We start from the raw sequence: 112,569 nt of genomic DNA, 5'->3' as shown, positions 1-112,569 counted from the left end.
GCTGGGCGTGCCGACCATCTCGGCGCCATCCGCATCCTGCACGGCGGCGTTCAGGGCGGCCATGTGGGCGACGCCGAAGTCCGTCAGTTTTACGGAAAGGTCGTGGCTCAGCATGACGTTGGCCGGCTTGATGTCGCGGTGGATCACGCCGTTGCGGTGCGCGTAGCCGAGGGCATCGAGCAGCTCGCACGTCATGCGTACGGCATCCTCGAGCGTGAACTCGAGGTGGAAATCCTGCGTCATGTCGAAGTACGCCGCCAGTTCCTCGCCGCGCACCAGTTCCATCACCATGTAGGCGATGCCGTTTTCCTCGCCGAAGTCGTACAGGCCGACGATGTGCGGATGGTTCAGCCGCGCGACGGCCTGCGCCTCGCGGATGAAGCGGGCCGAATAGGACGCACGCAGTTCCGGTTCCGCATCGCAGGCGGTGGAGATGACCTTGATCGCGACGCTGCGGTCCAGGCGCGGATCGAGGCCTTCGTAGACCTCGCCCATGGCGCCGCGTCCGAGCACGCGCACGATCCGGTATCTGCCTAATTGCGTCGGTTGGTTCATGGCGGCAAGTGTAAAGCAAATCGGTTTGCCAACAATGAAAATCGGCGCCGCAGGGGGTTATACTTGATGTATGAACGACACCCGCTGCACCTGGGCCAACATGGCCAACCCACGCTACATCGCTTATCACGACCACGAGTGGGGCGTACCCTGCCACGACGAGACGACGCTGTTCGAAATGCTCAATCTCGAAGGCGCGCAGGCCGGGCTGTCGTGGGAAACGATCCTGAACAAACGCGACAACTACCGCATCGCCTTCGACGGCTGGGACGCGGACAAGATCGCCAGCTACGACGATGCGAAAGTCGCGGCACTGCTGGCGAATCCCGGCATCGTGCGCAACCGCCTGAAGGTCGCGGCCGCCATCAACAATGCGCAAGCCTACCTGCGCCTGCGCGAACAGGGTTTGACCCTGGACGACTACCTGTGGGCCTTCGTGGACGGCAAGCCCATCGTCAACGACTGGCCGGACGGCGCGCGGCCGGCGAGCACCGGGCTGTCCGACCGCATCTCGAAAGACCTGGCCAAGCGGGGCTTCAAGTTCGTCGGCTCGACCATCGTGTATGCCTACATGCAGGGCATCGGCATGGTCGACGACCACGACCGTGCCTGCCTGTGCCGCCGCCGGAGATGATGCCATGGACTATCGCGCCTGCTGGTGCACCCGGGCCCGCTACACCGTCTTCGATTCGCACTACGGCGACGGCGCCGCGGTCCGCGTCCTGACCGACGTCTGGCGCACCGATCCGCACCGCTCGCCCAATCTGCACATCATCTCCCTGTGCGAGCACCTGCTGCCGGGCTTCCACCGCATGCCGCAGGCGGAGCCGGGCGTCACGCTGGACCTGATCAGCGCCCCGCTGACGGACGCGCTGGCCCAGCTGACGGCGCGCGTCGACATGTTCCGCCTGCACGACATCGAACACGAAGGCACGGACTTCGCGCGCCACGTCGCGCGCGTGGCCGCGCAGGATGGCTGCCTGCAGGCGCAAGGCCTCACGCAAGACCAGGTCGCCGCGCTGACGGCGCAGGGCTTCGTGTTCGACGCGGACGGCGTTCACGCGCGCTTCGCCAGCCGCAAGCCGCGTCCGCCCGCACCGCCGGTGCCGGAACGCCGCGCCATCGTGCTGGGCGCCGGCATCGCCGGTTCCGCCGCGGCCGAGCGCCTGTGCGCGCGCGGCTGGCAGGTGACCGTCGTCGACCGCCAGCCGCAGCCGGCGATGGAAGCGTCGGGCAACCGGGCGGGCATCTTCATGCCGCTGCTGTCGAAGGACGACAACGTGCCCACGCGCCTGACGCGCGCCGCCTACCTGTACGCGCTGCGCCACTGGGAACGCCTGGGCGGCATCGGCCGCGCCATCGAGGGCGCCAAATGCGGCGTGCTGCAACTGGCGCGCGACGCCGATCACGCCGACGTGCAGCGCGCCATCGCCGCCGACAAGTCGCTGCCGGCGGAGTTCGCCGAGTGGCTGGAACGCCCCGAAGCGGAAGCGCTGCTCGGCGGCCTGCCGGCGCCGGATGGCGGCTGGCTGTTCCGCGGTGCAGGCTGGGCGCGGCCCGGCAGCGTGTGCGAGGCCATGCTGGACGCCTGCGGCGGCCTCCTGGAGCGCAAACTCGGCGTGGGCGACGTGCGCATCGAACGCGATGGCGGGCAGTGGCGCCTGACGAACGAACACGGCATCGTGGTCGCGCACGCGCCGAACCTGATCCTGGCCAACGGTGCCGGCGCCGCGCAGGTGCCGCAGGCCGCGCCGCTGCCGTTGACGATGCTGCGCGGGCAGGTGTCGCATGTGCCGGCCGACATGGTGCCGAAGCTCCCCGTCGTGCTGTGCCGCGAGGCGTACCTGACCCCGCCGTCCGGGGGCGTGTGCAGCGCGGGTGCCACGTACGACGCCGATCCGAATCCGGCGCTGTCGCCCGCAAGCCATGCGGAAAACCTGGAACGCCTGCGCGGCCTGCTGTCCGATCCGCATGCGGCCGAGGATGCGCCGCTGGCGGGCCGCGTCGGCTTCCGTTGCGTTGCCCCGGACCGCCTGCCGCTCGTCGGCCGCCTGCCGGACTTCGACGCCGCCGGCACCACCGAGCGCCTGCGCGACGTACCGCGCCATCCGGGTCTGTATGGACTGCTCGGCTATGCGTCGCGCGGCCTGATCTGGGCCGGTTTGTCGGCCGAATTGCTGGCCGCGCAGATCGAGGGCGAGCCCCTGCCGCTGGAGTCCAGCCTCGTCGACGCGCTCGATCCGGCCCGCTTCGTGTTGCGCGCACGCCGCGCCCCGCGGGGTCCGCAGCCAGAAAATTGATTTCTTTCGGGCAACCGAAAGTTTCAAAGGTATAATGTGTGGGAAGCAACATTTCACACATGATCCACCCATGGACGACACCCCCGACGCGCCCGAGCTGTCGCTGTTTCTCGCCTCGACCGCGCACGACATGAAGAACTCCATCAGCGTCCTGTCCGGGACGCTGGAGCGGCTTTTGGTCGATGCATCTCCGCAGACGGAATCGGCATATCCGCAGATGGCGCACATGCTGTACCAGACGAAGCGCCTGAACGACAACCTGATGCAGCTGCTCGCGCTGTACAAGCAGGTGGGCACGCCCGCGTACCCGTTCGACGTGCAACCGCTCGAGCTGGGCCAGCTGGTCGACCAGGTGGTGGCGCTGGAACGCGTGCTGCTGAAATCGCGCGGCCTGAAGCTGGAGCTCGATTACGACCCGGACCTCGTCTGGCACTTCGACGAAGACCTGATCACGGGCGTGCTGTCGCATGCGATCAACAACGCCATCCACTACACGTGCGACACGGTGCGCCTCGCGATCCGCGTCACCGACGACAACTGGCTCGAACTGCGCGTGGAAGACAACGGCCCCGGTTATCCGCCGTCCCTGCTGAAGGCCGGCGCGATCGCCACGCGGGACACCGCGAAGGGCATGAACTTCCTGACCAACAGCGCGGGCCTGGGCCTGTATTTTTCCAGCGAAGTCGCGCGCATGCACCAGCACCGCGAGCGGCGCGGCACGCTGCGCCTGGAAAACGGCGGCCGCTTCGGCGGCGGCTGCTTCATCCTGAACCTGCCATGAACGCGCCTGCTTCCCTCAAGGCCGTGGGCGAGATCGACTGGGCCGACAAGAACTACCTCGTCGTCGACGATTTCGTCGGCGTGCGCCAGCTGCTGCGCGAAGCCTTGCGCAGCCTGGGCGCGAAGAACATCGACCAGGCATCGTCCGGCGGCGAGGCGATGGGCCTGCTCACGCGCATCCGCTACGACGTCGTCCTGTGCGACTACAACCTGGGCGACGGCAAGAACGGCCAGCAGGTGCTGGAAGAAGCGCGCGTGCGCAACCTCGTCAACCCGAGCACCGTGTGGCTGATGGTGTCGGCAGAAAAGAGCGTGGAATCCGTGATGGGCGCGGCCGAGCACCAGCCGGATGCCTACCTGATCAAGCCGATCACGGAAGGCGTGCTGCTCACGCGGCTCAATCGCGTATGGCACAAGAAGCAGATCTTCCGCCTCATCGACCAGGCCTATGCGGAGAAGGACTACCTGCGCGCGGCGCGCCTGTGCGATGCCGCCATCGAAGGGCACAAGGCGCACGAGATCGACCTCCTGCGCATGAAGGCCAAGCTGATGGAAAAGAGCGGCGAGCCGGTCAAGGCGCGCGAGGTGTACGAGCGCGTGCTGGAGCAGCGCGAATACCAGTGGGCGCGCGCCGGCATCGCCAAGATCCGCATGGCCAACGGCGAATTCGAACAGGCGAGACAATCCTTCCAGAGCGTGATCGCGGAGAACCGCTATTACATCGACGCGTACGACCAGCTCGCGTTGACCTATCAGAACCTGGGCAAGCTGGACGAGGCGTGCGCGATCCTCGAACGGGCCGCAAAACTGTCGCCGAATTCCGTGCCGCGCCAGCGCAACCTGGGCAACGTGGCGCTCAAGGTGGGCAATGTGCAGTTGGCGGAGCAGGCCTTCCGCAAGTGCATCCTGATCGGCGAGTATTCCGTCATGAAGACGCCGGACGCCTACCTCGGGCTCGCGCGCGTGTGCGGCCAGAAAAACGATGCGAAGGAAGCGCTGCGGCTGCTGCTGCAGGTGCAGCGCGAGTTCGCCGCCGACTATCCGGACATCGCCCTGCGTTCCAAGATCACCGAGGGCCTCGTCTACCACGAGAGCGGCGACTACCGGCGCGCGCGCAAGGCCGGCGACGAGCTGGAAGCCCTTCTCAATGCGACGGAGGACCGGCCCGACATCCCGACCTGCCTGGAACTGGCGACCCTGCTGTTCGCGGTGGGCGTGAAGGATGCGCCCGTGGAGCTGCTGTGCTACGTGATCCGCAACAACCACGACAACCCGCTGCTGCTCGACGAAGTGCAGAAGATCTTCGACAAGGCGCGCCTCGGCGACGAGGGCCTGGAGTTCATTCGCGTCTCGAAGAAGGAAGCGACCGACCTGATGAACCAGGGCGTGTTGCTGTGGAAGACGGGCAAGCTGATGGACGCGGTCGAGTGGATGCGCCAGGCGCGCAAGAAGGTGCCGAACAACCAGCGTATCCTGTTCAACGCGGCCCAGATCCTCGTCTCGCACCTGCAGCAGCATGGCTACGACGGCGCCCTGTCGGCCGAGGCGTACGAGGTGCTGCACCACGTGGACCGGCTGCTGCCGGGGCAGCAACGCTTCGCGCAACTGATGGAGCAACTGGCGCAGCTGCAGCCTGTACTCGAAAGCGGGACGATCGCCGAAGTGGCGTAATTCGCTACACGATCTGGTGAAAATCATAACGCCGGCGGCGCCGTCCGCCGTGTAAGAATTCCGCTTTGATCACAGCGGAGAGCGGCGTGCGCATCGAACGAAGCAACCAGGTGGCATTGACCCGCCGCGGCTTTCTGAAATCCACCGGCGGGCTCGTACTCGGCTTCGTCATCCCCGTCCAGGGCCGCGCGGCCACGCCGGCGCCCGCCTCACCCAATGCGTTCCTGCACATCGCGCCCGACGACACCGTCACCGTGCTGGTCGACCGGCTCGAATTCGGCCAGGGCGTGCACACGGCGCTGCCGATGCTGGTCGCCGAGGAGCTCGATGCCGACTGGTCGCGCGTGCGCGCCGAGCTGGCGCCGGCCGGCGACGCCTACAAGGACCCGCTGTTCGGCATCCAGATGACCGGCAGCTCCATCTCGGTGGCGCACTCGTTTACGCATTACCGCGAGATCGGCGCACGCGCCCGCGCGATGCTGGTCGCCGCCGCGGCTGAGCGGTGGCAGGTCGCGCCCGACGCGTGCACCACGGCCGCGGGCGTCGTCATCGGCCCCGGCGGCCGCAAGGCGCGCTACGGCGCGCTGGCCGATGCGGCCATGAAGCAACCGGTGCCTGCGACCGTCAAACTGAAGGACGCGAAGGATTTTCGCCACATCGGCAAGCCGACCGGACGCCTGGATGCGCGCGCCAAGTCGAGCGGCAAGCAGCAGTTCGGCATCGACTTCACGCTGCCCGGCATGAAGGTGGCCGTGGTCGCGCGTCCGCCCGTGTTCGGGGGCAGGGTGCGCAGCCTCGATGCAGGCAAGGCCCGCGCGATCAAGGGCGTCGTCGACGTGGTCGAGGTGGCGGTGGGCAGCGGCGGGCGCGGCGTGGCCGTGATCGCGGACGGTTACTGGCCGGCGAGTCAGGGCCGCGACGCGCTCGTCATCGACTGGGACACGGGCGCCGTCGACAAGGTCGATTCGGAACGCCAGCTGCGCGATTACCGGACGCGCGCCGCCACGCCGGCGTTGGCGACGACGTCGATCTCGGCCGTCTACGAATTTCCTTATCTGGCACACGCGCCGATGGAACCGATCAACTGCGTGGTCGACCTCCATGCAGATCGCTGCTCGGTCTGGGCGGGCGTGCAGTTCCAGACGTTCGACCAGACCGCCGTCGCGGCGGCGGCGGGGCTCAAGCTCACGCAGGTCACCTTGCACACCATGATGTCGGGCGGCGGTTTCGGCCGCCGCGGCGTGACCACGTCGGACGACCTGGTCGAAGCGGTCAACGTCGCCAGGGCGTACGGACGCGGTCCGGTGAAAGTCATCTGGAGCCGCGAGGACGACATCAAGGGCGGCTACTATCGCCCGGCGCACGTGCACAAGGTCGACATCGGGCTCGATGGCAAAGGCGACGTCGTGGCGTGGAACCACGTGATCGTCGGCCAGGCCATCAGTGCGGGCACGCCGTTCGAATCGGTGCTGATCAAGAACGGCGTGGACTCCACGACGACCGAGGGCATCCTTGACGCGTATGCCTTGCCGGTGAAGCTGTCGGTGCATCATCCGAAGGCGAACGTGCCGGTGCTGTGGTGGCGCGGATCGGCGTCGAACCACACGGCGTTCGTCATGGAGACGCTGGTCGATGAGGTCGCGCATGCGGCAGGCGCCGACCCGGTCGAGTACCGCCGCAAGCTGCTGGGTGATAAACGCCCGCGCCACCTGGCGGCGCTCGACCTGGCGGTGCAGAAGTCCGGCTACGGCAAGAAGCCCCTGGGCGAGGGCCGTGCCTGGGGCGTGGCCGTGCACGGCATGTCCGGGAGCGTGGTGGCCTACGTGGTCGAGGCGTCGGTCGAGAAGGACGTGCCCAGGCTGCACAAGGTCACGGCCGGGGTGCATTGCAACCTGGCCGTCAATCCGTTGACGATCGAGGCGCAGGTGCAGGGCGCCGTGCTGGCGGCCCTCGGCACCACGTTGCCGGGCGCCGCGATCACGTTCAAGGACGGCGTCGTCGAGCAGCGGAATTTCAGCGACTACACGGTGGCGCGCATGCCGGACATGCCGCACGTGGGCGTGTTCATCGTGCCGTCCGCCGACCCGCCGACCGGCATGGGCGAGCCGGGCCTGCCGCCGCTGGCGCCGGCCTTCGCCAACGCCATCTTCCAGCTCACGGGCAAGCGCTTGCGCAAGTTGCCGTTCGACCTGGGATGACGTTGCGGGCGTAGCGTCAGGGCTTGTCGGTCTTCGTCCGGCTGGTGCGAGGTGTCTTGCCGTTGCCGTTGCCGGCCGCCGGGCCGCCGCTGCCTTCGACGGGGGGCGCCATGGCGGTTTTCGATGCCGCCCTGGACGGCTCCGCCTTCGGTGCGCCGCCGCCCTCGTTTCCGGGCACTGCCGGTGCTGCGGCGCTCGGCGTCATCGCATTCGCGACAGCTTGCGTAAATTGTTCCTGCAACATGTTCCACCACGCGACGGCGGCCGGCATCGCCATCGCGGCCGGGTTGGCTTGCGCGTCCGCTGCACCGGTGGATTGCGGCGCGGTCGTGCCCGGCTGAGCCGTGCCACCGCTGCCCGCCGCGGCGGCAGTCGGGGCCTTGGGTGTCTCCGTCTTTGCGGCAGGGGCAGCGGGTGCCGGCTTGGCAGCGGCGCCTCCCTGGCCCTGCGCACCGAAGAAGGGCGAGAACGGCATGGACGCCATCTTTTCCGCGCTGACGCCGGACTGGCGCATCGCTTCGGCCATCGAGGCGCCCATCGTCTTCAGCGTCATCAGCGTGCCGCGCTGCACTTCGAGGGCCTGGATGGTCCCGCGCAGCATGCTGAGGTTCAGGTTGAGCCAGGACTCGACCGCCTTGAGGTCGGCGATACGCTTGTCCAGGTCCTCGGTCGACATCGGCGGTGCGGCGATGCCTGCCATCCCCGGCATGCCGGGCATGCCGGTGCCGGGGATCTGCATGGATCCCCACAGGTTCTTGACGAATTCCAGCGTGTCCGTCACGCCAGGCATGGCGGGTGCGGAGGGTTTCAGCATGGTGGTCTCCCTGGTTGGTGGCCGCTAGCGTAACAGATAAATAAGAGCCGACATAGATATGGGTGGATGCGATGGTTGGAAGCGCAGGCGGCGGCGCGCGGGCGGACCGGCTACACTAGGCGGATGAGCCCCGCATACGCCACGACCCGACGCCGCCGGCAACTGGTGCTGGGCGCGCTCACGATCCTGTTGCACGTGCTGGTGTTCGTCTGGTTCGCGCGCCAGATGGGCCAGGTGCCCGACCCGTCTGCCCGCACGGGACGCGCGCCCATGACGGCCGAGCTGGTCGAGGCGCCGCAGCCGCGGCCCTTGCCGCCCGTGCCACCGCCGCAGCCGGCGCTGGAGCAGCCGCCGTTGCCCGAGGTCGACCCGGAGCCCGTGGTGCCCGCACCGGCACCTGGTGCGCCCGATGCTGCGTTGACGCCGGAATCGGACGGTATCGCCGCCACCGATGCGCCGGGACAGCAAACGGGGCAGGGGGGCGCCGCGGTCGGCGCAGGCACCGTACAATCCCGGCAGGATGACAAGCAGGACGCGGCCCCCCAGGCGCAGGCCCAGGCGGAAGCGGCGCAGAAACCCCAACCGGCCGCGCCGGAAGCGCGCCGTTACAAGGTCGACATGCCGCCCTCGGCCGACATCACGCTCGACGTCGCGCGCACGGACGCGAACGGCACGAAGTGGAGCGGCGACGCGCTGCTGTCGTGGCGGGTGACGCCGTCCAGCTACCGCGTGAAGATCGAGGCCGGTATCCGTGTCGTGTTCGCGCACGTGAACCTGCTCACCCTCACGAGCGAGGGCACGGTTGGAGATGAGGGATTCGTCCCCACGTTGATGACGGAGAAGCGGCGCGGGCGCGCCATGACGGCGACGCATTTCAATCGCCAGGAGGGCACGCTGACGTTTTCGGCATCGGGCTTGAAGTATCCGCTCGTGCCGGGCGCGCAGGATAAAGCCAGCGTGCCGCTGCAGTTGACGGCCATCGCGCGCGGTGATTCGAAACAATTGTCGGGAAATATCGACATCCTTGTCGGCGAGGACCGCGACGCAAGCGTTTTCACCTTTACGGTGGCCGGACAGGAACAGCTCGACACGCGGCTGGGCCGCATCGCGACGTGGCACCTCGTGCGTCCACCGAAACCCGGCTCGTACAACTCGCGCCTGGAACTGTGGCTGGCGCCGGGTTACGGCTGGTATCCGGTACAGATCCGTAACGTCGAGGCGAGCGGGGCTGTGACGACCCAGACCGCGAGCAAAATCGTGATTCAACAAGCAGGAAGCTGATATGAAAAATGTTTTAAGAATGGCAGGCGCAGGGATGATGTTGATGACGGCGCTGGGCGGCCATGCCGTGGCAGCGGAAGAACATCCGGCCATCAAGCGCCCGTTCGACCTGCCGCCGTCGGCCGACCTGACCTATTCCATCGGCGCGCGCCAGCGCGGCTTCAACCTGAGCGGCGACGCGACGCTCACCTGGCGCGCGAACGACAGTAAATATTCCGTCAACGCCGAGTCGCGCGTGGCCCTGCTGGGCAAGCTGACGGAAAACCGCAGCACGGGCCTCGTCGACAACTGGGGCCTGGCGCCAACGGAGTACTACGACAAGCGCTTCCGCAAGGACCCGACGACGGCCACCTTCGACCGCGACGGCAAGACCATCACCTTCAGCGACGGCGACAAGACGTATCCGATCAAAGGCGGCGAGCAGGACCGCGTGTCGATTTCGTGGCAACTGGTGGCGGTCGCGCGCGCCGCGAAGGACAAGTTCAAGCCGGGATCGGAATGGCAATTCTTCGTCATCGGCCCGCGCGACGCGGATCCGTGGACCTTCCGCGTCGTCGGCCGGGAGAAAGTGCAGGCCGGCGCGTCGCTCGGCGAAGTGGATGCCGTCCACGTGATGCGCGCCGCGCCACCGGGCTCCAAGGACCAGACGCTCGACATCTGGCTGGCCCCTGGCCACGAGTGGTATCCGGTCAAGCTGCGCTTCACGGACAACGACCGCGACTACGTCGAGCAGACGCTCGAACGCATCGTCAAGAAGTAGCCCAGTCCTTCACGTAGGCCGGCGCCGCCACCGCACAATGCGCGTCCGGCACCGGCGTCCCGCGCGCCTGCGCGAGCGGCAGCACGCCGGCCCACGCGGCGATGTGCATGTCTTCCTCGTCGTCGTCGGGCGGACCCGTACGCACCTTGCACGCGGCTTCAAGCAGCGCGATGCGCATCACGGTCGTCGCCGCGAATTCCTTGTCGTTCCCGGGACGGATCTCCGCTTGCCGGCCCGGCGCCAGGTGCTCCATGAAGTCGGCCAGGGTCTGGCGCTTGGCGTCTTCCGCCACGACCTCGAAGCGGCCGTAGACCATCGCGCTGCGGTAATTCATCGAATGATTGAAGGCGGAGCGTGCGAGCACGAGGCCGTCCACATGCGTGATCGTCACGCAGCAATCCTGTTCCGTCAGGCGCTGCAGCATGCGGCTGCCGTTCGACCCGTGGATGTACAGGTAGTCGCCGCTGCGCCAGCAGGCGGTGGGGATGCAATGCGTGCCATGCGCGTCGGCGAAGGCGATGTGGCAGACGTAGGCCGCATCGACGATGGCATGCAGCAGGGCGGGGTCGTAGGATGCGTTGCGCGCGATGCGCTTGACCTGGGTGCGGGTAGAGGGAGCGGTGTTCATGGCCTCGATAAAGTGGGTGGAAGCCGCACTATAATGGCCGGGATGGCTCCAGCAACAGATCCAGAGCCACGCAATTTCATGGAGCCACGATGGATTATTCCCTGCTGCTGGACGCTTTCGGCCGCGACCACGCGCATCACGCCTGGCCGCGCCAGCGCCTGCTGCACGAATGCCTGCGCGCCGCGATCCGCGACGGCACGCTGGCCGCCGGCACGCGCCTGCTCGCGACGCGCGCGCTGGCGCAGGAGCTGGGCATCGCCCGCAACACGGTGCTGTATGCGTACGAGCAGCTGGCGTGCGAAGGCTTCGTCATCCCGGACCGGCGCGGCACCGTGGTCGCCGGGATCGCCCAGGCACCGCGCCGGCGCAGCGCCGACGTGCCGCAGGCGGGCCTCGCGCGCCGCGCGCAGAACCTGCGGACCGTGAACGGCACCGCCAGTGTCGCGCTGCCGTTCACGCCCGGCGTGCCGGACCTGCGCGCGTTCCCGCTGGCGCAGTGGCGCCGCCTGCTGGACCGCGCCTGGCGCGGCCTGTCCGCGGACCAGCTGAACTACGGCGACCCGGCCGGCGAGCCTGCGCTGCGCACGGCGATCGCGGACTACCTGCGCGCGTCGCGCGGCGTCGTGTGCGAGCCGGGCCAGGTCTTCATCACGGACGGCACACAGGCGAGCCTCGACCTGTGCGCCCACGCCTGCGCCGACGCCGGAGACACCGCCTGGATCGAGAACCCCGGCTACGGCGGCGCGCTGGCCGCGTTCCGCGGCGCGGGTCTCGTCGTCAAGGGCATCGCGGTGGATGGCGAGGGCATGGCGCCATCCCTTCAAGACTGGAGCACGCGCCGTCCGAAGCTGATCTACACGACGCCGTCGCACCAGTATCCCCTCGGCGTGGTGACGTCGGCGGCGCGGCGCCTGGCGCTGATCGATGGCGCGCGTGCGGCCGGTGCGCTGATCGTCGAGGACGACTACGACAGCGAATTCCGCCACGAAGGCCCGCCGCTCGCGGCCATGCAGGGCCTTGTGGCGGATGCGCCCGTGCTCTATTGCGGCACGTTCAGCAAGACGATGTTTCCAGCTTTGCGGATCGGGTTCGTCGTCGTGCCGGCCGGGCTGGCGCCGCAGCTGGCCCTCATGCGCGCGCAATCGGCGGCAGCGGGACGGACGGCGGAGCAGCTGGCGCTGGCAGAATTTCTGCGCAGCGGGGAATTTGCGTTGCACTTGCGGCGGATGCGGCGGCTGTATCGGCAGCGGCGGGATGCGCTGGTGGAGGCGCTCGGGCGGCACCTGGGTAGTCACGCTGTCATCGAAGGGGCTTCAGCGGGGATGCACCTCGCCCTGCGCCTGCCTGCCGATGGCCCGGCGGACGTGGAGATCGTGCGCAGGGCGCGGGAACAAGGGATCGTCGTGAATGCGTTGTCGGCGCATGCGGTGCCGGGTGGGCCGGTGGCCAATGGGCTGATGCTGGGTTATGCGCAGGTGCCGGTTGAGCGGATGGATGCGCTGGTCGAGCGGCTGGCGGAATGCGCAGGGTGACAACGGCGTCATGATAATCTATACGGGCTCGCCCATCATTGAACTCGTCTGGTAGCCCTCCGCGGAGGACCCGTGCAGGTCACAGCAATTGTCAAAAACTCAGCCGCCGGACACGAGGTCATCGTTCGGACCGGCAACTCGGCCCAACCCTTGAGTGTACCGCCAAAGGTCTCGGGCAAAGGCTCCGCCATTAACGGCGGCGAGTTTCTAATGCTCGCGCTGGCAACCTGTTACTGCAATGACCTGTATCGCGAAGCTGAGCGTCTCGCCGTCCCGATCGAAGGCGTCGAAGTGGAGGCAAGCGCTGAGTTTTCGGGCGTTGGCCTCGCCGCCACCAATATCACCTACCGGGCAACCGTGTCCTCGTCTGCCTCCAGTGCCGCGGTAGCGCAGCTACTGCGCGAAACAGACGCCGTCGCCGAAATACACAACACGGTTCGGGCTGGGGTGCCGGTCGAGTTGGTGTGGGGGTAGGTCAGCCATGTAGCTGGGACGTGGCGACGGGGGCCAGCCCGTAAATGCTGCAGGGCGGCCGTTATCGGCTGCGCATTCAATCGGTCGTGACAGTCCGCGACTTTTCCAGCTCGGCAACCTGCTATGCTGAGCCGAACGGCCGGGATCGGTCAGAAGCAGACATATCATGCAGCATTAAGCCCTCTATTCAGAACACCTCTTGTCATATCATTTTCGCTCTTTCGGCTGAATTGCCCGGAGCAACTCTTGAACAAATGTCTCGTGAACTCGCTGACGAGTGCGTTCTGAACGGCCCTGATTTGCGAGCATTAGGTGCTCAACAGAAAAGCCGAAGTTTCCCTTGTTCCGGGACAGTCGTTGCATCGCATCTGACACCGCAACCACGGAGCAAGCTATCTGACGGCGACCTTCCGAAGTTGTGGCACTCCATGACAGTTTTGGTGAGTACCGAAACATTGTATGACACGTGACTAAGCTCTCAATTTGACTTTGCAACTTGTTCTTGTCGTGCTCTTCCCGTAGTAATGGACTTGGTACGTACCACTGCCACTCATCGATCGTGATGCCACTCAGCGGGTCAACAAGTGGAGTGAATACTTCGTCCGGACGTGCCTCCAACACATGTCGAACCGTGTCCTCATCAGTAAAGATACGCATTCCCTTGCCTTTGCCCTCATGAGACACGGCACGAGTAACTGCATCTCCCACAATGAATGCACCAAGGGAATTATTCGGCTTGTTTGGCTCATGAACTCCACCGATAGCAAGGCCTCCGCGGCAAAGAAGCCCCATTGCGGCGGCCTCGTGCATTACATATCTCCCCGCGTCTGCCAGTGCGCCGATGTCCTCCGACCAAAGAAATGCAGCGTCTGACAGCTGAGCCACTCTTACCGCCTTATACGCGTTCTTTGTCCGCATCAATGCCCTCCGGAACGCGAGTAAGATCTGAGCTGCGATTAACTGATGCGGAGAAGCCCCGTTCGGGTCGACCTTCCAAGGTTCGCACTCAACTGCACCCAGAGTGAGATGCCCGTTTGTTAACGCGCCGAAGCCAAGCATGTCGATAAACAACACACCTCCCTGATAACTTTTCATACACTCCTCCTAATAGATGAGGTAGCGTATCAGAATCTCCGTGTTGTAATCTAACGGGCCTTACCTATCATGCTTTGCTCTGGATAGCGAGCAGCCAATTTGTGTTAATCCTCAGGCGGGTGAAGCGCGCCAGCAGAATTGCGGAAGAACTTTGACGATCTGTACATGAATGTTTGTCCGCTTTGGGTCGGTTGCAGTCATTCAGCAGAGACTGCTATCGACCAGAAGCGGACAAAAAATTGGCGAGAATCGATCATCGAAGCTGCTTCTGCGTGGCGGGTGTCGGGTTTGGGTTCAGCTAACTGAACGGGGACTGATCTATGCCTAGAAGAGCAAAGCTAACGAACATAGCCAGCGGTTTGTGCGGTTCGTTCGCTAGCCGGAACAATGACTTGAACGGGTACTGGTCAATCGGCATACTGCGTTCGCTGGCTGACACATATGGCCGGACCTCGGTGTCACTTGACCTGCTGACGTCATCGATGCAGCCATCGTCTTCTGAATTCGCGCCTGTGTTGACACGCTATTACCGGCATCTGGCAAAGCTCGCGGACCTCTCACGTATCCAAGTTGATGAAATCACGACGGCACGCATCACAGTTGATTTCGCACCTCTACCCTGGCCAAGGGAAAGCTACTACAGGTCGAATTGGGGCGATCAGTTCATTCTGACCGTGACCATCAATGCAGACGGCAGGGCCGCTGGTATCGCGAGTCACGCCGGCTATTGTCGGCCGCACGATCCCGCCCGAGAGAGCCGATCAACCCGCCCGGCAGCTCACTAATGTGACGACTGCTTCGGGCTGGTTGCGGCCCTTTGGATTGATCTGGGGGCAGGCAAGGGCCGTGCTCCGGCAAAGTCGACGGCAGCGGTAGCGGCAGTGGAAAAGCACGTATCTTCGCGGTCTCGTAACTGCTAAGCTGCAAGGATGAATGCAAAAACAATGAACCGGCGTATTGGTTGGGCTATTGTCGCCATCGCCGTCGCGCTATCCGCGGCCATTTCCCACGCCAGACCAGCCTCAGGTGGCGTGTCCTGTGGACTCGGCCTGCCGCCTGGCGCTCCCGGATTTGCAGAAGCCCAAGCGCAGCTAGCTCTCGAAGTAAAAACGAACGGCTATCTAAAGGTATGCGAGGCAAACTTAGAGCGCTACCGCATTGCATTCGAACCGTCTACGCCGATCCTGGCAAATTTGCCGTTCGAGCCAGTGAACCTGTCTAGCACGCAATTCGCCCACTTCAAGATCTTGGGTGCGAGGATCGAGCCCGACAATACTACGCACACGCGCCTATATCGCGGCTTTCGTATGCCCGACGGTCATACTGTGACGCTATTCGAACAAGACATGTCGGTTGACGGCACGAGTATTTGGCGTGCGCCCGAGGATGAGCCCGAACGCATCAACGGCATGCCGGCACGGCTCAGCGTGTTCCAGGCCCCCTCCGGCAACGCGATCTCGCACCTGTCTTGGGTCGAGCGGCGACGTGCTTACGAGCTCTGGATCGATGCCAACGTCGTTGATTCACCGCTGCGCAAGCAATTATTTGCGCTGGCGGCGTCGCTCCCGGTTTCTGTGCCGGCTTGTCCAAACGAAGTGCCGCCCAAGCCAGCGCGTATGGGTGCAGATGGTTTTCCGGCAGCTGAACCGATGCCAATGACGCTTACCCAGGCGGAAATAGATAGCCTGCTCGACAGGAGCAAACGGCCGTGTAAGTGATGAGTGAGACTTACAAGTGAACCAAGAACGTTGATCATCCGTAATGGGTCAGCAGCAACCTGTCGTGACAGACTTTCTAATGGGCAGCTGGATGAGTATCCGCTGTCTTGGTGTATCGATGTCGAGCAATGCTACAAAGTTATTACCTATTTCTACGTAAACGAAGGAGCAATTCCGGCATGGGTTAAGTGGAGTTAGCTATATGTCGATTGCTGTCACCTTCTATAAGGCAGCAACCGGCCAGATGCGGACGAAATGAAAGCGAATCATGCGAGCAATACCAGCGTTCAAATTAACCCCTGAACCTCTTGATCAGGAGGCTGCCGCCCTCCCACCGTTCAAGTGGGCCGATGCCCACATAGGTAAACGGCACCGTCTTGGAGGGCAGCCCGACTTTATTCAAGCTGACGATGTGCCGACCTGCTCGTGCAACAAGGCCATGTCCTTTTATGCTCAGCTTGACTCGATCAATGATGAGTTCGTGCTCGGGGACTGCGGAATGATTTATGTCTTCGTCTGCTTTGACTGTCTAACGACCAAGTCGGTCCTGCAGTCGTTCTAAACCACGGCGACAGCCGATAGCCAGTGTAGGTCTGCTCTAGGTCAAAAGCGGAAAAGCAAGGCAGCTCGAAATACAGCCTTCGACAGCTCGGTTAAGTACCGAACGACGATACCAACGCGTCTTGTGGCAAACAGTTATTTGCCGACTTGTCTAAAAGTACTGAAAATCCGCATTCGCACGGCTGTGCTATCGTCGCCCCGGGCCGACCGATAGCGAAGAGGACAGGATGAACCGTTTCAAGGATAAAACCGTACTCGTCACAGGCACGGCTTCCGGCATCGGCCTGGCGGCTGCCCGTCGTTTTCTCGAAGAAGGCGCCAACGTCGTCATGCTCGATATCGACGACGCCGGCCTGAAAAAAGCCGCGGCCGGCCTGCCGCAGGACCGCGTGCTCGTGCAGGTCGGCGACACCGCCAGCAAGGAGACCGCGACCGCCGCAGTCAAGGCCGCCGTCGAGCGTTTCGGCGGGCTGCACGTCCTGGTCAACAATGCCGGCGTGGCCACCGAAGGCGACATCATGCAGACGAGCGAAGACGATTTCGCCCACGTCATGGCCGTGAATGTGACCGGTTACTTCCACATGGCCAAGGCGGCGATGCCTGAACTCCTGAAAACACGCGGTTCGATCGTGATGACCTCGTCCGTGTCCGGGCTGGGCGGCGACTGGAATACGTTCGCCTACAACACGTCGAAGGGCGCCGTCAGCAACATGGTGCGCGCGATGGCGCTCGATGCGGGCAAGGACGGCGTGCGGGTGAACGCGGTCAATCCGAGCTTCACGAAGACCGGGATGACCGAGGACATGTTGAAGGATCCCGAGCTGGTGGCCAAGTTCAAGGAACGCATGCCGCTTGGCGCGCCGGAGGATCCGGAAGGCGTCGCCGCCGTGATGGCATTCCTGGCGAGCGACGATGCGCGCCTGATCACGGGCGTCAACTTGCCGGTCGATGCGGGCGTAACCGCTTCCAACGGACAGCCGCCGATGTAAACCACCGCGGCCAGGGCATGCGCCGTCGGCCATCCGCATACGCCAGCGCCGCCTTGATCTCGATCCGCCACGTCGTCCCGGTCCCCGGTGCCGTGTGCAGGACAGCATCGGCATGGATGCCCCGGGCTCGCTCGTCGATGCCGCGCAAGCCCCAATGGCCGCGCTTTGCGCCGGCGCCGGTGTCGAAGCCGCGTCCGTCGTCCCGCACGGTCAGCACCAGAGCGCGCGCGCCATACTCGACGATCACCTCGTGCTGCCCCGCATCCGCATGACGGAAAGCGTTACGCAAGGCTTCGCGTCCGATGGCGCACAGCTCCTGCTCCACGATCGGATGCAGCGCGCGGGCCTCGCCTACGCAACGCAGTGCGAACCGCTGGCCCGGCGCGGCGTCCTGCACGCCCGCCATATGCAGATACTCGTGCAGGGGAGGCACCTTGCGCACGCCGGCGCGCAGGGAGGTGATCTTGTCGCGGCCTTCCTGGATGGCGGACGTGGCATCGCCCAGGCTGCGTCGCAGCGCATCCCCCATGCCGGATTCGGACTCGGGCAGGATCGTCTCCACTTTCATCACGAAGCCCTGGAACGTCTGCAGCACGGTGTCGTGCAGGTCGCGCGCGATGCGTTCGCGCTCTTCCAGCTGCGCGCTCAGGCGCGCGGTGAGCGTGCGGGTCAGGAAGCGCACGCGCAAGCGGTAGCCGAGCCACAGCAGCAGGGCGGCCAGGATGCACGTGACCTTGAACCAGACGGTCTGCACCAGCGTCGGCGCGATGTGCAGGTCGAGCGTCCGTTCACTCACGCTCCACACGCCGCCCTCGTTCATGGCACGCACGCGGAAACGATAGTCGCCCGGGCCCAGTCCCGTATAGGTGGCGCTGCGTTCCGTGCCGGTTTGCCAGGCCCGGTCCACGCCGTCGAGCCGGTAACTGAACACGACGCGTTCTGGGCGGCTCAGCGCGGGCGCGGTGAAGTCGACGCGCAGGCGCGTCGTGCCGGCACGGATGCGGGGCGGCTGCGTGAAGGAGTAGGCGACATCGTCCCCGGTCACCCCCAGCAGCGACGGCTGCGGCGCGGAGCCGTCGAGGCCGCGCCGCGTCGGGGCGACCTCGACGATGCCGTCGGTCGTCGTTACCCACAAGCGGTCGTTCACCATCCGCAGGGACGGCACGTTCGCGGCAGTGCCCGTGTATCCGTCGCGTACGCCCATCAGGGCATAGCGCAGCGGCGCACCGGTCTCCACCGCCCGGCGCCAGTCGCTTGCCTCGACACGCAGCAGGCCGGTGCCGCCGTTGAGCCAGCGGGAACCATCGGCGGCCACGAACAGGCCGGTAACACGCTGCAGCACATCGTCGCGCTGTGCGTGCAGGCGCCGGAACTGCCCCGCATGCATCACGATCACGCCTTGCTCGCCGCACACGACCAGTTCGGGCGCGGCCGACACGCTGGTCGGCTCGCCGATGCCGCCCAGCGCGGCCTGGTCGTATGCCGTGCGCACCCGCCCGCCTTCGAACAGCACGAGGCGCCCATCGGCGAGCGCGCGCCACATCTGGCCGCGGTGTCCCGGGGCGCTGAACACGAATTCGGCCCCCGGCAACTCGACCGGCGGCCTCCAGGCGTGGCCATCCCAGAGCTGGACCGGGACGCCGAATCCGCCGAACCAGACACGTTCGCCGTCGCTGCGTGCCCAGGCGGCCGTCGGCATCGGCCCCGGAAGATCGACATGGGTCTCGACGCCGGCGCGACGCAATGTGATGCCATCTTCCTTCAGGAGCACGACGGTGCCATCCGGTCCGAGCGTGGCGCCCCGATACTTGTCCGGCAGCGGCGTGAGGCGGCGCGCGGCCGGATCGTAGCGCCATCCCCGTTTTTCCTGGGGCGCGACCACCCACACGGTGCCGTCGGTGTCGGGCGCGACATGGAAATCGCCCTTGATCGCCGGCAGTTCCACGGGACGCAAGGTATTGCGGCGGAAGCGTTCCACGCCGGTCGGCGAACCGATCCAGATGTCGCCTTCGCGGTCCTCGAACACGACGCGCGGCGCCAGCGAACCCAATTGGCCGCGCTGGTCGAGCCGGCTCGTCGTCGCCGTGGCCAGGTCGATGGTGTCGCCTGCGCTTTGTCCGGCCGACGCCGCCAGGCAGATGCCGGTCGGGCAACGCAGTGCCCACAGGTTGCCGGCATGGTCGAAGAGGGATGTGCTGCCCGATTCCTGGCCGAGGTAGCGCGACGGCACGGAAACGCCGGCAATCGGGGCCGATACGAGCGCCAGATACCCATCCGCGCCAGCCCAGAGCCGGCCGTCCGGCGACATCCTGAATCCCTGGATGCGTTCCGACTGCCTGCCGTGCGGCTTCCGCAGTTCGGTGGGGATGCAACGGCCGGTGGTCCGGTCGTAGCGGAACAGCTGGTTGTGTTTCGCCTCCCATACCTGTCCGTCGGGGGCGAGCGCCATCACGACATCGACATCGGGGCAGCCCTGCGCCGCGCCGAGCGCCGACCAGCGTCCTTCCTTCAGACGGCGCAAGCCGAACGACGTGGCTACCCAGAGCGACCCGTCGCGATCCGGTTTCACGGCATTCGTCCAGTTGACGGGGCTGTCCTTCGTCGCGGGCGCGAGATGATCGAGCCGGCCGTCCGCACGGAGTACGCTCAGGCCGGGAGCGTCGTAACCGATGTAAAGATCGCCGTTGGGCTGGGCCGCCAGTTCCGAGATCCGGGGGCTCAACAAGTGCGCGCCGTTGGCTGCGGCGAACGGGTAGAAATGGACCCCGTCGAAGCGGTACAGGCCATTCGGCGTGCCCAGCCACAGCCAGCCGTCGGGCGTCTGCGCCATGCGCGTGACCTGCACCGGCGCGCCGTCGCTCGCGGTCCAGATGGAGTGATTGTAGTCCGCAAAAGTCGGCCCATGATCCTGCCCGACAGCCGCATCGCCCAGGACGATGCCAATCAGCGCGCACCACAATCGTCGCATCTGGTCTTTCCGTTTAGTTTCTCCCCGCGGATTATTTCCTATTTTATAAAAAAGGTACAGGCGGCTTAGTCTTGCGGGCCCGGATCATCCGGATTGTCGTTTTCCCAATGCAGCACGATTTCCTTCGGCGTATTCCCGACCTTGACCGTCCGTTTAAAGGTCTTGCCCTCGGCCGCCGCGCTGACGCGATACGTGCCCGGCGGCAGCTTGGCAAAGAACATCGGCCCCGTGTTCGCCGCGGTCACCAGATTCGCGCCCTTGGCATCCGAAATATCGAGCTGGACGTCGGAGCGGTAGGCGCCGCTCTGCTTGGTGGCGAAGGTGAGCAGCAGGTTGTAGTCGGCGCGCTGGGCCTTCATCGCGGCCTGCTCTTCCTCGCCGACGCCGCCATTGACGTAGGTGATGCCGTTCTGCTGCTTCGGGGTGGGTGCCGCCAGGACGACGGCCGGTGTCAGGCAAGTGGCCAGGACGATGGCCGCAAGTGTACGTTGCATGGCATTCCTCCTTGTTGATGATGTAAAGATAACAATGTTCATTATCGCGCTGTCGGGTCGGAAGGGGCGCGCGCCTGATGTTGTCATATTGGCAAGTCAAGCGGCGATTCGATTCCGTTGCATATTCACCAGTTGTGAACCGTACGCGGGCGTTCCGTATTAGTTGCCAAGCCTTAACTGTTATACTGACGCCCCCGCGCCCGTGGTCCAGAAGGCCGCGCGCGACAGCAGACTGGTAAGCCTTACGATGATCGACAACCTGGCAGCAACCGCCGCCGACTCCAATTCCCCAGCGCTAGAAGACCTCGACCCGCTGCAGACGCACTTCCAGGACGGAGTGGCGCCGGACGAGATCGAGCAGGTATATCACCTCAAGCGTGCGCAGCCCATGCTGCAGGCGTTCACCGCGCTGTTCCATGGCTCGCAGGACGGCGTCATCGTGCGCCTGCTCGTGCTGCGCGAACTCGCGTCCGATGCGATGGACTCCGCGTTCTCGCGCGCCGACATCAATACGAAGTTCGCCTACCTGATCCCGGAAAGCCTGGAAACGGTGCTGGGCCGCCTGCGCACGCACGGCCTGCTCGCGTGGGACAACCCGGCCGCCGTCTACCGCATCACGCCGCTGGCGCGCAACGTACTGGCCGCGCTCGACACCCTGCTCGCCCTCGGCAAGCCGGAAGAGGACGAGGCCGAGATGGGCTTCCTGCTGTCCCAGGTGGCCGGTGCGCAGGCCGTCGGCGGCGTCACCGTCGACCAGCTGAAGCACTTGCTGGGCCGCCTCGTCGAGCTGCACGAGGAATTCCGCGATGCGATCGCGTCCGGCTCCGAATTCCGCCTGCGCGCGTCGCAGGCGAAGTGGCACATGGCGTGCGACTGGGTGGAGAAGGGCTCCGTGATCCTGCGCGCCATCACGTCCGACGAGCGCGCCGACTCGGCCACGCACCGCGCCGCGCAGGCGATCGGCCGCGCGCAGTCGCAGCTCCTGAACATGCAGGGCATGTTCTCGCGCGCGCTGAACCAGATCGAACGCCAGCGCGTGCACCTGGGCCAGTCCGGCCTGTCGACGACCGACATCAAGCGCTGGCTGCTCGCGCACGACGACCTCGCGAGCCTGGCGGAAGAGGCGATCGACCGTCCGGTCGTCCCGCTGTTCACGACGCCGGCCGAGATGATCGACGTGGCCGAGACGGAACTCATGATGGAGCGCGTGGCGAACGTGGCGCCGACCGGCCTGCCGAGCGGCGAGGACGCGGCGATGACCATCAACGACAACCCGGCGATGCAGGCGGAACTGGACGACTGGATCAGCCGCCTCGCCGATTTCGCCAACCTGGACAACTTCCCCATCATGGCCGAAGGCGCGCCGAAGAGCGTGCCGATCGAGGAGTCGCTGCTGCCGGCCAGCTTTGCCATCGCATCGTACCGTGCCTCGCTGCTGCCGCTGCTGGGCGATCCGGCCGAAGCCAACCTGCAGGGCCCGACCGCCGCACTGGCGCGCCTGCCCGTGCGCTTCGACTCCGCCGACGAACTGGTGCCGCTGGACGATCCGCACATCGCGGCCATCTCGCGCGCGACCCTCTCACTGAATCTCGATCTACCGAGCACCCCGGAAAGCAAGACGCAAGATGAATGACGACGCCCAAATCCTGATCGCGCGACTGCTCACGCACCAGACCCTGCGCCGCGACGACAAGATGGTCAAGCGCGCGCTGTCCGACGACCAGTTCCGCGCCGAGATCGACAAGCGCCTGCTCGAATGCGGCCTGAAACTCCTCGACAACGTGTACGCGGACCACGTCACGCTGGCCCTGCACCGCAACGTCGAACCGAAGATCTTCGGCGCCAAGGACATCTGGCAGAACAATAACTTCGGCCTCACGCGCGACGGCGTGGCGCTGCTCGTCGTGCTGTGGGCGCAGATCATCCTGCCCAAGCGCCAGCGCCAGGAAACCCACCAGGCCATCGACGTCGACCAGTCCGACATGTTCGACAAGGACAACCCGATCCCGCGCGCGGAAGACACGTCGATCGGCATCTCGTACACCGCGCTGCTCGCGGACTTCGGCGAGAAGCTGGGCAAGAAGACGCGCATGGACATGAACCTCGGCCTGCTGTCTAAGCTCGGCTTCATCGAGCGCCGCGGCGACGTGATCCTGGAAGGTCCGCTGCTGGACCTGCTGATGGATACCGACGTCCTGAAGGAACGCATCATCAACGGCGCGCTGGCCGACGTGTTCAAGCGCGCACCGCTGGCGGCCGCACCGCGCCGCCACGTCAGCGAGGCCGCGAACGACGAGCCGGCCCTCGACCCGGCTACCGATACCGACACGCCCCAAGCTTAAGAGGCACGCATGTTCCACATTAAATCCCTCGAGCTGGTCCACTGGGACTACTGGCAGCGCATCAAGAACATCCCGCTCGACGCCAAGATCATCACCATCGCCGGCCAGAACGGCTCCGGCAAGACGACGCTGCTCGACGCCCTGCGCACGCTGTTCGGCCTCGATTGCTCGATGGGCCGCACCTATAAACACTATGCGCGCCACTCGGGCCAGCAGAGCGCCTGGTTGCGCGCCGTCGTCGACAACAAGCCGTCCGGCCGCCAGCTGTCGAACCGCCCGTTCCGCCATTCCGGTTTCTTCAGCGACGACGAAGTCACGCTGTTCTGCCAGGTGCAGAAGAACGGCGGCGACTGGAAGCGCCAGTACCTCATGCGGCCGGGGAACATCCAGATCGAGGAAGTGACGGAAGCGACCGACTGGCTCGGCGTCGAAAACTACCGCAAGCGCCTCGCGTCGGCCGGCCTGTCGCCGGCGATGTCGAAGGTGCTCGCGCTGGAGCAGGGCGAGACGGATAAACTGTGCGAATACGCGCCGCGCCAGCTGCTGGACCTCGTGTTCCAGGTGTTCGGCGACAAGGAAGTGCTGGACGCGTACGACGAGGCCAAGCGCCACCAGCGCGACACCGAATCGGAGCTGAAGCGCTTCGAGGCCGAGCTGGAGACGTCGCGCATCAACCTCGAAGGCCTGCGCCTGCGCGTGGCGAACTACCACCAGTGGGAAGACCTCAACAAGGAGCGCCGCGCCCTCGTCGAGGAAGTGCTGCCGAGCCTCGAATACCACGAGGCGCGCGAAAAGGCCGCGAACGTCAGTCGCGCGCTGCGCGAGGCGAAGAAGCCGCTGATGCAGGCCGACAGCCTGCTCACCGAAAAGCGCAATGCGCTCGCCGCGCAGCAGCGCGCGCTGACGGAAGCGCAGCAGCAGGAAGTCAAGCTCGAACAGGAAGCGAACGAGTTGGCCACCCGCCTCACGCAGGTGAACGCGAAACTGAAGCCGCTGGAAAGCCTGCTCGAGCAGAAGGAACGCCTGAACAAGCTGGCGGCGGACGCCGGCGCCGACATCGCGGAAGTCGCGACCCAGCTCGAAGCGAAGGAAGCGGAACTCGCGAAGAAGAAGGCCGAGCGCGAAGCGCTGGCCACTAAAATCGCGGGCGAGCTGGCGACGATCTCCGCGCTGCAGGGCAAGACGACGATGCCGGAGCCGGAAGCCCAGCGCCAGATGCGCCGCGCGCTGCGCGATGCGGGCATCCCGCACGCCATGCTGTCGGATATCGTCGAAGTGACGGATCCGAAGTGGCAGGGGGCCGTCGAAGGCGTGCTGGGTGGCTACGCATCCGTCGTGCTGCTGGAGCGTGCGAAGGACGCGCCGGCCGCCTACAAGCTGGCGGAGAAGGAGCGCTATCGCCACTTCATCGTGCCGGACTGCGTCGACGCGCCGGTGGTCAAGGACGATACCCTGCTGTCCGTCGTGCGTTTCAGCTCGAAGGCGCCGGCCTGGCTGATCGACCAGCTGGAACGCATCGAGCGCGTGGATTCCGTCGACGCCGGTTTCAAGAGCGACGCCGACGAATGGATCACGCCGGACGCCTACCACCGCGAACGCCGCGGCGGCCGCTCGCTGTTCGTCGAGCCGTCGCGCTACCGCTTCGGCGCCGCCGGCAAGACGCAGCGCCTGGAAGCCATCCAGAAGTCGCTGCCGTCGCTGGAAGCGCAGGAAGACACCTTGACGCTCGCGATCAGCAAGCTCGCGGCGGAAGTGTCCGCGCTGCGCGTGCGCATCGCCGGCGTGGACGCCGCCAAGGAACTCTCCGCGCGCCAGGCCGAATTCGAGGAAGCGACCCGTGCGCTGGAACCGCTGAAGGCCGAGCGCCTGCAGGTCGGTGCGCGCCTGGGCGAGCTGCAGGTGCTGATCAAGAACGCGACGGTCACGCGCACGCGCGCCGACACCGTCTGGCAGAACGCCCGCATGGCGCTGTCGGAGGCGGAAGCGGGCATGCGCCTGAACAACCGCCGCGTGATCGAGCAGCGCAGCGAGCACGCGCGCGAGCTGCTCACGTTGCGCCGCTCGTGGCGCCACGTGCCGAAGTCGTGGCGCAGCGCGCAGCAGCGTGCCGCATTGGTCGCGACGCACCAGAACGCGCACCAGGTCAAGCTGCGCATGAATTCCCTGGACGCGTCGCTCGCGCGCGGCGACTGGGAACAGGACCCGACCGTCATCGACCAGTACGCGCGCCTGAACGACCAGCTGTCCGGCCGCCAGGTGGAGACGGAAGAGCGCCGCTACCAGAACAACCGCGCGATCGAGGCGACGGACAACGCGCGCGGCGCCTACATCGAGCGCCTGCGCTACACGATCAAGACCTACTCGAAGAACATCCGCGAACTGGGCGAGCTGGCGAACATCGACGTGTCGGTCGATCCGGTCCGGCTGGAGAACGACGACGTGCAGCTGGCGCAAGCCGGCCTGCACGTGCGCTTCAAGTTCGACGGCAAGGGCCAGATCGGCATGAACGACGGCGAGGCGTCGGGTGGCCAGCAGGTCATGAAATCGCTCGTGCTGCTGATCGGCCTGCTGAAATCGGAAGAGGGTTCCGGCGGCTTCGTGTTCATCGACGAACCGTTTGCCCACCTGGACATCCGCAACATCCAGCTGGTCGGCGAGTTCCTGAAAAACACCGACGCGCAATACCTCATGACGACGCCGCTGACGCACAACACGGACGTCTACGATCCTTCCGACCTCACGCTCATCACGAGCAAGAAAAAGAAGGACACGCAGTGGGCGCAGCCGATCTTCGTGCTGCAGAGACGGCGCGAGGGCGAAGAGGCGCAGGCGGCCTGATCACATTGTCATGATGGCTGCAACGGCCGGCGTTCCTGTGGACGCCGGCCGTTTTGTTTGTGTGCCTGCGGCGCCGCCACATGGCGCGACAGCACCTCGCGCGCCGCTGCGCCGATGCCCTGCCAGTACGCGCGCCGCAGCGCCGCCCGCTTGCGGTGTTTCGACGGTATCGCGGCCAGCGGTTTGCCCTCCAACGGCAGGGCAATGTGCCACGCGCGGCCCGGCATCCCGGTGCCGCCGAGGTTGCGCCATACGCCGTCATAGGCGGTGGCGAAATGCTTGTCGTCGGCAGGCAGATAGGCGCAATGCCAGGCCGACTTGACGGCCACCACGTGATCCATGCCCAGCGCCTGCGCGATGCCCTGCAGCGCGGCGTAGCAGAAAAAGCCGGGCGTCGCGACCAGCGGGGAGTTGGGCGGGAAGGCGCGCCGGAACGCGTCGACGGCGTCGGTCTCGTCGGCGCGGTGGCCCTGGTTGCGGGCGATGAACGGCAGGATGCCGGCCGCGCCGAATCCGGCGAGGCCGGCGAAACGCTCGTCGACCCAGCTGAACGACAGGCGGTGCATGCGCCTGCCGTTCGCCAGCAAGGTCAAGGTGAGATCCCCTTCCGCGTTCAGGTGCTGCGCCATGCCGAGGCGGACCTCGACCTTGCTGCCGTCCGCCTCGTGCTGCCACAGCACGAGCCCGCCGTCGCGGTAGACGGCGTGCTTGTAGGCAGCATCGAACATGGCGTCCTCGAAGCGGTAATGCGTCAGCACGCAGCGCGCGCGCTGGCGCAGCGACAACCCCCTGGCGAGATAGTTGCCGTGACTCAGGTGGTGGAACACGTCGTCGTGCGTCGGCGTCACGTAGTTGCGGTAGACGTCCATGGCGAGCAATTCGACATGGGCGCGGTGGCACCGGGCCAGCCAGTGGCGGGCAAGGAAGGCGAAGACCATGCGTGCTCCAGGTGGATGACTGGAGTCACGACACGGTTGTCAATACATCAAGTGGCCCCGGAGGCTATTCTCCGCAGGGCTATGCGTGACGCATTGGACTGCATCAAGTGAATCACGTGTTGCCGATTTCCTTGCGCATGCGCTGGCGCCAGCGCATCAGGGCAGCGGAGAACGTGGCGAAATAGGCGGCCGTCAAGCCCAGGCACAGCATCGTGACGGGACTGTCCGTGAAGCGCGGATTCGGGCGGTTGCTGCCCTGGTTCATGTAGATTTCGATGCCGAGGTAGACCACGCGCGCCACCAGCACCATGGCGACGAGGATGCCCATGCGCGACGGCGGCGTGAAGAAATAGCCTTCGGGCGTGTCCTCGAACCGGGTGCGGCGCAGGCCGTAGGAGCCCAGCGCCATGCCGGCGATGGCGCCGGCGGCCAGTGCGGCCAGCTGGAACGGGCGGTCGATGAGCTCGGATCCCGGGATGAGGATCATGACGACGAACACGAACAGGCCCGTGTAGTGGCGCGACAGGATCGAGCGCTGCCGGGTCATCTGGTTTTTCAGGCGCGAGTAGATGCGCCAGATGAGCAGGGGAACGAGGGCGATAAGGGCGAGGGTGGTCAGACTCATGCGGTGCAGTTCAAGGTGAAACAGGTGAAACGGATGCGGTGCGCTTGCGCCAGGACAGCAGGCCGAACGCGTAGCTCATGTAATAGCCGGCCAGCACGCCGAAGATGACGAGGGTCAGCGGGCTCGACACGAACTCGTGATGGGCCAGCGACCCCAGCACGAAGAACTCGTATCCGCGCCACGCCATGCGGGTCATGAACAGCAGGGCCACCCCAAGGCCGATCGGCGCGTGCGGGGTGAAGAAGAAGTCGGCGCCGACCTGTTCGAAGCGCGTTTTGCCGATTGCGATGCGCCCCAGCACGGCGCCCACCGGCAGCCCGGCCGCGAGACCCGCGAGCGCGAACGGATTTGTCCTGATGCTGAAGGCGGCCAGGACCAGCAGCAGGATCGGGAAGAACACGAGCGTCGTGCGGTGACGCCACGTCTTCGAACGCTGGCGGGTCGTCAGGCGCTTGATGCGGCTGTACATGCGCCACAGCACGAGCGGCGCGAGCACGGCGGCAACGACGGGAGTCGGCAACATGGGATTCCTCGAAACTTTCTGTCGAATCCGCCATTGTAATCCAGGCGCGCGTCGGCCAACCGCTGCCCATGGTAATGTTTTGGCATCTTTAGCAGGAGTCTTACATGATCTTAGACATGACCGCGAGGCGGCATCCAATCGGGCAGCACGCGCACCGGGCGCCCGATCCCGCACCCATCGAGGAACCGCCGCCCGACCCGTTCGAGCCCGCCGACCCGCACCAGCCGCCCATCCGCACGCCGCAGAACGACGAGCCGCCTGTCGATCCGAACCCCAGCGTAACGCTCCACTAGGCCGGCAGCGACGCACGTCCGGATGCGCCGCCAGGCCGCAACGGACGATTCGGCATGTGGTCGTTATCGCGTGCATCACATCGCTCGTCTCCGGTGCCGTAGCGCGCCCGGACACCCCTCAATAAAAAGTGCTTGACCAACCTATAACCGGATGGCTATGATTTAATTCATAGCCAGCCGGTTATTAATTGCCATGACAGACACCCACGATATTCTTTTCCGGACACTCGGCGACCCGACACGGCGCGCCATTTTCGAATCGCTGTGCCGTGACGGCGAGCAGACGGTCGGGGCCCTCACGGCCCGGGCCGGCATCTCGCAGCCGGCCGTGTCCAAGCACCTGGGACTGTTGAAGCAGGCCGGGCTCGTGCGCGATCGGCATGAAGGACGCCAGACGCACTACACCGCCCAGCTGCAGGCATTGGCGCCGCTGGCCGACTGGACGAACCAAATGGCCCGGTTCTGGGAGAGCCGGTTCGATGACCTGGAAGACCTGTTAAAAAGGATGGACCAATGAACGATACCTCGCTCCACACGCGCACCGTCACCGTCGAACGCGAATTCGCGCATCCGCCGGAAAAGCTCTGGCGCGCGCTCACGCAGCCGCACCTGATCGAAGCGTGGCTCATGAAGAACGATTTCGTGCCCGCCCTGCATCACCGCTTCAAGCTCAGCGCCGACTGGGGCGCCGTCGAGTGCGAGGTGCTGGAGATCGAACCGAACCGTTCCCTGTCGTACACTTGGGCGGCGATGGGCCTGGACAGCGTCGTCACCTGGACCCTGACCCCGGCCGGCGCGGGCACGCACCTGAAAATGGAACAGACCGGCTTCCAGCCCGGCCAGGATGCGGCCTACAATGGTGCCAAGTACGGCTGGAACAAATTCACGGCCGCCCTCGACGAGGTGCTGGCGAAGCTCGACGACTAAGCTGAAGGAGGCGAGATGAAGCAGGAGAATTCGTCCGCGGACCTGCCGGCGTCCGCACTGATCGACCGCCGCATCGCCGACCTGGGCGACTGGCGCGGCGCGGCGCTGGCGAAGGTGCGCGCCCTGATCCACGAAGCGGTGCCCGGCGTCGTGGAAGAGTGGAAGTGGATGGGGACGCCCGTGTGGTCCAGCGGCGGGATTCTCTGCACGGGCGAGTCGTACAAGTCGCACGTGAAGCTGACCTTCCTGAAGGGCGCGTCGCTGGACGACCCGTCCGGCCTGTTCAACTCCAGCCTGGACGGCAACGCCCGGCGCGCCATCGACATCCACGAAGGCGAGGAGTTAGACCCGGCCGCGTTCCGTGCGCTCATCCGCGCGGCGGCCGCCTTGAATGCGGCCAAGGCAAAGCCGAAGCGCTCGAAGGCAATTGCCTGAAACCGGGGTCAGAGCCCCGTTTTTGGAAATATCGCGCTAGCTATTGCCAATATTCGGGCTCTGACCCCGGTGTTCAATCAAATGCCCAGGAGTACAGCACGTCCAAGGCCGTGTTGGTGCCCGTCTGCAACTGCAGGGTGATGCGCGGGTTGATCTTGTAGCGCACCCGCACGACGCTCGATGCCGTCGCGGCGCCCTGTTCGAAGCTCAGGTACAGGCGCGACGAGATGCGCTTGCCGACCGTGACCACCGTGTTTTCCAGGCCGGACGCCTGGCCCGCGCCCTGGCGCACGCCCAGTTCGTCCACGCCCAGCGAGTTCGCCAGCTTGCTCGTGATGCCGCCCGTGCCGCCTTTGCCGCCCAGCAGGGCGCCGGCGGCGGCGCTCAGCACGTCGGCTTCGTTGCCCGTCGTCGCTTCCATGCCGTGGCCCAGTACGAGCCACGACAGTTTGTCGCTGTCGGACACGTTCGGCGTCGACACGAGCTTCGCCGTCGGCGCCAGCGCCGTGCCGCGCACCTGCACGCCCGCCTCGACGTTCGTTTCGCTCACCTGCTCGCCGTCGGGACGCTTGCGCACGGCCAGGATGTCCAGCGACGGGTTGTCGTACGGGCCGCTGAACGTGATCACGCCGCGGTCGATCGTCAGGCGCTGGCCGTACGCGGCATACGTGCCGCTGACGGTGCGCACGGTGCCGTTGATGCGCGGCGCGCGGTCGCCCACCTTCAGCACGTGCACGTTGCCAGCCAGGTAGGCGTCGGCGCCCATGCCGCGCAGGTGGAAGTCGTCGCCCAGGTCGGCCGTCAGGTCGATCGTCAGCGGCACCGCCGTTTCCTTCTTCGCCGTCGCCGGCGCCGCATTGCCGCGGCCCAGGACAATGACGTCGTCCGAGATCGTCGGGCGGTCCTGCGGCGCCAGTTCGACGAGGGCGCGGTCGGCCTTGAAGTTGCCTTCGACCCGGAACTGGCGCGCGTCGCGCACGACGCTGGCCTGGCCGCTCAGGACGACGGTGCGGTCCGGACGCGACAGCGCTTCCAGCTTGTCCGCGACGAGTTTCAAATTCATCGTCGCCTCGCCGCCGGCAAAGCGCACGAAGCCGTCCGCCGTCGCGCGGCCGCTGTTGCCTTCCAGCGTCAGGCGTTGCAATTGCAGCTGGTCGCCGGCGAGCTGCGCGCGCAGCTGGCCGTTGCGCAGGCGGACACCCTGGTCCGGCCAGCGCACGGCGAGGCCGTCGCCTTCGATGCCGCCGGAAAGCAGAGGCGCGCCGACAGTGCCGGTGCCGTTGATCGCGAGGCGCAGCGCGCCGTCCACTTCCAGGCCCGGCTGGCCGAGCAGCGGCGACACCCACGACAGCGACGCGAGGTTCGCATTCGCCGTCAGTTTCAACGGGCTGTCGTTGTCGACGCGGCCCTGCAGGAGCTGGGCGGTGGCGTCCACATTGGCCGTGCCGATGCGCGTGCCGTCCAGCGCGAGCTGGCTGCGCAGCGCGCCGCCGGCGACGTCCGCGCGCAGGTCAAGCTGGCGCAGTCCCAGCGCGATCGGCGAGATGTCGCCCGCGATCAGATCTCCCTTTTCGCGGAACACGTGCACGTTGCCCGCGAGCTGAGGCACGGCGCCGGTTGCGGTGGGCGCACGCAGGTCGATCGCCCATTGTGCGCCGAGCGTCAAATCGCCGCGCACGTTCTGGCGCATGGCGTCCGACGCTTGCGCCAGATAGTTCATCGGTACGCCGGTGGCGCTGCCGCGCGTGTTCCAGCGCGGACCGATCTTCGCGAGCGAGTCGATCGTGACGGAGCCCGCCGGCAGCCGGATCGTCGCACCGCTGAGGGCGATCTGCTCCGGTTTCGCCAGGCCCGCGAGACCGCTGCCGGGCGCGCCCGCAATGCGCAAGGGCGTCGGCGCGGCGAGCGTCAGCGCATAGCGGCCGCTGTTCTTCAGCGCGTCGACGGTGCCGTTCCACGTGTTGCCTGTCAGGCCGCCGTGCACGGCCAGCGCGGCATCGAAGCTATCGCCGCGTGCGGCGGCCTGGATCGTGTGCGCGCCGCGCGTGCCCGTCGACGCTAGGTGCGCGGACGCGATCTTCGTTTCGTTGACGTTGCCCAGCTTATCGGTCGTCGTGCTCGCGTAATCCGTCACCGACACGTCCAGCGCGAGCGGATCGGCGGCGCCGCGGCCCGAGCCCAGGTTCGCGCTGGCCTTCAACGCCTTGACCGATTGCGTGCCCATCACGCGGATGTTCTGGCCTTCGATGGCGGCCGTCAGCGACGGCGTGTCCATCGTGCCTGACAGGGTGCCGGACCCGCTCAGCGCACCGGCGAAGTCCGGGCCGAGCGCGGCCAGTTGCGGTGCATCGATGCGCCAGTTCAGCGTGTCGCGCCCGCTGCCGAACGCGCCCTTCGCCGCGACGACGTTGCCGCCCAGGTGCAGGTCGACGTCGGCGTTCGACACGTGGCGCTTGTCCGCCGCGAGCTTCGCGTGACCCCACAGCGGCGATTTCGACAAGGTCGAATCCTGCAGCGCCAGGTCGATGGCGCCGCCCATGTTCGCGCCCGTGCGGCCGCTGGCCGTGAAGCCGCCGTTGATGCTGCCGGCCAGCGGCGAGCCGAAGGCGGCCGGGTTCAGGCGCTGCATGTCGCCCTTGGCCGTGACCTCGACGATGCGCGCGCCTTCCTTGCCGGACAGCCAGGCCTCGCCGCTCGCATGCACGGACCCATTGTCGTTCTTCTTTTCGCGCGGCACCCAGCCGAGGTTGCGCGCGTCGACTTCGAACGTCGTGCGCGGCGCTTCCATCGTCCCGGTGACGACGCCGCTCGCGAGCACGGCGCCATACAGGTCGCTGCGCAGTGCCGAGAGCTGCTTGCCGTCGACCTTCCACGTCAGCCGTTCGCCCGGCTTGCCGAACGCGCCGCGCAAATCGACCGTGTTCTGGCCCAGCGCCAGCGTCGCATCGACGTCGTGCACGTGCGTGGCGTCCGCATCGAGCTTGCCGCGGCCCGACAGCGGCTGGTCGAACAGCCGGCTCGGACGCACGGCGAAATCGGCCGCGACCTTCCACTGCGGGGCGAGCGCGCCGGCCGCGTTGATCTCGGCATTGATGTCGGCCTGCGGGAACTTGCCGAAATCCGCCGGATTGAATTTACTGACGACGGCATTGGCCTTGAACGGCTTGTTGTCCTTGAGGTTTGCATTGCCCGTGATGCGCACGCTGCTCTTGCCGGCAGAGAGGCGCGCGTCGCGCACCGTGAGCACGTCGCCGGCCAGTGCGGCTTGCGCGGCGAGGCGCAGGCCGGCGTCCGACAGGTTGACGTCCAGCGTCTGCGTGTCCTTCGTGTTGGCGACCTTGATATCGCCCGCGATCTGCGTCGGCTTCATGCTGCCGTGGACCTGCTTCAGGTCGAAGCGGTCCGTGTGCAGCGCGAATTCCGCCGTGCCGAGGCCTGTTTCGTCGGGACCGCGCTGGACGCTGCCGCTGCCCGTGAAACGGCCGGCGCTGCCCACGTCGATCAGCACGTCCGTGATGCGCATGGCGGTGAGGCTGCCGCCCAGTTGGCCGCGCATCGCCCGCAGCGGCAGGCGTTGCTGGTCGAGCGTGCCGACGGCGCCGTCGTTCGTCAGGTTGACGGAACCCGCGATATTGCGGTTCGGGTCGAGCCGGACCGACACGGCCAGGTTCAGGTCTGCGCTGGGCAGGGTCGGGTTGAAGAAGCCGGGGTCGATGTTGTGCGCATCGAGCGTGAACGCCTGCAGCGGGATGTCCGCGAACGGCGACATCACGATCTGCGCCTTGCCCTGTGCGCGCGCGGCCTGGCCGGTGGCGTCGATGACGGTTTTTTGCAGATCGCCCGACGCGTGCAGCTTCAGCTGCGCACCCAGGCTCGGTGGCGCCTCGGCCTGCGCCGGTGCCGCCGGCTGCGACTGCGTCAGGCTCGCATCCGCATCCAGTTTATACGGCAGCGTGTTGGCGATGCTGCCCTTGGCTGCCACCTGGCCCCACGGCGTGTTCGCGGACGCGTAGTCCAGCTTCCACTGCGCCTTGTCGCCGTGCAGGCGCGCGCGGATGTCGTCGATTTCCGTCGTCGCGCCCTTGTTCACGAAGACGGCCTTCGCGAGGCGCGCATCCTCCACCGCAATCTTGAAAGGCGGCGCGAGCCGCGTGGGCATCGTCGTCGGTTCCGTCGATTCCTTCAGCGTCTCCACGCGCACCACGCGGGCGTACAGCTTGTCGATTTCCACGCCGCGCGACAGGTATTGCCAGGGCTTCCAGTCGATGTCGATGTCGTCCGCGGTCGTGACGGACGTCTCGGTGCGGAACACGACGTGGCCGATGTGCATGTGGCCGTACAGCGAGCCGGAGACGCCGGACAGGGTCAGCTTGCCGCCGCTGGCGTTGGCGACGCGCTGGGCGATCATCTGCAGCGTGGTCTCGCGGCCCAGGTACCAGACGGCGCCGCCCAGCACGACGCCGACGACGACCACGCCGATGCCGACGCGGCGCGGCCAGCGGCGCACTGGGACAGGGGCTTGGGGCGTTTGTTGATCGGCTTCCATCAGAACGTGAATCCCAGTGAGAAATGCAGGCGGACTTTATGCACCGCCTTGCCGTAGGCGACGTCGACGTTGATCGGGCCGACGGGGCTGCGCCAGCGCGCACCGACGCCGTAGCCGACCTTCGGTTTCAGGTCGGAGAAGTTGTCGCCCGCGTTGCCGACGTCGTAGAACACGGCCGCGCCCCACGGCGGCTTGAACCAGTAATCGTATTCGGCGCTGCCGGTGAGCAGGTAGCGGCCGCCCGTGATGGCGGAACCGACCGGCACGCCCAGCTGCTGGTAGCCGTAGCCGCGCACGGACTGGTCGCCGCCGGCGCGGAACAGGAACGTCGATGGCACGCCGTTCTTGTCCTTCGAGCCGACCGCGCCGAATTCGCCGCGCACGATCAAGGTGCCGGCGTCGCCGACCGGCTTGTAGGCGAGGGCGCGCGTGTAGAGGCGCACGAATTTCTCGTCCGTCAGCACGGGCAGGAAGGCGCCGCCGATCTGCGCGTTGACGATGTAGCCGCGCGACGGCTGCACGAGGCTGTCCAGCTTGCGCTTCGTGATCGAGAACGTCAGCGGCACGCTCTTTACACGCGTCGTCGGCAGGTCGTCGATGGTCACCTGTTCGGTCAGCGCTTCCAGCGTGAGCGTCTTTTCCAGCAGCGGCGAGCCCCACGCGCGCTTGGCGTGGATACTCGTCGTGCGCGTGATCTGGCCGTTGGCGTCCAGGCGGTCGTAGCCCGCGCCGAAGCTGTTGTTGTAGCCGCCCGTCGTCGTCGGCAGGTAGAAATCGGCCTTGGCCGCCTGGTGCTTTTGTTCGTACAGCACGTTGCTCTTCATGCGCTTGCCGAACACGTTCAGGTCGTCGTACTCCGCCTGCGCGCGGGCGCCCGTGTTGGTCGAGAAACCGACGCCGAGCGCCACGTTCTTGCGCTTGTTCTCCGTGACGCGCACGAGCACAGGCAACGTGGCGGGGCCGCTCGGCGGCTGCGGCGTCGCACCCTCGTTTTCCTTCAGGTCCTGCACCTGCGACGCGATCACGGACGACATGTCGGCGCTCACTTCTACGCTGGCGAAATAGCCCGTGTCCTGCAGGCGGCCCTGCAGCGCCTGCAGCGCGGCCTCGTTGTATTCGTCGCCGGGGCGGATCGTGTTCAGGTTCGTGACCACGCTGGCCGGATAGCGCTGCAGGCCCTCGATCTTGAGACCGCCGAAGCGCGCGTCCGGGCCGCTGTCGATGACGACCTTGAGCAGCGCGCGGTGCGTGTCCGGATCGACGGTGGCGGAAGAATCGAGCAGTTGCGCGCGCGGGAAGCGCGACTGCGCCACCTGACGCACGAGGCCGCGCTTGGCCGCCTCCCAGTCGGCCGTGCGGAAGCGCGCGCCGACGGGCAGGGTCCAGCGGTTACGGAGGGCGGCCGCGTCGATGGGAGCGCTGCCCTTGTCGAACGGGACGAAGCCGCGCAGTTCGATATCGACGTCGCCCACGACGACCGGCTCGCCCGGCTCGACGTCGACGAGTGCGCGCGGCTTGGCACCCGATGTGTCGAGGTCGGCGGACACCTTCGGCGTGTAATAGCCTTCGGTGGCGACGAGGGTCTTGATCTGCTCGGGCGTCGTGCGCACGAGACGCAGCAGTTGTTCCATGTCGAGGCGCGGGTTGCCGCGCCAGCGCATCAGGTCGAGGTTATTCTCCAGCAGGTCGCGCAACTGGCGCGGCGCATCGATGCGCACGTCGTAATCGATGGCCCGGGATGGCGCCTCGGGAGGCGGCTGATCCTGCGCGGCCGCGACCGGGACGAGGAGCAGCGCGTTCACGGCCAGCACGATTTGTGCCAAAATTCGTGGTCGCGCCGGCGCCATCGCCGTGCATGGGTCGGGTCGTGCGGAAATCATGTCGCTCCATTCGTCAATATGCCGGGCACATCTTAACTGATTGTCAAATACGATGGCGGACGACTCAGCGACGACGACGTCATTACAGGAACCCATCATGCACCAACCCGATACCGCCCTCGTCCTGTTCAGCGGAGGACAGGATTCCACCACCTGCCTCGCCTGGGCCCTGGAACGCTACGAGCACGTGGAAACCATCGGCTTCGACTATGGCCAGCGCCACGCGATCGAACTGGACGTGCGCGCGCCCGTGCTCGCCAAGATGCGCGCGCTGTCGGCCACGTGGGACCAGCGCCTGGGCGAGGATCACCTGATCGACCTGTCGCTGATCTCGCGCATCTCCGACACCGCGCTGACCAGCAACGTCGAGATCCAGATGCAGGCCAACGGCTTGCCGAACACCTTCGTTCCCGGCCGCAACCTGCTGTTCATGACCGTGGCGGCGACGGTCGCGTACCGCCGCGGCCTGACCGTATTGGTCGGCGGGATGTGCGAGACGGATTTTTCCGGCTACCCGGACTGCCGCGACGACACGATGAAGGCGCTGCAGGTTGCGCTGAACCTGGGCATGGCCACGCGCCTGAAGGTCGAGACGCCGCTGATGTGGATCGACAAGAAGCAGACCTGGCAGCTGGCGGAGCAGTGCGGCGGCGAAGCGCTCGTCGACCTGATCCGCTTCGAAACGCACACCTGCTACCTGGGCGAACGGGGCGCCCCGCACGCCTGGGGCCATGGCTGCGGCAAGTGCCCGGCCTGCGAGCTGCGCGCGCGCGGCTATGAACAGTACGCGCGGGAGCGCGCAGGCGGCTGATATGCGCCTCGCCCTGCTGACCGACCTGCACGCGAACCGCGAGGCGGTGGAAGCCTGCCTCGCGCATGCGGAACGCCAGCACGTCGACCAGTACGCGTTCACCGGTGACTTCGTCGGTTATGGCGCCGATCCGGCCTGGGTCGTGCGCACGGTAATGGAGTACGTGGAGCGGGGCGCCGTCGCGGTGCAGGGCAATCACGATGTTGCGGTCACGCGGCCTCCGAACCCGCGCATGCATGCGGAAGCCCGCGAAGTCATCGCCTGGACCGGCGGCCAGCTGGATGCGGAACAACTGGCGTTCCTGGCCGCGCTGCCCCTCATTCAACGACACGGCAACGCGTGCTTCGTGCACGCCAGCGCGCACGCGCCGGAGCGGTGGGAATACGTGACGGGGATCGAGGAGGCCGAGCGCAGCATCCGCGCCAGCGGCAGCCGCATCGTGTTTTCCGGCCACGTGCACGCGCCCGCGCTGTACCGCCGCGCCGACGATGGCCGCATGGGCCGCCACGTGCCGCAGGCCGGCGAATCCATCGCGCTGCAGCCGCAGCACCAGTACCTCGTGCTGCCCGGCGCCGTGGGCCAGCCGCGCGACCAGAACAACGCGGCGTGCTACGCCGTCTTCGACGACGCCGCGCGTGACATCCAGTATTTCAGGGTGCCGTATGACCACGGCGCGGCCGCGAGGAAGGTGATCGCGGCCGGGTTGCCGATCGTGTTCGCGATGCGGCTGGTGGAGGGCATTTAGACTGCCTGTTGCATATAACGGTGCTTGCGCGAGCGGCTGACGAAGAACCACACGATCGCGAGGGGCACCAGCAGCGGCAGCAGCAGCGGCGAGATCATCAGGGCCAGCACGCAGGCGCCGACGGCCAGGCCGCCGATGCACAGGATGCCCACGCCGGCGAACACCACCGCCAGCACGGCGCCCACGAACAGCATGATCAGTCCGGCCAGCAGCATGCCGCCGCCCGCGAAGACCGTCGCCAGCACGGCGCCCAGCGGCCCGCCGAAATCCTCGTCGCCGATGCTGACGACGCTGTCGCCGAACGTGAAGACGTTCCAGACGAGCAGGGCGAACAGGAACAGGATGATGATGGCGGCGGTCTTTTTCATGATGAGTCCTTTGAGGTTCTCGTTGATCGGATGGTCGTACTGTATCCATACGTCCCGATCCGCTCCATCGGACTGCGACAAACTGCATTTTTCGAGGGCCGGAGGGTTGCAACCGACGACGAACGGCGCTGGCCCAACCAGCGTCGTCTATCCCTCGTCCGCGTCGAACCGGCTGCGCACGTAGTCGATGTGCGTCTGCATCGCCGTGCGTGCTTCTTCCGGGCGCCGGGCGCAGATCGCGTCGCAGACCGTGCGGTGCTGCCACGCCAGGATTTCCGACACCGACTGGTTCAGTTCGCGCAAGCCGTCGACGTTGCGGATGATGTGCTCGCGCATCATCTTCGTGACGCTGCTGTGCAGGTGCAGGAACATACTGTTGCCCGAGGCCTGGGCGATCGCTTCGTGCAGCTCGACGTCGATGCGCGATTCGGCGGCATGGTTGCTGTCCCGGCGCGCCTGGTCGAGCCGCGCCATCGCGCTGCGGATGCGCTCCAGGTCCTCGTCCGTGCCGCGCAGGGCGGCGAAGTAGGCGGTGGCGCCTTCCAGCACCCGCCGGAATTCCAGGATGTCTTCGCGCCGCGCGGGGCTGTCGGCGATCAGCTGGCCCCACGGTGACGTCGCGCCCGTGCGCAACTGGTCGGACACGAACACGCCGCTGCGCGGCCGGATGCGCACGAGCCCGCGCGCGCCCAGTTGCTGGATCGCCTCGCGCACGGTGTTGCGCGACACGCCGTAACGTTCGGCCAGTTCGCGCTCCGACGGCAGCTTCGAATTGGCCGGGAAAGTGCCCTCAAGCAATGCCTCTTCAAGTTTGCTGGTGACCGACTTGACCTGTCCCACGACTTCTCCTTCTCTGGCCCAACCAGTTTGTGATGCACTCAGAATACTGGAAAGATCTGCCGACCAAAAGAAAAAAGACAATGAATTCTTGGAGGCAATGCATGACTCGCAACGTGTATCTGTTCGGTACGTGTGTCATCGACCTGTTCATGCCGCAGGCGGGGCTCGACGCCGTGCGCGTGCTGGAAGCGGCCGGCGTCACTGTTCACTATCCGCGCGGCCAGAGCTGCTGCGGACAGCCCGCGTGGAGCAGCGGTAATCCGGACGAGGCGCGCGCCGTCGCCCGCGCCCAGCTGGATCTGTTTCCCGAACCCTGGCCCATCATCGTCCCCTCCGGCTCGTGCGCGGGCATGATGCGCAAGCATTGGCCCGAACTGTTTCGCGATGATCCCGTGCTCGGCGCACAGGCGCAGGCCGTGGCGGAGCGCGTGTACGAGTTCGGCGCCTTCCTGCTGCACGTGCTGGAGTGGACCATGCCGGCCGGAGCGCCGGTCGTCTCCGAAGATGTTGTCCTGCACACCTCCTGTTCCGCGCGGCGCGAGATGGGCACGCGGGCCCACGGCGTCGCGCTGGTCGACGCGGTGCCCGGCGTGACGCGCGTGGAGCACGAGCGCGAATCCGAATGCTGCGGCTTCGGCGGTTCGTTCGCGGTGAAGCACGCGGACATTTCCGGCGCGATGGTTACGGACAAGGTCGCGTCGATGCGCGCGACCGGATGCCGCCGCGTCGTGTCGGCCGATTGCGCCTGCCTGCTCAACATCGGCCACGCCGCCCAGCACCAGGGCGCGCCGCTCGCCGTCGAACACCTCGCCAGCTTCCTGTGGCGCCGGATTGGCGGTGTGGGAGAACAGGCATGAACGCGCGCGACCGCATCCTGGGCCGCCTGCGCGCTGCCACGCCGCACGGTGCCGGCATCAACGATCTCGAACGCCGCATCGCCGCGCACTTCGATACGCGCCGCGACGACACGTCGCAGAACGTCCTCGCGCGGCGCATGCAGGCCGCGCTGGAGGCCGTGCGTGCGCAGGCGTGGTGCGCGGGCGCCGGCGAATGGCCCGCGCTGCTGGCGCAACGCATCGTCGACGCGGGCGTGCGCCGCATCGTCGTCGATGCGGCGACACCGGAAGGCCGCGCCCTGCGTGCCGCGTTGCCGGCGAATGTCGAACCGATCGCGTTCGATCGCCCGCTGGAACACTGGAAAGCGGAACTGTTCGGCACCGTCGACGCGGGGTTCACGGTCGCCCGTTCCGGCATCGCCGCCACCGGCACGCTGGTGCTCGCGCCGGATGCGATTTCTCCGCGCACCGTGTCGCTGGTGCCGCCGCTGCACATCGCGCTCGTGTACGCGCACACCCTGCACGCCGACCTGCACCAGGCGCTGCACACGGAGCGCTGGCAGGACGGCATGCCGACCAATCTCGTGCTGGCGACGGGGCCGTCCCGCACGTCCGACATCCAGCAGACCCTGGCCTTCGGCGCGCACGGTCCGCGCTGGACGTGGGTCGTCATCGTTACCGGAGAGCCGGCATGACCACGTCCCCGTTGCAGTTCGTCCCACCGCAGGATTTCCACGAACGCAGCCGCGCCGCGCTGGACGATGCCCAGCTGCGCCAGAGTTTCAAAGGCGCGATGACCTTCTTGCAGGACAAGCGCCGCAGCCAGTTCGGCGACGATGACGAGCTGCAGCGCCTGCGCGACCTCGGCGAAGCGGTGCGCAAGAACGCGCTGGCGCAACTGCCCGCGCTGCTGGAACGGCTGGAAGCGAAGCTGACGGCGGCAGGCGCGACGGTCCACTGGGCGGCATCGCCCGAGGAAGCGAATGCGATCATCCACGGCATCGCGACCGCGCGCGGCGCAAAGAACATCGTCAAGGGCAAGTCGATGGCGAGCGAGGAGATCGAACTCAATCACTACCTCGAAGCGCGCGGCATCGCGTGTCTGGAATCGGACATGGGCGAGTACATCGTCCAGCTGGCGGGCGAAAAGCCGTCGCACATCGTGATGCCGGCGATTCACAAGACCCGCGCCGACATCGGCGCGCTGTTCGCCGAGCACATCCCGGACACGGAATACACGGAAGACGTCGACCGCCTGATCCAGACGGGACGCCATACGCTGCGCAATGCGTTCGTCGAGGCGGACATCGGCCTGTCGGGCGTGAACTTCGCCGCGGCCGACACGGGCACGCTGTGGCTCGTGGAGAACGAGGGCAACGGCCGCCTGTCGACCACCGTGCCGGATGTGCACATCGCCATCATGGGCATCGAGAAGGTCGTGGAAAAGCTGGAACACATCGTGCCGCTCGCGAGCCTGCTGACCCGTTCCGCGACCGGACAGGCCGTCACCACGTACTTCAACCTGATCTCCGGCCCGCGCCGCGCGGGTGAACTGGACGGTCCGCGCGAACTGCACCTCGTCCTGCTGGACAACGGCCGCACCCAGGCCTATGCCGACGAGGAGCTGCGCGCGACACTCCAGTGCATCCGCTGCGGCGCGTGCATGAACCATTGCCCCGTCTATGGCCGCATCGGCGGGCATGCGTACGGCACGACGTATCCGGGGCCGATCGGCGCGATTTTGTCGCCGCATCTGCTGGGACTGGAGTCCACGGCGGACCTGGCGACGGCGTCGAGCCTGTGCGGCGCGTGCGGCGACGTCTGCCCCGTGCGCATCCCGATCCCGCAACTGCTCGTGCGCCTGCGCACGGAGGCGAACCGGAATCCCGGCGCCGAGGTCGAACATCCGCTGCGCGGGCAGGGCGCGAAATACAGCCGCGGCGAACGCCTCGTGTGGCGCTTCTGGCGCGGCGCGTTCGCCCGGCCGGGCGTCTACCGGATGTTCCGCTGGGCGGCCACGCGGCTGCGTGTGCTGGCGCCGACGCAGCAACTGGGCTGGACCAAATACCGAACCCCCCTCAAACCGGCGCCGCGCAGCCTGGCCGACCTGCTGCGCGAGCGAGGCCAGCCCTAAATATAAAAAATTCAGTCAATCAAGGAGACTTAGATGGTATGGCAACAGATTTATGATCCGTTCGGCAGCATGGCCCTATCGACCCTGCTGGCCGCGATTCCTGTGGTGGTGATGCTGGCCGCGCTCGGGTTCTTCCACATCAAGGCACACATCGCCGCGGCCCTTGGCCTGGTCGCCGCGTTCTGCGTCGCCGTCTTCGCTTACTCGATGCCGGCCGCCATGGCCGGCAAGGCCGCGCTGCTCGGCGGTTTCACGGGCCTGCTGCCCATCGGCTGGATCGTGTTGAACATCATCTTCCTGCAGCAGCTGTGCGAACAGAACGGCAGCTTCAAGGTGCTGCAGGCCTCGCTGTCCGGCATCACGAACGACCGCCGCCTGCAACTGCTGCTGATCGCGTTCTGCTTCGGCGCGTTCTTCGAGGGTGCGGCGGGCTTCGGCACGCCGGTCGCGGTCACGGCCGGCATCCTGATCGGGCTCGGATTTTCTCCGCTGGCCGCATCCGGCCTGTCGCTGATCGCGAACACGGCGCCGGTCGCATTCGGCGCGCTCGGTTCGCCCGTGATCACGCTGGCCAAGGTGCACGGCTACGACCTGATGGAAGTGACGGCCATGATCGGCCGCCAGTTGCCGTTCTTCTCGCTGCTCGTGCCGTTCTGGCTGATCTGGGCGTTCGCCGGCCGCAAGGCGATGTGGGACATCTGGCCCGCGATCCTCGTGACGGGCCTGTCGTTCGCGATCCCGCAATACCTCGTGTCGAACTTCATCGGTCCGGAACTGGTGGACATCATCGCCGCGCTCGTGTCGATGGCGTCGCTGATCCTGTTCCTGCGCGTGTGGCAGCCGAAGACCGTGTGGACGTCGGCCAGCCTGAAGGGCCGCGAGACGGAGACCGCGCCCCGGCGCGCCGAGAGCGCCGAACGGTATTCGCGGGCGGAGATCGTGCGCGCCTGGACGCCGTGGCTCATCTTGACCGTGTTCGTCTTCATCTGGGGCCTGCCGCCGGTGAAGGCGTATTTCAATACCCTGTTCGCGCCGAAGTTCCCGATGGATGGCCTGCATAACGCGGTCATGCGCGTGCCGCCGGTGGTGCCGCACGCCGAGCCTGAATCCGCGATCTATGTGTTCAACCTGTTGTCGGCGACGGGCACCGGCATCCTGCTGTCGGCCATCGTCGGCGCGCTGTTCATGCACTACAGCCTGGGTGCGATCGTGCGCACGTTCTTCCGCACCCTGTGGCTCGTGCGCTACTCGCTGCTGACCATCGTGCTGATGCTGGCGCTGGGCACGCTCACGCGCTACTCCGGCACCGACACGACCTTGGGCCTCGCCTTCGCCAACACGGGCGCGCTGTATCCGTTCTTCGGCACCCTCATGGGCTGGCTCGGCGTGGCGATGACGGGCTCCGACACCGCGTCGAACGTGCTGTTCGGCGGCATGCAGAAGGTCGCGGCGGAGCAGCTCGGCCTGGCCCCGAACCTGATGGGCGCCGCGAACAGTTCCGGCGGCGTCATGGGCAAGATGATCGATGCCCAGTCCATCGTCGTCGCCTCCACGGCCACGCGCTGGATCAACCACGAAGGCGACATCCTGCGCTTCGTCTTCTTCCACTCTCTCGCACTGGCCGTGCTGGTCGGTGTCATGGTCACGCTGCAGGCGTATGTGTGGCCGTTCACGTTGCTGGTGATCCGATGAATGCTTCCATCTCTCCCGAAACCCAGGCCGTCAGCCGGCGCGAAGCCGTCGCCGCGCTGCGCGCCGTGCTGCCCGACCGGTGCCTCCTCGCCAACGATGAGGAAACGCGTCCGTACGAATGCGACGGCCTCGCCGCCTACCGCCAGATGCCGATGATCGTGCTGCTGCCGGAGAACGAGGCGCAGATCATGGCCGCCATCGCCGTGTGCCGGCAATTGAACCTGCCGATCGTGCCGCGCGGTGCCGGCACCGGCCTCTCCGGCGGCGCCATGCCGATCGCCGGCGGCGTCGTGCTGTCGACGGCGCGCCTGAACAGGATCGTCAAGCTCGATCCGTATGCCCGCACGGCCGTCGTGCAGCCGGGCGTGCGCAATCTCGCGATCTCGGAAGCGGCCGCGCCGCACGGGCTGTATTACGCGCCTGATCCGTCGTCGCAGATCGCCTGCACGATCGGCGGCAACGTCGCCGAGAATTCCGGCGGCGTGCACTGCCTGAAATACGGCCTCACCGTGCACAACGTGCTGCGCGTGCGGATGGTGACGACGGAGGGCGAGATCGTCGAACTGGGCAGCGAGGCGCTGGACGGGCCGGGGCTCGACCTGCTGGCGGTCGCCATCGGGTCGGAAGGCATGCTCGGCGTCGTGACCGAAGTGACCGTCAAGCTGGTGCCGAAGCCGCGCGTGGCACGCGTGGTGATGGCGTCGTTCGACGACATCGTGAAGGCCGGCGATGCGGTGGCCAACGTGATCGCGGCCGGCATCATCCCGGCCGGCCTGGAAATGATGGACCGGCTGTCGACGCAGGTCGCCGAGGAATTCGTGCATGCCGGTTACGACACGCGGGCCGCCGCGGTGCTGCTGTGCGAATCCGACGGCATACCCGAAGAGGTCGAGGAAGAGATCGCGCGCATGAGCGAGGTGCTGAGCGAGTGCGGCGCGACGGCGCTGGCCGTGTCGCGGGACGAGGCGGAACGCCTGCGCTTCTGGTCCGGCCGCAAGAACGCGTTCCCGGCCGTCGGCCGCATTTCGCCGGACTATTACTGCATGGACGGCACGATCCCGCGCAAGCACCTCGCCCACGTGCTGCAGCGGATCGAGGCGATGGAACAGAAGTACGGCCTGCGCTGCGCGAACGTGTTCCACGCCGGCGACGGCAACCTGCACCCGTTGATCATGTTCGACGCGAACGTGCCGGGCGAATTCCACCGCGCGGAGCAGTTCGGCGCCGACATCCTCGAACTGTGCGTCGAAGTCGGCGGCACGATCACGGGGGAACACGGCGTCGGCATCGAGAAGATCAATTCGATGTGCGTGCAGTTCTCGCGCGCCGAGCTGGATGCATTCCTGGCCGTGAAACGCGCCTTCGATCCCGCCGGCATCCTCAATCCCGACAAGGCCATTCCGACCCTGCACCGCTGCGCCGAATACGGCCGCATGCACGTGCGCCACGGGCGGATGCCGTTTTCCAACCTGCCGCGCTTTTGACGATGGATACGACCTTACAAGATTTCGCCGACAGGATCGGCCACGCCACCGGTTCCAGGACCCCGCTGTGCATCCGCGGCGGCGGCAGCAAGGACTGGTACGGGCAGGACGTGCAGGGCACGGTGCTCGACACGACGGCTTATCGCGGCATCACGGACTATGAGCCGACGGAGCTCGTGATCACGGCCCGCTGCGGCACGCCGCTGGCCGAGATCGAGGCGCACCTGGCGGAACATGGCCAGATGCTCGCGTTCGAGCCGCCGCATTTCGGTCCCGGTGCGACGATCGGCGGTACGGTCGCCGCGGGACTCTCCGGGCCGCGCCGCCAGGCCGCGGGCGCCGTGCGCGATTTCGTGCTCGGGGCCGTGCTGGTGGACGGGAAAGGAGAGACGCTGCACTTCGGCGGCAAGGTGATGAAGAACGTGGCCGGCTATGACGTCTCGCGCCTGCTGGCCGGCTCGCTGGGCGTGTTCGGCCTGATCGCGGAAGTCTCCCTAAAAGTGTTGCCGCAGCCCGTCGCCGAATGCACCGTGCAACTGCACATGAACGACGACGAGGCGCTGCGCCGGCTGAACGAGTGGGGCGGGCAGCCGCTGCCCGTCTCGGCCTCCAGCTGGCACGACGGCGTGCTGACGGTGCGCCTGTCCGGCGCGCGGTCGGCCGTCGACGCGGCGCGCAAGCGCATCGGTGGCGAGCTGCTGGACGATGCCGACGGCTGGTGGCGCGCGCTGCGCGAGCATGACACCGCGTTCTTCAAGGATGCCGGCAGCCTGTGGCGCCTGTCGCTGCCGACGGTTGCGCCACCTCTTGCGCCGCCGCTGGCGCTGCAAGGTACGCAACTGATCGAATGGGGCGGTGCGCAGCGCTGGCTTCGCAGCGATGCGGATGCGGCCACCGTGCGCGCGGCCGCGAGCAAGGCCGGCGGCCACGCGACGCTGTTCCGCGGCGGCAATGGGCGTGTCGGCGTATTCCAGCCGCTGGCGCCCGCCGTGCTCGCGATCCACCGACAACTGAAAAATGTGTTCGACCCGGCCGGGGTCTTCAACCGCGGCCGCATGTACAAGGAATTCTAGCCGTGCAAACCAATCTCGCCGATTTCATCCGGGGCACGCGCGACGGCGACGAGGCCGACGCGATCCTGCGCAAATGCGTGCATTGCGGCTTCTGTACCGCCACGTGCCCGACCTATCAACTGTCCGGCGACGAGCTGGAAGGCCCGCGCGGCCGCATCTACCTGATCAAGCAGGTGCTCGAAGGCCGTCCCGCCACGGATAAAACCCAGGCGCACCTGGACCACTGCCTCACGTGCCGCAACTGCGAATCGACCTGTCCGTCCGGCGTGCAGTACGGACGGCTGGCCGACATCGGCCGGCGCGTCGTCGAGCAGCAGGTGGCGCGGCCCGCGCGCCAGCGCATGCTGCGTACGCTGCTGAAGGAAACGCTGCCGCGGCGTTGGCTGTTCACGCCGGCGATGAAGGCGGGGCAGGCGGTGCGGCCGCTGCTGCCGCAGGCGTTGAAGGACAAGGTGCCCGCGCGCCAAAGCGCAGGCGTCTGGCCGCGCACGGCGCACGCGCACAAGATGCTGTTCCTGGAAGGCTGCGTGCAGCCGGCGATGTCGCCGAACATCAATGCGGCGACGGCGCGCGTGTTCGATGCCGTCGGCGTGCAGCTGGTCGCGGCCAACCGGGCAGGATGCTGCGGCGCCATCCGCTGGCACATGAACGATGCGGACGGCGGCCGTGCCGACATGCGGCGCAACATCGACGCGTGGTGGCCGTATCTCGAGCAGGGCATCGACACCATCCTGATCAACGCATCCGGTTGCGGCGCGATGATCAAGGAATACGGCCATGCGCTGGCCGACGATCCGGCGTATGCAGCCAAGGCGGCGCGCGTCTCGGCCGTGGCGAAGGACGTCAGCGAAGTGCTGCCGCAATTCGAGGAACGCTTGCGCGCAAAGCTGGGGACAAGAGGGCAGGGCGAGCGTGTCGCGTACCATCCGCCGTGCACCTTGCAGCATGGCCAGAAAATCCGCGGCAAGGTCGAGGACTTGCTGCGCGCGGCCGGCGTCGACGTGCGGCTGTGCGCGGACAGCCATCTGTGCTGCGGCTCGGCCGGCACGTACTCGGTGCTGCACAAGGAGGTCTCGCTGCGCCTGCGCGACGACAAGCTGGCGCGGCTCGAAGCGACGGCACCGGAGCGCATCGTGTCCGCCAACATCGGCTGCATCACGCACCTGCAATCGGGAACGGACGTGCCGGTGGAACACTGGGTCGAACTGCTCGACCGCACGCTGCAGTAAGGAAAAAAGTGGCCGGAAATCAAGCCTTGCAATGCTGGACTCGCGGTCTATACTGACAGCCTGCTCTGTTGCAGGAGGCATCTTATGCAATGTGTTTTGAGTTACCGCAGTCAGTATGCGGCCGGCCACAAGAACCCGCCCTCGGCACCGCCGGCGATTCCACCAATCATTATCAACCCGTTCAAAAGCCAGATCCCCTCGCCGGCGATCGACCCGCGCAACACGCCGCCCGGCCCACCCATCATGCCGCCGCGCGGCCCCGACCTGCGCATCATCTAGCGGTACGGAAGCGGCGCTTGTCCAGTGCGCCGTGAACGCCTATGATCTTGCTTTTGGGCGTAAGCCCGCACCACCGAGAAAGCAAGCATGAACGACGAATTCCCAGACCACGACGATGATGCTCCCGTGCAGGAGCCCCGTCTGTGGCAGGGCAACGGCTGGACCGCGCGCGTCATCAAGAACGAAGACGACGACGGCTGGGCCGTGGCCATGTACAAGGACGGCGAATCCGAACCGGCCCTCGTCGGCCCCTGGACCATGGGCCGCGACAAGAAAAACCCGAAGCCGCTCGACACGCCGGCCTTTCACACGCTCGTCAAGACGGCGTCCGAAGTGATCCGCCGCCACGAGCAGCAATTGCACGCGCAATTGCACAAGAGCACTGTCGTCTCCACGGCCGACGGCGAGCTGAAGGTGACCCTGGACATCGTGCCGGACGAGGACAATCCGTATGCGCTGCTGAGCGCGTTCGACCAGATGGGCGAGCGCGTGGCGCAGGTGCGCGTGCGTCCCGATTTCAAGTTGTCGCCGTCGTCGGCGTCCACCTGGATCGAAAACGATTTTCGCGCGCCACGGTAGGTTTTACGCGACACAATCCCCGCAAGCCCGGCCTGACCTGCTAAGATTTCCCGAGCGCAATTTTTGGTTCGATAAGGGGAATCGATGGAAGACCGTCTCGCCCGCCTGGAAGCGGTCCAGGCCATGCTGCTCGACATCGGGCAGCTGTCCGCCAGCTGTACCGACGTTGCCGAGTTCATCGGCGCCGTGCACCGCGCGCTGGGCCGCATCATGTATGCGGAGAACTTCTACGTCACCTTGGCCGAGCGCGAGGACGACACGGTCCGCTTCGTGTATTTCGTCGACTCGCGCGACGAGGGACCGGGCCCCGACCAGCGCGTGACGCTGGCGTCGCCCGACGAATCGCCGACGGCCTGGGTCATGCTCAACAAGCGGCCCCTCGCGATCACGGGCGACGAGATGCGCGAGAAAGAGAACGGCGCCGTCTGGGGCACGGGCAGCATCGCCGAGCACTGGATGGGCTGCCCGCTGCTCGACCAGCAGCACGAGGTCATGGGCGCCATCGTCATCCAGAGCTACCTGCCCGAACACACGTACAGCGCGGAAGACCAGGCGCTGTTCGCGCTGATTGCCAACCACGTGTCGAACGCGCTGCAGGGCCTGCAGAGCATGGACCGCCTCGAGCGCGCCGTGCAGGAGCGCACCCGTGCGCTGGCGCGCGAGGTGGCCGAGCGCCGCCGCGCGGAACAGGTGCAGCACGCGCTGTACCAGATCGCGGACCTGTCGGCCTCCGCCATCGAGACGGACGTGCTGGCATCCAGCCTGCACGCCATCATCGGCGAGCTGATGATGGCGAAGAATTTCATCATCGCGCTCACGCACCCGGACACGGGCGAGATCAGCATCCCATATTTCGCCGACGAAAAGGACGACGCGCCGCCGCAGCAGCGCTTCCCGTTCGGCATGGGCATGGTGTCGTACGTGCTGCAGACGAAGCAGGCGCAACTCCACGATGCCGGCAGCTTCGCGCGCCTGCACGCGGCCGGCAAGGTGAAGCACCCGCTGGGGAACACGGACATCGCCAGCTGGATCGGCGCGCCCATGCTCGTCAACGACAAGGCGTACGGCGTGCTGGTCGTGCAAAGCTATGACCCGACCGTCGTCTACACGAAGGCCGACCTGGATCTGATGGCCTTCATTTCCAGCCACGTCGCGGTGGCGATCGCGCGCATGCAGGCCGACCGCGCCATCCGCAAGGCCAAGGAGCGCCTGGAACAGCAGAACGCCGCGCTCGAACAGGCGCTGCACCAGTTGCAGGAAGCGCAGACGGAACTGGTGCGCAAGGAAAAGCTCGCGTCGCTGGGCCAGATGGTGGCCGGCGTCGCGCACGAGATCAATACGCCGCTGGGCATCTGCGTGACGGCGACGAGCCACCTCGTGCAGGAGCTCAAGCTCACGCGCGAGGAACTGGCGGCGGGGGAGATGACGGAAGACAGCCTGGGCGCGTTCTTCGACATCGTCGACCAGTCCCTGCGCATCATGACGACCAACACGCAGCGCGCCGCGGCCCTCGTACGCAGCTTCAAGCAGGTGGCGGTGGACCAGTCTTCCGACGACATCCGGACATTCAACCTGGGCACGTACCTGAACGAGGTCCTGCTGTCGCTGCAGCCGAAGCTGAAGGGCCGGCCGCTGGAAGTCGCCGTCGACTGCCCGAAGGACTTGCTGCTGGAGAGTTTTCCGGGCGCCGTCTCGCAGATCGTCACGAACATGGTCGTCAACTCGCTGATGCACGGCTTCGAGCGCGACCAGCCCGGCCACATCACGATCCACGCGGCGCTCGACGGCGACCACGTCGTCTTCGACTACGCCGACGATGGCGTGGGCATGGATGCGGAGACGCTCGCCAAGCTCTTCGATCCGTTCTTCACGACGAAGCGCGGGAGCGGCGGCAGCGGCCTCGGTGGCCACATCCTGTACAACCTCGCGACGAACGTGCTGCAAGGCTCGCTGCGCGTGGAGAGCAGCCCGGGGCAGGGCTTGCGCTACCACCTGCGCTTTCCGCGCAAGGCGGCGCGGGTCGAGCTGAAAGTCGCCTGACTAGTTGAGGATATCGGCGATGGCCGCGCACACGCGGTCCACGTCGGCTTCCATCATCCCGCAGTGCAGGGGGATCGTGACGGTCTCGCGGCCGATGCGCTCCGCGTTCGGGAACTCACCGTCGCGCCAGTCGTGAAGAATCATTAGAGCGCTGGGTGTTGAGGCAAGATCCTTTATAACATGTTCAAATTAATTGAATCATACAGATTTTGGTCATTGCTGCTGGGTGCCATATCCGTGTTACCAATCGCGTATTTCATGTATCAAAACTGGTTATTCTCGCAATGGGCGAGAGAACAGGTAAGCACGGGAGGCTTTGTTTGCGGGACCGGGATGTTTGCACTGCTTGCTCTTTGCTCGGTAGTTACCAGTATCACCTCAGGTACAGCTTGCCTACTGGGCATCGTCGGGTACTTGCGGAGCGAAAAGCCGCGACCCAAAATACGGTTGCTCGAGATAACGGTCATCGGGACTCTAATGGCAGCAGCCGTTGTCCTGACAGGCGGCTTGCTCCTGAGCTGACACTCGACGTTCTTCCTGTCGTCCCAACCGGCCAGAAGCAGTTATTCCAGCAAACCGGGGTATAAGTGGAGCGTAACAAATGGAGAGCTTATGTCCCGCTTGATCACATTGAGTCTGATAGGTCTCTCCCTTATCTCGGCAATCACGCTGACACTCCTGTCGGTATATGTTGAGCACGTAGGTCCCGAACTGACCGAGTATGGCAACTTGTGCGGTCCCAACGCTGCCGATCCCTGCTATGAACCGGTATTGAAAGGGGGCTTTCCTGTTGCGTACTTGTTTGACGCACCGGGAGTTTCCGTAGAGCGACAGCTCGCGTTCGTCGAAGACAAACTGTTCGTAGGCGCTCTCATCATTGACATTGCTATCGACTTCGCAATCGTCTTGCTCGCTATGTTGGTTGTCCTGCATTACCGGTCAGCTCGCATTCAGGCCAGAAGCCGTTCCAGTACGTAATCTGTTTCTAAGAACGGTACCGCAAATCAACCGACAAAAGTCGCCACAACCGCTGGCCGCACCGGCGCCGGCGCGGCGTCCGCAGCCGGCTTGTCGAACTCGAACCCGCTCGCGTCGACCACTTCCCACGTCCCGTCGCCCACCAGCCGCAGCACGTGCGTGTGATGGCGCAGCACGGCTTCGCGGTGGGCGATGCTGACGAGCGTCGCGCCGCTGGCGCGCAAGCGCGTGTACAGGGCCGCTTCGTTGGCGCTGTCGAGCGCGCTCGTCGCCTCGTCCAGGATGACGATCCGCGGCGCGTGCACCAGCACGCGGCCGAAGGCGAGGCGCTGCTGCTCGCCGACCGACAGCACCTTGCTCCAGTCGTGCACGGCATCCAGCCCGCCCACGCGTTCGGCCAGATGCGGCAGATGGACTTGTTCCAGGATGTCGAGCAATTGTTCGTCGCCGAGATCGGCATGCACGCTGGGATAGATGAGCTGGCTGCGTAGCGTGCTCTGCTGCAGATAAGGTTGCTGCGGCAGGAAGAACACGTCTTCCAGCGGCGGATGCTGGATCGTGCCGCTGCCCGTGTGCCACAGCCCCGCGATCGCGCGCAGCAGCGAACTCTTGCCGCAGCCGCTGGCACCGGTGATCAGCAAGGCGTCGCCCGGCTTGAGGACGAGGTTCAGCTCCTTGATGAGGACGCGGTCGGATTGCGGCGGATGCAAGGTCACGGCTTCCAGCGCAAAGTGCGTGCCCGGACGCATCGCGATGCGCGGATGCTTGTCTGCGACGTCGGCAGACTGCGCTTCGGGCAGCACGAGGTTCGACAGGGCCTGCAAACGGCCGATGCCCGCCACGAACCGGCTGAGGCTCTCGAAATTGTCGACGATGACGCCCACCGCGCCGAGGACGGCCGTGAAGGCGCCGGCGGCGCGCGTCGCGGCGCCGACTTCCAGCTCGCCCGACAGGACGCCGCCGGCCAGCAGCACGTACGGCAACACCACGGTCAGTTGGCTGAACGTGCGCTGGAACAGGTTGAGCGCGCGCTGCTTCCTGATCAGCCGGGCGAAGTTGCGGATGACCTTGCTGAACGTATGGTCGATGTGCGTGCGCTCCTGCGCTTCGCCCCGGTAGAACGCGATCGATTCGGCATTCTCGCGCAGGCGCATCAGGCTGAAGCGGAAGTCGGCCTCGCGCCGCAACTGCCAGAAATTCAGCTGGATCAGCGGGCTGCCGAAGAAGTACAGGGCGACGATGTTGCCCGTCACCGCGTAGGCCACGAGCACGGCCACGAGCAGGTGCGAGATCGACCACAGCACGGTGCTGAAGGCGACCAGCTGCATGATCGAGCCGAGGAAGATCAGCAGGAAGTTGATGGAGCGGCCCGTGAACGTGTTGATGTCCTCGCTGATGCGCTGGTCCGGATTGTCGATCTCGTTGCTGGCGCCCAGCGCATAGTATTTGCGGTCCTGCAGGTAGCCGTCGAGGAACCGGCCGGTCAGCCAGCGCCGCCACTGGTTCGCGAAGACGTCGCGCATGTAGTAGTAGAAGGCATAGGTCGGCACGGCGAACGCGAGGATGAACAGGCAGGCGCGCACGGAGGCCCAGAAGCGGTCGGCGTCCTTGCCGGCCAGCGCCGACGTCAATTCTCCGGTCTGGTTGTTCAGCATGACCGCGAGCTTGGTGTCGACCAGCATCAGCACGATCAGCAGAAGCAGCAGGGACCAGGCCTTGCCTTTTTCATTGCCCAGCCAGTAGGGCTTGGCGACGTTGACGAAGTGTTTCCACGCGGCGAGCGACAGGGGCGCGGGCCTGGGCTGGGTGGGGTCGTCGTCGGGAATGTGCGTAGTCATGGTCGGTCTCTGCGATGGTGTACCGCCAGACTACGGCGCCGCACCGGACCGTTCAGTGCGGAAACGGACATAGCAAAGACACTAAGCCTTCACGAACAACTCGTCGAACCCCGTGGCCGGATCGAATTCGCGACGGAAGCGGTGGCGCGGCAGCAGCGCCACGAGCACCTCGGCCGTCGTACGCACGATGCAGCCGGGACCGAGGTGGCCGCCGATGACGCGGCCGCCGTCATCGGCCACGCTCGCGTGCAGGTGCGGACCGTCCGGCGACAGCGAGCCGCCCAAGGTGAGGATTTCGAGGTCGCCGCGCAGTTCCGTGAACTCGGACCGGCCCGCGAAGCGCAACCGGGCGACCGACAGGCTGCCGATGCCTTGCAGGACGAACGCGGCGTCGACATGGTGCTGCGCGACGAGGGTGTCGAGCACGGCGCGCAGGTCCTGGTGGGCGCCGATCCGCAGGGGCAGGGTCTGCATGTGTGTGCCCTCCATGAAAGCATCCATTGTACGCCGGTCGCGTGCCGCCCATGCAACCATAAGTTGCCATGTGGAAATTGCGACCGCTATTTTTTTGTCATTGCAAGGAATTAACCTTTGTTGCAATTTTTTAATGGCCAGTTCATGGTAAATACGCTTATGATTTCTGCTTTCCTGAAGAGATCCGCGACGATACGCGGAGATTACACAAAAATGTCAACGAAGTTCATGATCGCGGCCGCGTTGGCCGTTACATTGTCCGGCTGCGGCGCGCTTGCGCCGGTGACCGGGAGTCACTACACCAGCCGGGACGGCACGCTGCAGATCCAGGGCGAACTGATCGACAACTCGGACGTCCGCATCTTCGTGAATGGCGCAAAAGTGATCGACGACCAGATCTCGCTGCTGCACGGAGAGGGCCGCTTCGATGGCAAGTGGCAAGACAAGAAGGTCAGCGCAAGTTGCGCCACGGCGGCGGGCGGCAAATCCGGCACCACGTGCCTGGTGGCGGTAGGCAGCGAACAGGTCACCTTGACGCTGTAAGACGATTCAGCGGCCGCCGGACAGATTGGCCAGCAGCTCGACCAGCTGGTCGATCTCGTAGGGCTTGGCCAGCACCTGCACGCCGGGGATGACGGCGCGCTGGTCGGTGTAGCCGGTGGCAAGGACGACCGGCAGGCCGGGGCGGCGCTCGTGCAGGATGCCGGCCAGCTCGATGCCGCTGACCTTGCCGGGCATGACGATGTCGGAAAACACGACGTCGGCGTCGAGGCCGGCGTCGAGCATGGCGAGCGCCTTGTCGCCGTCCGGCGCTACCATCACGTCGAAGCCGCAATCCTCCAGGCCGCGCACCACGGCTTCGCGCACGAGCGGGTCGTCCTCGACGAACAGCACCCGTCCGCCGCCGCGTCCCGGTGCCTGGCCGTCGGCGCGCGCCGCCACGGCCGACAGCGGTTGCAGCGAGCGCGGCAGGTAGATTTCGATGGTGGTGCCGGCGCCCACCGTGCTCGACAGGGTCAGCCAGCCGCGCGATTGCGTGGCGAACGCGTAGGCCTGGGGCAGCCCGAGGCCGGAGCCCTGGCCCGGCGGTTTCGTCGTGAAGAACGGGTCGAGCGCGCGCGCCAGCACGTCGGGCGGCATGCCGGTGCCCGTGTCCGTCACGCTCACACGCACGTAGTCGCCGCCCGTGCGTTCCATGGTCGGTTCGAGCGTGCAGTTGCGCACGTCGACGGCGAGACGGCCGCCGTCCGGCATCGCGTCGCGCGCATTGATCGCCAGGTTCAGGAGGGCCAGGTCGAACTGCACGGGATCGAGTGTGACGGGCCACAGGTCGTCCGCGCACTGCACTTCCATGCGCGTGCCCTGGCGCAGCACGCCGCGCAGCAGCTGGACGGACCCGCGCACCTGCTCGCCCGGGTCGACCGTCAGCAGGCGCGCATCCTGCACGCGGCCGAACGATCCCAGGCGCGTCGTCAGCGCGGTGGCGCGGCTGACGGTGCGCTTGCACGTGTCGATCAGGCTCAGCACCTTCGGCTGGTTCGCCGTCAGCGATGCGATCTGCAGCGCGGTCGTCAGCGTCTGCAGCAGGTTGTTGAATTCGTGCGCGATGCCGCCCGTGAGCCGGCCGAGGGCTTCCAGCTTCTGGCCGCGTATCAGGGCGCTCTGGGCGCGCTCGCTGGCCGCCACGGCTTCGGCCACGCGCTGTTCCAGGTCGGCCTGGGCCGTCAGGATCTGGCGGCTCGCCTCGGCCATGCGCTGCGCCACGGCGTCGATCTCGACGATGCCCTGCGGCCGGTAATGCACTTCGCGGCCGGCGCCCAGGTCCGCGGCGCTGCGGCCCAGGTATTCGATCGGGATGGCGGCGCGGCGTGCGAACCAGCGCGCGGCCACCGATGCCAGCACGAGCATGACGGCCATGATGGCGGCCAGGAAGGCCGCCGCATGCAGCGGCACGCGGCGCAGGTCTTCCGTCGGAATGCTGACGAGGACTTTCCAGTTCGACGACGGCACGGTGCTGAAGAAGGCCTGCACGGGGATGCCGGCCAGGTTCCGGTTCGAGAACACGCCTTCGCGGTTGGCCGCGAACTGGGCCAGCGCCACGTCGCTGACCGAGCGTCCCCGGTACTGGTCCGGGTCGATCGAGCGGGCGATCAGCCGGCCGGTGCGGTCGATGATGGCCGCCTGCCACTCGGCCGGGAAGCGCTGTTCGCCCAGCAGCGCCTGCAGCTGGGCGGCGTTCATGCTCATGGCGAGGAAGTAGCGCAGGGTGCCGTCCACGTGCACCGGCACCTGGATGGCGACCGCATGGCGCTGGCTGATCGAGGAGACGAACAGGTCGGAGACGAGGGTGCGGTCGGCGCCGTCCCGTTTCATCAGCACGTCGAGATTCGACGAGCGTCCGGGCGGCAGCGGCTCGCCCGGTGCGACCCGCGTGTTGAGCAGCTGGTGGCCGTCCCGGTCGAGCAGCAGGATCGCCGTCTCGCCGCGCGGTACCACCGAATGGGCGTGGCGGTAAAAGGTATCGAGATCGCCGCGCGCCAGCGCGGGGGAATTCGCCAGCGTGCGCAGGATGCCTTCCCTGATCTCCAGTTCGTTGTCGACGAGGAGGGTGAAGGCGCGCACGGCTTCCTTGACGCTCGTTTCCTGGGCCCGCCGCTCTTCCTGATAGACATACCAGACGGCCAGCACCGCCGCGAGGAGGGCGGGTATCAGGATCGCGAGGATCAGGATCAGCAGTCGGGTTCGGATACGCATGGGCCGGTGGGCAGTCGGGACAATGTTGCCTCGAAGCCCAGCATACTACCGGACTATGCCGGTGTTGTCCCGGCTGATGATAGCGATTTCAGTCCGGCCAGCGCTCGTTGATCTCGGCGGCCTTGTCGAGGTTCCGGACGAGGATGTCGACGTAGTGCGGATCGAGGTGCTGGCCCGCCACCTCGCGCAGGTAGTCGCGCACCTGGTCGATCGGCCAGGCCTTCTTGTAGACGCGTTCGTGGGTGAGGGCGTCGAACACGTCGGCCACGGCCACGATGCGGGCGTACGGGTGGATGTCTTCGCCCTTCAGGCCTTGCGGGTAGCCGCTGCCGTCCCATTTCTCGTGGTGCTGGTGGGCGATCACGGCGGCGGCCTTCAGGATCGGGCGCTGCGAGCCGTCCAGGATCTGCAGGCCGATGGTCGGGTGCTGCTTCATGATGTCCCATTCCTCGGGCGTGAGGCGGCCCGGTTTCAACAGGACGGCGTCCGGCGTGGCGATCTTGCCCACGTCGTGCATCGGCGCCGCATGCATCAGCACGGCCGTCTCGTCGTCGGACATGCCCGATTCCTGGGCCAGCAGGTGGCACACCTGGGCCATGCGGCGCACGTGGTTGCCGGCCTCGTTCGAGCGCGATTCGACGACGTCGCCCAGCCGCAGGATCAGCTCGGCCTGGGTGTCGGTGATCTCCTGGTTCAGCAGGATATTGTCGAAGGCGATGGCGACGCCCGAGCAAAAGACGTCGAGCAATTGGACGTCGATCTCGTTGATTTCTTCCACGCCCTTGAGCACGAGCAGGGACGCCTTGCCGCTGCTGTTCGGGAAGTAGCCGACATAGGTGTCGCCATGCAGCTTGGAGATGCGGTTGTGGCGCGCCTCGTCCAGCTGGGCGATCAGTTCCGGGCCGATGTCGTGGTCGCCCACGTCGCCGATGCGCGCGAGGATCTCGTACTGGCTCTCGCCCGTGATCACGCTGGCGCCGGCCACGCGCAGCAGCATGCTCTGCTCCAGGCGCAGCAGGGCGACGACCTGCTGCAGCAGGCCGCTGGCGAAATCCTTCAAATTGCGCTGCCTGAACAAATGCGTGGACGCGGAGATCACGCGCTCCAGGCCTTCGCGGTAATTCTGCTGGACGCGGCGGGCGTCCTCGACCTTCATGATGTCGCGGTAGGCGCGCAGGGCGGCGAAGGTCGTCGTGAACAGCTTGGTGCGGTCGAGCTCCGTCTTTTCCTTGTAATCGTTGATGTCGTAGTCGACGATCACGCGTTCCTCGGGCGCCTGGCCCGGCTGGCCCGTGCGCAGCACGATGCGGGTGAACTGGTTGTCCAGCTCCTGGCGCATCCAGCGTGCCACTTCCAGGCCGCTGTCCTCGCGCTCCATGACGACGTCGAGGAACACCAGCGCGATGTCCTTCTCGCGCGCCAGGATCTCCTTGGCCTCCGCGCCGCTGTAGGCGTGCAGGAACGAGAGGCTGCGGCCGTCCAGGCGGAACCGGGACAGCGTCAGCTTGGTGATGTCATGGATGTCCGGTTCGTCGTCGACGAGCAAAACTTTCCACGGTGCAAGCTTCGGCGCGGCTGAGGACAGGAAGGACATTTGACGATCTCTCGAGGTTTTGAGGTAAGGCAGCACGGTCCGAAATGATTGTAGTATGAGCAGTGACCATTAACAACAAGAAATATTAATGGCGCAGTGCAATAAGTCACAATGTCGCAACGTGTTGCTTCCCTGCTATTTGTGCCTCATTCATACAGTTTTTGGCAACGCTCGCACCAGAAGCTGCGCCGGTTCGTCTTGCCCAGGTTCGCTTTGTGGAAGGGGATGTGGCAGCGGGGGCAGATTTTCTGGTTATGCGCGAGCCAGTGCTTCTTGAGCGTGAACTCTTTTTTCCACTCGAGGAAGTCGAAGCTGTACTGGCGCGCCTCCTGCACGAGGGCGCGCAGCTTGGCCGGCGGCAGCGCGCCCACGGTCGAGCGCGGGTCGACCCGGATGCGAAACAGCACCTCGTTCTTGATGATGTTGCCGACGCCGGCAAAGATGTCCTGGTCGAGCAGGGCGTCGCAGGCGAGGGTGTCCGGCGCTGCACGGAGCTTCTTGCGCGCCTTGGCCGGATCCCATGCATCCGACATGACGTCCGCGGCCCAGTCGTAATACGCGTCGATGTCGCAGTCGATTTCCTTCACGGAGCAGGCGTAGAAATTGAGTACGCCGCCGTCCGCGAAGCCGAGCGACAGGCGCGGCGGTTTGTCGCGCCCCTCGTTCACGCGGTACGTGCCGAACAGCAGGAAGTGAATGCGCACGACCATCGTGGGCATCTGGATGAGAAAATGCTTGCCCCAGGTGCGCAGCGCGACGATGGGCTGGCCGATCAGGCGCGTCGTGTCGATGGCCCAGGTATTGCCCTCGGCGCGCACGATTTCCTGGCCCACGAACGGGGCCGTCTGCTCTTTCAAGATGACCAGCGACGGGCCTTCCGGCATGATGCATCCTCGCTTGCGTTGTCCTGTCCGGGATTGTGCCGGGCAAGCGCTCGCGGCCCTGTGCGGGGACTAACATTTCGATACAAACTAAGACGAATTGATAACGGACCCGGCATGGAAACCGGCGTATAAGAATGAGGTATAAACGGTTGTTGTATTCGACGACGAAAGGAAGAACATCATGAAACCGTTCATGAAGACGATGGCCCTGGCGGGCCTGCTGGCGCTGGCCGCGGGCAGCGCGTCGGCCGCGGTCAACGTCACCTGGGTCCACCCCGAGAATTTCCATGACCTGCCGTTCGCGGGCTGGGAGCGCAAGGAGATGCTGGACCAGATCACCGACCACTTCGTGAAGCTGGGCGCGAACCTGCCGCCGGGCGAGGACCTGCGCATCGAGATCACGGATTTCGACCCGGCCGGCCGCCTGATCCCGAGCGCCCGGCTGGGCCGCGACCTGCGCGTGCTGACCGGCCGCGCGGACTGGCCCCGCATGGAGCTGAATTATGCGATCGAGCAGAATGGGCAGGTGCTCAAGAGCGGCCAGGCGCAGCTGCAGGACATGAATTACCAGCAGACCTTCAGCCACTACTTCGATTCCGAGCCGTATCGCTACGAGAAGCAGATGATCGACGACTGGTTCGACAAGACGATCGCGCCGATCCAGAAGAAGCGCAGGTAATTCACTTGTCCGTGCGGCCGGCCTTGTCGCGCCAGCGGCCGCCCGCTTCGCGCACCGTGTAATCGGCCGGCACGGTGAACAGGGCGGCCGCCGGTTCCTCGCGCTTGACGTTTTCGAGACGGAACACGACGTCGCCGCTGCGCGGGTCGCTGTGCTTCGTGTACACCGTCACCTGCAGGTCGGGTGCCGTCCACGTCTCGTCCGCGACGACGATCGCATTGCGGTTGCCGATCGCGCCGGCCGGGATCTCGTAGCTGCGCAGCTTGCCCTCGGCCTTGATGCCGCCGAAGTCGCGCGTGCCCAGGTCCTTCGTCGTCGCCTTCGTCGACCATTTGACGTCGGCGAACGCGCCGTTCATCAGCGGCGCCACCTGCATCTGCGCGTCGCGCAGTGCCGTGCCGTTCTCCGCCAGCGCCCTCGACACGTGGATGCGCACGTCGCGCTGGATGCGCTGGCGCTCGGCGTCGTCGATGCCTTGCACGCGTTTCACGATGATGTCTTCTTTGCCGTCGGGCAGCGTCCCGTCCTTGCGCATCTGGTCGATCTTCGCCCGGGCCGCGTCGGCCGCCGCGCGCGCTGTCGCCGCCGGGTTGATCCTGACAGCGGTGCGGTCCCGCGGGTGCAGGATCAGGTTCGTGCCGTTCACCGGATCGTTGATCGTGACGGTGACGACGTCGCCCTTGTCGTCGCGGATCTCCTGGCGGGTGCGGCCGGCGCTGTCGCGGTACGTCATGGTGGTGCGGCGCGTGGCGATCTGGTTGCCGTCGGCCAGCGCCTGCGCGAACTCCGTCACCATCTGCGCACTGTACGGCGCGGTCTTGACGATGTTCGAGCGCATCACGGCGACGCCGGTGCGCGCGTCGAAGTTCATGCTGTCGAAGTGGAACGTCATGGCGCCGTCGGACGCGCGGCCCTGGGTATCCTCGGCCAGCGCCGGGGCGAACAGGCCGGCCAGCAGGGCGGCGATCACAATATGTCTGGTAGTCATGGCATCCTCTTTCGTTATTGAAGCGCGCTCAGGCGCAGGGCAAGCGGCTGGCCGTCGGCCGCGACGAGCATCTCGGCACGGACGGAATCGCCCGCGTTTTCCGGTGTGAGCGGCACGCCCAATGCGGCAAGGCTCGTGCGCGGCACGTCGGTGGCGACCATGCGCGGCGCCGGTTCCGCGGCGATGCGCTCTGCCGAATCCAGCGCGATGAACACGCCGTTGCCGTCGAGCGCGACGAGCGCGCCGGCGCGGCCGTCATCCGCCGGGTGCGGTGCCCGCACGGCGAACGCCAGCACGAGTGCGCCGGCCACGAGGCTGCCGGCCAGTGCGAAGGAAGGCACCGTCAGCTTTTGATACCAGCGGCGCTTCGGCGGGTGCAGCTTCGCGAACGCCTGCAGCAATTCCTTTTCGACGCCGCGCGGGGCGTCCAGCCGGCCCACCTCCGCGCGCAGGGCGTCGAACAGGGGATCGCGGTCGGTCGCCGTCGTCTTGTTTGTGTCCATGATGGTTATCCTTTCATGCAGGCCAGGCGCTTCGCGAGTGCCGCCCGCCCGCGCGACAGGCGCGAACGCACGGTGCCGATGTCGACCTGGCAGATGTCGGCGATCTCGGCGTACGACAATTCGTGTATCTCGTACAGGATGACGGCGTCGCGGTAGTGCGGCGCGAGCAGCGCCAGCGCGCGCCGTACTTCCTCGGCGGCCTCGTTGTCCAGCAGGCGCGCCAGCGGACAGGCCGCGTCGTCGGGCAGGTCGTCGTCGCCGTCGTCCCCGCCGTCCAGCACCACGTGCCGCTGGTGTGCCGTTTCGTTCTTGAGGATCAGGTTGCGCGCCACGCCGAACAGGAAGTGCTGCAACTGTCCGCGCAGCGGATCGAAGCGGAACCGATCCGTCAGCAGGCCCATGAACGTTTCCTGGACCACGTCGGCGGCCGTGTCCGCCGAGCCGCAGCGCAGCAGCGCGAAGCGGTACAGCGGACCCTGGTGGCGCCGGTACAAGGCCGCGAAGGCGTCGGCGGCGCCGCTGCGCGTCTGGCGCAGCAGGTCGGTATCAGTGGTTGGCGTGGTCATGGGTCATTGTCTTTACCCATATTCCAGCGGGAGGCGGGGAAAGTTCCCGATTTTTTTGCGGGGAAACTCAGTCGATCCAGTTCACCCGGTCGAACTTGGTGCGGAAGTCTTCCGGCATGGCGACGACCTGGCTCGTCTTGTAGTTGAAGAAGACGAAGCCCTGCTTGGCCATCGCGACGAGGGTTTTATCTTTGGGACGGGTGACCCGGAAGATGATGTCGCCGCCATACTTGTTGAAGTCCATGACGCCCACTTCGAACAGCAGCTGGTCGCGTGCGTGCGCCTCGGCGCGGTACGTCGTCGCGAGGTCCGTGACGATGATGCCCGTGCCGTCGCCCTCTGTTTCCGAGACGCCGTATTCGAACAGGAAACGGGCCCGCGCCTCGGAAATCATCGAGATCATCGAGTCGTTGCCCAGGTGGTTGCCGGCGTTGATGTCGGTGACGCGCACCGTCAGCAAGGTCGTGTAGTAGTACTGGTCTTCGGGGAAGGTGAGTATCAGTCGTGCCATGTGTGCATATTACCCGGTTCGGGTAGTGTGTCCGGTTGAAGAAATTCGACGAGCGTCAACGCGTCAAACGATAGATCAGCAATGCCGCGCGCACGGCACTCCGTTCGATCGAGCCCACATCGAGGTCTTCGTTCGGCGAATGGGCGCCGTTGCCGCTCGCGCCGAGGCCGTCGAGGCTGTCGAGGAGCGGCGCGACGAACTGGATGTCGCCCGCGCCGCGCGCTTCCGCGGGCAAGGGGGCGATCGCGCCGAGGCCGGCATCCTGGCTGACGCGCGAATACAGGTCCAGCACTTTCAGGTTGCCGGGTGTCACGGCCATCGGCGGATAGGATTCGTGGAATGCGATGGTGGCGCTGGTGCCGGGCAGGTTCTGCGCGACGATGTCGCGCATGCGCGCCTGGGCACGGTCGCGTTGCGGATAGTCCAGGTAGCGCAGGTCGGCCTTCACGGTGGCCGTGTTGGCGATCACGTTCGTCTTGCCGAACGCGGTGCCGCGCGAGGTGGCGCCGTCGAACGCGACCTCGGTGCCGCCCAGGATCAGGCCCGGATTGAACGTGAGGCCCGGCTCGATCACCTGCTGGCGGAAGGCGTCGAGGATGCGCGCCGTCTCGTACACGGCGCCGTAGCCGTTGGCGCCGAACACGGCCATCGAATGGCCCTGGCGCGCCTTGACTTCGAGCTCCCACGTGGCCGTCGCACGGCGGCCCACGGTGGCGGTCGCCTGGCCGTTCTTGTCGAGGATGCTGCCTTCGAAGCTGAGGGCGACGTCGCTGCGCTTGGCCAGCGCCACCATGTCGCCGCGCGACACGCTCTTCGGATTCCCGGCTTCCTCCTCGTCGCCCGTGAACATCACGGCGATGCGCGTGCCGTCGAGAGCGCCCACGCGGTGCAGCGCGCGCAAGGCTTCGATGACGATCACGTCGCCGCCCTTCATGTCCGACACGCCCTGGCCGCGCACCTTATCGCCGTCGCGCTGCCACATGGGGACGTCGGAGCCCGGTTCGAACACGGTGTCGAGGTGACCGAGCAGCAGCAGGCGCTTGCCGCGGTTGCCGTCACGCGTCGCGACGAGGTGGCCGGCGCGGCGCATCTCGGGCGGCAGATCGATCCAGCGCGTCGTAAAACCGAGCTCGTCGAACTGCTTGCGGAACAATGCGCCCACGTCGCGCACGCCGCGGGTATTCATCGTGCCGCTGTTGATGAGGACGCTCTGCTCGAGCAGGGCGAGGGCTTGCGGCGCATGCGCCCTGATTTCCGCGACGATCTTCTGCTCGGTCGGATCGAGCCCCTCGGCCCGCGCCGTCTGTACGCACGCCAGTGCTGCCAGCGCCAGCAGCGCCCCGGTCATCTTGCGCATCGTTATCTTTCTCAAAACAATGATGCTCAACTGTACACCGATTCAGGCCGCTTGCGCGTCCATCTACAGGCTGCGCAGCATGAACCCGCAACCGGCCACCATGCACAGCCCGCCTACCAGGCGCTTGACGAACGCGCCGTCGAGACGATGGATGAGGATGGCGCCGGCCAGTACACCGGCAATTTCAAACACGACGATGAAGGCGGCCAGGCCATAGTCGATGCTGGCGTAATGCATGTTCGCGAGCGAACCGGACAAGGCGCCGACGGTTTGCAGCATCTGTCCGACGCCGATTGCGGTCAGTACGGGATAACCGCACAAGACCATCAGCGGCACGGACAGCACCTGGCCGCCGACGCCGGTGAGGCCGGAAAAGAACCCTGTGAGGGCGCCGATAGCCGCAAGCATCAGCCAGCGTTGGCGCGGGCCCTCCGGCAAGGCAAGCGCCGCCTGGCCGCCGGCGCCCGACATGTACATGCCGACGACGAGGATGACCGCGGCCAGCGCCGTCGACAGCGATGCGGTGGCGAGATGATGGCCGGTCCATGCGCCGACATGGCCCGTCGCCGCCGCGCCGAGGCACACCGGCCGCACCAGCGTCCAGTCCATGCTGCCTTTCCTGTGAAAGTAGAGCGCGCCCGCTGCGCCGGTAAAGATGAAGGTGAACAAGGACAACGCCATGCCCTGGTGAATGTCCATGTTCATCAGCAGCATGAGGGCGGGCGGCATGAAAAACCCGCCTACGCCGGCTGCGCCGATCAGGACGCCAATCGCAATGGAGATCAGTAAAAGGCCGGTATGTGTCAGCATGGCACCCGACCCGCTAGGCGGCCAGCTGTTTCTGCTCGTCCTCCTGCAATGCGGTGACGAGCGCAGGCACGACGTCGAACAGGTCCGCGACGATGCCATAATCCGCCACGCCGAAAATCGGCGCTTCCGCATCCTTGTTGATGGCCACGATGACCTTCGCATCACCGATGCCGGCCAGGTGCTGGATGGCACCCGAAATGCCGACCGCGACATACAGCGCGGGCGCGACGACCTTGCCGGTCTGGCCGATCTGCAAAGTGTTGCTGGCAAAGCCGGCGTCGACCGCCGCGCGCGACGCGCCGATCGCGGCGCCCAGCGCGTCCGCCAGCGGTTCCAGCACGGTGAAACCGGCACCGGAACCCAGGCCGCGCCCGCCCGCTACCACGACGCGCGCCGAGGTCAGCTCCGCCCGCGCCGACACCGTCCGCTCGACCGCGACGACGCGCGCCGTGCCGGCATCGTCCACCGGCGTCATGTCCTGGACGATTGCCTCCGTGTCGTCCAGGGGCGCGGCGTTGAAACTGGTGGGGCGCACGGTCAGCACCTTGATGGCGTCCAGTGCCTGGACGGTCGCGATCGCGTTTCCCGCATGGATCGGACGTTCGAAGATGTCGGGAGCGACCACGCGCGTGACGTCCGAGATCTGCCCCGCATCCAGCCCGGCCGCGATGCGCGGCATGACGCTCTTGCCGAACGTGCTGGCCGCAGCAAGTACGTGGGTGTAAGCCTCCTGCGCCAACAGTTCCAGCGCCTGGGCGGCGACGTTTTCCGCGAGACCGTGCGCCAGCTGCGGGGCCGAGGCGAGCCACACCTTTGCCACGCCGGCGATGCGACCGGCCGTGCGCGCCGCGGTGGCGCAATCGTGTCCCGCGACGAGAAGGTGCACGTCGCCGCCGCACAGGCGGGCCGCGCCGACCGCATGGCGCGTGGCAACATGGAGCGAAACGTTGTCGTGTTCGGCAATGACCAGTACCGTCATGATGTTCCTCGATAAGTTAAATGACGTTCGCTTCGTGCCGCAAACGGTGGACCAGTTCGGCCGCATCCTTCACGAGCACACCGGGCTGGCGTTGCGGGGGCGGGTTGACGGCCAGCGTCGTCCAGCGCGGGGAGAGATCGGCGCCGAGGGTCTCGGCGGGCACCACGTCCAGCCGCTTCTTTTTCGACTTCATCAGGTTGGGCAGGCTGACGAAGCGCGGTTCGTTCAGGCGCAGGTCCGCCGTCACGACCGCCGGCAGCGCCAGTTGCACGGTCTCGATGCCGCCATCGATGTCGCGGGCGACCGTCACCCGGTCGCCTTCGACCCGCACCTTTGACGCGAACGTGGCCTGCGGCCAGCCCAGCATGGCCGCCAGCATCTGGCCGGTCTGGTTGCAATCGTCGTCGATGGCCTGCTTGCCCAGGATGACGAGTTGCGGGATTTCGCGCCTGACGATGGCGGCCAGCAACCTGGCGACGGCGAGCGGCTGCAGCTGCGCGTCCGTCCGCACCAGGATGCCGCGGTCGGCGCCGGCGGCCAGCGCGGTGCGCAGCACATCCTGGCAGGCATCGACCCCGCAGGACACGGCGACGACTTCCGCCGCGTGACCTGCTTCCTTCAGCCGCACGGCTTCCTCCACGGCGATCTCGTCGAATGGATTGATGGCCATTTTTATGTTGGCCAGGTCGACGCCGGACTTGTCCGGCTTCACGCGGACCTTGACGTTGGCGTCGACCACCCGTTTCACGGGAACCAGTATCTTCATGGTGTCTCCTGTCGCCTTACTTGTCGACGAACGCGCGCTCGATGACGTAATGGCCGGGATGGCTCATGTTGCCTTCCTTCAGACCCTGGCCGGCAAGCACCTCCACGGTGTCCTTCAGCATGGCCGGACTGCCGCACAGCATGAAGCGGTCGTGGGCCATGTCGAGCGGCGGCAGGCCGAGCCTGTCGTAGAACTGTGCGCTTTGCAGCAGGTCGGGAATGCGCCCCTGGTTTTCGAAAGGTTCACGCGTGACCGTCGGATAGTAGATCAGGCGATCGGCCACCAGGTCGCCCAGGAATTCGTGATTCGGCAGGTCGGCCGCGATGCGTTCCTGGTACGCGAGTTCGTTGACGTGGCGGCAGCCGTGCACGAGGATCACTTTGTCAAACTGGTCGTAGATGTCCGGGTCCTGCACGATGCTCATGAACGGCGCCAGGCCGGTGCCCGTGCCGAGCAGGTACAGGTGCTTGCCGGGCAACAGGTTCTGGCTCAGCAGCGTGCCGGACGCCTTGCGGCCGACCAGGATCGAATCGCCGACCTTGATGTCCTGCAGGCGTGACGTCAGGGGGCCATCCGGCACCTTAATGCTGAGAAATTCGAGCTGTTCTTCGTAATGCGGGCTCACCATGCTGTATGCGCGCATCAGCGGCCGGCCGTCCACTTCGAGTCCGATCATCGCGAACTGCCCGCTCTGGTAGCGGAAGCTCGCTTCGCGTGTCGTGGTAAATGAAAACAGGCGGTCCGTCCAATGACGCACCGACAACACCTCCGCTTCGTAGAAATTACTCATCACGCCATCCTGTCGTCAAAGATTCGGGAAGCCCGTTCGTCAGGCCGAATGCCATCTGTTTGAGATACGTCCAGGGATAAATCCCCCGCGCGTGGCCATCCGAGAAAACCAGTTGCATGGCGGTCGCGCCCACTGGTTCGATCTTCAGCAGGACCACGTCGGCGGCAACGGGCAGGACGCTGTCCGTCGACCTGCGCATCTGCTCGCATACGCTGCAGCGGCAGGAACGGCGCAACGCGCGGTACGACAACACTGCCTGCCTGCCGCCCCATACCAGCTCCAGAGCGCCCGCGCGGCCGTTCAGGGTGATGGCGTCGGGCCAGGCCGCTTCGTCAAAGGACATGGGCCACCCCCTCCGGTCCGATTTCCGTGCTGAGTCCGGCATAACCGCCGTCGCGCAACTCGCCACCCATCGCGGCCAGGCTTTCTTCGCGGATCAGCTTCTTGATCGCCCGGACCAGTCCCGCGAATTCCGGCGTGTCCATCATGTCCGGTGTGCGGGGGCGCGGCAGCGGCACCTTGATGTCGGCCTTGATCCGCCCCGGCCTGGCCGTCATCACATAGATGCGGTCCGACAGGAAGATCGCTTCGTCGATGTCGTGCGTGATGAACAGCACGGACAGCCTTAACCGTTGCCACATGTTCGTCAGGATCTCCTGCATGACGGAACGGGTCTGCGAATCGAGCGCGCCGAACGGTTCGTCCATCAGCAGCACCTGCGGGCTGGTCGCCAGCGCCCGCACGATACCGACGCGTTGCTTCATCCCGCCGGACAGCTGCGCCGGATAATGGTTTTCAAAGGCCAGCAAACCGGCGAGGCCGAGCAGGGTACGCGCCTGCGTCTCGCGCTGCGTCGGCGGCACGTGCTTCATCTTCAGTCCGAACTCGACGTTCTTGCGCACCGTCATCCACGGGAACAGCGAATATTGCTGGAACACGACACCGCGGTCCGAACCGGGCCCGGCGATGGGCCGGCCATCCAGGGTCAGTGCGCCCCTGTCGGCCGTGGTGAAACCGGCGACCGCGTTCATCAGCGTGGATTTGCCGCAACCGGAGGGGCCGATCAGCGACACGAATTCGCCCGGCCGCACGTCCAGCGATACCGACTTGACGGCCTGTACGGTCGCGCCGCGCGCCTTGAAACTGATGTCGAGGTCGCGCACTTCGATATGGCCGCCCTGGCCGTTCATGGATGGCGCACTCATTTTCCCGCTCCCGCCGCCGCGCCCGTCCACGGCATGGCGAGCCTGGAACACAGGTCGATCGCCTTGCTGCACAAGAGGCCGAGGACGCCGATCGTGATCATGCCGAGCGCGATGTCGGGATACGAAATCAGCGAATACGCTTCCCATGTGAAGTAGCCGATGCCGAACTGGCCGGAAATCATTTCCGCCGCAATCAGCGACACCCACGCGACGCCCATGCCGACCGCAAGGCCGGTGAAGATATGCGGCAGGGCGCCGGGGATCACGACATACAGGATCACATCCTTCTCCTTCGCACCGAGACTGTGCGCGGCGCGCAGCAGCACGCCGTCGACGCTCTCCACCCCGTGGATGGTGTTGAGCAGGATGGGGAAAAAGGCTCCCAGGAACGTGATGAACGCGATGCTGACCTCGTTGCTGGGCCACAGCATGATGGCCATCGGCACCCATGCGATCGCGGGGATCGGACGGAACAATTCCATCGCCGGCAGCGCCAGCGAACGGAAGATCCGGTAGCGGCCGACCATGATGCCGAGGATCGTGCCGACGATCGCCGCGCCGGAAAAGCCGAGCAGCACGCGCCGCATGCTGATGCCGATGTTCACCGCGAATTTGTCCGAACGCGTGACGTCGAGGATGCTGTGCCACACATCCAGCGGCGTCGGGATGTTTCCGAAGCGGATGTAGACGTCGAGCTTGTAGCGTGTCGCCAGGTACCAGACCAGCAGCACGGCGCCGATCGACAGGGTGCCGAGCAGCGCCGCGCCGATGCCCGACTCCAGCCAGCGCTTCAGCGAGAATGGGATGCCCGGTGCGGGCGCGGTGGCCGCGCCGCCTTCGATGGCTTCCAGCCTGGGCTGCCGTATCGGCACGGCGGGGATAGGGTGGGGCGGCGGCGCCGCTGGCGGTGGTGCGATTGGGTGACGGTCCATCAGAGCCATGATCATTTCTCCATCTTGGCGAGCACTTGCTCGTAGGTTGCGACGGTGCCTCCGGATTTTGCTGCGCTGGTCTCCGCGTCCTTCTTCAACAGGAAGGGCACGACATCCAGTTTCGTGCCGCTGCCATTGACTGCGTAGAAGGCTCTGTCGGCAAATACCTTGATGCCGAGTCCGTGGTCGTACAGATAGACCACAGCAATTTTCTTGCCAGCATCCTGGTACTTCCTGATCCCCATGAAGGTGCAGACCGGGGAGCTGAGCGGCACGATGTCGCCGCCCTCGATCCAGATTTCGCCGGCGTCTTTCGGACGGGTGATCGTCTTGCCGCAGATCGGGTCCTTGCCCTGGATGTCGTAGTTGGCCAGCGTGCGCTTCTGCGCGTCGTAGTCGAGGCCGCGCTGTTTGAAGGCTGCGCGCAGATAGCTGTCGTTGACCCAGGCATCGACATTGAATTCCTTCACCTTGCCCAGCTTTTGCAGCACGCCGTAGCTGGTCTTGACCGAGTTCACGAGCAGGGGCTTGATCGTCGGGTCCAGCGTGTGGATGCCGTCGGGGCCGAGGAAGATGTAGACGACCTCTTTCTCGATCTTCGTCCATGCCGCGATCTGTTCGGCCGCCAGTCGCGGGTTCTTGCGGACCCAGTCGTCGGCATCCATCATGGCGCGGATGTAGGCGACGACGACTTCCGGATACTTGTCCGCAAAATCCTTGCGCACGACGATGCCGTGGAATGTGGGCACCCCGGTTTCCGCGCCGTCGAAGATCTTGCGGGCGAAGCCCCGGTACGGCAGCAGCTCACCGAAGGGGACGAAATCGGCGTGACCGTCGATCTTCTTTTCACGCAGGTTGCTGGTCCCGATTTCCGGCGTCTGGCTGACGAGGTTCCAGAAGTCGTCCGACCAGCCGCGCGCCTGCATCGCCTGCAGCAGCATGCCGTGCGCCGCCGAGCCGAACGGCACGGACACGTTCTTGCCCTTCAGGTCAGCCAGCTGGTAATACGGGCTGTCCTTGTTGACCACCACGCCGTTGCCGGCGCCGAAGGCGTTATAGGCGATCACGGCGACCAGCTGCGTTTCGTTGCCCCTGCTTTGCTGGCCGTTGGCGCCGTTCACCAGCAGCGGGTAGTCGCCCATCATGCCGATCTGGATCTTGTTGGCCATCATGCCGTTGGTCACGGGCGGGCCGGAGGTGAAGTTCTGCCAGTCGAGCTTGAAGTCGATGTTGGCGTACTTGCCCGTCTTCGGCAGGTATTTGTCGAGCAGGCCCAGCTCCTTGATGACGATGCCGCCGGTGACGGTGTTGGTGGTGGTGTTCTGCGTGCCGATGCCGATCGTGACGACCTCTTTCGCCTGCAGCGGCGACGTGAACAGGACAGCGGCGGAAAGTGCGGCAATACGGATGAGAAACCGAAGTGTCATGTTGAATCCTTCCAAAATGAGTCACAGCATGAAAAACGACGCATTGCCCACGTTGCTAGGCCACCTCCACCAGCTGGTCGCGCTTGCCCTGCCGGGACGCCCATTCGTCGGCCTCCGGCAGCGGTTCCGTCGATTGCGTGATCAGGGGCCAGCGGGCCGCCAGCCTGGCGTTCAGCGCGACGTAGTCCTTCTGCCCGTCCGGCAGATCCTTTTCGTCGTAGATCGCCTCGACGGGACATTCCGCCACGCACACGCCGCAGTCGATGCAGACTTCCGGATCGATCACGAGGAAATTCGGTCCTTCATGAAAGCACTCGACCGGGCACACCGAGACGCAGTCGGTGTACTTGCAGCCGATGCACGATTCGCCGACGACGTGTGTCATGACGCACCTCCGTTCAGCTGGATGGTCGTCAGCGCCAGCTTCGACAGCTTGCGCACGTCCGAATCCGGGTCCTTCAGCGCCAGCTCCAGGTGAACGATGGCGCGCGTGTCGCCGATCTCGCCCAGCGCGATGACGGCTTCCTTGCGCAGATTGCTCATCGGGTGCCGCAACGCCTCGCACAGCGCGTGCACCGCGGGCTTCGCCTTCAGCTTGCCGAGGCTGCGCGCCGCCTTGACGCGCACCTGCCAGAACTCGTCATCCATGGCGCGCACCAGGTCCGGCACGCCGAGCGCCAGCCCGAGCTTGCCCATCGTCGTCGCCGCTTCCTCGCGCACCTGCCAGGCCGGATCGGCGAGGACGCGGCCGAGCGTCGGCTGGATGCTGACCGCCGAGGCGTAGCCGAGCGCGCCCACCGCGATCCGACGCACTTCCTGGTCCGGATCGTTGGCTGCCGCATTCGTCAGCGCGCCGATCGCTTCCGGCTTTTTCAGGTAGCCGAGCACGCCCACCGCTTCGCGCCGCACGCCGGCGTCCACGTCGCCCAGCGCCTGCATCGCGGGCTCGAACGCCGCTTCCACGCGCAGGGCACGGATCGCGTGCAGGGCGGCGACCCGGACCGAGGCTTCTTCGTCGACCAGGTAGGGCAGCAGATACGGTGCCGACGCCGGTTCCTTCAGTTCGGCCAGCGTGATCGCCGCCGCGCGCCGTACTTCCGGATCGACGTCCTTCAGCAGCGGCACGAGCGCTTCGAGCACGTCCGGTTCTTCATAGCCTTCGATCGCCCTGGCCGCTTCCAGCCGTACGCTCGCGTCGGGGTCGGCCAGCGCGGCGACCAGCAGCGGCACGATGTCGTCCTCCTCGTCGGAGTAGGGGAGATCCAGCACCGCGACGCGGCGCACGCCCGGGTCGCTGCTGTGCAGCCGTTCGTGGAGTGTGGTTGCCATCATGGGAGTCCCCTCAGCGCACGAGATAGGGGATGTTGACGTGCACGGCGCCGGTCGGGCAGTCCTGTTCGCACGGCATGCAGTACCAGCATTCGTCGAACTTCATGAATGCCTTGTTGCTCACGATGTCGATCGCCAGCACGTCCAGGGGGCAGACGTCGACGCATACGGTGCAGCCTTTCTCGGCGATGCACTTCGATTGGTCGACGACGACCGGGGCTTGCGTGCGGGTGGTTGCGATGGTCATGTTCTTTCCTTTCCTGTTCGGTTAGACGGCGATGGCGGTTTTGCTGCCGGCCACGCGCAGGCGTTGGTACGCGGCTTTTTCTTCGGCATTCAGTTCGACGATGTAGGGCTCGATCTCGCGCTTGCGGAAGGCCATCTTCCCGTCCGCGCCCTTTCCGACGTTGGTGTGGCAGAACCAGTTCTCGTCGTCCTTCTCGGGATGGTCGACGCACAGGTGGTACAGGCCCCAGCGGCTTTCCTTGCGAAACAGAGAGGAACGCGCCGCAAGTTCCGCGCAGTCGCGGATCGTGTGCGCCTCCATTGCCCGCATCAGTTCGTGCGGATTGACGGCGCTGAGTTCCTCGAGGTCGTCCCTGATCTCGCCGAAGCGCTCGAGCGCGATTTCCATCTTGCGCGTGACCTTCGGCGGTTGCAGGTAATCGTTCACGATGCGGCGCGTCTTGTACTCGACCTGGAACGGTGTCAGGCCTTCGCTGCGCGACAGCGGCGCCATGATGCGTTGGCGCTCCGCTTCCACCATGTCGGTGTTGATGACAGTCGCCGATTTGCCGGCGATGTAGTCCGCTGCGTTCTCGCCGCAGAATTTGCCGTACACGAAAGCGCCGAGCATGTAGTTGTGCGGGATGCTGGCGCAATCGCCTGCCGCGTACAGGCCGGGGAGGGAGCACTCGCCATGTTCGTTGGTCCAGATGCCGGACGCGCTGTGACCACTGCAAAAGCCGATTTCCGAGATGTGCATCTCGATTGCCTTCTGGCGGTAGTCGTTGCCGCGCCGTTCGTGGAAGCGGCCCCGGCTCGGGCGTTCGTTGGTGTGCAGGATGTGCTCGATCTCCGCGATCGTTTCTTCCGCCAGGTGATCGAGCTTCAGGAAGACGGGACCGCGGCCGCCTTCCAGCTCGTTGTAGAACTCCAGCATCATCTGGCCGCTCCAGTAGTCGCATTCGATGAAGCGCGCGCCGGTGGAGTTCGCGGTAAAGCCGCCGAACGGGCCGGTGACGTAGGCACACGCGGGACCGTTGTAATCCTTGATCAGCGGATTGACCTGGAAGCATTCCAGGTTCGTCAGTTCCGCGCCGGCGTGATAGGCCATGACGTGACCTTCGCCGCTGTTGGTCGGGTTCTCGTACGTGCCGAACATATAGCCGGATGCGGGCAGGCCGAGACGGCCCGCCGCGCCGGTGCACAGCACGACGGCCTTCGCCTTGATCACATAAAAGTCGGCGGTGCGGCAATCGAAGCCCATGACGCCGGCGATCTCGCCGTTCACGCCCGTGATCAGGCGCGTGGCGACCACGCGGTTGGTGATGTCGACGCGCTGGCGCTTCAGCTGGCGGTACAGCACCTTCTTCATGTGGTGCCCTTCCGGCATCGGCAGGACGTAGCTGCCGAGGTGATGCACCTTGCGCACGGCGTAGTCGCCGGTTTCGTCCTTCTCGAACTTGACGCCCCAGCGATCGAGCTCCTCGATCATCGCGTAGCTGTTGCTCGCGTAGGCGTACACCCCTTTCTGGTCGACGATGCCGTCGTTCGCGACCGTGATCTCCTTCGTATACTGTTCCGGCGTTGCATGACCGGGAATGACCGCATTGTTCAACCCGTCCATGCCCATGGAGATGGCGCCGCTGCGCTTGACGTTCGCCTTTTCCAGCACCAGCACGCGCAACTTCGGATTCTTTTCCTTGGCTTTCACCGCGGCCATCGGCCCGCCCGTGCCGCCGCCAACGATCACCAGGTCGTATTCCAGTTCAATGGTTTTCATGTCACCCTTTCGTTAAATTCGCCTTGCGGCACCGTGCGCACCTCGTCATAACTCGTTATAACAAGCTGTGCAAATTGTGTGCCAGTCGAATTCCCCGTGTTTCGCGGGGCTGGAAGGGAAGAATGGTCAGGAACGGTGCGCGGGCGGCGCGACAGGTGGCCGTTGTGGGGAGTGGACGGCCAAAACAGGGCGAAAGGGCTGGCTTGCTAGCGCAATACCTTCATCTTGTATTTGAACGTCTCGGCGCGGTAATGCAGGTATTCGAATACGAGCGGTTTTTCTCCCTGCGCATACGTCAGGCGCTCGATGCGCAGGATCGGCGAGCCCGGCGCGACTTTCAGGCGGGCGGCGACGTCGTTCGTCGCGGACGTCGCATCGATTTCCACGTCGGCGGAATGGAGCCGCTGGTGCAACTCGTTTTCGAGCAGGGAAAACAGGTCTTTCTCGCGCAGGTTCTTCTCCGTGAGACGCGAACCCACGTCATGCCTTACCCAGGAGTAGTCGATCGAGACCGGCTCCCTGTTCAAATAGCGCACGCGCCGGACCTCCGTTACCGGGCTGCCGTCTTCGATCTGCAGCTTGGCGTGGGCGATGGCGGGCGCCTTGACGGTTTTCAGGCCAAACACATCCGAGAAGGTCTCATGACCGAGACGGTGCATCGCTTCGCCGAAACCCTGCAGGTGCGTCAACTCCTGGGAGACATTGGGCAAGGCGACGAAGGTGCCTTTGCCGTGTACCTTGAACAGCAAGCCCTCCTTCTGCAAGTCGCTGACCGCCTGCCGCACCGTGATGCGGCTGACGCCGAACGCGGCGATCATGTCGTTTTCCGACGGCAGTTGTTGATGCCCGACGTAAGTGCCGTCAATGATCTTGGCGCGGATCGCTTCCTTGATCTGGGTGTACAGCGGCACGGTCGACGAACGTGGGAGTTGGATTTTCAAGGTGGCCGGGCAACGCAATGATGACAGCCCATTATATAGCGAGTCTGTACGGTAACCACGCCGCCGTCAGGGCGCGGAGTCGGTCGGATAAGGCGGCCGTTTGCGCAGCTTGCGCACGATGCCGTCGGGGCCCAGCAGCAGCACCAGTTCCGTATGCCCACCCGCTGCCGGCGCCGTGTAGAGCCACGTTTCCATCCCCGAATCGAACTGGACCGTCTTCGTGGGGCCGAACGCGGCCAGCAGCTCGGCACGCGTCGTGCGGCCGGGGACGACGAGCTGGTCGAAGCGGGATTCGGCCACGCTCGTGCCGGGTTCCGGTGCGCGTGTGGCGCAGCCGGACAGCAATAAAGCAATCACCAGGATGGGGCGCAGGTTCATGGTGCGTCATCCATGGTCTCGAAGCTGACGAGCGTGTCGTCCGGCCAGCTGCGGTCCCAGATCGGCGCGTAATACGTGCGGTCGAGCAGCACCTGGCAGTCGCAGAACGGCAGCATGTCGCGCGTCTGGTCGCCACCCGCATACAGGAAGCGGAACGGCAGGATCTCGGTGCGGTCGCCCGCCCGCAGCGTCACGGCAAACACGGGACGCTCCGTAAAAAAGAGGAAATTGCCGTCGGGGCTGTTGCACACCTGTTCGGGACTGGTGAGGGCGTTCGAGATCCAGCCGAACAGCGGCGAACTGTTCGACACGAGCCCGGCCTCCATGCCGACGAGACACTCCAGGCGCAAGTCGCCCAGCCGGCGCGTGCCGGGCGGCAGCCCGGGCGTCATGACTTGCGCGCGCCACGTCATGCTCGTCGTTTTGCGGTTGGCGACGACGGCGGCGTCTTCCTGCAACGCCTGTTCGTTGCGCGGCAGCGTAAAACTGTTGTCGGGCGCGACGGGGACCGGCACGGCGATGTGGTCGCCGATCACGCGCAAGGTGATGCCGTGCATGTCCACGGTCGGCGAGCGGGGCAGCAGGCGGAAGCGCAAGGTGGCCTGCGGCGCCAGCGCATGCTCGCGCTGGAACCGCTCCATGCCGCGGATCATTTTTCTATACGACTTGTCGACCGGGTCGCGCGTGTAAGTGACCGTGACGGTCTGAATACCTTGATCCGACGGCGCCGTTTGCGCGTGCGCCGCCGTCGCCGCGGATGCACCCAACAGCGCCCATAACATCCACGCGACGGCCCGGCGCATGGTTACCAGTACCGCACGCGGCCCACGTCCATGTGCACGAACTGCGAGTCCGGGTAATAGCCGACCCCGCCCGCCTTTTGCGCCATCGCGATCTTGTGCAGCTTGGCCAGGTCCTGTCCGGGAATGCGCACGTCGATCGCCTTGCCTTCCATGTGCAGGCTGTGCTTGGCCACGCCGCCCGTCTTTTCGTGCAGCATCTCGTTCGTTTCCGGCGAGCGATAACCCGAGATCACGTGCACGGTCGGGTGATTGCCGTACTGGGCGCTGATGCGGTCCAGCAAGACGAGCAATTTCGGATCGATGGCCGACACCTTGTTGTTGCGGTGGTCGCGCAGCAGTTTATTGATGTCCTGCATGGCATCCGGGATGAATTCGCCCTCGGCCCAGAAAATGGTCCGCAGGCTTTCGCCCGTGTGCGTGTTGTACAGGCGCACAATGCGCTCGTTCGGCGCGACAGGGGTGACGGGTGCGTCCGGCAAGGTCTTGGCGCTGGTCCGGATGGCGGGTGCACCGAGCACCGATGCGAGGACGGCGGAACTTTTGAGGAAAGAGCGTCGCTGATTCATGAGCTTCTCCTTGCTGATTGCCAGCCTCAATGATACGCCCCATGCATGATTGTTGCAGCGGACCGTGCCCGGACTGCTTGTCAGTCCAGGCCGACAAGCCCTGCAACATTTCCTGGCTTAGAATGAGCGCGGCAGTCCATCCCATCAGGAGACCCGCATGCGCTTTGCTCTTGTTTCGTCGTTCGTCTTGATGTGTGCACTGGCCGCGCCGGCGCCCGCGCGCGATGCCGGCATCGACATCCCGATTCCCGATATTCCGTACACGAAATTTGTTCTGAAGAACGGCCTGATGGTGATCGTGCACGAAGACCACAAATCTCCCGTCGTGGCCGTCAACACGTGGTATCACGTGGGTTCGAAAAACGAAAAGCCCGGCAAGACGGGCTTCGCGCACCTGTTCGAGCACTTGATGTTTTCCGGCAGCGCCAATTTTAATAAGACGTTCCTGTCGGCACTGGAAGGCATCGGCGCCACCGACCTGAACGGCACGACGAACAAGGACCGCACGAATTACTTCGAGACCGTGCCCACGTCCATGCTCGACTACGCGCTGTTCGCCGAGAGCGACCGCATGGGGCACCTGCTGAACGTGCTCGATCAGAAAAAACTCGACCTGCAGCGGGGCGTCGTCCAGAACGAGAAGCGCCAGCGCGAGAACCAGCCGTACGGCATCGTCGAGCAGATCGTCACGGAGAACACGTGGCCGGCCAATCACCCGTATTCGTGGACCGTGATCGGGGCGATGGCCGACCTCGACGCCGCGTCGATGACGGACGTCACCGACTGGTTCAAGGGCCACTACGGCCCGAACAACGTCGTGCTCGTGCTGGCCGGTGACATCACGCCGCAGCAGGCCCGCGAGAAGGTCGAAAAATACTACGGCGACATTCCTCCGGGCCCGCCGCAGGCGCACCAGCAGGCATGGGTCGCGAAGCGCAGCGGCACGCACCGGGGCCAGGTCCAGGACCGCGTGCCGCAGGCCCGCATCTACCGCCTGTGGAACGTGCCCGGCGCCGACACGCCGGAAGAACCGCTGCTCGACCTCGCCGCACAGGTGCTGGGCGGCGGCAAGACGTCGCGCCTGTACCAGCGTCTCGTCGTGAAGGAGCAGCTGGCGACGTCGGTCGGCACCGGTAACGATTCGAACGAAATCGCCGGCCAGTTCGGCATCAACCTGACCGCGAAGCCGGGGGCGCCCGCGGCCGACGTCGCGCGCATGGAAACATTGGCCGACGAGGAATTGCGCGCGCTGATGAAGTCCGGCCCGACGGCCGCCGAGCTGCATCTCGCGCAGACGACGATCCTCGCGCAGCACGCGCGCGCCGTCGAGCGCGTGGGCGGCTTCGGCGGCAAGAGCGACGTGCTGGCGCGCTGCGCCACGTACACGGGCAATCCGGACTGCTACAAGCTCTACCTGCAGCGCATCAAGGACGCGACGCCGGCCGCGGTCCGCAAGGCCATGCTCGACTGGCTGGCCGACGGCGACTATGTGCTGGAAGTCGATCCATTCCCGACCGGGCTCGCTGCGGGAACGTCGACGGTGGACCGCAGCAAGGGGCCACCGGCAGGCCATCCGGAAACCTTGAGCTTGCCGCCCATGCAGAAGACGACGCTGTCCAACGGCATGCAGGTCGTGCTGGCCGAACGCCACGGCGCGCCCGTGATCAATCTGTCGCTGATGCTCGGTGGCGGCTTCGCCTCCGATTCGCAGGCGTTGCCCGGCCTCGCGAGCCTCACCCTGCGCATGCTCGAAGAAGGTACGACGTCGCGCAGCGCGCTGCAGATCAGCCGCGAGCTGGAAGCGCTGGGCGCATCGTTCGGTACCTCGATCAACCTGGACGGCGCGTTCGTCAACATGAACGTGTTGAAACCGACCCTGGCGCAGGCGCTGGGGCTGTACGCCGACCTCGCGCTGCGCCCGGCCTTCCCGCAGGCCGATTTCGAACGCGTGCGCAAGACGCGGCTGGCCGCGATCCAGCGCGAGCAGACGGTGCCGCGCCTGATGGCCTTGCGCGTGTTGCCGCCGCTGCTGTACGGCGCCGCTCATCCGTATTCCCTGCCGCTGACGGGCACCGGCACGGAAGCCGCAGTCTCTCGCATGACGCGTGCCGATCTCGTGGGCTATCACGGCACGTGGTTCAAGCCGAACAACGCGACCCTGCTCGTCGTCGGCGACACGACCCTGGCCGAACTGACACCCCTGCTGGAACGCGCGTTCGGCGCGTGGAAGGCCGGTACCTTGCCCGCGCATGAGATCACCAAAGTCGACCAGCCGGCCGGCACGACGATCTACCTGATCGACCGTCCGGGCGCGCTGCAGAGCGACATCGTCGGCGCCCAGCTCGCGCCGCCGCGCAATACGCCGGATGCCGTTGCGCTGAACCTGCTCAACGATGTGTTCGGCGGCACGTTCAGTTCGCGCCTGAACATGGATCTGCGGGAGGATAAACACTGGTCGTATGGCGTCGGCTCGTCGCTCGTCGCGGCGCGCGGGCAGCGCATCCTGGTCAGCGATTCACCGGTCCAGACCGATAAAACGGCCGACGCGCTGCGCGAGCTGGCGCGCCAATACGCCGAGCTGGGCAGCGCCCGCCCCGTCACGCCGCGCGAACTGCAGGATGCGCAGGCAAACGAGACGCTGGGCCTGCCCGGTTCGTTCGAGACGGTCAGCCAGCTCAGCAATGCCTACGCGACGATCCTGCAATACGGCCTGCCCGAGGATTACTACAACACGTACACGGCGACGGCGCTGGCCGTCACGCCCGCGCAACTGAACGCGCTGGCGGCGCGCGTCGTGCTGCCGCGGCAGCCCGTGTGGATCGTCGTCGGGGACATGAGCAAGATCGAAGCGCCGATCCGTGCGCTGAACCTGGGCGAGGTGCGCCGGATCGACGTCGAGGGCAAGACGGTGCAGTAAGGGCGTCTAGGGCTTCGCCTGCTTCTGCTGCCGTTCCTGGTAGCGCTGGAACGCTTCGAAGCGCTCCTCGCGGCGCAGGATCTTCGACTGCGGATCGAGCGTGACGGTCGCGTGCGGCGGCAGCGTGATGCTGCCGCGGCCGTCCGCCATCGGTAACGTCACGATGCGGCCGTCCACGCGCACGTCGAGCGGCATCGGGAACGGCATGTTGGCGGCCGTCTTCCACGCGAGGTCCAGCGTGTCGCCGCGGCGTGTGGCCACCAGCTCGGGCAGGGCGGCCTGGTACATATAGACCTGGAAGAACCAGCCGAGATCGCGTCCGCTCGCGCGCTGGGCGATGGCGATGAAGTCCGGCGTCGTCGCATACCGCGGCGAGAAATTGCCGGGACGTGGGTCTGGTGTGCCGTACACGAGTTCGCGCACGGCGCGGAAGAAGGCATCGTTGCCGATCAGGCCGCGCAATGTGTGCAGCACGAGCGAGCCTTTCACGTAGATATCACCGCCGGGGCCGCCGCGCTTGAGGTCGTAGACGTCTTCCTCGCGCTTGTGTTTGCCGGACACGAGCGGCGCCTTGTTGCGGATGCCCGCGCGCTGCTGCATCAGCGCGGCGAAATATTCCTGGTCGCCATGCAGGTATTGCATGTACAGGGGCTGCATGTAGGAGCCGAGACCCTCGTGCAGCCACATGTCGTCCCAGTCGGCATTGGTGAGCTGGTTGCCGAACCATTCGTGGGCGAATTCGTGCTGCAGCAGGTCGTCGTAGCCGTACGGCGTCTTGACGTACTTGTTGCCGTAGGCATTGATGGTCTGGTGTTCCATGCCTTTGTGCGGCGTTTCCACGACACCCATCTTTTCGTCGGCGAACGGGTAAGGCCCGATCGTCGATTCGAAGAAATCCAGCATCTTCGGGAATTCCGAAAACAGGTCTTGCGCGTGCGCCTTGTTCTGCGGCAGGTGCCAGAACCGCAGCGGGATCGTGTTGCCGTAGCGGCTGCGGTATTCGCCGGACAGGACTTCGTACGGCGCCACGTTGATCGCGATGCCGTAGGTGCTGGGGTGTCTGGCGCGCCAGTGCCACGTGCGCCAGCCGTTCGCTTCCGTCATGCCGGTGGCCACGCCATTGCCCGCGGCCACGAGCGGCGCCGGCACGGTGATGTGTTCGTCGACGACCTTCGGCTTGCCCATCGGATGGTCGATGCAGGGCCAGAACAGGTCGCAGCCTTCGCCTTCTACGGCGCTCGCGACCCACGGCTTGCCGTCCGGCGTGCGCGCCCACACGAAGCCGCCGTCCCACGGCGCCCGCTTGGCCACGTGCGGTTCGCCGTGGTAGGTCACGCGCACCTTGATGTGCCGGCCCGGTGCCAGGCGCTGCGGCAGGTCGATGGTCAGCTTGCCGTCCGGATTGCGCCACCGGCCGGCCGCGAGCGGCTGGCCATCGACGGCGATGGCATCGATGGGCAGGTTGCGGTCCAGGTCGAGTTCGATGCTGTCCAGCGGTACGCTGGTGCTGAAGGTCAGCGTCGCGTCGCCGCGCAGGCTGCGGCTGTCCGGGTCGATGCGCAGGCTCAGGTCGGCATGGTCGAACGACAGCGCCTGCTGCGCGGCACTGCGTTGCGCGCCCGAGTTGACGGTGTAGTGGGTGAGCGCGGGCTGGCTGGCGCAGCCGGCGAGCAGGGCGCACAAGGCGGCGATGGCGGTTCTTTGCATGATGCTGGGAATGTAGCACAGCGGAAACCGGCGCCACGCAAATCGCGGCTGGCGGATACTGCGCGGCGAGGAGGACTTTCAATGACCGATCTGGATATCGACATCGGCCGCACCGCCCTGGTGCTGATCGATTTGCAGAACAGTAATGTGAAACGCGACCTGGCGCCGTACACGGCCGAGCAGGTGGTCGGCAACTGCGTGCTGCTGTCGGGAGAAATGCGCGACCGCGGCGGCATGGTGATCTTCGTGCGCGTGCTCGTCGATCAACTCCAGCTCCCGCCGGCCGACGCGCCGCTGCGCAAACCCGGCACGCCCGCGCCGCCGCCGGACGCATCGTTGCTGGCGCCGGACGCGCAGGTGCAGGCACAGGACATCGTCGTGACGAAGCGCCAGTGGGGCGCGTTCTACGGCACGGAACTGGACCAGTTGCTGCGCCGACGCCACATCAAGACGATCATCCTCGGCGGTATCGCCACCAATTTCGGCGTCGAGTCGACGGCGCGCGCCGCGTTCGACCGCGGCTACGAAGTCGTCTTCGTCGAGGATGCGATGAGCAGCATGGCGGCGGACGCGCACCAGTTCGCCTGCAGGCACATCTTCCCCGTCATGGGCAAGGTGCGCTCGACGCGCCATGTGATCGACGCGCTGCAGGCGGGAACCGGAGACGCGTGACGAGCCCTACCGTCATCCCCGCGCAGGCGGGGATCCATGCTGAGCTGAACAAGACACTCGGCATGGGTTCCCGCTTTCGCGGGAACGACGGCAGGTTGATTTATTTGCGTGGCGCCGGCTGCTGGCCGCTGGCGGCCTGCTGCTGTGCCTGCGCCTGCCGCTGCTGCTCCTTCTCCTGTTTCTTGGCCATGTGATGGCCGATGGCGCAGCCGGCGGCAGCGCCCAGCAAGCCATGCTTGCCCGCCACGTGGCCGCCGACGCCGCCGACGATGGCGCCTTTCGCACAGCTGGGTTTGGCATAGGCGGCGCCCGTCGACGCGAGCGACAGCATCATGGTTGCGGCGATGAGTTGGATTTTCATAGGTCCTCCATGGTGGTTCATGAAGGACAGTGTGGCTAAGGCCGCGCCGGTTGAATGTTCGCCAGACCACCGTTGCGACGGATCTCCGCCGCGATCTCGTACGAGCGCAGGCGCGCGGCGTGGTCGTAGATCTGCGACGTGATCATCAGCTCGTCCGCGCCCGTGCGCGCGATGAAGTCCCTGATCTGCCGTTCGACGGTCTCGGGCGAGCCGATCGCCGAGCACGACAGCACGCCATCGAGCATGCCGCGCTCCGCCGGACCGAGCAGGTCGAGATAGCCTTCGACGGGCGGTTTCAGACGCGTCGGATGACCGCTGCGCAGGTTCACGAACGCCTGCTGCATGGACGTCGCGCGCCACTGCGCCTCCGCATCCGTCTCGGCGGCGAACACGTTAAAGCCCAGCATCACGTACGGCTTGTCGAGCTGGGCCGAGGGGCGGAAGGTGGTACGGTAGATCTCGATGGCCTGCATCATCATCTGCGGCGCGAAGTGCGACGCGAACGCGTACGGCAGGCCCAGCATCGCGGCCAGTTGCGCGCCGAACAGGCTGGAGCCGAGGATCCACACGGGCACCTTGAGACCGGCGCCGGGCACGGCGCGCACGTGGCGGCGCGGAGCGTCCGCAAAATAATCCATCAGTTCCACGACGTCCTGCGGGAATTCGTCCGCATCGGACGCGAGGTTGCGGCGCAGGGCGCGCGCCGTCGCGTGGTCGGAGCCGGGCGCGCGGCCGAGGCCCAGGTCGATGCGGCCCGGAAACAGCGATTCGAGCGTGCCGAACTGTTCGGCGATGACGAGCGGAGAATGGTTCGGCAGCATGATGCCGCCGGCGCCGAGGCGGATGGTCGAGGTGCCGTTGCCCACATGGGCGATCAGCACCGCCGTCGCCGCGCTGGCGATGCCCGGCATGCCGTGGTGTTCGGCGAGCCAGAAGCGGTGGTAACCCCAGCGTTCGCCGTGCTGCGCGAGGTCGAGCGTGCGGCGGAACGATTCGGCAGCGTCGCTGCCTTCGGTGATCGGGGCGAGGTCGAGTATCGAGAAAGGAATCATTGGTGCGTTCATCGCCTCATGATACGCCGATCGAATTTTTCGCGTGCGCCACCGCCCAGAACGGCATATGATGGCCTGTTGAACAATGTCTCCACGGCATCTCCCTTTGCTCAACATGCGTATTTACCTGCTTCCCTGCATCGCCGTGCTCGCTGCCGGCTGCGCGTCGCTTGGCCATGCACCGCGTACACCCGCGGCAGACGTCCCCCGGCTGGACGTGCGCCGCTTCCCGCAGATCGACGCGGCCATCATCGGCGCTATCGACACGCGCAAGCTGCCCGGCGCCGTGTTCCACCTGGAGCATGAGGATGCCGTCTACGAACGCGCCTACGGCCGCCTGACCTACGAACCGGATGCGGCGCCCGTCACGACGGCGACGACGTTCGACGCCGCGTCGCTGACGAAGGTGCTGGCCACGGCGCCGTCCGTGCTGATCCTGGCCGAACAGGGGCGCATCGGCCTCGACGACAAGCTCGTCAAATACTTCCCCGAGTGCGCGACCGGCGGCAAGGAAACGATCACGATCCGGCAATTGCTCACGCACAGCTCGGGCCTGCCCGCCGGGTTGCCGGCACACCCCGCATGGAAAGGCCGCGCGGCGGCGCACAAGCTCGCGTGCGGCCAGGTCGTCACACACGCGCCCGGCACGTTCTTCCGGTATTCCGACGTCAATTACGTGCTGCTGGGCCAGGTCGTCGAAAAGGTCACGGGCACGCCGCTGGACGATTACGCGCAGTCCCACATCTACGCGCCGCTGGGCATGCGCGATACGGGCTACCTGCCGCTGCGCCGCGTGGATGCCCTGACGATCGCGCCGACCCAGGTGGGCGGCCCGGACGGGAAGGGCGCGCACGGCGATCTCGATCCGGGACAGCTGCTGCGCGGCGTCGTGCACGATCCGACGGTGCGCCGCATGGGTGGCGTGGCGGGCTCGGCCGGCGTATTCACGACCGTCGGCGACGTGGCGCGCTACGCCCGCATGCTGCTGGCGGGCGGCGTGCTGGACGGCGTGCGCATCCTGAGCCCGGACAGCGTGCGCCTGCTGACGACGGTGCAATCGCCCCCCGGCCTGGCCATGCGCGGCCTCGGCATGGACATCGACTCGCCGTACGCGAAGCGTCCGCGCGGGACCGTGTACCCGGTCGGCAGTTATGGCCACACCGGATTCACGGGCTGCATCCTGTGGGTGGATCCGCAGTCGAAATCGTTCTACGTGTTCCTGTCGAACCGCGTCTATCCGGACGACAGGAGCAACATCCTCGATGTATATACGCGTATGGGCACGCTTGCGGCGCAGGCGGCCGGGGCGGGCTGATTCTTTGTTTCCGCGAGGCTAACGCGCGCACCCTTCACGGCGATGTCTTTAAACTCCGCCTCCACAGTATCTTCTTGATATTGCAGAGCTTTTTTTGCCCCAAATCCATTCTCTGAGGAGAGCGACATGAAAATGAATAAGTTACTGAAGGGCCTGCTGGGGGCTGCCGTCACGGTGGCGATGTTCGGTACGGTGAACGCGCAGGCGCAGACCGGCTCGTCGTCGGGCAGCAGTGCGACCGCGCAGGATCAGTCGACGTCGGGCAGCTCGACCACCAAGAAACACACGAAGAAGAAGCACCACAAGAAGAGCAACGCGAGCAGCTCGAGCAGCGGTGCGAGCGGCAGCAGCGGTTCCTCCAGCAGCGGTTCGTCGTCGAGCGGCAGCCAGGACACCCAGGGCACTTCGGGCTCGTCGGGTAGCATGGGCACCGGTACCGGCACCAGCGGCGGCAGCGGCACGTCGGGCAGCATGGGTACCGGCACCGGCGGCAGCATGGGCACCGGCAGCGGCACGACCACGCCGCCGACCGGCACGGGTACTGGCACCGGCACCGGCACCGGCTCCTCGGGTTCGAGCGGCGCGACCGGCACCACCGGTTCCGGCTCGTCGGGCACCAGCGGCATGAGCGGCAGCACCGGCGCCAGCGGCACCGGCCTGTCCGGCTCGAGCGGCATGAGCGGCACGGGATCCGGTTCGGGCACGGGCACCAGCGCGACCGGCACGGGCGCAGCGGGCACCGGCACCGGCTCCAGCACCACCAGTGGCAGCCAGGGCACCGGCAGCCGCGGCTACTGATCCCTCCGCTTCACAATGAAGCGCCAGCCTGCGGGCTGGCGTTTTTTTTGCTGCCTTTGCCTCGCCGTTGGTATAACATCATTTCCTAAGAAAAAATGAAAAGCGCAAACATCTGCGCCACTAACGACGAGGAAACATGATGGAGACAACGAAGATGGCCGCACGCCTGCTGGCGCTCGCGGCGGCAGGTGCCTGCCTGCCCGGGCACGCGGCCGAACTGGGCCTGGCCCGTATTTTTTCCGACCACGCGGTCCTGCAGCGCGACCAGCCCATCGCCGTGTGGGGCACGGCCGGCGCCGGCAGCAAGGTGACCGTCACGCTGGGCGGGCGCACCGTGAACGGCACCGCCGATGCCCACGGCAAGTGGAAGGCGCAATTGCCGCCGCAGCCGGCCGGCGGACCGTACACGCTGACGGCGACCTCGGGCGGCCAGACCGTCAGCCGCGCCGACATCCTCGTCGGCGACGTCTATCTGTGCTCGGGTCAGTCGAACATGGAATTCGCCGTGCACAACTCGACCAACGCCTGGTCGACGACCATGACGGCAGCCAACGACCGCATCCGCTTCCTGAACGTGGAAAAGAACAGCACGGCGGCACCGCAGGATGAGCTCAAGGGGCCGGTCGCGTGGAAGATCGCGGGGCCGGACACCATCGGCGACGCCTCCGCCGTCTGCTACTACATGGCGCGCTCGCTGCAGGGCAGCTACAAGGTGCCGGTCGGCTTCGTCAACGCCAGCTGGGGCGGCACGACGATCCAGGGCTGGATCGGCGGGGAATCGCTGCGCACTGTGCGCGACTACACGGCCGGCGTCGACGCCGTCAAACAGTACGGCGCCGATCCGGTTGCCGGCATGCGCGCCGAAGATGCCCGCAACGAGGCCTGGTGGACGGCGCACGATCCGGCCGCCGCCGCGCAGCGCGCGTGGATCGCGCCCGACTTCGACGACAGCGCGTGGCAGACGGTCACGCCGACCGGATCGTGGAAGGACAGCGGCGTCGCCGGCTTCAAGGACTTCGACGGCGTCGCGTGGTATCGCACGACCGTCACCCTGACGGAAGCGCAGGCAAAGGCCGCGAACGCGGTGCACCTGGGCCCTGTCGACACGTACGACACGACGTGGATCAACGGCGTGCGCGTGGGCGGCATCAGCACGGGTTGGATGTGGCGCGACTACGACGTGCCGGCCGGCGTGTTCAAGCCGGGCCGCAACGTGATCGCGATGCGCGTGCTGAGCGGCGGACAGGGCGGCGGCCTGTCGGGACCGGTGGACAAGCGCACGATCGGCCTCGCGGACGGCCAGGCGATCCCGCTGCCGGCCGCGTGGAAGGTCCAGCGCGGCGGCGCCATGAAAGGCCAGTCCGTGCCGCCGGCGCCGTGGTCGGTGCCGACGAGTCTCACGACGCTGTACAACGGCATGATCGCGCCGCTGGTCGGCTATAAATTCAAGCTGGCGGCGTGGTACCAGGGCGAATCGAACGCCGGCGCGGCGCAGGAATACCGCACCCTGCTGCCGCTGCTGATGCGCGACTGGCGCCAGCGCTTCGGCCAGCCGGCACTCCCGTTCTTCGTCGTGCAACTGACGTCGTACGGTGCGCCGGCGAAAACGCCCGGCCAGTCCGGCTGGGCCGAGCTGCGCGACGCGCAGGCGGCCACGGTGGCGCAGGATCCGCACGCGGGCCTGGCCGTCACGATCGACGTGGGCGACCGCTTCGACATCCACCCGACCCAGAAGACGCTCGTCGGCGAACGCCTCGCGCGCGCGGCCCGCGTCGTCGCGTACGGCGAAAAGACGATCCCCGGCAGCCCGACGGCCGTGTCGGCGCAGCGCAAGGGCGGCGACATCGTCGTGACGTTCAAGGACACGGGCGGCGGCCTGGCGACGTATTCGTCCGACCGCGCCAACGCGTTCGAGGTCTGCACGGGCACGACGTGCCGCTACGCGGAGGCGCGCGTGGCGGGCGACACGATCGTCCTGCCCGGCGCGGGGACTCCCGACGTCACGCGCGTGCGCTACGCGTGGGCCGATGCGCCGTTCGTGAACCTGTTCGGCGCGGACGACCTGCCGGCCGCGCCGTTCCAGCTGGAGGTGCGCTGAAGGTTCAGGGCTCGAGCATCGAGCCCGTCTCGCTGTAGCGGGTGTGCCATGCGTACGCCTGCTCCAGCACGTGCGGCGTCTGGCCGCCGCGCTGCTTGGCCTCGTCAACGTAAGAGCGCAGCATCGCTTTGTACGGTTCGGCCGTGCACTGTTCGATGATGACGTCGGCCCGTTCGCGCGGCGCGAGGCCGCGCAGGTCGGCGAGGCCCAGTTCCGTGACGATGATGTCGACGTCGTGCTCCGTGTGGTCGACGTGCGTCACCATCGGCACGATCGACGACACCTTGCCGCCCTTGGCCGTCGCCTTGGTCGCGAAGATGGACAGGTAGGCATTGCGCGCGAAGTCGCCCGAGCCGCCGATCCCGTTCATCATGTGCGTGCCCAGCACGTGCGTCGAATTGATGTTGCCGTAGATGTCCGTTTCCAGCGCCGTGTTGATGGCGATGATGCCGAGGCGGCGGATCACTTCCGGGTGGTTGGACACTTCCTGCGGGCGCAACACGAGCTTGTCGCGGTAGCGGTCGAAATCGCGGAACACCTGGCGGCTCTTTTCGGGCGACAGCGTGATGGACGAGCCGGAGGCGAAATCCAGCTTGCCGGCGTCGAACAGGTCGAACGTCGAATCCTGCAGCACTTCCGAATACATCGTCAGGCGGTCGAACGGGCTGTCGGCAAAGCCGGCCAGCACCGCGTTGGCGATCGTGCCGATGCCGGCCTGCAGCGGCAGCAATTCCTGCGTCAGGCGGCCCGCCTCGATTTCCTTCTCGAAGAAGCGGATCAGGTGGCCCGCGATGGCGGCCGTCTCCGCATCCGGCGGCAGCACGGACGATGTCGAATCCGGCTGGTCGGACAGGACGATGGCGACGATCTTCTCGGGCGGGATGGCGATCCACGGCGTGCCGGCGCGGTCGTCGGCCGACATGATCGGGATCGGTTCGCGCAAGGGACGCTTCTTGGGAATCCAGATGTCGTGCAGGCCTTCCAGGCCGGCCGGCTGGGCAAGGTTGATCTCGACGATCACCTTGTCCGCCAGGATCGCGAAGCTGGCGCTGTTGCCGACGGAGGTCGTGGGCACGATGGCGCCGTCTTCCGTGATCGCCACCGCTTCCACGATGGCCACGTCGACGGGGGCGATGTGGCGGCTGCGCAGCTGTTCGACGGTCTCGGACAGATGCTGATCGATGTACATCACCTCGCCGCGGTTGATCGCCGCGCGCAGCACGGGATCGACCTGGAACGGCATGCGGCGCGCCAGCGCGCCCGCTTCGGTGAGGCGTTTGTCGGTGTCGTTGCCGAGCGAGGCGCCCGTCATCAGCGTGATCTTCAAGGGCTCCGTGCGGGCACGCTCGGCCAGCGCGGCCGGCACCAGCTTGACGTCGCCGGCGCGGGTGAAGCCACTCATGCCGACGGTCATGCCGTCCTTGATCCAGCGCGCGGCGTCCTGTGCGCTGGTGACGCGGCCGCGCAATGACGCGCAGCGGATACGGTCCAGGTATTCTGTCTTCATGTCTATCTCTACTCTACTTCGGGGTGGAACTAGCTGAGCCGGTAGTTCTCCGGCAGCAGCGGCGGAGGCAGGTCGCGGTCGCCCAGGGCCGTGCGCAGGTCGATCTCGATCGTGCGGCACAGGGCTTCGAGGGGCAGGCCGTTGTCGGAGGCGCGGAAGGGTTCCTCGAGCTCGTCGCCGAGGGTGTCCAGGCCGAAGAAGGTGTAGGCCACGATGGCCGAGACGAGGGGCGTCAGGTAACCGATCGTGTCGACGAGACCGAACGGCAGCAGGAAGCAATACAGGTACGCCGTGCGGTGCAGCAGCAGGGTGTACGAAAACGGGATCGGTGTGCCGCGGATGCGTTCGCAGGACGCGGCCACCGCCGTCATTGCGGACAGGCTCGCGTCGATGGACGGTGCGAGACAGGCGTCCAGGCGGCCCGTGCGCAGGCAGCGTCCGAGGTCGGCGCCCATCTCCAGCATCAGCGCGTACGGCACGTTCGATTGCGTGCGCACGCGTTCCCATTCTCCCTGCGCGATCCACGGCGCGATGTCGGCGTCGGGCGCGCCATCGGTGCCCCGCAGCCGGTGGCGCAGCGCATGCGCATACGCGATGGCGCGGCTTATGATGCGCAGATGCGGCTCATCGAGACGGGAGCCAGCGTCGTCGTGACGATCGGGCGCGACGAGCGACAGGCACTGGCGCGCGAGGCTGCGGCTGCGCAGTATCAGTTCTCCCCACTGCTTGCGGCCTTCCCAGTAGCGGTCATAGGCCGCGTTGTTACGGAAGCCGAGGAAGATCGCGAGGGGAAGCCCCATCAGCGTGAACGGCGTCGTCGTGAAATGCAGCTTGTGGTGGCCGAACTGGCCGTCGGTCCAGGTGACGACGACCGCCAGCAGCGTACTGACCGCGAGGTGCATCCAGATGCGCGGCAGGATCGACCCGCGCATGATGAAGAACAGCCGCAGGGCCGATGGGCGGTCGCGGACGATCATGTCCGCCTCCAGGCCCGGTCGTTCGTGACCCGGTCATACATGAAGTGCATAAGAGGCATGGTGGTCTATTCTGGACTTCACACACGGAAACTCCCAATTCACATTTCCCATGTCCGTCATGAGGGATGTGAATGCTTGCATGATCATAAACCTGTCGTGTGCCGCCGTCGCCGTGAAACGGCTATCGTCACGCCCATCGATCGCACCGGAGACCATCATGAAGACACGCCAGCTGGGCAATGAAGGATTGCACGTCTCGGCCATCGGCCTGGGCTGCATGGGCATGAGCGATTTCTACGCCAACCGCGACGACGCCGAATCCATCGCGACGATCCAGCGCGCCATCGACCTGGGCGTCACGCTGTTCGACACGGCCGACATGTACGGCCCGCACACGAACGAGGTCTTGCTGGGCCGCGCGATCCGCGGGCGGCGCGAGGGACTCGTCATCGCGACCAAGTTCGGCGTCAGGCGGACGCCCGAGAATCCGGGCGATTTCGGCGTCTCCGGACGGCCCGAGTACGTACGCGCCGCCTGCGAAGGGAGTCTGAAACGGCTCGGCATCGACACGATCGACCTGTACTACCAGCACCGGGTGGACCCGGCCACGCCCATCGAGGACACGATGGGCGCATTGGCGGACCTCGTACGCGCGGGCAAGGTGCGCTACGTCGGGCTTTCCGAAGCGTCGGTGCAGACGATCGAGCGTGCCGTCAAAGTGCATCCGGTGACGGCGCTGCAGAGCGAGTACTCGTTGTGGACGCGAGATCCGGAGGAGGAGGGCGGTGTGCTGGACGCATGCCGCCGCCACGGCATCGGCTTCGTGCCTTACAGCCCGCTGGGCCGCGGCTTCCTGACCGGCGAGATCCGCACGCCGGACGATTTCGCGCCGGACGACTACCGCCGCAACAGCCCGCGCTTCCAGGGCGCGAACTTCGCGCAGAACATCGCCCTCGTCGACAAGGTGCGCGAACTGGCGCGCGAGGCGGGCTGCACGCCGGGCCAGCTGGCGCTGGCGTGGGTGCTGGCGCAGGGACCGGACATCGTGCCGATTCCCGGCACGAAGCGCCGCGCCTACCTCGACGAGAACGTGGAGGCCGTCGACATCGACCTCGGGCCGGCGCAGATGACGGAGCTGGAGTCCATCTTTCCGCGCGGGGCGGCGGCGGGGACGCGCTACCCGGAGGCGGCGATGGGGACGGTCAACCGCTGAGCAGAACAGCGTGAAAAGCAAAACAACCCGAAACGCAAAACAACGTCATCCCCGCGGAGGCGGGGATCCAATTTTGCATGCGTTTCGACGGCTCATGAAAACTTAGACCCCCGCCTGCGCGGGGGCGACGGATTGGGGCCAACCACGCAACCCGTCGATCGCCTCTTCCTTCAACTTGGCCTCGACCTCGATCCACGGCGCCTCGACGTACGCCGCCGGCATCGTCGTGATCAGGTCCGAGTGTTGACGGTCGTTGAACCCGTCGCGCCCGTTCGAGATGTGGACGACCTGATGTTCCGGCACGGGCCACGTCGCGCGTGCCGCGGCGAGCGTCGCGGCCACGCTCGGGTCGTCGTAGCTGGCGAGCTTGTCGTGCACGATGTGGTGGTGGGCATCGAACACCATCGGCACGCCCGCGCGCACGCATACGTCGTGGATCTCGTCCGCGCCGTACGAATACTCGTCGTTCTCCAGGCACAGGCGCAGACGGATCGCGTCGGGCAGCGCGCGGATGCGCTCGACGAGCGCGTCGCTGCGGTTCGCCTTGCCGCCGTGGACCTCGAGCAGCGCCCACGGCGAACGCGGTTGCTCCAGCAGGTCCATGATGTCGGCGTGCATCTGCAGGATCTTGACGCTGTTGGCGACGACGTCGGGCGAATCGGAACTGAGCACCACGAACTGGTCCGGATGCATCACGAGGCGCAGCCCGAGTTCCGTCGCGCGCCGGCCCGTGCGCGCGAGCGCGGGCGCAAGGGGTGCCATGACGGCGCGGCCGATGTCCTCGTCGAAGAACGGAAAGATCGACGACGGGATGCGGTACAGGCGGATGCCGTTGCGGCGGCAGTATTGCAGCGCGCCGTCCAACGTCTGCAGGTTGTCGCGGTAGATGTCGTCGAGCAGCTTGCGCTGGCCGTCGTCCGACTGCTCCAGCAGGCGCTTGCGCGTCACGGTGCGGTAGCGGATGTCTTTCGAGACGGTGATGCAGACCAGGCCGAGCTGGGGCGGAGACGATACGGGCATGGGCGAAGCGGGAGCGTTGACGTTGGGGTCATGGTCCCCCGATCCACCCATGCCGTCAAACCAATGCGGCGCAGAAATCTATAAAGAACGGGTCAAGGTCGGGTCAGGCCGGTTCGGTGACTGGGAGCAGCGGCAGCGTGACCGTGAACGTGCTCCCGCGCCCCGGTCCGGCGCTGGCGGCGTCGACCTGGCCGCCGTGCAGTTCGACGAGCTTGCGTACCAGCGCGAGGCCCAGGCCCAGGCCGCCCTGGGCGCGGTCGAGCGTGCGCGAGCCTTGCGTGAACAGGTCGAATACGACGGGCAGCAGGTCGGGGCCGATGCCGTTGCCGTTGTCGCGCACGGCCAGGAACGCCTGGCCGTCGGCGGCTTCCAGTTCGACGTCGATGTGGCCGCCCTCCGGCGTGTACTTGGCGGCGTTGGTGAGCAGGTTCGCGACCACCTGCACGAGGCGCGTGTGGTCGCCGTCCACCATCACGGGCGCCTCCCCGAGCGTGACGTCGAGGCCGTGGCGGCGCGCGTCGACGAGCGGGCGGACCTGTTCGGCGGCCTCCGCGACGACGCGGCGCAGGTCGATCGGCTGCCGGGCCACGGCAACGAGGCCGCGCGTGACGCGCGAGACGTCCAGCAGGTCGTTCACGATGTGGCGCATGTGCGCGACCTGGCGCGCGATGATGTCGCTGATCTGCTTCACGCGCGGTTCGCCCGCATAGGCCAGGCGCAGCATGTCGGCCGCGCTGGAGATCGGCGCCAGAGGATTACGCAGTTCGTGCGCCAGCATGGCGAGGAATTCGTCCTTGCGCCGGTCGGCCAGCTGCAGCGCTTCTTCCGCGCGCTTGCGCTCCGTGATGTCGATCGCGACGACATGCACGACGGTGCTGCGGCCGTCGGCGCCGAGGCCGAGGCGGCCGCGCATGTCGATCCATGCGAGGCGGCCGTCGTCGGCGCGGCGGATGCGCGGCGTGGCGCGGTATTCGCCGCCGGCGCGGATGGCCTGTTCGACCGTGTCGCGCAGGGGCTGGCGGTCGTCCGGGTGGACGAGCTTCTGCAGCTCGGCGATGTTGCGCCAGTTCTTGCCGAACACGCTGTGCAGGTTGGCCGAGAAGGTCACCTGGCCGCTGTCCGGATCGCGCTCCCACACGGCCATGCGGGCGGCGACGAGGCCTTGCTGCAGGCGTTCCTCGCTGTAGCGCACGGCGCGTTCCGCCCGTTCCAGCGGGGTGACGTCGGTGCATGTGCCGAACCACTGGACGATGTGGCCGGCCTCGTCGCGCAGCGGCGCCACCGACGTGAAGAAGCTGCGGTAGCGGCCGTCCGCGCCGCGCAGCGGGAACGTCATCTGCGCCATGTTGCCGCTGGCGAGGGCTTCCTTCCAGCGCCGCATCACCTGCGGCAGCACCTCGGGGTCGTGGTAGCGGTGCCACTCGTCGGCGCCGGCGCTGCCCGGCGGGCTGCCCGTGAATTCGTGCCAGCGGTCGTTGAACCAGACGATGTTGCCGTCCGGGGCGGCCATCCACACGAGCTGCGGGATGTTGTTCGCGAGCTGCAGGAATTTGCGGCGTTCTTCTTCCAGGTGCGCGCGCTGTTCGTACAGGCGGTCGAGCATGCGGTTCAGCGCGCGCGCCAGGCTGACGACTTCGCGCGAGCCTTCGAGCGGGGCGCGCTGGGTGCCGATGTCGTCGCCCAGGCTGGCGGAAAACGTCTCCAGGCGGCGCAGGTCGCGCGTGAGCCCGTGCGCGAGCCGCGACGCGAGGATGAACACGACCAGCGCGAGCAGGCAGGCGACGGCCATGATCAGCAGATAGTGCGGGCCGGACGTCGCCAGCGGCAGCGGCAGGCGGCGCTCGTCCTCGCGCAGCACGAGGCCCAGGTGGGCCAGGCGCGGCGGCAGCGGCACGGGCGCCGCGATCTCGTGCGGGCCCGCCGCCTTCCTGCCGGGGGAGGCGGGGGCGAGGACAGCCCACGACGTCGGCTTGAGATCGGCCAGCCGCACCTTGAACATCAGGGCGCCCTCCGGCGTGCGCGTGCGCTGGTAGCGCAGCAGCACGACGCCGAGCAGCTCCCCGCCGTCGGGACCGGTCTGCAATGTGGCGCGGTCGTCGCCGTTTTCCAGCCGTGCGCGCAGCCATGCCAGGTCGGCGGCGCTGAAGCCGGGTACGCCGTTGTCCGCGATTTCCTTGCCCTCGAAATCCGTGAACAGCAGGTGCAGCGGGATGCCGTTCATGTGGCGCAGGCCGTGCAGGAAGGGCGTCAGATAGGTTTCCTTGCCGGCGCTGTCGACGAGCGCCGTGGCGAGGATCGGGCTCGCGCCCACTTCGTGCAGGCGCGTGACCACGGCGTCCAGGTTATGCGCGACCGCCGTGGCGTGGAACGCCACCTCGCGTTCCTGCAGCAGCGTATTGGCCTGCGCGCGCTGGTGATCGATCAGCCAGAACGAGACACCGGCGATGAGCAGGACGGCGGCCGCCGTCAGGATCGCGGCCGCGCGCGCGAAGCGGTGCGCCAGGCTGGCCGGAGCGGATGCGTCGGTCATGTCAGTCGCCTGCCGGCACCAGGACGCCGTCCGCGCGGTAGCGCGCCAGCAGCAGGTCGTCCGGGCCGAGTGCCTCGTGGCGGGCCGGCGTGAACGGCGGAGAATAGGTCTTGACGAGGCCGCGATACGTGCCGAGCCGCTCGAGCGCGTCGCGCACGGCCTTGCGCTCGGTGCTGCCCGCGCGGTCGATCGCGAGCGCGAGGATGTGCGTGAGGTCGTAGGCGTGCGCGGCGCCGACGGGACCCTTGATGTCCTCGATGCGGCGGACCTTCGATACCTGCGCCGCGCTGGCGAGGAAGCGTTGTACGCGCGCCGGGTCGGCACGGAAGAAGCTGAAGGTCTGGATCACCGTCAGGTCGACCTGCTGCAGCGCCGGCCCCGCCAGCGTCGCGAAGTCGCCGCCCGTCACGCCCCAGTGGCTCAGGATCGGCAGGCGTTGGGCTTTCGGCAGCGCGGCCATCTCGCGCACGAGGATCGCCGCCTCATCGTCGTTGGCGACGAGGACGATGGCCTGGGCGCCGGCCGCGCGCAGGTGCTGGTAATTGTCGACGAGGCTCGTGTCGCGCCAGTTGTACCACGACGTGCCGACGAGCTTCAGCGCGGGCAGCTTTTCCGCCGCGCGCGCCGCCGCCTGGGCATTGCTGCGGCCCCAGGACGTGTTGGTCAGCAGCAGGCCGATGCGGTTCAGGCCGCGCCGGTGCGCCGTCTGCAGCAGCTTCGGCATGGCGAGCGAATCGCGCAGCGACAGGCGGTACACGTAGTTCGGGCGCATGTCGTTGTCGACGATGATGTCGGCCGACGACCACGGCGCCATGAAGAGCAGGCGCGTCTCGCGCAGGGTCGGCAGTTCCTCGATGATGACGGGACTGAAGCGGCCGCCGAACACGGCCACGAGATCGGACATCGCCGCGAACTCCTGGATATTGCGGATGCCGCGCGCCGGGATCGAGCGATGGTCCTTGGTCACGACCTGCAAGGGCCGGCCATGCAGCACGCCGCCCGCCGCGTTGATCTCGGCGATGGCCGCGCGCATGCCCAGCTCGACGGCCTGGGCCGATGTCGAATTGTCCAGTCCGAACTCGCCGTCGATCCCCAGCAGCACGGGCCGCGGCGCGGCCGCGCGTGCCGCCGGCAGCAGCAGGCCGGACAACGACAGGGCGGCGGCGACGAACCGGCGGCGGGGTGGGACAGGGTGGTTTGATGCAGACATGGCAATCGCTGACAAGGCAGAATCTGGAATTCTAACGTTATACCGTGCGGCTTTACCTCATTCTGCGACGAAATAGCGTTGCGATGTCGCAACTGACTGTTCCGTTTAGAAATATGGCGTGTATCATCAAATCGTGACACGGCCCGCCCACACAGGCGTCGCGCCCGTGGGGCCCCATCCTTGCCCGATTCACCGCTTCGGCCCGCCGCCACGACCTGCCGCGCGCATCCGCTGCTTTACCGTTTTTCGTCGAGGTGCACATGAATATCCAGAATCTCAAAATCGGGGGCCGGCTCGGCCTCGCGTTCGCCGCCGTGCTCGCCCTGTCGGCGATGCTGACCACGGTCGGCGCGCTGCGCCTGCAGCAGGTCACCGGCGCGACCGCGGACATGGACGTGTCGATCCGCAAGGCCCGCCTGGCCGACCGCTGGCTGGCCGATACCCGCATCAACCGTGCGTTGACCGAAGCCCGCCTGCGCGCGGTGGATGCGCAGGATCGCGAGCGTATCGACGTCAAGATGAAGGCGAACAGCGCGGACATCAACCGCGTCGACGAGGAATTGCAGCGCCTGGTGGCGAGCGGAGAAGGCAAGGCGTTGCTGGCGGCCCTCAACGAGCGGCGCAAGACCTACACAGCGGCGCGCAAGAAGCTGTTCGCGCTCAAGGATGGCGGCACGGCGGATGCAACCGCCATCGACCGCGCGGCCGATGCCGGGATGAACCCGGCGTTGACCGCGTACGAGGCGGCGGCCGCCAACCTGGCCGAGCACGAGAAACAACGCTTCGACGCGGCCAAGGCGAACGTCGAGGACGTCGCGGCGAGCGGGCGCCTGCTGCTGGTCGGCGTCGGCGTCGCGGCCGTGCTGCTGGGCGCGGCGCTGGCGTGGTGGCTCACGCGCAGCATCACGGGTCCGCTGCGCCGCGCGGTGGACGTGGCCAATGCCGTCGCGCAGGGCGACCTGACGACGCGCATCGAGGTCGAACGCCGCGACGAGACGGGCGAACTGATGATCGCGCTGCAGACGATGAATGCGAACCTGAACGCGCTGGTGACGCGCGTGCGCAGCGGTGCCGATACCATCGCCACCGCCGCCGGCGAAGTGGCCACCGGCAACCACGACCTGTCGGCGCGCACCGAGGAGCAGGCCAGCGCGCTGGAAGAGAGCGCGGCATCGATGGAAGAATTGACGGGCACCGTGCGCCAGAACGCGGAGAATGCCCAGCAGGGCAACCAGATGGCCGCGTCGGCGTCGAGCGTGGCCGTGCGCGGCGGCGAAGTCGTCGCGCAAGTGGTCGAGACGATGGGAGCGATCGACGCGTCGTCCAAGAAGATCGTCGACATCATCGGCGTCATCGACGGCATCGCATTCCAGACGAACATCCTTGCCTTGAACGCGGCCGTGGAAGCGGCGCGCGCGGGCGAGCAGGGGCGCGGCTTCGCCGTCGTCGCGAACGAGGTGCGCACGCTGGCCCAGCGCTCGGCCGGGGCGGCGAAGGAGATCAAGGAACTCATCGGCGACTCCGTCGAGAAGGTCGCCGCCGGTTCGCGCCTCGTCGGCGAGGCCGGCACGACGATCCAGGAAGTCGTCGCCAGCGTGCGCCGCGTGTCGGACATCATGGCCGAGATCTCGGCCGCGTCGGGCGAACAGAGTGCCGGCATCGAACAGGTCGGCGCCGCGATCCACCAGATGGACATGGTGACGCAGCAGAACGCGGCGCTCGTCGAAGAGGCCGCGGCGGCCACCGAATCGATGCAGGAGCAGGCACGTAGCCTGGCGGAGGCGGTGAGCGTGTTCAAGCTGGACCACGCGGCCGCCGCACCCGCATCGCGCGCACCGGCCCGGCCGCAGCCTGCACTCGCTGCCCGTCGTCCGGCAGCAGCCTGACCGACTACGCAGGCGTCGCGCCCGCCGCTTGCCGTTCCGGCAGCGGCGGGCGTTGTCGTTTACGGTTGTGTATTTTGTGCCATCCTGGTGCATATTTACGCACCGAAATGGTGATGCAATGTCCAGTTCGGTGCAAATGGACTAAGGTTGCGTGATTTTGTGGATTGATGGCAACAAGTTGGTATCGTCGGCCGGGAAACTGCTCTACAGTTTGGTAGCGCCACCATATTAACAAACAGTTATCGCCATGTTCACGAACCTCAGCATCAAGACCCGTCTCATCTTCCTTACCGTACTGTTGAGTGCGGTTTCCATCGTCGTAGGCGTCGTCGGCCTCGTCAACCAGGGCGCCACGAATGCCGCGCTGGGTACCGTCTACAACGACCGCCTGGTGCCCCTCAGCCAGCTCAGCCATATCCTGTCGCTGATGCAGCAGAACCAGAACGCCCTGTCGAGCGCCGCGCTGGCGGCCGAGCCGGACAACGGTCCCGTGATCGCGCAAGTCGAGGCGCGCATCCAGGAAATCAGCACCCAGTGGGACCAGTACAAGGCGACGTACCTCACGCCGGAAGAAAAAGTGCTGGCCCAGGCGTTCATCGACAGCCGCATGAAGTTCGTCGGGGAAGGCCTCAAGCCGACCATGGCCGCGCTGCGCGCCAACGATCCGGACGAGCTCAAAAAGCTCGTCAAGGGTCCCCTGGCGACGAGCTACCTGCCGGCGCAGAAGAATATGCAGGCGCTCGTGCAATTGCAGCTGGACGTGGCGAAGTCGCACTACGACGCCGCGCTGGCACGCTACGAACGCACGCGCAATCTGTCGATTGCCCTGATCGTCATCGGTACGCTCGCGGGTGCCTGCGTCGCCGCGCTGCTGATCCGCGGTATCGGCGCATCGCTGGCCGAAGCCCTGCGCGTGGCACGCAGCGTGGCGGCCGGCGACCTCACGCAGACGGTGCACATCGAGCGCAACGACGAGATCGGCGAGCTGCTCGGCGCGCTGCGCACCATGAACACGTCGCTGGCGGATATCGTCGGCGAAGTCCGCAGCGGCACCGATACGATCGCGACGGCCTCGCGCCAGATCGCGGCCGGCAACCAGGACCTGTCGGCGCGCACCGAGCAGCAGGCATCGTCGCTGGAAGAGACGGCCGCGTCGATGGAAGAGCTGACGTCGGCCGTGAAGCACAACGCGGACAACGCGCGCCAGGCCAATGCGCTGGCGGAAGCGGCGAAAGGCGTGGCGGAGCGCGGCGGCGCCGTCATCGACGACGTGGTCGGCACGATGGGCGACATCAGCGACGCGTCGCGCCGTATCGCCGAGATCATCGGCGTCATCGACGGGATCGCGTTCCAGACGAACATCCTGGCGCTGAACGCGGCCGTGGAAGCGGCGCGCGCGGGCGAGCAGGGCCGCGGGTTCGCCGTCGTGGCGTCCGAGGTGCGCAACCTCGCCCAGCGCTCGGCCGGCGCGGCGAAGGAGATCAAGGGGCTCATCGAGAGTTCCGTCGAACGCGTGGACACGGGCGGACGGCTCGTGGGCCAGGCCGGCGCGACGATGCGCGAGATCGTCGACAGCGTGCGCCGCGTCACGGACATGATGGGCGAGATCACGTCGGCAAGCAGCGAGCAGACGGCCGGCATCGGCCAGATCAACGTGGCCGTGGCGCAGATGGACCAGGTGACGCAGCAGAACGCCGCGCTGGTCGAGGAAGCGGCGGCAGCGGCCGACGCGATGCATGAACAGGCGCAGCGCCTGGCCGCATCGGTGAGCGTGTTCCGGGTCGCGCCGCGGCAGGTGCAGGCGACGCGGCAGGCGGCCGTCGCTCAGCAGCGGCCGGCACTGGCGCGGGCCTGAATCAGAACTTGGACTTCTGCGCCTGCAGCTGTTCGCGCAGCTGGTGCGCGTTGAAGTGGCTGTAGTCCTTGTTCAGTTCAAGGTCGACGAGCGGCTTGAGCTGGTTGTCCAGCTGGGCGCGCAGCACGCCCAGGAACTTCGGCTCGGCCACCAGTTCCAGCTTCTGGAAGCGCTGCTCCTGCCAGCCCTTCAGCAGGAAGTTGCAGATGTCCCTGGCAAAGAACTCGGCGTCGTGCTGTTCCGGCGTCTGCGCCGGCTGGTACTGTTTGTTCGGCGTGGCGCCGCCCGTGTTGTGGATGCTCTGACCGGCCGAGGTCGGGCCGAGCCGGTCGGTGTTGATATCGATGTCGCGCAGGCGCGCGTTGGCGCTGACCATGTCCTCGACTTCGATGTAAGGCTGCTTGGGGTCCGATTCGGCGAAGATGCGGGCGCGGCCCGCGTCGGCGGATACGATCCAGGTGGTAGGCATGCTTTCCCCCTTTTTCCAAAAATAAATTTGAAGATGTAGGCCCCACCGGGGCCATACAGGCTGAGGGGAAGTCTATCCCAACCAAAAAATTCAAGCGGTACGAAAGGCGCTAGACTGGCGCCATGCAAAAACTCCTCATCGTTCTCGGCCTCGTGCTGCTCGCCGCGGGGCTCCTCTGGCCCTGGCTGCGCCGGTTCCCGTTCGGCCGCCTTCCCGGCGACATCCACGTCGTGCGCGAAGGCTTCTCCTTCAACTTCCCCATCGTCACCTGCCTCGTCATCTCGATCGTCGTCTCGATCTTGCTGTGGTTCTTCCGCCGCTGATTAGCAAGATTTGACAAACACGGTCGGAATTTCAACGAGACAATGCGCCCCATACGAAGACGAGAGACGCTGCAGCGTCCACGAATTCGAAACTGGAAAAGTTCTTTGATCGATACAGTTTTGGGAGAGCACATGAGACAGCAGATGGGACGTAAGGTCGTTGCGCGCACCGCGATCGCGGGCGCGGTGACGGTATTGGTGATGGGCATCGCGGCACAGGCGCGCGCACAGGATGGCGGACAGGAAGCGCAGACCGTGATCGTGACCGGCGTGCGCGCGGCGCTGGAGCAGTCGCTGCGCCAGAAGCGCAACGCGGATGCCGTCGTCGAGGTGGTGACGGCCGAAGACATCGGCAAGATGCCCGACAAGAACGTGGCCGACGCGATCCAGCGCCTGCCCGGCGTGAACACGCAATCGTCCGCGGGCGGCGAGGGCGGCTTCGGCGAGAACGACCGCGTCAGCCTGCGCGGCACGAGCCCCAGCCTGCAGCAGACCTTGTTCAACGGCCACGCGATCAGCACCGGCGACTGGTTCGTGCTGAACCAGTACGGCGGCAACGTGGGCCGCTCGTCGAGCTTTTCTCTGCTGCCGTCGGAACTCGTCGGTTCCATCGTCGTGCAGAAGAGCGCCACCGCCGATCTCGTCGAAGGCGGCGTATCGGGCGCGATCAACGTGATCACGCGCCGTCCGCTCGACTTCCGCCAGCCCCTGACGGTGGAAGCGTCCGTGCAGGCCAACTACAACGACCTCGCGAAAAAGACGGAGCCGCAAGTGTCGGCCCTCGTGAGCTGGAAGAACGCGACCAACACGTTCGGCGTGCTGCTGCAGGGCTTCTCGGAAAAGCAGAGCGTGCGCCGCGACGGCCAGGAAATCCTCGGCTACACCCCGATCAGCGCGACGAGCGCCGCCGCCGTCGCGAATCCTTCGCTGGCCGGCGTGAAGGTCCCGACCTTCATCGGCGCCGCGTTCTTCGAGCAAAAGAAGAAGCGTGAAGGCGGCGCGTTCGACATCGAGGCGAAACCCACGCGCGACATCGGCGTCGACCTGAACGGCTTCTATTCGAAACTGAGCGCGCCGCACCAGAACACGAACTGGCTGGCCGCGCCCGCGAACTCGATCAACAGTGCGAACCTGATCCCGACGAGTCCCGTGATCCGCAACGGCACGCTCGTCGGCGCGACGTTCTCCAGCAACTCGGGCGAGGTCGACAACATCTACCGTCCGGATGCGGGCGGCGAATCGTGGTACATCGACCTGAACGGCCGCTGGCGCGCGACGGACGACCTGAGCTTCACCGGCAAGATCGGCCGCACGCACGGCATCGGCTGGGACCACGGCGACGTCTACTACCAGAACAACGTCGACGGCGGCATGATGTACGCGCTGAACGGCATGACGCCGGCCACCGTGAGCTACCCGGGCGGGAACACGACGAAGCCGGGATCGACGGCGTGGGCGGGCGGCGGCGAGGCGCAGTCCGTGGACAAGGAAAAGTATGCGCAGGTCGACGGCACCTGGCGCGTGCGCGACAACCCGTGGCTGCAGGGCGTCCGCTTCGGCGCGCGCTGGACGGATCATAAACGCACCGCCGAGCACCCGCTGGAAACGCGTCCGGGCCCGAACGGTTTCAGCAATCCGGGACCGGTGTGGAACGGCGAGATGTACCCGGGCGACTTCGGCTCGGACCTCGGCGGCAGCGTCTTCAACAACTACTTCAAGTACAGCGGTCCCGCCCTCGGCGCCTGGGGCGCGGTGCCGGGCAACCGCCTGCTCGATTTCACCTTGCGCCATAACTGGCTCGACGAATTCCAGGTGCGCGAAAAGACCGCGGCTGTCTACGGCATGGCGGAAGTCGGCGGCGACAGCTGGAGCGGTAACTTCGGTTTGCGCGCCGTCGAGACGCGCCAGACGACAGTCGTGAACCTGCCGGGCGGCCAGAATCCGATCACCGGCTCCGCCTTCGGCCCGTACACCCCGACGACGTACGAGCGCAAATACCGCGACTACCTGCCGAGCGCGAACGTGAAGTTCGACGTGCGCCAGGATCTCGTCGTCCGCGCCGGCATCGCGAAGACGATGGCGCGTCCCGACTACAGCGCGCTGGGCGGCTCCGTGTCGCTGAACGACGACGCGCTGTCGGGCAGCGGCGGCAACGTCAAGCTCGATCCGATCCGCTCCGTCAACTACGACCTGTCGGCCGAGTGGTACTACATGCCGAAGGCGATGCTGTCGGCGGGCCTGTTCTACATGGACTTCAGCTCCATCGTCGCGCAGGGCACGAGCACGGGCAGCTACTACAACAACAAGCGCGGCGCGTTCACCGACTACCAGATCACGTCGCCGTACAACACGAGCGCCACCAACAAGGGCATCGAATTGTCGTGGCAGCAGCCGCTGTGGAACAACTTTGGCATGCTCACCAACTACACGTGGGCGGACGGCGAACTGGATGGCGGCGGCGAGATGCTCAACGCGTCGAAGAACACGTACAACGTGACGGGCTACTACGAGAACGACCGCTTCTCCGCGCGCCTCGCGTACAGCCACCGTTCGTCGTACAAGGCCGGCGTGGACCGCGGCGCGAGCCAGCACGTCGATGCGATGCCGTCGCTGGCGGCCTCGGTGAACTTCAAGATCAACGAGCACCTGACGGTCACGTTCGATGCGCTGAACCTCACCAACGAGACGATCAAGATGTACGCCGAGAACAAGGACCAGCCGCGCGCGTTCTACTCGAACGGCCGCACCTTCTACCTCGGCCTGCGCGGCAAGCTCTGATCGTGCCGCAACGGGAGAAACGGGACGGCGTGCCCGTGGCCGCGGCATGGGAGTGTGTGTCCAACCTCGTCGCGGACGACGTCTTCGCGGCGCGCCTGACGCTCACCAACGTGTCGGGCGCGCCGATCGCCGCGGGATGGACCGTGTACTTCAATGCATGCCGGCGCGTGCTGACCGGCAGCGTGAGCGCGGGCTTTCACCTGGAGCACGTCAACGGCGACCTGTTCGCGCTGCGTCGCCCGGATGACAAAGCCTGGCAGCCGGGCGAGGTGCTCGACGTGCGCTACGAGGCGCAGTTCTGGGCCATCAGCATGACGGACGCGCCGCTCGGCTTCTACCTCGTCGAAGCGGACGGTTGCACGGTCGACCTGGGCGACGCGGACGTTACGCCGTTCGCGCGGCCGGAACAGCTGCAGCGCCATGCGCGCGACGTGCTGCCGCCGGCCGACGCGGCCTGGCGCTGGCGCGAGAACGGCGGTCTGCGCCTGCTGCCGGACGAAGACGTCGGCCGCATCACGCCGACGCCGGTATCGGCCCGCTTCACGGACGCGCGCTGCCGCCTGTCGGCGTCCAGCGAGATCATGGCCGGCGCCGCGCTGGCCGGTGAAGCGGCGTTGTTACGCGCGCTGCTGGCCGACCTGCCGGACGGTGACGGCGCGCGCATCCTGCTGGAGATCGGGGCCGTGGCGGCGGATGGCCCGGAGGCGTACCACCTCGACATCGGCCCCGACACGATCCTCGTGCGCGGCGCCGGCGCGCACGGCGTGTTCAACGGCATCCAGACCTTGGCCCAGTTGCTGGACGCGGACGGCTCGCTGCCATGCGGCCGCGTGCTCGACGCGCCGCGCTTCGGCTACCGCGGCATGATGCTCGACGTGGCACGCCATTTCGCCTCGGTCGCCACGGTCAAGCGCCTGCTCGACTGCATGGCGCGCTATAAACTGAACCGGCTGCACCTGCACCTGACGGACGACGAGGGCTGGCGCTTGCGGATCGACGCGCTGCCGGAGCTGACGGAGATCGGCAGCAAACGGGGCGCGGCCTGCGGCCACACGCTGCCGCCATCCTTTGGCTCCGGCGCGGACGTGGATACGTCGTCCGGCACGGGCTATTACGACGCCGAGGAATTCATCGGCATCCTGCGTTACGCGCACGCACGCCACATCGAGGTCATCCCGGAATTCAACATGCCGGGCCACGCGCGCGCGGCCGTGCTGGCGATGCGCGCGCGTCACGACCGCCTGCGCGCGCAGGGCGACATCGACGAGGCGGAGCGCTACCTGCTGAGCGATCCGTACGATGCCTCCGTCTACGAATCCGTCCAGCTGTGGCGCGACAACGTGATCTGCATCGCCATGCCGTCCGTCGACCGCTTCATCGACACCGTCGTCGCCCACGTGGCCGCGCTGTACCGCGAGGCCGGCGTGCCGCTCAAGACGATCCACACGGGTGGCGACGAGGTGCCGCTGGGCGCGTGGGAAGGCTCGCCGCGGTGCCAGGCGCTGATGCGCGAGCGGGGCTGGATGCATATCGGGCAGCTGCAGGCGGATTTCGTCGACCGCTGCCGCGCGATCCTGGCACGCCACGGCCTTGCGTTCGCGGGCTGGGAAGAGACGGCGCTCGTGTACGAGGACGGCGGCCCCGGCTTCCAGGTCTATGCATGGAACAACGCGTGGGGCTCGGGCAAGGAAGACGTCGCGTACCGCCTCGCCAATGCCGGCTACGACGTCGTGCTGGCGAATGCCGCGAATCTGTATTTCGACCTCGCCTACGCGAAGGACCCGCAGGAGCCGGGCTATTACTGGGCGGGCTTCGTGGAGACGCGCCACGCATTCGGCTTCTGCCCGCTGGACATGATCGTCAGCGCGGCCACCGACCCGATGGGCCAGAGCGTGCCGGCGGAGCGGCTGGCCGCGATGGCGCGCCTGACGCCGGAAGGGCGGCGCCGCGTCAATGGCCTGCAGGGGCAGCTGTGGGGAGAGAACGCCCGCACGCGCGACCGCATCGAATACCTGGCCGCACCGCGCCTCGTGGCGCTGGCGGAACGGGCGTGGGCGCCGGATCCCGGCTGGTGCGCGATCGAGGACGCCGACGCGCGCACGCGTGCGATGGACGACGCCTGGAACGAATTCGCCAACCGCCTCGGCCAGCGGGAGCTGGCACGGCTCGACCGCGCGCCGCTGGCCTACGGTTACCGGTTGCCGCCGCCGGGTGCCGTCGCTGTCGGCCGGACGGTCCACGCGAACGTGGCCCTGCCGGGCCTCGCGCTGCATTACACTCTGGACGGCAGCGAGCCCGATGCCGCCAGCCCGCGCTACACGGAGCCGGTGGAGGCAGGGCAGGGCGCCGCCGTGTTCAAGGTCGCCACCTTCGACACGCGCGGCCGCAAGAGCGCAACCGTCGTCATCGCACTGGATTCCCATGGATAGCATCCGTCCCGACCACCTGACACCCGTCGCGAGCCCACAGGCGCGCCATCCGCTCGCATGGGTGCCCACGCTGTACCTCGCCCAGGGCCTGCCGTTCTACGCCGTCGCCCTCGTGGCGGGGCTGATGTTCAAGAGCATGGGCGTGCCCAACGAGCAGATCGCGCGCTGGACCGGCGTCCTCGGCCTCGCGTGGGTGTTCAAGGCGTTGTGGAGCCCCTTCCTGGAACTCGCGGCGAGCAAGAAGCGGGTCGTCGTCGTGCTGCAGGTCGCTGGCGGTATCGCGCTCGCGGCGCTGGCCGTCGCGCTGCAGCTGCCCGCGTGGTTCGCGCTGGCGATCGGGCTGCTGGCGGTTGCCGCGCTGGCGTCCAGCACGCACGACATCGCGGCCGACGGTTTATATATCGCGAACCTGTCCGAGCGCCAGCAATGCGCGTACGCCGGCTGGCAGGGCGCGTTCTTCAACGGTGCGAAATTCCTGTCGCTGGGCGGGCTCGTGATCCTGGCCGGCTTCCTTGAACAGCGCATCGGACCGCCGGCCGCGTGGGCCACCGTGTTCGGGCTGCTCGGTGCACTGCTGGCGGGGCTCGGGCTGTATCACGCGTGGGCGTTGCCGGGAGCGGTCAAGACCGGCACCGGCGCGTCGGTACGCGGCACTGTCGATGTATTGGTCGACGTCGTGCGCGCGTTCTTCGCCAAGCCGGGCATCTGGATGGGCATCGTGTTCATCCTGCTGTTCCGCCTCGCGGAAGGGCAGGTGCAGACGATCGGCCCGCTGTTCCTGCGCGATGCGCGCGCGGTGGGCGGCCTCGGTCTCTCCACGCAGGAAGTGGGCGCCATCTATGGCACGGCAGGCACGGCCGCCTTCCTCGTCGGGAGCATCCTCGGCGGCTGGTTCACGTCGCGCGTGGGCCTGCAGCGCGCGATGCTCGTGCTGATCCTCGCGATGAACGTGCCGAATCTCGTGTTCTGGTACCTGAGCGCGGTGCAGCCGGAGAACCTCGCCTTCGTCACGGTGGCGCTGTCGGCGGAGATGTTCGGCTACGGGTTCGGCTTCGTGGGCATGATCCTGTTCATCATGCAGGTGATCGCGCCCGGCCGCTACCAGACGGCGCACTACGCGCTGGGGTCCGGGTTCATGCAGCTGGGCTTCGTGCTGTCGAAGGTGGTCAGCGGCGACATCCAGCATGCGCTGGGTTACCGCCATTTCTTCTTGTGGGTGGTGCTGTCGGCGCTGCCGGTGCTCGTACTCACGCGGTTCGTGAATATGGCGCCGGCCGAGCCGGGCTTGGGTCAGCGGCGGTAGGTCGGGCGCCGCGCCGGCGCGGCGTTGCGCTTTTCGATATGGCGGAACGTGATGCGACCCTTGCTCAGGTCGTACGCGGACATCTCCAGCGTCACGCGGTCGCCCGCGAGGATGCGGATGTGGTGCTGGCGCATCTTGCCCGACGTGTAGGCGATCAGTTTGTGTCCATTGTCCAGGTCGACGCGAAAGCGCGAGTCGGGCAGGATTTCCTGGACGATGCCGTCCATTTCGATGAGTTCTTCTTTGGCCATGGGGTTCCTTTGATGGGGCTGCAATCCGCGCGTGCGGTTGCAGCGTGGTCGGGCGGGCCGGCATGGTTGCGCGTCGGGTACGCACGACGGCTGCCGGGGCGTGGGGTGGGATGAAAAGAAGCACCGGTGGTGCCCGCGCAGTGACGGGGGAGGCCGGTGAGGCGGTCCGGAGGATTTCTATCCAGAAATCACATTATAAGGCAAGACGTCGCGGTCTGCTCGTTCGTGCATACGCATATTTCGCGTACGATTGAAATTTATACGCCTCTTATACTCTGGTTGGAGTATATTGAGCGTATCGATATCAAGGAAACGTCATGAAGCTCGTCGAAACGAAGCCAAAATTCCCGGACACGGACAAGGTCACGATCAACCTGGGCCTGGTCGATCTCGCCCAGATGGACCTGCTCGTGGCGGAAGGGTTTTATACGAACCGCACGGATTTCGTCCGTACGGCCATCCGCAACCAGTTACAGCAGCACGGCGACGTGATCCGCCAGACGGTGACGCGCAAGCGCTTCGTCATGGGCATGCAGCGCTACACGAGGGCGGAGCTTGAAGCGAGCGTCGCCGCCGGCGAGCGGCTCGACATCCACGTGCTGGGCCTCGCCACCATCGACGACGACGTCACGCCCGATCTGGCTCGCGACGCCATCGCGTCGATCCAGGTACTGGGCGCCTTCCTCGCTCCCGCCGCCGTCAAGTCCGCGCTTGCGGACCGCATCCATATTTGAAGGAACACCATGAAACCTTATGAACAATTTGTTGAAAACATGCTCAGCGCCGTCCGTTCGGGCCAGGGCAAGGACCCGGCCGCGGCCACCGCGCTCATCCAGGATGCGCTGCGCAATGCCGGGCTGATGCCGGGCGCGCCCTCCGCCACGCCGTTCACGGCGGAAGCGCCGGCGCGCGCACCGTTCGTCGACCTGAACGGCGTGCCGGACTGGCTGCGCCGTCAGTCCACGGCGAAAGGCGGCAAGCCGGCCGGCGACTGGCGCGCGCGCCTGGATGCGCTGCGCCCGCGTCCGCAGCCGGTGACGCCTGACGCGCCCGGCCAATTTATCGAAGGATCGTTCGCCAACGCAGCCGGCACGCGCCGCTACCGTCTGTATGTGCCGGCGCGGGCGGCGACCGGGCCGCGGCCGCTCGTCGTCATGCTGCACGGCTGCCAGCAGAGCGCCGCCGATTTCGCGGCCGGCACGGCCATGAACCGGCTGGCGGAAGAACACGACTGCCTGGTGCTGTATCCGGACCAGGAGCGCAGCGCGAACAGTTCGAATTGCTGGAACTGGTTCGACTCTACCCACCAGCAGCGCGAGCAGGGCGAGCCTTCCCTGCTTGCCGGCATGACGCGCAAGATCGTGCAGGAGCACGGCGCCGACCCGCGCCGCGTCTACGTGGCCGGCCTGTCGGCGGGCGGGGCGATGGCGGCCGTCATGGGCGCGGCCTATCCCGAGCTGTATGCGGCCGTCGGCGTGCATTCCGGCCTGCCGGTCGGCGCGGCGCGCGACCTCATGTCGGGCCTGAACGCGATGAAGGGCAAGCACCTGGGCGGCGCGGGCCGGACGCTGCACCGCCGCGTGCCGCTGATCGTCTTCCATGGCGACCAGGACGCCGTCGTCCACCCGTCCAACGGCGAGGTGTTGATCCGCCAGTTCCTGGGCGACGGGACCGTGCGCGAGATCGAGGAGCGCGCCGGCGGCCACACGCGCACGACGGTGCTGGACGATACCGGACGCGCGGTGGCGGAACACTGGGTCGTGCACGGGGCCGGTCATGCGTGGGCCGGCGGCGATCCGGCCGGATCGTACACGGATGCGTCCGGCCCGGACGCGTCGGCTGCGATGTTGCGCTTCTTCCTGGCGCAGGCCGACTGATCGGGCGCTGTTGCGAAGCCGCCAGCTTTGCTATGCTGGCGGCTTCGCGTGATCGTAATGGAGTAGACGATGGTTTCCCTGCAGGAGCAGCTGATGAAGGCCGGGCTGGTCGACAAGAAGAAGGTCAAGGTCGCCAACCAGGAAAAGGCCAAGCAGCAGAAGATCGAGCGCCGCACCGGTGTGCAAAGCGTCAACGAGACGAAGGAGGCGGTGGCGGAAGCCCAGCGCCAGCAGGCCGAGCGCGCCCGTGCCCTGAACGCCGAGCGCGACGCGGCGGCGGCGGCGAAGGCCGTCGAGGCGCAGATCGCGCAGATGATCCAGGTGAACCGCCAGCCCAAGGGCAAGGGCAATCTCGACGTCGCCTACAACTTCACGATCGGCAGCAAGATCGAACGCATCCACGTCTCCGCGGCCGTGCGCGACCACCTGGTGGCGGGTCGCCTGTCCATCGTCGCCCACGCAGGCGGGTTCGAGCTGGTGCCGCGCGTGATCGCCGACAAGATCGCGGAACGGGCGCCGGACCGCGTCGTGCGCGTCAACAAGGCGGCCGAAGCCGTCGCGGCGGGCGAGGACGATCCCTACAAGGACTTCAAGATCCCCGACGACTTCGACTGGTGATCAGCGTTTTTTAATCGGGAGCGCCAGCCAGCCGCGCCAGCGGCCCTCGGGCGTGCGCTCGACCTTCTGGATGTGCGGCCTGATGCTGTCCAGGCGCCAGACGGCCTGCTTGTCGAGCCAGTCCTCGTACATGGAGCGAAAGCGCGGCCATTCGTCGTCGAAGTCGAGGCAGGCGTAGGTGCCGGCCGGCAGGACGCGCACGCCCAGGCCCGGGTCGAGGACGGTGTCGTCGGCGCAGCCGAAGTCGTAGCAGTATTCCCGTTCGCCCGTAAAACCCGGGTCTTCGTCGAACACGCCGTACCACGGGGTGCTGGCGGGCAGGCCGTCGGCCTTCTCCCGTTCCTGGATGAAGTCGTGGCAGGCGAACGACAGCGCCGCGCCGGACTGGCCGAAAAACCGCTGGTAGCGCAAGGTCAGCGCCGGCAGGTTGCGCACGGCGATGCGCGCGGCGATCGTGCCCGGTTCGGGCGGGCAGTAGGGGGCCAGGATCGCTTCCAGGTCGTCCGGCTCGGCGACGAAGAAGCTGACGTCGCTCTCGCGGCCGACCTGCTGGTCCATGTAGTCGCGCCATCCCCCCTCGCGCCATGCCTTGGCCGACATCGCGAATTGCTGCTTGAACGCCTTGGCGAATGCCGCGTTCGACGGAAAACCGCAATCCTGGGCGATGCGCACGATGGGCACGTCCGGCTCGTGGCGCAGCAGGTGGGCGGCGCGGCGCAGGCGGCGCTTGCGTTGATACTCGCAGGCCGAGAAACCCGTCAGCTCGCGGAAGATGCGGTCGAAGTGGAATGACGAATAACTGGCCGACGCCGCCAGCGATTTCAATGCGAGCGGATCGCCGACCGAGTCCAGCATCAGGTCCATCACTTCATACAGGCGCGACACGCGCGCGGCGGTCTTCGACATCAACGGCAGTCATTTACAAAATTGAAATAACTAGTTTCCGTAAATAACATGCCGTTGGCAAGCGTTTACCGCTGCCGCCGCCGCCGAGTGTTGTCAGTACGCCGCCTGGGGCGTCATCTCCAGCTTGCTCAGGTCGAACCCCTGCCGCTCCAGCCGCTCGAGCAGGGCGCCGTACGCCTGGCGCGACACGGTCGGGGTGCGCGCCAGGATCCACAGGTAATCCCGCCCCGGCTCGCTGACGGCGGCCAGCTGGTAGTTCGGGTCGAGGTCGATCACCCAATAGTCGCCCCACACCATCGGCAGGAACGACAGCCAGGAAGGCGCGAACCGCACTTTCAGCGTCGGCGACGTGGCGCCGCCCAGCTGGCGCGCCGTACCAACGGCCTCATCGATGGTGCCGTCCGCGCGGCGGCAGCGGTTGATGACTTGCACGGTCTTGTCCGGCTGCAGGCTGTAATGCGCCGTCGTGTTGCCGGCACATTGTTTCTGAAACCGGTTCGGGTATTTTGCAATTTCATACCAGGCGCCCATGTAGCGCGGCACGTCGAGGCCGGGGATCGGCGTCACCGGCGCGGGACGGGCGCTACGCTCGGCGGCGAGCAGCGTCGCACTGGCGCCCAGCAGGCCGAGCAGCAAGAGAATCAGGCGGGTATTCGGGAGCATGGGGACAGGTCGTTGAACTGGACTGTGTCTATCGTACGACAACCTGGCTTGCACCGGCGCCCGCCGGCGCGCGCGGCATTGTCAATAATGCAACTGCATTGGGACGCAAGAAAGTTTCCAGGTGGACTTAATGGCGGCCCGTCCGCCGTCGCCTTTCTCTTTTGCTGACAGCACTTTCTTACTGGCAACATAAGAAGCGTCATGCGCCGCGGGGCTGGAAAAGCCGGGTTCGGATCAGTTATCGAACGGATAAAAAGTGGTGGTGGAGAGAGCGGTTGTGGAGAAAAAACAACCGGGAATACCTCAAGTTGCCGGGTTTGTTGCCGTAAAGCATTCGTAAGCGCACCAATAAAATGTATCCTTAGGGAAATAGTCTTTTACTGATATCGCGCATCGGGCGGCGATTCACTCGGACAACGATCAATATATTTAAAGGTTCACAACCATGGCATCAGTTATCACCGGAATGAGCACCGCCCAGATACAGGCGCTGACTACTTCCCAAATCGTCGCACTTGCGACCACCGACATGGCTGCGTTTACCACCACGCAGCTTGGCGCGCTGACGACCAACCAGGTTCAGGCCATCGAAACCCGCGACCTGGCGGTTCTGACCACGACCCAGGTCTCGGCCGGCCTGACCACCATGCAGATCGCCGCCCTCACGACGAACCAGATCTCGTCGCTGACCACCGGCCAGACTGCATCGCTGACGACCAACCAGGTCGGCGCGATCACGACGACGGACCTGGCAGCCATGAAGACGAGCCAGATCGCCGCGCTGTCCACGAACCAGGTGGCCGCCGGCCTGACGACGAACCAGGTCGTCGCCCTGACCACGTCCCAGGCAGGCGCGCTGACGACCGCCCAGACCGCCGCCCTGACGACCAACCAGGTTGCCGCGCTGCAGACGGCCGATCTCGCCGCATTCAAGACGAGCCAGGTTGCCGCCCTGACCACGAACCAGATTTCGGCCGGCCTCTCCACGAACCAGCTGTCGTCGATGACGACGGGCCAGATCGCCGCGCTGACCACCAGCCAGGTGTCCGCCGGCCTGACGACGAACCAGATCGTCGCCCTGACCACGAGCCAGGCGGGCGCGCTGACGACCGGCCAGGTTGGCTCGCTGACCACGAACCAGGTCGCCGCGATCGAAACGACCGACCTGGCCGCCATGAAGACGAGCCAGGTCGCCGCGCTGACGACGAACCAGGTGTCCGCCGGCCTGACGACGAACCAGATCGTCGCCCTGACCACCGGCCAGGCTGCCGCGCTGACCACGAACCAGACCGTGGCCCTGACGACGAACCAGGTCGCCGCGCTGCAAACCGTCGACCTCGCCGCCTTCAAGACGAGCCAGATCGCCGCCCTGACGACGAACCAGCTCTCGGCCGGCATCTCCACGAACCAGTTCTCCTCGCTGACCACCGCGCAGATCGCGGCACTGACCACGACCCAGGTCGCCAGCGGCCTGACCACGAACCACATCGTCGCCCTGACCA

Annotated in this window: 102 protein-coding genes (2 of these 102 only partly in view); 50 read left to right on the top strand and 52 right to left on the bottom strand. The window is 66.4% G+C overall.

The genetic code is table 11. From position 1 onward, the window contains the following. Positions 1–555: the 5' portion of a serine/threonine-protein kinase gene (locus P0M04_RS06030; protein WP_259448046.1), read on the bottom strand. 444 nt of this gene lie to the left of the window's left edge; the window shows 555 of its 999 coding nt (coding positions 1–555); its start codon is at positions 553–555; its stop codon lies off the left edge, out of view. 70 nt (positions 556–625) lie between these two features. Between P0M04_RS06030 and P0M04_RS06025 the strand changes: the two genes are divergently transcribed. The 5 genes from P0M04_RS06025 (at position 626) to P0M04_RS06005 (ending at position 7,504) form a co-directional block, all read left to right on the top strand. Beyond that, positions 626–1,189, top strand: coding sequence for a DNA-3-methyladenine glycosylase I (locus P0M04_RS06025; protein WP_259448045.1), 564 nt, complete (start codon positions 626–628; stop codon positions 1,187–1,189). A gap of 4 nt (positions 1,190–1,193) precedes the next feature. Next, entirely contained in the window at positions 1,194–2,855 is a 1,662-nt protein-coding gene (gene mnmC1 / locus P0M04_RS06020) for an FAD-dependent 5-carboxymethylaminomethyl-2-thiouridine(34) oxidoreductase MnmC1 (RefSeq protein ID WP_259448044.1), read from the top strand. Positions 2,856–2,925: 70 nt separating this feature from the next. Next, positions 2,926–3,636, top strand: coding sequence for a sensor histidine kinase (locus P0M04_RS06015; RefSeq protein WP_259448043.1), 711 nt, complete (start codon positions 2,926–2,928; stop codon positions 3,634–3,636). Further along, positions 3,633–5,306: a tetratricopeptide repeat-containing response regulator gene (locus P0M04_RS06010; protein WP_259448042.1), complete on the top strand. Its 1,674-nt coding sequence runs from the start codon at positions 3,633–3,635 to the stop codon at positions 5,304–5,306. Before P0M04_RS06015 ends, P0M04_RS06010 begins: the two co-directional genes overlap by 4 nt. An 86-nt stretch (positions 5,307–5,392) precedes the next feature. After that, positions 5,393–7,504, top strand: a complete 2,112-nt coding sequence (locus P0M04_RS06005; protein ID WP_259448041.1) for a xanthine dehydrogenase family protein molybdopterin-binding subunit — start codon at positions 5,393–5,395, stop codon at positions 7,502–7,504. A gap of 16 nt (positions 7,505–7,520) precedes the next feature. On the opposite strand, the gene P0M04_RS06000 is transcribed toward P0M04_RS06005, so the two are convergent. Further along, complete coding sequence (locus tag P0M04_RS06000; protein ID WP_259448040.1) at positions 7,521–8,318, bottom strand: PhaM family polyhydroxyalkanoate granule multifunctional regulatory protein; 798 nt, start codon at positions 8,316–8,318, stop codon at positions 7,521–7,523. A 66-nt stretch (positions 8,319–8,384) separates the two neighbouring features. Between P0M04_RS06000 and P0M04_RS05995 the strand changes: the two genes are divergently transcribed. Both P0M04_RS05995 and P0M04_RS05990 read left to right on the top strand, forming a co-directional pair. Next, the gene (locus P0M04_RS05995) at positions 8,385–9,599 is read left to right on the top strand and encodes a DUF3108 domain-containing protein (RefSeq protein ID WP_259448039.1); all 1,215 of its coding nucleotides are present in this window, start codon (positions 8,385–8,387) and stop codon (positions 9,597–9,599) included. A 34-nt stretch (positions 9,600–9,633) separates the two neighbouring features. Beyond that, a complete protein-coding gene (locus P0M04_RS05990) occupies positions 9,634–10,359 on the top strand; it encodes a DUF3108 domain-containing protein (protein WP_259448038.1) in 726 nt (241 codons plus the stop codon). Here P0M04_RS05990 and P0M04_RS05985 read toward each other — a convergent pair. Next, positions 10,349–10,987: a pyridoxamine 5'-phosphate oxidase family protein gene (locus tag P0M04_RS05985; protein WP_259448037.1), complete on the bottom strand. Its 639-nt coding sequence runs from the start codon at positions 10,985–10,987 to the stop codon at positions 10,349–10,351. The two genes, P0M04_RS05990 and P0M04_RS05985, sit on opposite strands and share 11 nt — an antisense overlap. A gap of 89 nt (positions 10,988–11,076) precedes the next feature. Between P0M04_RS05985 and pdxR the strand changes: the two genes are divergently transcribed. Both pdxR and P0M04_RS05975 read left to right on the top strand, forming a co-directional pair. Then, positions 11,077–12,519 (top strand): MocR-like pyridoxine biosynthesis transcription factor PdxR, encoded by a 1,443-nt coding sequence (pdxR, locus tag P0M04_RS05980; protein ID WP_259448036.1) that lies wholly within the window; start codon positions 11,077–11,079, stop codon positions 12,517–12,519. Positions 12,520–12,591: 72 nt separating this feature from the next. Continuing rightward, positions 12,592–12,993 (top strand): OsmC family protein, encoded by a 402-nt coding sequence (locus P0M04_RS05975; protein ID WP_259448035.1) that lies wholly within the window; start codon positions 12,592–12,594, stop codon positions 12,991–12,993. Positions 12,994–13,200: 207 nt separating this feature from the next. Here the strand turns inward: P0M04_RS05975 and P0M04_RS05970 are convergent, their stop codons facing one another. After that, positions 13,201–14,088: a hypothetical protein gene (locus tag P0M04_RS05970; protein ID WP_259448034.1), complete on the bottom strand. Its 888-nt coding sequence runs from the start codon at positions 14,086–14,088 to the stop codon at positions 13,201–13,203. A 929-nt stretch (positions 14,089–15,017) separates the two neighbouring features. Between P0M04_RS05970 and P0M04_RS05965 the strand changes: the two genes are divergently transcribed. The 3 genes from P0M04_RS05965 to budC all read left to right on the top strand — a co-directional run bounded on the left by P0M04_RS05965 (position 15,018) and on the right by budC (position 17,356). Continuing rightward, positions 15,018–15,806 (top strand): hypothetical protein, encoded by a 789-nt coding sequence (locus tag P0M04_RS05965; RefSeq protein ID WP_259448033.1) that lies wholly within the window; start codon positions 15,018–15,020, stop codon positions 15,804–15,806. Positions 15,807–16,074: 268 nt separating this feature from the next. Then, positions 16,075–16,368: a DUF1963 domain-containing protein gene (locus P0M04_RS32855; RefSeq protein ID WP_371877244.1), complete on the top strand. Its 294-nt coding sequence runs from the start codon at positions 16,075–16,077 to the stop codon at positions 16,366–16,368. Between the two features lie 226 nt (positions 16,369–16,594). Beyond that, positions 16,595–17,356 carry a meso-2,3-butanediol dehydrogenase gene (budC, locus tag P0M04_RS05960; RefSeq protein ID WP_259448032.1) on the top strand — a complete coding sequence of 254 codons (762 nt, stop codon included), beginning with the start codon at positions 16,595–16,597 and terminating at the stop codon, positions 17,354–17,356. Here budC and P0M04_RS05955 read toward each other — a convergent pair. Next, positions 17,301–20,324 carry a sensor histidine kinase gene (locus P0M04_RS05955; RefSeq protein ID WP_259448031.1) on the bottom strand — a complete coding sequence of 1,008 codons (3,024 nt, stop codon included), beginning with the start codon at positions 20,322–20,324 and terminating at the stop codon, positions 17,301–17,303. The two genes, budC and P0M04_RS05955, sit on opposite strands and share 56 nt — an antisense overlap. 65 nt (positions 20,325–20,389) lie before the next feature. Then, a complete protein-coding gene (locus tag P0M04_RS05950; RefSeq protein WP_259448030.1) occupies positions 20,390–20,818 on the bottom strand; it encodes a peptidase associated/transthyretin-like domain-containing protein in 429 nt (142 codons plus the stop codon). A 247-nt stretch (positions 20,819–21,065) separates the two neighbouring features. Between P0M04_RS05950 and P0M04_RS05945 the strand changes: the two genes are divergently transcribed. Genes P0M04_RS05945 through P0M04_RS05935 form a run of 3 tightly spaced genes read left to right on the top strand, consistent with a single transcriptional unit; the run spans position 21,066 to position 25,998 of the window. Beyond that, the gene (locus P0M04_RS05945; RefSeq protein WP_259448029.1) at positions 21,066–22,451 is read left to right on the top strand and encodes a hypothetical protein; all 1,386 of its coding nucleotides are present in this window, start codon (positions 21,066–21,068) and stop codon (positions 22,449–22,451) included. Further along, positions 22,444–23,160, top strand: a complete 717-nt coding sequence (locus tag P0M04_RS05940; protein ID WP_259448028.1) for a hypothetical protein — start codon at positions 22,444–22,446, stop codon at positions 23,158–23,160. The genes P0M04_RS05945 and P0M04_RS05940 overlap by 8 nt, the downstream gene beginning before the upstream one ends. Positions 23,161–23,169: 9 nt before the next feature. Next, positions 23,170–25,998, top strand: coding sequence for an ATP-binding protein (locus P0M04_RS05935; RefSeq protein WP_259448027.1), 2,829 nt, complete (start codon positions 23,170–23,172; stop codon positions 25,996–25,998). Positions 25,999–26,006: 8 nt separating this feature from the next. Here P0M04_RS05935 and P0M04_RS05930 read toward each other — a convergent pair whose 3' ends face one another. The 3 genes from P0M04_RS05930 to P0M04_RS05920 form a co-directional block, all read right to left on the bottom strand. Then, entirely contained in the window at positions 26,007–26,936 is a 930-nt protein-coding gene (locus P0M04_RS05930) for a DUF535 family protein (protein WP_259448026.1), read from the bottom strand. A 112-nt stretch (positions 26,937–27,048) separates the two neighbouring features. Continuing rightward, positions 27,049–27,561 (bottom strand): CcdC protein domain-containing protein, encoded by a 513-nt coding sequence (locus P0M04_RS05925; RefSeq protein ID WP_259448025.1) that lies wholly within the window; start codon positions 27,559–27,561, stop codon positions 27,049–27,051. A gap of 10 nt (positions 27,562–27,571) precedes the next feature. Next, positions 27,572–28,084 (bottom strand): CcdC protein domain-containing protein, encoded by a 513-nt coding sequence (locus tag P0M04_RS05920; RefSeq protein WP_259448024.1) that lies wholly within the window; start codon positions 28,082–28,084, stop codon positions 27,572–27,574. A gap of 104 nt (positions 28,085–28,188) precedes the next feature. Here P0M04_RS05920 and P0M04_RS05915 point away from each other — a divergent pair, with 104 nt between their 5' ends. From P0M04_RS05915 to P0M04_RS05900, 4 genes are all read left to right on the top strand, one after another. Continuing rightward, the gene (locus P0M04_RS05915) at positions 28,189–28,377 is read left to right on the top strand and encodes a hypothetical protein (RefSeq protein ID WP_259448023.1); all 189 of its coding nucleotides are present in this window, start codon (positions 28,189–28,191) and stop codon (positions 28,375–28,377) included. A gap of 193 nt (positions 28,378–28,570) precedes the next feature. Next, entirely contained in the window at positions 28,571–28,894 is a 324-nt protein-coding gene (locus tag P0M04_RS05910; RefSeq protein WP_025511203.1) for an ArsR/SmtB family transcription factor, read from the top strand. Then, entirely contained in the window at positions 28,891–29,304 is a 414-nt protein-coding gene (locus P0M04_RS05905; protein ID WP_258852893.1) for an SRPBCC family protein, read from the top strand. The genes P0M04_RS05910 and P0M04_RS05905 overlap by 4 nt, the downstream gene beginning before the upstream one ends. 15 nt (positions 29,305–29,319) lie before the next feature. Next, entirely contained in the window at positions 29,320–29,739 is a 420-nt protein-coding gene (locus P0M04_RS05900; protein WP_259448022.1) for a DUF1801 domain-containing protein, read from the top strand. 73 nt (positions 29,740–29,812) lie between these two features. Here P0M04_RS05900 and P0M04_RS05895 read toward each other — a convergent pair whose 3' ends face one another. Further along, the gene (locus tag P0M04_RS05895; protein WP_259448021.1) at positions 29,813–34,285 is read right to left on the bottom strand and encodes a translocation/assembly module TamB domain-containing protein; all 4,473 of its coding nucleotides are present in this window, start codon (positions 34,283–34,285) and stop codon (positions 29,813–29,815) included. After that, positions 34,285–36,165: an autotransporter assembly complex protein TamA gene (locus P0M04_RS05890; protein ID WP_259448020.1), complete on the bottom strand. Its 1,881-nt coding sequence runs from the start codon at positions 36,163–36,165 to the stop codon at positions 34,285–34,287. Before P0M04_RS05890 ends, P0M04_RS05895 begins: the two co-directional genes overlap by 1 nt. A 97-nt stretch (positions 36,166–36,262) precedes the next feature. Here P0M04_RS05890 and queC point away from each other — a divergent pair, with 97 nt between their 5' ends. Beyond that, entirely contained in the window at positions 36,263–36,976 is a 714-nt protein-coding gene (gene queC, locus P0M04_RS05885; protein ID WP_259448019.1) for a 7-cyano-7-deazaguanine synthase QueC, read from the top strand. A gap of 1 nt (position 36,977) precedes the next feature. Further along, complete coding sequence (locus P0M04_RS05880) at positions 36,978–37,721, top strand: metallophosphoesterase family protein (protein ID WP_259448018.1); 744 nt, start codon at positions 36,978–36,980, stop codon at positions 37,719–37,721. On the opposite strand, the gene P0M04_RS05875 is transcribed toward P0M04_RS05880, so the two are convergent. After that, complete coding sequence (locus tag P0M04_RS05875; protein ID WP_259448017.1) at positions 37,718–38,089, bottom strand: hypothetical protein; 372 nt, start codon at positions 38,087–38,089, stop codon at positions 37,718–37,720. The genes P0M04_RS05880 and P0M04_RS05875 overlap by 4 nt on opposite strands. 147 nt (positions 38,090–38,236) lie before the next feature. Further along, entirely contained in the window at positions 38,237–38,929 is a 693-nt protein-coding gene (locus P0M04_RS05870) for a FadR/GntR family transcriptional regulator (RefSeq protein WP_259448016.1), read from the bottom strand. A gap of 101 nt (positions 38,930–39,030) precedes the next feature. On the opposite strand from P0M04_RS05870, the gene P0M04_RS05865 reads away from it, so the two are divergent. The 10 genes from P0M04_RS05865 to P0M04_RS05820 all read left to right on the top strand — a co-directional run bounded on the left by P0M04_RS05865 (position 39,031) and on the right by P0M04_RS05820 (position 50,275). Next, the gene (locus P0M04_RS05865) at positions 39,031–39,786 is read left to right on the top strand and encodes a (Fe-S)-binding protein (protein WP_259448015.1); all 756 of its coding nucleotides are present in this window, start codon (positions 39,031–39,033) and stop codon (positions 39,784–39,786) included. Beyond that, positions 39,783–40,460, top strand: a complete 678-nt coding sequence (locus P0M04_RS05860) for a LutC/YkgG family protein (RefSeq protein WP_259448014.1) — start codon at positions 39,783–39,785, stop codon at positions 40,458–40,460. The genes P0M04_RS05865 and P0M04_RS05860 overlap by 4 nt, the downstream gene beginning before the upstream one ends. Then, positions 40,457–41,899, top strand: a complete 1,443-nt coding sequence (locus P0M04_RS05855) for a LutB/LldF family L-lactate oxidation iron-sulfur protein (RefSeq protein ID WP_259448013.1) — start codon at positions 40,457–40,459, stop codon at positions 41,897–41,899. Before P0M04_RS05860 ends, P0M04_RS05855 begins: the two co-directional genes overlap by 4 nt. Positions 41,900–41,932: 33 nt before the next feature. Further along, the gene (locus P0M04_RS05850) at positions 41,933–43,591 is read left to right on the top strand and encodes an L-lactate permease (RefSeq protein WP_259448012.1); all 1,659 of its coding nucleotides are present in this window, start codon (positions 41,933–41,935) and stop codon (positions 43,589–43,591) included. After that, positions 43,588–45,075: an FAD-linked oxidase C-terminal domain-containing protein gene (locus P0M04_RS05845; protein WP_259448011.1), complete on the top strand. Its 1,488-nt coding sequence runs from the start codon at positions 43,588–43,590 to the stop codon at positions 45,073–45,075. Before P0M04_RS05850 ends, P0M04_RS05845 begins: the two co-directional genes overlap by 4 nt. A gap of 2 nt (positions 45,076–45,077) precedes the next feature. Continuing rightward, complete coding sequence (gene glcE, locus P0M04_RS05840; RefSeq protein WP_259448010.1) at positions 45,078–46,148, top strand: glycolate oxidase subunit GlcE; 1,071 nt, start codon at positions 45,078–45,080, stop codon at positions 46,146–46,148. 2 nt (positions 46,149–46,150) lie between these two features. Then, positions 46,151–47,377, top strand: coding sequence for a glycolate oxidase subunit GlcF (glcF, locus tag P0M04_RS05835; RefSeq protein WP_259448009.1), 1,227 nt, complete (start codon positions 46,151–46,153; stop codon positions 47,375–47,377). A 96-nt stretch (positions 47,378–47,473) separates the two neighbouring features. Continuing rightward, positions 47,474–47,656: a hypothetical protein gene (locus P0M04_RS05830; protein WP_091664404.1), complete on the top strand. Its 183-nt coding sequence runs from the start codon at positions 47,474–47,476 to the stop codon at positions 47,654–47,656. 87 nt (positions 47,657–47,743) lie between these two features. Further along, on the top strand, positions 47,744–48,235 hold the full coding sequence (locus tag P0M04_RS05825; protein WP_259448008.1) for a hypothetical protein: 492 nt from the start codon (positions 47,744–47,746) through the stop codon (positions 48,233–48,235). A gap of 84 nt (positions 48,236–48,319) precedes the next feature. Further along, a complete protein-coding gene (locus tag P0M04_RS05820) occupies positions 48,320–50,275 on the top strand; it encodes a GAF domain-containing sensor histidine kinase (RefSeq protein WP_259448007.1) in 1,956 nt (651 codons plus the stop codon). Here the strand turns inward: P0M04_RS05820 and P0M04_RS05815 are convergent, their stop codons facing one another. Beyond that, positions 50,276–50,419, bottom strand: coding sequence for a DegT/DnrJ/EryC1/StrS family aminotransferase (locus tag P0M04_RS05815; RefSeq protein WP_259448006.1), 144 nt, complete (start codon positions 50,417–50,419; stop codon positions 50,276–50,278). It lies immediately after the preceding gene. Positions 50,420–50,887: 468 nt separating this feature from the next. On the opposite strand from P0M04_RS05815, the gene P0M04_RS05810 reads away from it, so the two are divergent. Next, entirely contained in the window at positions 50,888–51,253 is a 366-nt protein-coding gene (locus tag P0M04_RS05810; protein WP_259448005.1) for a hypothetical protein, read from the top strand. 26 nt (positions 51,254–51,279) lie between these two features. On the opposite strand, the gene P0M04_RS05805 is transcribed toward P0M04_RS05810, so the two are convergent. Beyond that, the gene (locus tag P0M04_RS05805) at positions 51,280–53,091 is read right to left on the bottom strand and encodes an ABC transporter ATP-binding protein/permease (RefSeq protein WP_259448004.1); all 1,812 of its coding nucleotides are present in this window, start codon (positions 53,089–53,091) and stop codon (positions 51,280–51,282) included. Positions 53,092–53,172: 81 nt separating this feature from the next. Next, a complete protein-coding gene (locus P0M04_RS05800) occupies positions 53,173–53,565 on the bottom strand; it encodes a PPC domain-containing DNA-binding protein (RefSeq protein WP_259448003.1) in 393 nt (130 codons plus the stop codon). A gap of 213 nt (positions 53,566–53,778) precedes the next feature. On the opposite strand from P0M04_RS05800, the gene P0M04_RS05795 reads away from it, so the two are divergent. Then, entirely contained in the window at positions 53,779–54,108 is a 330-nt protein-coding gene (locus tag P0M04_RS05795; protein WP_259448002.1) for a hypothetical protein, read from the top strand. A 6-nt stretch (positions 54,109–54,114) separates the two neighbouring features. Here P0M04_RS05795 and P0M04_RS05790 read toward each other — a convergent pair whose 3' ends face one another. From P0M04_RS05790 to P0M04_RS05780, 3 genes are all read right to left on the bottom strand, one after another. After that, entirely contained in the window at positions 54,115–56,319 is a 2,205-nt protein-coding gene (locus P0M04_RS05790) for a hybrid sensor histidine kinase/response regulator (protein ID WP_259448001.1), read from the bottom strand. Positions 56,320–56,407: 88 nt separating this feature from the next. Further along, positions 56,408–57,913: an HD domain-containing phosphohydrolase gene (locus tag P0M04_RS05785; RefSeq protein ID WP_259448000.1), complete on the bottom strand. Its 1,506-nt coding sequence runs from the start codon at positions 57,911–57,913 to the stop codon at positions 56,408–56,410. A 146-nt stretch (positions 57,914–58,059) separates the two neighbouring features. After that, on the bottom strand, positions 58,060–58,797 hold the full coding sequence (locus tag P0M04_RS05780; RefSeq protein ID WP_259447999.1) for a DNA-formamidopyrimidine glycosylase family protein: 738 nt from the start codon (positions 58,795–58,797) through the stop codon (positions 58,060–58,062). A 181-nt stretch (positions 58,798–58,978) separates the two neighbouring features. Here P0M04_RS05780 and P0M04_RS05775 point away from each other — a divergent pair, with 181 nt between their 5' ends. Continuing rightward, positions 58,979–59,476, top strand: coding sequence for a DUF3016 domain-containing protein (locus P0M04_RS05775; protein WP_259447998.1), 498 nt, complete (start codon positions 58,979–58,981; stop codon positions 59,474–59,476). Between the two features lies 1 nt (position 59,477). On the opposite strand, the gene P0M04_RS05770 is transcribed toward P0M04_RS05775, so the two are convergent. From P0M04_RS05770 to mepK, 21 genes are all read right to left on the bottom strand, one after another. Then, complete coding sequence (locus P0M04_RS05770) at positions 59,478–60,464, bottom strand: hypothetical protein (protein ID WP_259447997.1); 987 nt, start codon at positions 60,462–60,464, stop codon at positions 59,478–59,480. A 14-nt stretch (positions 60,465–60,478) separates the two neighbouring features. After that, complete coding sequence (locus P0M04_RS05765; protein WP_259447996.1) at positions 60,479–60,967, bottom strand: hypothetical protein; 489 nt, start codon at positions 60,965–60,967, stop codon at positions 60,479–60,481. A 5-nt stretch (positions 60,968–60,972) separates the two neighbouring features. After that, on the bottom strand, positions 60,973–61,533 hold the full coding sequence (locus tag P0M04_RS05760) for an RNA polymerase sigma factor (protein ID WP_259447995.1): 561 nt from the start codon (positions 61,531–61,533) through the stop codon (positions 60,973–60,975). A 67-nt stretch (positions 61,534–61,600) separates the two neighbouring features. Further along, the gene (locus P0M04_RS05755) at positions 61,601–62,044 is read right to left on the bottom strand and encodes a thioesterase family protein (protein WP_025511162.1); all 444 of its coding nucleotides are present in this window, start codon (positions 62,042–62,044) and stop codon (positions 61,601–61,603) included. A gap of 55 nt (positions 62,045–62,099) precedes the next feature. After that, complete coding sequence (locus P0M04_RS05750) at positions 62,100–63,401, bottom strand: M20/M25/M40 family metallo-hydrolase (RefSeq protein ID WP_259447994.1); 1,302 nt, start codon at positions 63,399–63,401, stop codon at positions 62,100–62,102. Positions 63,402–63,464: 63 nt separating this feature from the next. Next, positions 63,465–64,211: a sulfite exporter TauE/SafE family protein gene (locus P0M04_RS05745; RefSeq protein WP_259447993.1), complete on the bottom strand. Its 747-nt coding sequence runs from the start codon at positions 64,209–64,211 to the stop codon at positions 63,465–63,467. A gap of 13 nt (positions 64,212–64,224) precedes the next feature. After that, complete coding sequence (locus tag P0M04_RS05740; RefSeq protein WP_259447992.1) at positions 64,225–65,190, bottom strand: electron transfer flavoprotein subunit alpha/FixB family protein; 966 nt, start codon at positions 65,188–65,190, stop codon at positions 64,225–64,227. Between the two features lie 16 nt (positions 65,191–65,206). Next, a complete protein-coding gene (locus tag P0M04_RS05735; RefSeq protein WP_259447991.1) occupies positions 65,207–65,956 on the bottom strand; it encodes an electron transfer flavoprotein subunit beta/FixA family protein in 750 nt (249 codons plus the stop codon). A gap of 16 nt (positions 65,957–65,972) precedes the next feature. Continuing rightward, entirely contained in the window at positions 65,973–66,746 is a 774-nt protein-coding gene (locus P0M04_RS05730) for a ferredoxin--NADP reductase (protein WP_259447990.1), read from the bottom strand. After that, complete coding sequence (locus P0M04_RS05725; protein ID WP_259447989.1) at positions 66,739–67,089, bottom strand: DUF971 domain-containing protein; 351 nt, start codon at positions 67,087–67,089, stop codon at positions 66,739–66,741. The genes P0M04_RS05730 and P0M04_RS05725 overlap by 8 nt, the downstream gene beginning before the upstream one ends. Beyond that, positions 67,079–67,951, bottom strand: a complete 873-nt coding sequence (locus tag P0M04_RS05720; RefSeq protein WP_259447988.1) for an ABC transporter ATP-binding protein — start codon at positions 67,949–67,951, stop codon at positions 67,079–67,081. The genes P0M04_RS05725 and P0M04_RS05720 overlap by 11 nt, the downstream gene beginning before the upstream one ends. Then, on the bottom strand, positions 67,948–68,892 hold the full coding sequence (locus tag P0M04_RS05715; RefSeq protein ID WP_259447987.1) for an ABC transporter permease: 945 nt from the start codon (positions 68,890–68,892) through the stop codon (positions 67,948–67,950). Before P0M04_RS05715 ends, P0M04_RS05720 begins: the two co-directional genes overlap by 4 nt. A 2-nt stretch (positions 68,893–68,894) precedes the next feature. Further along, the gene (locus P0M04_RS05710; protein WP_259447986.1) at positions 68,895–70,310 is read right to left on the bottom strand and encodes an ABC transporter substrate-binding protein; all 1,416 of its coding nucleotides are present in this window, start codon (positions 70,308–70,310) and stop codon (positions 68,895–68,897) included. Between the two features lie 55 nt (positions 70,311–70,365). Beyond that, complete coding sequence (gene fdxA / locus P0M04_RS05705; RefSeq protein WP_259447985.1) at positions 70,366–70,695, bottom strand: ferredoxin FdxA; 330 nt, start codon at positions 70,693–70,695, stop codon at positions 70,366–70,368. After that, the gene (locus tag P0M04_RS05700) at positions 70,692–71,642 is read right to left on the bottom strand and encodes a HEAT repeat domain-containing protein (RefSeq protein WP_307727059.1); all 951 of its coding nucleotides are present in this window, start codon (positions 71,640–71,642) and stop codon (positions 70,692–70,694) included. The genes fdxA and P0M04_RS05700 overlap by 4 nt, the downstream gene beginning before the upstream one ends. Before the next feature lie 10 nt (positions 71,643–71,652). Beyond that, positions 71,653–71,886 carry a 4Fe-4S dicluster domain-containing protein gene (locus P0M04_RS05695; protein WP_056448502.1) on the bottom strand — a complete coding sequence of 78 codons (234 nt, stop codon included), beginning with the start codon at positions 71,884–71,886 and terminating at the stop codon, positions 71,653–71,655. A 21-nt stretch (positions 71,887–71,907) separates the two neighbouring features. Further along, positions 71,908–73,644 carry a fumarate reductase/succinate dehydrogenase flavoprotein subunit gene (locus P0M04_RS05690; protein ID WP_259447984.1) on the bottom strand — a complete coding sequence of 579 codons (1,737 nt, stop codon included), beginning with the start codon at positions 73,642–73,644 and terminating at the stop codon, positions 71,908–71,910. A gap of 206 nt (positions 73,645–73,850) precedes the next feature. Then, entirely contained in the window at positions 73,851–74,585 is a 735-nt protein-coding gene (locus P0M04_RS05685; protein WP_259447983.1) for a GntR family transcriptional regulator, read from the bottom strand. 66 nt (positions 74,586–74,651) lie between these two features. After that, positions 74,652–74,963, bottom strand: a complete 312-nt coding sequence (locus P0M04_RS05680; RefSeq protein WP_259447982.1) for a hypothetical protein — start codon at positions 74,961–74,963, stop codon at positions 74,652–74,654. Beyond that, the gene (locus tag P0M04_RS05675) at positions 74,960–75,766 is read right to left on the bottom strand and encodes a hypothetical protein (RefSeq protein ID WP_259447981.1); all 807 of its coding nucleotides are present in this window, start codon (positions 75,764–75,766) and stop codon (positions 74,960–74,962) included. The genes P0M04_RS05680 and P0M04_RS05675 overlap by 4 nt, the downstream gene beginning before the upstream one ends. A 2-nt stretch (positions 75,767–75,768) precedes the next feature. Continuing rightward, positions 75,769–76,332, bottom strand: coding sequence for a peptidoglycan L,D-endopeptidase MepK (gene mepK, locus P0M04_RS05670; RefSeq protein WP_259447980.1), 564 nt, complete (start codon positions 76,330–76,332; stop codon positions 75,769–75,771). A gap of 157 nt (positions 76,333–76,489) precedes the next feature. Between mepK and P0M04_RS05665 the strand changes: the two genes are divergently transcribed. Then, positions 76,490–79,249 (top strand): M16 family metallopeptidase, encoded by a 2,760-nt coding sequence (locus P0M04_RS05665; protein ID WP_259447979.1) that lies wholly within the window; start codon positions 76,490–76,492, stop codon positions 79,247–79,249. 6 nt (positions 79,250–79,255) lie between these two features. Here P0M04_RS05665 and P0M04_RS05660 read toward each other — a convergent pair whose 3' ends face one another. Next, on the bottom strand, positions 79,256–80,956 hold the full coding sequence (locus P0M04_RS05660; protein WP_259447978.1) for a M1 family metallopeptidase: 1,701 nt from the start codon (positions 80,954–80,956) through the stop codon (positions 79,256–79,258). An 81-nt stretch (positions 80,957–81,037) separates the two neighbouring features. Between P0M04_RS05660 and P0M04_RS05655 the strand changes: the two genes are divergently transcribed. Next, positions 81,038–81,628, top strand: coding sequence for an isochorismatase family protein (locus tag P0M04_RS05655; RefSeq protein ID WP_259447977.1), 591 nt, complete (start codon positions 81,038–81,040; stop codon positions 81,626–81,628). Positions 81,629–81,728: 100 nt separating this feature from the next. On the opposite strand, the gene P0M04_RS05650 is transcribed toward P0M04_RS05655, so the two are convergent. Together P0M04_RS05650 and P0M04_RS05645 are read right to left on the bottom strand one after the other, a co-directional pair. Beyond that, positions 81,729–81,989, bottom strand: coding sequence for a hypothetical protein (locus P0M04_RS05650; RefSeq protein WP_259447976.1), 261 nt, complete (start codon positions 81,987–81,989; stop codon positions 81,729–81,731). A gap of 35 nt (positions 81,990–82,024) precedes the next feature. After that, entirely contained in the window at positions 82,025–83,041 is a 1,017-nt protein-coding gene (locus P0M04_RS05645; protein WP_259447975.1) for an LLM class flavin-dependent oxidoreductase, read from the bottom strand. 115 nt (positions 83,042–83,156) lie between these two features. On the opposite strand from P0M04_RS05645, the gene P0M04_RS05640 reads away from it, so the two are divergent. The 3 genes from P0M04_RS05640 to P0M04_RS05630 all read left to right on the top strand — a co-directional run bounded on the left by P0M04_RS05640 (position 83,157) and on the right by P0M04_RS05630 (position 87,252). Further along, positions 83,157–84,356 (top strand): serine hydrolase domain-containing protein, encoded by a 1,200-nt coding sequence (locus tag P0M04_RS05640; protein WP_259447974.1) that lies wholly within the window; start codon positions 83,157–83,159, stop codon positions 84,354–84,356. A 126-nt stretch (positions 84,357–84,482) separates the two neighbouring features. Next, complete coding sequence (locus P0M04_RS05635) at positions 84,483–85,154, top strand: hypothetical protein (protein WP_259447973.1); 672 nt, start codon at positions 84,483–84,485, stop codon at positions 85,152–85,154. Positions 85,155–85,290: 136 nt separating this feature from the next. Continuing rightward, complete coding sequence (locus tag P0M04_RS05630) at positions 85,291–87,252, top strand: sialate O-acetylesterase (protein ID WP_259447972.1); 1,962 nt, start codon at positions 85,291–85,293, stop codon at positions 87,250–87,252. A 4-nt stretch (positions 87,253–87,256) separates the two neighbouring features. Here P0M04_RS05630 and scpC read toward each other — a convergent pair whose 3' ends face one another. Continuing rightward, positions 87,257–88,759, bottom strand: a complete 1,503-nt coding sequence (gene scpC, locus P0M04_RS05625) for a succinyl-CoA:acetate CoA-transferase ScpC (protein WP_259447971.1) — start codon at positions 88,757–88,759, stop codon at positions 87,257–87,259. Between the two features lie 29 nt (positions 88,760–88,788). Beyond that, complete coding sequence (locus tag P0M04_RS05620) at positions 88,789–89,736, bottom strand: bestrophin family protein (protein ID WP_259447970.1); 948 nt, start codon at positions 89,734–89,736, stop codon at positions 88,789–88,791. 217 nt (positions 89,737–89,953) lie between these two features. On the opposite strand from P0M04_RS05620, the gene P0M04_RS05615 reads away from it, so the two are divergent. Further along, positions 89,954–90,949, top strand: a complete 996-nt coding sequence (locus P0M04_RS05615) for an aldo/keto reductase (protein WP_259447969.1) — start codon at positions 89,954–89,956, stop codon at positions 90,947–90,949. Positions 90,950–91,051: 102 nt separating this feature from the next. Here the strand turns inward: P0M04_RS05615 and P0M04_RS05610 are convergent, their stop codons facing one another. The 3 genes from P0M04_RS05610 to P0M04_RS05600 all read right to left on the bottom strand — a co-directional run bounded on the left by P0M04_RS05610 (position 91,052) and on the right by P0M04_RS05600 (position 95,709). After that, positions 91,052–91,969 carry an apurinic/apyrimidinic endonuclease family protein gene (locus P0M04_RS05610; protein ID WP_259447968.1) on the bottom strand — a complete coding sequence of 306 codons (918 nt, stop codon included), beginning with the start codon at positions 91,967–91,969 and terminating at the stop codon, positions 91,052–91,054. Positions 91,970–92,072: 103 nt separating this feature from the next. Then, entirely contained in the window at positions 92,073–94,499 is a 2,427-nt protein-coding gene (locus tag P0M04_RS05605) for an ATP-binding protein (RefSeq protein ID WP_259447967.1), read from the bottom strand. Between the two features lies 1 nt (position 94,500). Continuing rightward, positions 94,501–95,709, bottom strand: a complete 1,209-nt coding sequence (locus P0M04_RS05600; protein ID WP_259447966.1) for an ABC transporter substrate-binding protein — start codon at positions 95,707–95,709, stop codon at positions 94,501–94,503. Between the two features lie 260 nt (positions 95,710–95,969). Here P0M04_RS05600 and P0M04_RS05595 point away from each other — a divergent pair, with 260 nt between their 5' ends. Together P0M04_RS05595 and P0M04_RS05590 are read left to right on the top strand one after the other, a co-directional pair. After that, positions 95,970–97,595 (top strand): methyl-accepting chemotaxis protein, encoded by a 1,626-nt coding sequence (locus P0M04_RS05595; protein ID WP_259447965.1) that lies wholly within the window; start codon positions 95,970–95,972, stop codon positions 97,593–97,595. A 247-nt stretch (positions 97,596–97,842) separates the two neighbouring features. Beyond that, positions 97,843–99,450 carry a methyl-accepting chemotaxis protein gene (locus P0M04_RS05590; protein ID WP_281042378.1) on the top strand — a complete coding sequence of 536 codons (1,608 nt, stop codon included), beginning with the start codon at positions 97,843–97,845 and terminating at the stop codon, positions 99,448–99,450. A 1-nt stretch (position 99,451) separates the two neighbouring features. On the opposite strand, the gene P0M04_RS05585 is transcribed toward P0M04_RS05590, so the two are convergent. Continuing rightward, entirely contained in the window at positions 99,452–99,919 is a 468-nt protein-coding gene (locus P0M04_RS05585; RefSeq protein WP_259447964.1) for a host attachment protein, read from the bottom strand. Positions 99,920–100,041: 122 nt separating this feature from the next. Here P0M04_RS05585 and P0M04_RS05580 point away from each other — a divergent pair, with 122 nt between their 5' ends. The 4 genes from P0M04_RS05580 to P0M04_RS05565 all read left to right on the top strand — a co-directional run bounded on the left by P0M04_RS05580 (position 100,042) and on the right by P0M04_RS05565 (position 106,752). Then, entirely contained in the window at positions 100,042–100,242 is a 201-nt protein-coding gene (locus tag P0M04_RS05580) for a DUF2905 domain-containing protein (RefSeq protein WP_259447963.1), read from the top strand. A gap of 132 nt (positions 100,243–100,374) precedes the next feature. Then, a complete protein-coding gene (locus P0M04_RS05575; RefSeq protein WP_259447962.1) occupies positions 100,375–103,020 on the top strand; it encodes a TonB-dependent receptor in 2,646 nt (881 codons plus the stop codon). 56 nt (positions 103,021–103,076) lie between these two features. Beyond that, positions 103,077–105,449 (top strand): family 20 glycosylhydrolase, encoded by a 2,373-nt coding sequence (locus tag P0M04_RS05570; protein ID WP_259447961.1) that lies wholly within the window; start codon positions 103,077–103,079, stop codon positions 105,447–105,449. Beyond that, positions 105,442–106,752, top strand: coding sequence for an MFS transporter (locus P0M04_RS05565; protein WP_259447960.1), 1,311 nt, complete (start codon positions 105,442–105,444; stop codon positions 106,750–106,752). Before P0M04_RS05570 ends, P0M04_RS05565 begins: the two co-directional genes overlap by 8 nt. Here P0M04_RS05565 and infA read toward each other — a convergent pair. Continuing rightward, positions 106,740–107,003, bottom strand: a complete 264-nt coding sequence (infA, locus tag P0M04_RS05560; RefSeq protein ID WP_056129853.1) for a translation initiation factor IF-1 — start codon at positions 107,001–107,003, stop codon at positions 106,740–106,742. The genes P0M04_RS05565 and infA overlap by 13 nt on opposite strands. Before the next feature lie 317 nt (positions 107,004–107,320). Here infA and P0M04_RS05555 point away from each other — a divergent pair, with 317 nt between their 5' ends. The 3 genes from P0M04_RS05555 (at position 107,321) to P0M04_RS05545 (ending at position 109,498) form a co-directional block, all read left to right on the top strand. Continuing rightward, positions 107,321–107,737, top strand: coding sequence for a ribbon-helix-helix domain-containing protein (locus tag P0M04_RS05555; protein WP_259447959.1), 417 nt, complete (start codon positions 107,321–107,323; stop codon positions 107,735–107,737). Between the two features lie 9 nt (positions 107,738–107,746). After that, positions 107,747–108,880 (top strand): extracellular catalytic domain type 1 short-chain-length polyhydroxyalkanoate depolymerase, encoded by a 1,134-nt coding sequence (locus P0M04_RS05550; RefSeq protein WP_259447958.1) that lies wholly within the window; start codon positions 107,747–107,749, stop codon positions 108,878–108,880. Between the two features lie 69 nt (positions 108,881–108,949). Beyond that, positions 108,950–109,498, top strand: coding sequence for a DUF2058 domain-containing protein (locus P0M04_RS05545; protein ID WP_259447957.1), 549 nt, complete (start codon positions 108,950–108,952; stop codon positions 109,496–109,498). Here P0M04_RS05545 and P0M04_RS05540 read toward each other — a convergent pair whose 3' ends face one another. Further along, the gene (locus tag P0M04_RS05540) at positions 109,499–110,404 is read right to left on the bottom strand and encodes a helix-turn-helix domain-containing protein (RefSeq protein WP_259447956.1); all 906 of its coding nucleotides are present in this window, start codon (positions 110,402–110,404) and stop codon (positions 109,499–109,501) included. Between the two features lie 93 nt (positions 110,405–110,497). Then, positions 110,498–111,067: a lipocalin family protein gene (locus P0M04_RS05535; RefSeq protein ID WP_259447955.1), complete on the bottom strand. Its 570-nt coding sequence runs from the start codon at positions 111,065–111,067 to the stop codon at positions 110,498–110,500. Between the two features lie 529 nt (positions 111,068–111,596). Here P0M04_RS05535 and P0M04_RS05530 point away from each other — a divergent pair. After that, on the top strand, positions 111,597–112,569 hold the start of the coding sequence (locus P0M04_RS05530) for an SPM autocatalytic domain-containing protein (RefSeq protein ID WP_281042377.1). 5,318 nt of this gene lie beyond the right edge of the window; 973 of the gene's 6,291 nt are visible here — the first part of the coding sequence; its start codon is at positions 111,597–111,599; its stop codon lies beyond the right edge, outside the window.

This window comes from Telluria mixta, from assembly GCF_029223865.1.
Classification (GTDB): Bacteria; Pseudomonadota; Gammaproteobacteria; order Burkholderiales; family Burkholderiaceae_D; genus Telluria; species Telluria mixta.
This window is presented reverse-complemented; position numbering and strand designations above follow the sequence as displayed.

What these genes read in the sequence shown, in the direction of transcription:
- P0M04_RS06025 (WP_259448045.1), top strand. Translation starts at nt 626, where the DNA reads ATGAACGACACCCGCTGCACCTGGGCCAACATGGCCAACCCACGCTAC.
- mnmC1 (WP_259448044.1), top strand. Translation starts at nt 1,194, where the DNA reads ATGGACTATCGCGCCTGCTGGTGCACCCGGGCCCGCTACACCGTCTTC.
- P0M04_RS06015 (WP_259448043.1), top strand. Translation starts at nt 2,926, where the DNA reads ATGGACGACACCCCCGACGCGCCCGAGCTGTCGCTGTTTCTCGCCTCG.
- P0M04_RS06010 (WP_259448042.1), top strand. Translation starts at nt 3,633, where the DNA reads ATGAACGCGCCTGCTTCCCTCAAGGCCGTGGGCGAGATCGACTGGGCC.
- P0M04_RS06000 (WP_259448040.1), bottom strand. Translation starts at nt 8,318, where the DNA reads ATGCTGAAACCCTCCGCACCCGCCATGCCTGGCGTGACGGACACGCTG.
- P0M04_RS05995 (WP_259448039.1), top strand. Translation starts at nt 8,385, where the DNA reads ATGCGATGGTTGGAAGCGCAGGCGGCGGCGCGCGGGCGGACCGGCTAC.
- P0M04_RS05990 (WP_259448038.1), top strand. Translation starts at nt 9,634, where the DNA reads ATGATGTTGATGACGGCGCTGGGCGGCCATGCCGTGGCAGCGGAAGAA.
- P0M04_RS05985 (WP_259448037.1), bottom strand. Translation starts at nt 10,987, where the DNA reads ATGAACACCGCTCCCTCTACCCGCACCCAGGTCAAGCGCATCGCGCGC.
- pdxR (WP_259448036.1), top strand. Translation starts at nt 11,077, where the DNA reads ATGGATTATTCCCTGCTGCTGGACGCTTTCGGCCGCGACCACGCGCAT.
- P0M04_RS05970 (WP_259448034.1), bottom strand. Translation starts at nt 14,088, where the DNA reads ATGAAAAGTTATCAGGGAGGTGTGTTGTTTATCGACATGCTTGGCTTC.
- P0M04_RS05965 (WP_259448033.1), top strand. Translation starts at nt 15,018, where the DNA reads ATGAATGCAAAAACAATGAACCGGCGTATTGGTTGGGCTATTGTCGCC.
- P0M04_RS32855 (WP_371877244.1), top strand. Translation starts at nt 16,075, where the DNA reads ATGCGAGCAATACCAGCGTTCAAATTAACCCCTGAACCTCTTGATCAG.
- budC (WP_259448032.1), top strand. Translation starts at nt 16,595, where the DNA reads ATGAACCGTTTCAAGGATAAAACCGTACTCGTCACAGGCACGGCTTCC.
- P0M04_RS05955 (WP_259448031.1), bottom strand. Translation starts at nt 20,324, where the DNA reads ATGCGACGATTGTGGTGCGCGCTGATTGGCATCGTCCTGGGCGATGCG.
- P0M04_RS05950 (WP_259448030.1), bottom strand. Translation starts at nt 20,818, where the DNA reads ATGCAACGTACACTTGCGGCCATCGTCCTGGCCACTTGCCTGACACCG.
- P0M04_RS05945 (WP_259448029.1), top strand. Translation starts at nt 21,066, where the DNA reads ATGATCGACAACCTGGCAGCAACCGCCGCCGACTCCAATTCCCCAGCG.
- P0M04_RS05940 (WP_259448028.1), top strand. Translation starts at nt 22,444, where the DNA reads ATGAATGACGACGCCCAAATCCTGATCGCGCGACTGCTCACGCACCAG.
- P0M04_RS05935 (WP_259448027.1), top strand. Translation starts at nt 23,170, where the DNA reads ATGTTCCACATTAAATCCCTCGAGCTGGTCCACTGGGACTACTGGCAG.
- P0M04_RS05930 (WP_259448026.1), bottom strand. Translation starts at nt 26,936, where the DNA reads ATGGTCTTCGCCTTCCTTGCCCGCCACTGGCTGGCCCGGTGCCACCGC.
- P0M04_RS05925 (WP_259448025.1), bottom strand. Translation starts at nt 27,561, where the DNA reads ATGAGTCTGACCACCCTCGCCCTTATCGCCCTCGTTCCCCTGCTCATC.
- P0M04_RS05920 (WP_259448024.1), bottom strand. Translation starts at nt 28,084, where the DNA reads ATGTTGCCGACTCCCGTCGTTGCCGCCGTGCTCGCGCCGCTCGTGCTG.
- P0M04_RS05915 (WP_259448023.1), top strand. Translation starts at nt 28,189, where the DNA reads ATGATCTTAGACATGACCGCGAGGCGGCATCCAATCGGGCAGCACGCG.
- P0M04_RS05910 (WP_025511203.1), top strand. Translation starts at nt 28,571, where the DNA reads ATGACAGACACCCACGATATTCTTTTCCGGACACTCGGCGACCCGACA.
- P0M04_RS05905 (WP_258852893.1), top strand. Translation starts at nt 28,891, where the DNA reads ATGAACGATACCTCGCTCCACACGCGCACCGTCACCGTCGAACGCGAA.
- P0M04_RS05900 (WP_259448022.1), top strand. Translation starts at nt 29,320, where the DNA reads ATGAAGCAGGAGAATTCGTCCGCGGACCTGCCGGCGTCCGCACTGATC.
- P0M04_RS05895 (WP_259448021.1), bottom strand. Translation starts at nt 34,285, where the DNA reads ATGGAAGCCGATCAACAAACGCCCCAAGCCCCTGTCCCAGTGCGCCGC.
- P0M04_RS05890 (WP_259448020.1), bottom strand. Translation starts at nt 36,165, where the DNA reads ATGATTTCCGCACGACCCGACCCATGCACGGCGATGGCGCCGGCGCGA.
- queC (WP_259448019.1), top strand. Translation starts at nt 36,263, where the DNA reads ATGCACCAACCCGATACCGCCCTCGTCCTGTTCAGCGGAGGACAGGAT.
- P0M04_RS05880 (WP_259448018.1), top strand. Translation starts at nt 36,978, where the DNA reads ATGCGCCTCGCCCTGCTGACCGACCTGCACGCGAACCGCGAGGCGGTG.
- P0M04_RS05875 (WP_259448017.1), bottom strand. Translation starts at nt 38,089, where the DNA reads ATGAAAAAGACCGCCGCCATCATCATCCTGTTCCTGTTCGCCCTGCTC.
- P0M04_RS05865 (WP_259448015.1), top strand. Translation starts at nt 39,031, where the DNA reads ATGACTCGCAACGTGTATCTGTTCGGTACGTGTGTCATCGACCTGTTC.
- P0M04_RS05860 (WP_259448014.1), top strand. Translation starts at nt 39,783, where the DNA reads ATGAACGCGCGCGACCGCATCCTGGGCCGCCTGCGCGCTGCCACGCCG.
- P0M04_RS05855 (WP_259448013.1), top strand. Translation starts at nt 40,457, where the DNA reads ATGACCACGTCCCCGTTGCAGTTCGTCCCACCGCAGGATTTCCACGAA.
- P0M04_RS05850 (WP_259448012.1), top strand. Translation starts at nt 41,933, where the DNA reads ATGGTATGGCAACAGATTTATGATCCGTTCGGCAGCATGGCCCTATCG.
- P0M04_RS05845 (WP_259448011.1), top strand. Translation starts at nt 43,588, where the DNA reads ATGAATGCTTCCATCTCTCCCGAAACCCAGGCCGTCAGCCGGCGCGAA.
- glcE (WP_259448010.1), top strand. Translation starts at nt 45,078, where the DNA reads ATGGATACGACCTTACAAGATTTCGCCGACAGGATCGGCCACGCCACC.
- P0M04_RS05825 (WP_259448008.1), top strand. Translation starts at nt 47,744, where the DNA reads ATGAACGACGAATTCCCAGACCACGACGATGATGCTCCCGTGCAGGAG.
- P0M04_RS05820 (WP_259448007.1), top strand. Translation starts at nt 48,320, where the DNA reads ATGGAAGACCGTCTCGCCCGCCTGGAAGCGGTCCAGGCCATGCTGCTC.
- P0M04_RS05815 (WP_259448006.1), bottom strand. Translation starts at nt 50,419, where the DNA reads ATGATTCTTCACGACTGGCGCGACGGTGAGTTCCCGAACGCGGAGCGC.
- P0M04_RS05810 (WP_259448005.1), top strand. Translation starts at nt 50,888, where the DNA reads ATGTCCCGCTTGATCACATTGAGTCTGATAGGTCTCTCCCTTATCTCG.
- P0M04_RS05805 (WP_259448004.1), bottom strand. Translation starts at nt 53,091, where the DNA reads ATGACTACGCACATTCCCGACGACGACCCCACCCAGCCCAGGCCCGCG.
- P0M04_RS05800 (WP_259448003.1), bottom strand. Translation starts at nt 53,565, where the DNA reads ATGCAGACCCTGCCCCTGCGGATCGGCGCCCACCAGGACCTGCGCGCC.
- P0M04_RS05795 (WP_259448002.1), top strand. Translation starts at nt 53,779, where the DNA reads ATGTCAACGAAGTTCATGATCGCGGCCGCGTTGGCCGTTACATTGTCC.
- P0M04_RS05790 (WP_259448001.1), bottom strand. Translation starts at nt 56,319, where the DNA reads ATGCGTATCCGAACCCGACTGCTGATCCTGATCCTCGCGATCCTGATA.
- P0M04_RS05785 (WP_259448000.1), bottom strand. Translation starts at nt 57,913, where the DNA reads ATGTCCTTCCTGTCCTCAGCCGCGCCGAAGCTTGCACCGTGGAAAGTT.
- P0M04_RS05780 (WP_259447999.1), bottom strand. Translation starts at nt 58,797, where the DNA reads ATGCCGGAAGGCCCGTCGCTGGTCATCTTGAAAGAGCAGACGGCCCCG.
- P0M04_RS05775 (WP_259447998.1), top strand. Translation starts at nt 58,979, where the DNA reads ATGAAACCGTTCATGAAGACGATGGCCCTGGCGGGCCTGCTGGCGCTG.
- P0M04_RS05770 (WP_259447997.1), bottom strand. Translation starts at nt 60,464, where the DNA reads ATGACTACCAGACATATTGTGATCGCCGCCCTGCTGGCCGGCCTGTTC.
- P0M04_RS05765 (WP_259447996.1), bottom strand. Translation starts at nt 60,967, where the DNA reads ATGGACACAAACAAGACGACGGCGACCGACCGCGATCCCCTGTTCGAC.
- P0M04_RS05760 (WP_259447995.1), bottom strand. Translation starts at nt 61,533, where the DNA reads ATGACCACGCCAACCACTGATACCGACCTGCTGCGCCAGACGCGCAGC.
- P0M04_RS05755 (WP_025511162.1), bottom strand. Translation starts at nt 62,044, where the DNA reads ATGGCACGACTGATACTCACCTTCCCCGAAGACCAGTACTACTACACG.
- P0M04_RS05750 (WP_259447994.1), bottom strand. Translation starts at nt 63,401, where the DNA reads ATGCGCAAGATGACCGGGGCGCTGCTGGCGCTGGCAGCACTGGCGTGC.
- P0M04_RS05745 (WP_259447993.1), bottom strand. Translation starts at nt 64,211, where the DNA reads ATGCTGACACATACCGGCCTTTTACTGATCTCCATTGCGATTGGCGTC.
- P0M04_RS05740 (WP_259447992.1), bottom strand. Translation starts at nt 65,190, where the DNA reads ATGACGGTACTGGTCATTGCCGAACACGACAACGTTTCGCTCCATGTT.
- P0M04_RS05735 (WP_259447991.1), bottom strand. Translation starts at nt 65,956, where the DNA reads ATGAAGATACTGGTTCCCGTGAAACGGGTGGTCGACGCCAACGTCAAG.
- P0M04_RS05730 (WP_259447990.1), bottom strand. Translation starts at nt 66,746, where the DNA reads ATGAGTAATTTCTACGAAGCGGAGGTGTTGTCGGTGCGTCATTGGACG.
- P0M04_RS05725 (WP_259447989.1), bottom strand. Translation starts at nt 67,089, where the DNA reads ATGTCCTTTGACGAAGCGGCCTGGCCCGACGCCATCACCCTGAACGGC.
- P0M04_RS05720 (WP_259447988.1), bottom strand. Translation starts at nt 67,951, where the DNA reads ATGAGTGCGCCATCCATGAACGGCCAGGGCGGCCATATCGAAGTGCGC.
- P0M04_RS05715 (WP_259447987.1), bottom strand. Translation starts at nt 68,892, where the DNA reads ATGGCTCTGATGGACCGTCACCCAATCGCACCACCGCCAGCGGCGCCG.
- P0M04_RS05710 (WP_259447986.1), bottom strand. Translation starts at nt 70,310, where the DNA reads ATGACACTTCGGTTTCTCATCCGTATTGCCGCACTTTCCGCCGCTGTC.
- fdxA (WP_259447985.1), bottom strand. Translation starts at nt 70,695, where the DNA reads ATGACACACGTCGTCGGCGAATCGTGCATCGGCTGCAAGTACACCGAC.
- P0M04_RS05700 (WP_307727059.1), bottom strand. Translation starts at nt 71,642, where the DNA reads ATGATGGCAACCACACTCCACGAACGGCTGCACAGCAGCGACCCGGGC.
- P0M04_RS05695 (WP_056448502.1), bottom strand. Translation starts at nt 71,886, where the DNA reads ATGACCATCGCAACCACCCGCACGCAAGCCCCGGTCGTCGTCGACCAA.
- P0M04_RS05690 (WP_259447984.1), bottom strand. Translation starts at nt 73,644, where the DNA reads ATGAAAACCATTGAACTGGAATACGACCTGGTGATCGTTGGCGGCGGC.
- P0M04_RS05680 (WP_259447982.1), bottom strand. Translation starts at nt 74,963, where the DNA reads ATGAACCTGCGCCCCATCCTGGTGATTGCTTTATTGCTGTCCGGCTGC.
- P0M04_RS05675 (WP_259447981.1), bottom strand. Translation starts at nt 75,766, where the DNA reads ATGCGCCGGGCCGTCGCGTGGATGTTATGGGCGCTGTTGGGTGCATCC.
- mepK (WP_259447980.1), bottom strand. Translation starts at nt 76,332, where the DNA reads ATGAATCAGCGACGCTCTTTCCTCAAAAGTTCCGCCGTCCTCGCATCG.
- P0M04_RS05665 (WP_259447979.1), top strand. Translation starts at nt 76,490, where the DNA reads ATGCGCTTTGCTCTTGTTTCGTCGTTCGTCTTGATGTGTGCACTGGCC.
- P0M04_RS05660 (WP_259447978.1), bottom strand. Translation starts at nt 80,956, where the DNA reads ATGCAAAGAACCGCCATCGCCGCCTTGTGCGCCCTGCTCGCCGGCTGC.
- P0M04_RS05655 (WP_259447977.1), top strand. Translation starts at nt 81,038, where the DNA reads ATGACCGATCTGGATATCGACATCGGCCGCACCGCCCTGGTGCTGATC.
- P0M04_RS05650 (WP_259447976.1), bottom strand. Translation starts at nt 81,989, where the DNA reads ATGAAAATCCAACTCATCGCCGCAACCATGATGCTGTCGCTCGCGTCG.
- P0M04_RS05645 (WP_259447975.1), bottom strand. Translation starts at nt 83,041, where the DNA reads ATGATTCCTTTCTCGATACTCGACCTCGCCCCGATCACCGAAGGCAGC.
- P0M04_RS05640 (WP_259447974.1), top strand. Translation starts at nt 83,157, where the DNA reads ATGCGTATTTACCTGCTTCCCTGCATCGCCGTGCTCGCTGCCGGCTGC.
- P0M04_RS05635 (WP_259447973.1), top strand. Translation starts at nt 84,483, where the DNA reads ATGAAAATGAATAAGTTACTGAAGGGCCTGCTGGGGGCTGCCGTCACG.
- P0M04_RS05630 (WP_259447972.1), top strand. Translation starts at nt 85,291, where the DNA reads ATGATGGAGACAACGAAGATGGCCGCACGCCTGCTGGCGCTCGCGGCG.
- scpC (WP_259447971.1), bottom strand. Translation starts at nt 88,759, where the DNA reads ATGAAGACAGAATACCTGGACCGTATCCGCTGCGCGTCATTGCGCGGC.
- P0M04_RS05620 (WP_259447970.1), bottom strand. Translation starts at nt 89,736, where the DNA reads ATGATCGTCCGCGACCGCCCATCGGCCCTGCGGCTGTTCTTCATCATG.
- P0M04_RS05615 (WP_259447969.1), top strand. Translation starts at nt 89,954, where the DNA reads ATGAAGACACGCCAGCTGGGCAATGAAGGATTGCACGTCTCGGCCATC.
- P0M04_RS05610 (WP_259447968.1), bottom strand. Translation starts at nt 91,969, where the DNA reads ATGCCCGTATCGTCTCCGCCCCAGCTCGGCCTGGTCTGCATCACCGTC.
- P0M04_RS05605 (WP_259447967.1), bottom strand. Translation starts at nt 94,499, where the DNA reads ATGACCGACGCATCCGCTCCGGCCAGCCTGGCGCACCGCTTCGCGCGC.
- P0M04_RS05600 (WP_259447966.1), bottom strand. Translation starts at nt 95,709, where the DNA reads ATGTCTGCATCAAACCACCCTGTCCCACCCCGCCGCCGGTTCGTCGCC.
- P0M04_RS05595 (WP_259447965.1), top strand. Translation starts at nt 95,970, where the DNA reads ATGAATATCCAGAATCTCAAAATCGGGGGCCGGCTCGGCCTCGCGTTC.
- P0M04_RS05590 (WP_281042378.1), top strand. Translation starts at nt 97,843, where the DNA reads ATGTTCACGAACCTCAGCATCAAGACCCGTCTCATCTTCCTTACCGTA.
- P0M04_RS05585 (WP_259447964.1), bottom strand. Translation starts at nt 99,919, where the DNA reads ATGCCTACCACCTGGATCGTATCCGCCGACGCGGGCCGCGCCCGCATC.
- P0M04_RS05580 (WP_259447963.1), top strand. Translation starts at nt 100,042, where the DNA reads ATGCAAAAACTCCTCATCGTTCTCGGCCTCGTGCTGCTCGCCGCGGGG.
- P0M04_RS05575 (WP_259447962.1), top strand. Translation starts at nt 100,375, where the DNA reads ATGAGACAGCAGATGGGACGTAAGGTCGTTGCGCGCACCGCGATCGCG.
- P0M04_RS05565 (WP_259447960.1), top strand. Translation starts at nt 105,442, where the DNA reads ATGGATAGCATCCGTCCCGACCACCTGACACCCGTCGCGAGCCCACAG.
- infA (WP_056129853.1), bottom strand. Translation starts at nt 107,003, where the DNA reads ATGGCCAAAGAAGAACTCATCGAAATGGACGGCATCGTCCAGGAAATC.
- P0M04_RS05555 (WP_259447959.1), top strand. Translation starts at nt 107,321, where the DNA reads ATGAAGCTCGTCGAAACGAAGCCAAAATTCCCGGACACGGACAAGGTC.
- P0M04_RS05550 (WP_259447958.1), top strand. Translation starts at nt 107,747, where the DNA reads ATGAAACCTTATGAACAATTTGTTGAAAACATGCTCAGCGCCGTCCGT.
- P0M04_RS05545 (WP_259447957.1), top strand. Translation starts at nt 108,950, where the DNA reads ATGGTTTCCCTGCAGGAGCAGCTGATGAAGGCCGGGCTGGTCGACAAG.
- P0M04_RS05540 (WP_259447956.1), bottom strand. Translation starts at nt 110,404, where the DNA reads ATGTCGAAGACCGCCGCGCGCGTGTCGCGCCTGTATGAAGTGATGGAC.
- P0M04_RS05535 (WP_259447955.1), bottom strand. Translation starts at nt 111,067, where the DNA reads ATGCTCCCGAATACCCGCCTGATTCTCTTGCTGCTCGGCCTGCTGGGC.